The organism is Symmachiella dynata, from assembly GCF_007747995.1.
Taxonomy (GTDB): domain Bacteria; phylum Planctomycetota; class Planctomycetia; order Planctomycetales; family Planctomycetaceae; genus Symmachiella; species Symmachiella dynata.
In genome coordinates, this window is the sequence record NZ_CP036276.1 from 6,701,482 (window position 1) to 6,816,824 (window position 115,343).

Genomic DNA, 115,343 nt, shown 5'->3' on the forward strand with positions numbered 1-115,343 from the left:
GCATGGGCTGCGGTCAGGTCGCTCCACACGCGTTCAAAAACTTTCCAGCAATCTTTGCGTTGCTTGATCGTCAGTGGCTTGCCACGACCGGTGCGCACTGCGTCCCGATACTCATCCCAGGTAGAAATTCCCTGCGGCTCGATTACACCCGACCATTCGTGCGACAGGAATCCTGTATCGAATAGATAACCGCCGTGTCCATGGTGCCGTTTGATCAATGCTTCGATCTTGTCAGCATCAACCGGGTGAATTTTGGGGATGGACGCTTTGGCAAGGGCGAGTGCCTGCTTATGGACCGTGCTGACCGTGATACGGCTTTCAACCGAAGCATCGAATTCCTGCTGGGCTCCAGCGCAAAGGACATGAATGTTGTGTTCAATGTTCCGGCACAGCGTTGTGACGTAGGACGTCAACAGCACTCGCTTGCCCTCCGCTGCCAAACGACGTGCTCGGTGCATTCCTACGACGGTTTTGCCGGTGCCTGCCGCCCCGGAAACCTTCGCCGGTCCGTTGTAGTCCTTGCTGACTAGCAATCGCTGTGACGGATGGAGAAAGCGGACCCAGTCTTCGATAGGACGATCAAGGATACTAGCCAACTCGGCAGCATCCTGTACGACCCAAAACCGTCGCAAGTTATCAGGGTTCTGTTCGACCGGCGTTGTTGGAGAAACTGGCTTTGGCGGTGTGACCAGTTCGCCAGTGGATAGCGTCAGCAGGCTTTCCGCCACTTCTTCGGGTAGTTTTTGGCAAACCGTCAGCAGTTGATCGTCGTTTTGAATCTGCCGGGTGATTGTGAGCCAGTCTTCCGGGACGCCCAGACTCAACAGGTACTCGTCGTCGTAGTCGGCGAATATTTTTGGAGCTTCGTAGTACGGCTGAGAGGCTTTGATCGCTTCTTGCACGCCCTCCGTGGTCTCGACAATTTGTAGCGTCCCGGTCACCGGGTGATTTTCAATTCGGCGATGCTCCGCCCAACGGTAAGCATCCTCGTGATGTCCCGCGTATAACAGCGTCAGCATGCCGTCGCTTTGATGCAGGATGGTGCGCAAGTCCTGTGTGATTCGCGCCGACTTCATGCTGGAATCTTTGGCCCCCTGTATCGTCTCGAAGTTCAATCCAGGACTGCCGGGGTCTTCCATGAACTTCGTCAGGAAGTCCAATACCCGGCCACGGTCAGGCGTGCTGAGCTTTTTAGTTGATGCGGAAAAGGTCTTGGAGATGCTGACTGCACTCATCGCGCATCCCCCAATGCCGCGAGGATTGCTTCAGCGGCCTCAGCATCAGCGGGATCGACCGCAACCGCCTTGTGGCCCTGTGATTGAATGGCTTCGAGTATTTTTGGGACGCCATCTTCGCCAGCATTGACGACCCAGAGATGTCCGTCATCTTTGGCGATGTCTATAACGTAGGAGCCAAGGACGCGGCCATTCGATGCCACGTCGCCACCAGGTTCAATCAGCAAACTGTCGTCACCGGCAAGCTGTTCAATAACAGAATGCCAGGGCGTCGGAAACAGATCGAGATCAAGTTCCTCCTCTTCTTCGACTGTCGGAACGGTGATCGAACTGACAACCTCGCGTGCGATGCCAAAGATATTGGGGTGGAGTGCAATAATCTCGTCCCACTCGGCTTCGTGATGGAATCTCAGCACCGTGATGCCAAAGTCATCCATTGCGGCGGTCTTTTCCTGATCGCGTTGTTGACGATCAGCGAAATCATGCGGCGGACCGTCGATGTAAATCGCCGTGTGTTGCTTCCCGTACACGAAGTCTGGTCGGGTGCCACATTCCTCATAAAACTTCTGAGCGGTTGTCGGAAGCCTGAGGTGTCGTGCAGCCAGATAGTCGAGCCAGGACTTTTCCAGTTGGCTGTCACATTGCGACTTGAGCGATGCAAGGTGGGCTGCAAAAGACTTGATTCCGGGAGAGGCTTTGACCTGGGCGTGTTTGAGATCAAGCAGCGTATCGCGAATACGCTGGCGATCGAGTAACTCGTGATCGCGCTGATTCGAGTAGCTCATCAAGCAGTCGTAACAGGCAGCTTCACAGTCTTCGGTTGCACCGATCGCTCGACGAAGATCATTGCCAGTAGCCGGGTCAAAGTGGCAAAGGCGAAGGGCTTCTTCGGCAATCAATGAAAGTGAATTCTCGTCTTCGAGGATGCGACGCAGGACGCCCGCACCGCCTTCCGCCGATTCAAAAAACAGAATCTGTCGACGATCGTCCACTGATGGCAGCGGTTCCGCAGCGAGTTCGTTGTCTTCAAGCTGGTAAATCGTCTGAATGGCTTTTTTCAGTGCGGCCTGCAACGCCGCCATCTCGCCCGCGTCCAGCCCGCCGGAGGGATCAAAGATCAGGCAGTTTCGGCGATCTTCCACAAACGGCACAACCCGCTGTGTGCGAGCCCCCAGTGGATCGCCGGGGTCTTCTTCGTCGGGCAACTGGTCGGAACGCTGCCAATAACCTTTCTCAATGTCGAGCACAAACCCATGCTGGTCTCGATTTGCTCGCCTGCGCCAGCCAAGGTTAATTCGCCAAATCGTCGCAGCGTCACCATATGTCAAGCTGCAATCGAATGAAGTTATGCCAGTGACCTCGGCCACTCGATACTGCGGTAACCCACCGACTTCCTTAAATCTCAGGCCGGTTCGCAGCTCATACCCCATTCGCAATCGTTCTTCTTCATCCGAACTGATTCTGTCACGTCGTTTGGTCGCGACATTCTGCAAGCGCAACAGTGATCCGATTCGGGAAAGTCGGGCACTGTCACAGTTCTCGCACCGGTCCGGTCCGGCTTCACCCCACTTCAGTTCGTGCATGTAGCCGCAGTCCGCACACTGCTTGGCCGCACCCGTGAGCGGAGCGTCGCCTTCAGCAATGGGCAGAATCACCTTGTTGACGATGTAGCGGGAACCTTCGTGGTAGATGATGCCTCGCGGTCCGAACTCCGAAATGGCAAGGAATCGCGGGCGTGAAAGGAATTCGTCCTGACCTTTCATGCGTCGCCGAGCAGGTATGTACGCTGAAAGCGGCAGACGAGGGAAGTTGTAGCCCGGAAGGAAGCCTTCGCTTGCGAAGTACCGGTAACTGTAGAAGTCCGACTGGATGACATTCCTGGCATCTGTCAGCAATTCGATCTGCGCTTCTGCCTCGCGTCGCAGTCGGCGTGCCTCGTCCCATTGTGCTCGTAAAGCGACATCGCCGATGACCGCGTTCTGTCGCTCAAACTGATCCTTCGCTGCAAGAAACAGGCTCCGCCATCGTTGGCAGGCGTCTTCAAACGCGTGCAACGTGTGATCCAGCGTTTGTTTCAACCACTCATCAGTGAACCACGAAGCGGATTCGAGTTCTGCCGAGATCGTTTGAAGAATGGATTCAGCTTTTGCTCGTGCCCCGGCGATGGAGGACGATTTCGACAACCCAGCCTTTTTACTGGGCAGCATTGTTAGCGTCGGATTGACGCCTTCGACATCCAATAGATCGGTGAGTGAGTTGCCCAGCCACTCACCGGTTTCGGCGAGCCAGATGGCGTGAATATGGGCTCGAACAAGGTCTTCGTTGGCTAGATCGAGTCGCGGTGGGCTGACCGCGCCAGCGACCATGCGCTCCGGCTGCCGGAAGAAATACTGGTCGTGTGAACTTCCAGTTGTACAATACGTCAGCACGAATGCTGGTTGCCCGCTGCGTCCGGCGCGACCGCTCCGTTGAGCGTAATTTGCCGGCGTGGGCGGTACGTTTCGCATGTTGACGACGTTCAGCTGCCGAATGTCAACACCCAGTTCCATCGTTGGCGAACAGTAAAGAACAGGCAGCTTTGCCGAACCGAAATCCTGTTCACGTCGTTCTCGCTCCTGATACGGGACCTGAGCGGTATGTTCGCGAGCTTCCAGACCTCGAAGCTCACCTGCCACTGTCCGATAGAAATTCACGAAGAAGTCGTTGGTGCGTCCGCCTTCCTGTGGTGGATTTGGAACACGAATCGGATCGTGGAATGCAATGGTTCCATCTGCCATCTGCCACTGCATGGCTGATGCCGACAGTTGATAGCCGGGTTGATCATCCTCATCGCCTGATGGCTCGACAACGCGCACAACGTAGCCGGCGTTAGCCAGTACGGTGAACAAGTTCTGGATAATTGTGTCCTTGTCGACAAGACGCAAGTTGCCGGCAGAACGATCAAACTCCGGGAGTGTTGTCGGGCGACCAAGATAGATTCCGAATCCACTGCGTCCCGACAGGTAGGTGTAGAACTGTCGGTCATGGGGACGTCGACCCCGGGGAAATACGGCGGACGCTATTTCAGCGCGTTCCTGCTCGTCGATGGCCCAGGGCTCGCGAAGTCGCTGAGAACTCTGCTGTTGCAGTCGTTCAAAGAACTCGGTTGTCAGATAATCAACGTCGATCGCCAGTTCCCGACGCAAGTAATCCAACAGCGCTCGGGAAATCCGTTCGCGAGTCGCCGGTAACGCGCCGGTCAGTGCGGCATGGGTTCCTTGCCAGTGTTCCTCCGACTGACAAAGCTCAATAAGCGATGGATACTCAATTTTCAGTAGGCCACACTGCTCAAGGTTTGGTGATGTAATACGCCAACCACGTTTTTGGTCGCGGTAGAGTCGATAGCCCAGGACATTGCGGAAGGCGCGCTCGGTGTCGGCTCGTTGAGCGAATTGAACGCCGGGTTCGCGTGCAAATAATTCCAACGGCAGGTCGAGAGCTTTGTAGACTCGCTGGGTAAGTTCATCATGGGCAATGCCGTCACTCCCGGCAGCCGCCACAGCTTTATACAAAGCAGAACGCAACAAGCTGACTTCTACAAAATCATTGAAATGACCGGCCTGAAGCGAGGCGTCCTGTCGGTTGTCAGTGAAGCTGAGCAGCTTTCGAGCGAAGTCCTGTAGTGTTGGTTCCTCTCGTAGGAAACGAACACTGGTCAGGCTGAGAATTGTCGTGGCGGTGCTGCGACCTCCGCTCGCGAGAGTGGCGAGTTGACCGTAATCGGATGATCCGCGTCGAACACGATACGACACGCCGCAGTGCTGACAGAACCGGAACGGGGTATTTGTGAAGGCGTACATCAGCCCGTCTGCTGACACCGTTCCATCAGGGGCGATCAATATCGGTTGTGGTACGTCGTCGCGCCGATTACTGCGAACGCGCATCCTTCCACGATGTTCTTCCAGCCAATCTTCGGGAAGCCGTGCCACAAATTCGTCTGGATCATTGGGCCACAGGTTTTCGGGATCACGATAAAGGAAACCTGCTTCTCCTTCCGCAGGGTCGTCGACGCGATCATTCAAGTCGCGCGTCCGAAAATGGACTCGACCGGTTGAACTTTCCGTATACTTCCAGACCGAGTAATACTCAGCGCCACACTCGCGGCAGAATGCCAATGGCAAGAGTATCTTTGACTTCTGACTGCCGGGCACAAACTGCTGTCCGCTGATCGACAAATGACGCGTGTCGTTCTCTTCCAGAGATGCAAAGACGGCGTCACCGCGACTGATGAATTGATGCAAGCGGAAAGCGAACGGCTGGCGATTGGTTTCGGGGTGGGGCTCGCTGTTGCAACCGGCAAGCAACCATCGCTCGATCGCATCTTCACAATCATCAGCCGACATTCCGACAAGAGCGGAAAGCTGTGTCGCTGCTCCATTGTCACCACGCATTCGTTTCGGTGTTGCTCGAATGAGCCGGTTGGTTCCTTCTTCTCGCGTCAAGCCAAAGCAGTCTTCGAGCCAGCACGCCATCGGTGATTCGATAAAGCTGGCATATGCGGATGGGAAACCATTCGTTTTGGCGATGTCGCTTTTTAGGCCCTGCAAAACGCTGGCGTCAGCAAAATTCAACTCTGGGGATTCACGCTTGAGGGTTTCGCCAATGATTGATTTCGGTTTAACGTCCGTGCCGAACAGGCGAGAGGCGACCGACGCAATTTCTTTTCGCTGTTCCTCGTAGCTACCTCCGCTCGCCATCGTGGCCGAAGTCCCAACACAGAGCATCTGTGTTGCATGACAGGCTTCACGCACGCGACGCACCAGCAATGCGACATCCGCTCCTTGCCGACCACGATAAGTGTGCAACTCGTCGAGCACCAGAAAACTCAAGTCGCGGGCTGAGTTGACCAGTGCCTGCTCGAACGGACGCGTCAGCAGGAGTTCCAGCATCACATAGTTGGTTAGCAGGATGTCCGGCGGGTTGCGAGTGATTTCCTCTCGTTTCTCTCGCGTCTCCTGCCCCGTGTAGCGTTCAAACCGCACTGGCTCCTTCCCTTCGCCGAATCCAATGCGAAGGAACTTTTCAAGTTCGCCATACTGACTGTTGCAGAGCGCGTTCATGGGGTAGACGACAATGGCCTGAATTCCTTTGCCTCGCCCTTTACGCAGAACGTGATCCACGATCGGGATAATGTACGACAGGCTCTTTCCCGAACCGGTCCCAGTGGTCAGCACATAGTTTCTGCCAGCCTGTGCCTCACCAATTGCGTCGACCTGATGCTTATGCAGACGCATCGGCGAGCCGTGGACGTTCTGCTCCGTCTTGATTCGAAAAATGTCCTTGCATTTCTGGTGGAGAACTTGGTTTTCAACCAAGGCATCAATCCAGCCCCCCACTTCGAAACTGGGGTTCATCTGAATCAGCGGCTGTGGCCACAACGCCTGATCGGTCAGACTTTCATCAACAAACTGCTGCAATCGACTTTCACGAATCCGTACAAAGCTACGGACGTACTCGGCGTAGTCGTGAATAACTTTGTCGCGTAATTTGAAGACGTCCATTGAGTTACCCGTTTCAGTTGCCTGCTTCTATTTGCTAAGACGCGCTGACATCAACCAATTTGTCGTGCAGCTACTCGAACGCATCGAAGATGTATTTCAGGAAGATCAGCCCGAGCACGACGTGTTTGTACTCCGCCCCATCTATATTATTCCACAGCTTATCGGCCGCCTGCCAGAGCTTGGTTTCAAACCCAAGATTGGCCCCGTTGCCGTTTTTCGCATTGGTCGCTTTTTTCTTCGCCATGTACGGTTTGTTATCTTTATCGGTGTAAATCAGTGGAGTGAAAGCCAGCGAGCATGAGAAACGGACGAGCGCGGAAGCAATAGGCGGGGGGCGACGCTATTCAGCGGAACGCCGCGCAAAACGGCCAGCATAGCGTGAAACGGGGCGTGCCGAAAGGAAAAAATTGCCGCGCAATTAGCGACCTGATACTTCGGAGCAGACGACAGTTGCGAAGATTCAAAGGACTCCCGACACATCGAGAGTGTACAAATCTTCTGCTTCACGCATCTGAACGACGCCCTCGAATTGCCTTCAACGCACTTCGCGCTGCTTTCCTGACTTGTCGATTACGATTTCCGTTGTCGACATTGGCAAGAAATGGTTCCGCTTTTTGCCGATTCGCCGATGTCCGAAAGTAACCTGATGGCTTTTACTACACGAAAGTCGCTGGCATCCTCCAACCTATCGATTAATGGCGATTCACCAATTGCCAGGCGATCCGTTCCAAGGCTGAAACTCTTGCGTGCTCCACCGGCCGCTGTTATCGCATCTGGGTGCATACTGCCGGTGCCGTCAACCTAGGCGTGCTCGTAGGAGACGAGGCCGCCATTTGCAATTTCAAAATTGGCTCGGTTCGCGTGTGCGCGGTCTCGTGCCAATCGCCGTTCATCTTTCGGCATATGATGCCTCTCAATTCATAAACGTCGAACTGACTTTGCGCATGAGTCCCGCTGGGCGCTCGTTATCGGTCCAGAAACGTCTCACAAGATGGAACCAGTCACCTTTAGCATACGTGTACCCCCAATCCCGAACAAACAAATTTCCCAAGAAAACGGTTACCGCATGCTAGAAAAAGCGTTCAGCTTCGTCTTGGTCCTCACGTTCGGCCATTGCAAGGCGATCCTGAAATTCTGATTTCGCCCATTTTCGGATCATCGGATTCGAATGGTCGAGAAACCTCTTGGCGTCTTCAGCCTCTTGGCGAAACCTCTCGGAAGCGCTGCCGAACCACGATTCGTGAGAATGAACTCCTGCTGCAAATGCCGCCAGAACCGATTCGTCTGGAAAATCGCTCAGAATGACATCTAGGATCTTCGGTACGATGGGAGTTCCTTGATCATCGATGTATGGCGCCGGAAGATGACGCGCGATTGCTTTTGCGCCGCGTAAGCCCTCTTGCTCGACCCACGCCAAGACAACATTAGCCGGAATGCTCGCTACAATGTCCCTTAGAACGCCAACCTGCAGACGCCACCCACGTTCCTCATTCAACAAAGCTCGGCCGAGGCTAATCATGACCACTTCCGCATGTTCACCTTCCGCAATTCCCCCAAGAACTGTTTTGGCCTGACGTCGTAACGAATGGTTATCAGACAACAGTGCCTCGCAACATGTATTCGCCGTTCGCGATGGATCAAACGGAGAAAGTGCGCGAGCCAGGTCTGCCCACTCATGTGATGGATGCGCTCCTACGACCGCTTCGATAGAGTTTTCCAAAAGTGTCCAAGCACTTCCACGAGTGGATTCGTTTTCAAGGCATTGATCCCAATTGCGAATCTTTTCGAATGACAATCGCGTCGCAATAAAGCGGATACCTGCTCTGGCCGTCTCGTCATCATCGGCGCGCGGTGATTCAACGAATAACTTCAACAAACGGTTAATTTCTTCGGGCGTCAATTCTCTCCCGCCGACACCCATCGCAAAATAATTCAAATAGGCGGGTTTCAATGCGCCCCTTCCCGCGAGCGCCTCGACACGGTGTATTGCGTCGAAATCGTCCCCGCCAAACGACAGAAGATCGGCAGCAGTTTCAGGACACGTTGCCTCGATTCCATGTACCAGACTTACGCAATCATCGTTCGGCTTGCGCTCTTCTGCCCGTATACCGCGTATGTATCCTCGCGCCAAAGGCGCAGCGCATGTCCTGGCGGCATTCTCAAGGATGATTCGAGCACAAAGGTCGTTCGCATCAATTTGCCCGATTCGAAAGCCGAGTATCTCTGCCGATCTCGCCTCGGATGAGCCCAGCCACTCAAGATGTCCCTCAAGCTTAGAAGGTTCTTTAATGATTTTGTCCGCCAAATCCGCCATTTCGTCGGTTGAATTCTTATCATCTTTGAAACGTTCGTCCCAGATTTCGCGCGCACATACGCTTCGCAACACGCCATCAAAGTCTCGCGGACGAAACGGTTCGATCCACTCTTCAACCGACGACCGATATTGTCTCGCTTCTGGATTGTCGTTGTCAAATCGATGCAGAAAACCGTCAACGCTCTCGACAAACACGCGACGTTCATCGTCGGAGAAGTCATTCGCGGTCAAGTTCTTCCGGGTCTCTTCCAAAAATCCGTTTGCGAGCCACGTCGTTGTGCTCCTCACTAGGACGGATAATACCGGGTCCCGCTTTGGTGGTTTAGCTTGGCGAAACGTTTCAATGCAAACTCGAATCGCGGCACGAAAACAGCTACGTTCTTCGTCGACGTTAGCTGGGAACCAGTCGCTTGGACGCATGCGACCGGACACAAATGAACGTCCGATTGCGCGAGCAGACTCCAGGGTGAAAATCTCCGCTAGCCCCTGACAGGCGAGCGCAAATTCGTTGGTATCATTGCCCGACAGTCGCCTAGCCAGCACACCCAATCTATAATTGAATGGTCTCTGAGTGCCTGAAAGAGTTATTCGGAACAGGCTTCGCCAGATCGCGGTTGCGTTGTTGCCAATCTCGGGTTCGGTCTCAAATGCAGCCAGCCGAAACAAGCAACTTTCGCAGTCGTCGAAATATTCGTCGAAAGATACTAGATTTTCAAACAGCCAAACAAGAGTTCGCCGCGGCCCCCATTCCGACCCGTATGTGTGCCCCTTGATACGATCAATGGCCTCTGGTGCGCCGTTGATTAGGAATTCGCGCAGGAACGGCAAGAACTCTCCTGGGGATGCTTCCGTTATCGCAGCCGCAAATTCCGCGACGCGCGAATTGGATAGGTCGTCAACCGTCAAATCAAGGAACCACTTTCGAAAAAAAGATGCGGATTCTCTGCGTACCTCCTCCGAACCGAGTACGGCGGTTCGCTCAATCAGATCATCTCGCAAGGTTTCCGGAAGCGATCCCCAAAAGCCTTCAATATCGTCGCGGACCCACTTTTTCCAACCCGCTGTGAAAAGTACGCGAGCCACGATTTCAGGCGTTACATAAAAATATCTCCCTGCTTCCGCCACGAACCCCGGCGCGTCTTTTAACGATCGCATGGTATCGCGAAACCATTGCGGCTTGCAGTCCCCTATGACACAAAGTGCTTGCAACTCACTTTGGAACTCATCTCGAAACCCAACTCGACTGAATAGTGCGAGCAATGATACGATTCCAAAAACGTCACCAGGAATTCGGTCGCAAATGTATTCTTCGACAGTTTCCTCTGCCAAAGTGATGTCCCCGGCAGAGATCCTTGCATCGTTTGCGCACATGTCTGCTGCCAACCTTACGAAGCCCCGCGATAACTCAGCATACCGGTGCCTCCGATCAATAGGCACGGACGGAAAATTCGTCGCAAGGATTTCTTCAGTATTCGTAAGATCTTCACCTGACAGCCAGATCGCCGGTGTTTGCGTTCTGTATCCTGGAACAATATTGCTCACGCATATCAAGCGAATTCGGGAAGTATGCCCGATTAACATCGCATCAAGTGCCGCTCTAGCCTCCGCTGAGCATTCGTCCGCCACGATAATTGCTGTGTTTTCAGAATCTAGCGTCAACTTTGCGGCTATGGTCTTGGCGACCGCTTCATTTGCCGTGTAGCCAATAATTCCTTCAGCGAACGGAAATTCCTTTAACGTCTCAAAAACGAGACGAGTCTTGCCCACACCTGCAACTCCACCTATCGGCAAACACGGTTTTCCGCCGACGCATGAGTTCGAGAACTGCACATGCTGACGTATCCGCTCTCGAAACTCGTTCCATCTTTTGTTTGGTACGTATTTCGCGGTCAAAGCAATGCAATTTGCCTGCCACGCTGACCAACACAAGATCTCATCGTCGCCAATAGATGTCAATGAAATGGCGACGGCAGGGAAATGGGATGCCCACTTGCAGAGATCGGCTCCATGAACGACTCGCGGCGGCGGAGCACTAGAGTTGATCGCCGCAACTTCGCGCTTCAGTGTTTCCTCCCAAGCAGTGGCTTTTCTTGGTGTAACGTCACCCAAAAGGCAAAACCGAAATGCGTACCCTTCGCCAATCAGCTTTTGGACGTGATCCTTTCGAACCTCGCTTTGAAGATCGTTGAGCTTCGTTTTATACGTCCGATTGTTGATGGCAGACGCGTCGACTGCTTTAAATTGCCAACAGGTCTTCGTGGCGAACCATCCAAAGACGTCGTTCGGAATTGATTCGTCGACCTCCGTATCAACACCTCCATCGGGAACGTTAACCCGCTGCTGCGATTTAATCGCAGAATACGGTACACCAAATTTCGCTGCCGTAGCGTAAATCAGCATATCTACAAAATGAACGAAGCGCTCACCGCCGGCCCCTCGTAGCAGATTGAGATCGTTTTGAGTAATTTGCCACATGAATACATTCGATTCAGACGTTTAGATGGAAGCGCGAATCGGGACATCGAAAGGTGCAACGAAACAACAGCATCGCCATTCTGGTCAAGCTACGATAAAGAATTATTGGCGCCAAGAAGAATGGTTGTTTTTATCGACTTCCGTCCCAATACGTCGCGGTCGCCCCGCGATAATCGCACCGGCCATTTTGCCCCTGTCGTGCGATTACCACCTGAACCAGCCGCGTCCGCACCGTGTTGTGATGCAAAGGTGTCCAATGCCTGGCGGCGACCAATCTAGGGTGGGTCAATTGTAAGAATCGCCAATCGACTTTTTCATTCCCCGCCGCGTCTTCCCATTTTTACCTCGATCCACGCATCAAATTCTTGTGGACGCGAGCACTCCGAGTCACCATGATGGAGATCGTTCATCCGCAGGACGTAAATTGTCGGTCGTTGAGGAAAAATGATGCCGTCACACGAGAACATCACTGATGCACTACCGAACTCTCCGGAAGAGAAATCGCTTCTTGAAGCCGCCATCCAAAAACTTCTTTTGTCGGCCCCCGAAGTGTGGACCGTGCTCGACTACGATCAATTGACCGCCGTCGAGCAGCGTACTCTGTTCCTCTTGACCTCGGCAGGAATGGTCGAGCGTCGCGTTGGTTTTTGGTGCCAACATGTGAATAACGCAGACGGCGTCGAAGCGAAATGCACCATGACCGGTGAAGGCGGATTCGCGGAGGCGCTCCAGCCATTATTAGCGCGTCTCCAGGAAGTATGGCGAGATGCGTGGGACGAGTGGATCGCGGGAGGCCAATCTATGAGTTTTCCCCTCAATGTTGAGAAACTCACGCCCGAGTATTGGCGGTTGACAGATCAGGGCGTCTTGGCGGTTCAAGACCTGAGGAGTAACAAACCTGATGTTGTCGTCGATTTCGTGCTTAAGCAAGAATTCTTCCGTGACCGACCAGCAGTCGGTGGGTACGGCAAACTCCTGGCATTGACGGGCGCTAGCGGACGCGACTTGCCGACCGAGACCGTGGATATTGGGAATTGGGATCAAGGCGCTGAAAAATTTGCTGAGGTAATGACCAAAGCGATTTCTGATTCGCTGGCAGACGCTCCCGGAACGCATCAACCCCATACAAATCAGGCGACAGCGAGCAGTACCGGTGCTGTCCCGCTGGATACGGGTGATGAGGAATTAGAATCTGGGGTTAAGACCTTTGAACGCGGTGACTTGATCATTCTTCCAGACCACATTGAATTGTGCGGAGTCAGATTTTGTGCTGGTTCGCGATCTGAGTCGAAACGAAAACTGCTGAACGTCCTAGCGAATAAGGACAAATCCGGGAGAACTCGAGCGTACAGCGGAAAGCGACTCGCAGAGGCCTTGCAGTTGAAGGACGCCACCAAAATAGCAGGCCTTGTGCGTGATCTTCGAGCGCAAATCAAATCTACACTTCAAAAACATGGGCAAATCGACTGCGACCCGAAAGATATTATCCAAAGTGGTGGATGGGGATATCGCCTGTCTGAAAAACTAAGTGTCCAGGAAGTGGATAAGGGAGGCAAGGCACCGTTACAGGATCACGAAACAGGACAATCCCGTCATGGTGATCCTGTTCGTGATACTGTAAATGGTCCTGTTAGTGATTCTGTATTACCGTCCGGTGATACTGTAGCGACACGTCAAATCCGGATACTCCAGGTACTAAAAAGCGGCCAGGAATTGCGGGCGCCGGCCATCGCTGATGAACTGGGCTCCCCGCTGTCAACGGTCAAACGCGACTTGAAATCGTTGAAAGGCGAGGGCAAGATCGAATTTGTCGGACCGCCCAAAACCGGTCATTATCGCCTGTGTTCACGGGTGGATTCCGGTAACTGATCAAGCCGAAATCTTAAGAATTCTTATAAAGTCAACGACTTCAGCATGCGGCGCCAGTACAGCCTCGACGCAGGCGGCGATCAACGGTTCAAACGAACGCCAGTCACCCCGACTTGAATTCAAAACAGCTCGCCGCATTCATTTGCGGCGAGCTGTTTTCGCTGAACTGCAATGGTTGACGCGATTTCTTATCAGCGACCGTGGCGGTTCAAACAGATGCCCATGTGTGCCCGCGTTCACCTTTTGTAACTTCTTGATCTGAAGACACTTAGCGAGTTCAAACCCCGTCGCCCCGTTCAAGTGGCTCGATCGATGACAACAAACCGGGATCATGCCTTGGTTTCTGGCGTTGATGTCCGACGGCGTATTTGACTCAGCGGCTCCTGTAGCAAACGAAGCAAGCCAGAGGAGCAGTTGCGAAACCGCCTCTCTGTCGGCCTGAACGCGGGTCAAGCCGAAGTCCGGTACTCGCCCCCTTCACCTGAACGTTTAATCTTGGGCGTCTTTAAACAACCGTTGGTACAAGCCCTTTTTTGATCGACCCGTTGGAATTTGGCAAACTACGGCGGATTCAGTTTACTGCATATCGGCTGAGAAACATTTCAACGGTGTGCGAAACGATTTGATTCCGTTTGCGGCGTGAGGGCGGGGGCTCGCCGTGGACGATGGTTGGCCAGAAAGCAAACGTACGCAGCAAGCCGACGAATTGCATCGCCGCGAACTCCGCGTCTGCTTCGAGAAGACAGCCGGACACCTGTGCCTTTTTCATCCACGTTGTCACCCGCCGGATGAAAAATCGCGGGTCGACCTGCTGCCCTGCATCCGGCTCGCCCAGCACGCGTGACAAGCCGGCTCGGGAAAATGCCTGGACTTCCTCGGACGTGAAAAAGTCAATTTCGGATTGCGCAAGCTCCGTCAACTGCTCGTCAAGATCACGCGAATCGTCGAACTCGCACTTCGGAAGTTGTTCGACGCGAACCTTCAACTCCTCAAGAATCGCGTCGAAAAGAGCTTCCTTGCTATCGAAATGGTTGTACAGCGTTCGCTTGCTGACCGAAGCGGCGTCAGCGATGGCGTTCATGCTGGCGCCGAAATAGCCGTACTGCTGAAACGCCTCCACTGCCGCCTGCACGATCGACGCTCGTTTTCGATCCGTCAGTCGCTCCCGCGGTTTGGCTCCAGAAATTACACCTTGCGGTTTACTTTTATTTTGCATACTGTAAAGTATACCGATCGGTTTACTTATTGCAAATAGTGATGTGGCCTCTTTCGCTTGGCAAGTTATGCGTTTTCAAAAGTACGACTTCATCGTCTTGACACTTTTCTGCTTATGCGGTCTCGTCATCAGCGGGTGCAGGCAGAAGCAGGAGGATTTCGTCTCGCCGGAAAAACCTCCCAAGCCAGTCGCGATCACTGTGTTGCGGCAAACCTCCCCGACAAATACCCAATTCATCACAGGTTCGGTTGTACCATGGAAATCCGAGCAGATTGGATTTGAGGTCGCCGGACGCGTCGCCGAAGTCATTGAACCAAAAGAATTTGTGACGCCACAAATCAGTGGTCAGACCAATAAACAGGCATCAGGTGCGACTCCACTGGCCCGTCTCGATGATGAAGAATTGAAGATTGCCGTCGAGTCGGCTCAGGCCAGTGTCGAAGTCGCAAAACTGAATCGCGATGCCAATCTGGTGACGATTGAGCAGCAGTTGCCCGCTCAGATCGAATCTGCAAGGGCCGAGGCCGATCTCGCGGACGTCGAGCTATCCCGCGCGTTGAAGCTTTCAAAACAGAATACTATTTCACTCTCGGAACTCGACGCCGCTCGAACAAATGCATCAACGACGAAATCTCGCCTTGCCAGTTCCAATGCCGAATTGGCACAAGCGAAGGCACGCCAGCTTACCCTCGAAGCTCAGATTCTGCAGGCCCGGCAGCAACTCTCTGAATCCCAACGCAGCCTCCGAAACGCCGTGCTGTTCAGCCCGTTCCCCGGTCAGGTTTCCCAGATTCATGCCGTCCCCGGGACGTATGTCAAAGAAGGCGATCCGGTGGTAACCGTGCAGATGATGGATCCGATGACCATCGAATTTGAAGTGACTGCGCGCGACTCTCGCCGCTACCGTCGTGGTGACATGTTGCCGGTTCAAGTCACCGATGGCAGCGGAACTTCTCGCCAGCTTAGCGGCATGGTCTACCGGGTCGACACAGTGGCTGACCCGGCGGCGCGAACGTTCACGGTCACGATGCACGTGCGAAACGAGATAGACGAATCCGCGTACATGTCGCCAGACACTGACGAGCCGATCGCATGGACGAATCAGATCACCCCATTAAATATTGGCCCGATGATTACGGGCGACCGGCGACAACTTGTCGTACGTGAAGCGGTTCATACGATCGGCGGCGAGACGTTTGTCTGGAAAGTTACCAATCGCCGCTGGGGAACGCCATCGCCGTCGGGCGATCGGTTGCTTTCAGTGACCAAAGTCCCTGTGCGAATCACCAGCGACGTGATCCCCTATCTCGGACGGTGGAAATTTGTCGCAATCGAGTTCACCGATCCGAACGTAAAGATGGATGTCGATCACGATTTGATTACCGGCAAACTTTACTTCAAGCCAACCCAGCCTGAGTACTCTGTCGTGGACGAGGTAACGAGTCCCAAGAATGGAACCAGCTCAAAGAAGTCATTACCTCGCCCACGACAAACGGCACTATTGGAAACCTGGGCCGGCTCTCAGGTCATGCTTGATGAGCAACGCTGGCTGTTGCGATCGGGCGACGTCGCGCGGATTTCACTGACTCCCGACGAACCGACCGCTGGGTATTTCGTCCCGATGAAGGCCGTCCGCGAAGAACAAGGGAAGACCTTCGTCCACGTCATTGATGAAACTGCGGGCCAGGCGATCGCGCGACGCGTCTTTGTCGAAATCGCCGAAGGAGAATCGGTCCTCGGCGAAACGGTCTTGCTGCGGATCACGTCGACTTCCTTGCAGGAGTTGCGTGAGGGGATGCAGGTCATTGTCGAAGGCACGCACTACTTGAACGACGGAGACCGCGTTGTGGTTTCGCAACTTGTGGGAGGCCAGCCATGAGAGGTCTCCCCGAGTTCGCAGTACATCGACCGACGATCACAATCACTCTGGTGTTGTTGCTAGTCGTCTGGGGCAGCGTCAGTTTCTTCACCATGCCGCGTCGCGAAGACCCTGAGTTCACGCTCAAGATCGCCCTCGTGACCACTCGGTGGCAAGGTGCGTCTGCGGAGCAAATCGAAAAACTAGTCACTGATCCGTTGGAAGATGCAATCGACGGGTTGGAGGAAGTTCGGTTGATTCGCTCGACGTCCAGCAGCGAACAGTCGGTCATCTTCGTCGAACTCGAAGACAACGTACCGGGCGCTAGAGTGGACGACGCCTGGGATCGCGTGCGTGCCCGGATTCGCAATGTGCCGATGCCCGACGAAAGCATTTCGCCGTTTCTGTTCGATGAATTTGCTGACACCAGCGTCCTGCTGTATGCCGTCCACCAACAGCCGCTTGAGGGGGACTCGGTCGTTGACCCGATGTACGCTTACTCACCGCGACAACTCGATCTATATTCAGAGCGAATTCGTGATTCGCTTAGGCTGCTGCCGGGCGTTTCGCAAGTCGGTCGCTTCGGAGTCCAGGAAGAAGCAATTTACATCGAGACCGATGAAGGAAACTGGTCGACGCTGGAACTGACGACGGCGCAAATCGAAACACTTGCAAAGTCGCGAAACATCGTCGCTTCAGGCGGACGGATCGATGGCGAAGATGGACGCTTTTTTGTGAAGCCCAGTGGTGATGTCGGCGCGGTGGAGGCGTTTGATTCATTGGTCGTTGGGGTCGTGGCGACTGGAAATGAGTCGAGCGATGCCGGTGTCAATCAGGTTCAGCTCAAGAACACGGGGCTAAACGTTCGCCGTGGTTACATCGACCCGCCGCAGCGCATTTGCCGCTACGGAACTCCGGAGTTTGAGACGCCCGCAATCATTCTTGCGGTATCCATGAAATCAGGCGCAAACATCATCGACATTTGCGACCTGTCCAAAGAAAGCGTCGCCCAGTTGCAAAACACTGCAGTGTTACCGCCCGATCTGGCGGTATCCATTATTTCCGACCAGTCAGACAGCGTGAAGCAGCGTATTCGCGAAGTTGGCGTGAACATCGTCCAAGCCATTCTGGTCGTTGTTGTTCTGGTGTATTTGGTCGTCGGCTTCCGCACCGCTGCCGTTATGGCCGCCAACATTCCGTTCGTTGTTATTTCGTCGCTGGCTATCATCACGCTGTTTGATGTGCAACTTGAACAGATGTCGTTGGCGTCGATGATTATCTCGCTCGGATTGTTGGTCGACAATGCGGTTCAGGTCTGCGACCAGAGTCGCACGAACCAGATCGCCGGCATGAGCCCGCGCGATGCATCGGTTGCAGGTGCAAAAATGCTGGGCCCATCGATGTTAAGCGGAACCGCGACGACGGTTGCCGCTTTCATCCCGATGCTGATTGCGATGGACGGTGCCAATCGAGAATTCATTTACAGCTTGCCAATCACCCTGTCCGTGATGCTGGCGGTCAGTTGGGTTTTGGCGATGACTTTCTGTGTCATTCTTGCCGCTTGGTTCATTCGACCTCCCAAAGATCCGACTCGTCCAACCGCACCGTTGCCTTGGTTGATGAGCAAACTTGGAACCGTGTGGGGCAGGCTTCGCCAAAAGCGAAACAAGCAAACGAATGGAGAAGCGTTGTCCCCAACTGTTCCCGAGCATGAGCACTCCGATGGGACAGCGGAGCTACAAGGTGGCTTCTATCGACTTTACGCCAACGCAGTCGGATGGGCACTGCGTCATCGGTTTGTCACGATTTTAGCGTCCATCGGCATGTTGCTGCTGACGACCCAACTTCCGGTTTCGAGCGAATTCTTTCCACTGACGCAGCGAGACCAATTTGCCGTTGAAATCTATTTGCCCGAGTCAGCTTCGATTGAGCAAACCAACAGGGTTGCGCGCCAAGTTGAAGAAATGATCCGCGCACTGAGCCCGCATGTCGATGCGGAAGGAACCCCACACCAGCGATTGCTCAACATGCGAACCATCGTCGGCGGAGGCGGGTCGCGCTGGTACCTTGCATGGGAACCGGAGACCTTGAAGCCAAACTACGCCGAAATCCTGATCCACACGACCAAGGGAGAGTTTACCCACGACTTTGCCGAACAACTGCGCGTCGTTGCGCGGCAAGGAGACGAATCGTTGGGGTTGTCGCCGATCGCCGGTGCTCGAGTTGTCCCTGTTGAACTGGCGCTTGGCCCCCCCGCTGATCCGGTCGTTCTGCGGGTCATGGGTAACGGGCTCGCGAATGCGGACGAACTCAGGCGTATTGCGAATCGCGTCAAGTCGATTGTGGACGCCGAGCCTGACACCTGGGACGTCAACGATTCGTGGGGCGTCTCCAGCCAGCAGTTGTTCGTCGATGTGGATTCGGATCGGGCTAGCCTGTCGGGGATTCGCAATGCGGAAGTTGCCTCGACGCTTGATGCTTACTATTCCGGAAAACTGCTGACGATGTATCGAGAGAATGACCGGCAGATCCCGGTCTACTTCCGGTTGAATCCCGAAAGCCGTCGGTCGCTTGGTGCAGTCAAGAACTCTCACATCGAAAGCCGCGTTGGCAAGGTTTCGCTGGCATCCATTGCGCGGGTGCAACCGCAATGGCGTTTAGAGGCCATTGATCGACGCAATGGGAATCGCACGATCGAAGTCAGATCACGCATCAACTACGGCGCGTCAGGCAATGACATCACGAATCGCGTCTTCAACTCCGAGCCCATGCGACAGCTGAAAGCCGAATTGCCTCCCGGATTTCGCATTGAGATCGGCGGCGCTCTAGAGGAGTCGATGAAAGCTCAGTGGAAAATGTTTCGTTCATTTGGCATGTCATTCATCGCGATCATTTTGTTGTTGGTTTTTCAGTTCAACAGTCTCGCCCGCACTTCAATCATCATGGTGACGCTGCCGCTTGCTCTCGTGGGGGCACTGTTCGGACTGTGGGTGACAGGCAATGCGTTCGGATTCATGCCGCAACTGGGTGTGCTGGCGCTATTCGGAATCGTTTTGAATTCGGCCATTTTGTTTGTCGAATTCGCTGACATTGTCATGAAGGAAAGAACAACCGGGACCGATCAACCTTTGACGCGCAAAGAGTACCACGCTGCAATCGTCGACGCCGCACGACAGCGGCTGATGCCAATCTTTCTGACGACTGCGACGACCGTGGGCGGACTCATTCCTCTTGCACTTGCCGGCGGGCCGTTGTGGCAAGGTCTGGCTTGGTTGCTCATCTTTGGCTTGACGTTCGCCACGGTACTGACGCTGTTCGTGATCCCCGTCCTCTATTCCTTCCTGTCACCCACGTCTCGTCTTCGCGCTGCGGAATGAAGGCAAGTCCGTATCGGTGCCTTCCAGTCGCCAGAATTTGTCGGGCCTGGAAGCCACCCTGCTTAGTAATTTGTCTGAAGTCCTAAACTCGCGAAATAAGGAGCTTGAAAAATGAACACCAAGAGAAACTTTGGCCCAACAGGATGGACGCCGGAGCGACTTGGTTCCCTCGAGGGCAAAACGTATGTTATCACCGGTGCCAATTCGGGCGCCGGATTCGAAGCCAGCAGAGTGTTCCTGTCCAAGGGCGCCGGCGTGGTGATGTTGAACCGCAGCGCCGACAAATCAGCCGCCGCAATCGCAACCCTAAAACAAGAATTCGGAACCGATGCTAACGTGACGTTCGTGCGTATGGATCTGGCAGTGCTGGACTCGGTTCGACAAGATGCGGCGGAGGTTCTGGAAATCGTTCCCTGCATCGACGCTCTTATCTGCAACGCAGCCATCGCGCAGGTGGCCAAACAGGAAATCACCGTCGACGGCTTTGAAAGCCAGCTTGGTGTGAACCACTTCGGTCATTTCCTGCTTTGTGGACTTCTGTTTGAGCGGATCGAAGAGTCGGTGGGGCGGATCGTGGTTGTCGGTAGCAATGCATACAAGATGGGGCTGAAGAGAATTCAGTTTGAAGACCTCAACTTCGACAGGAATTACACTGCCTGGAGTGCGTATGCTCAGAGCAAACTGGCCCAAATGATGTTCGCCTACGAATTGCAGCGTCGCGTCGATGCTGCCGGAAAGAACGTTACTGTTCAGGTCTGCCATCCCGGCGCGTCAAGAACCAATTTGCTAAAGGACACGGCGAGCACGTTCAACAAAATCGTCTGGTCCATACTCTCTCGCATTATCGCACAATCGGCCGAGAAAGGGTCCTGGCCTGAAGTGATGTGCGCAACAGAAGGGAACGTGGAGCCTGAAAAGCTCTATGGACCGACCAAAAGAGCAGAGATGGTCGGCCCCATCGATGAGTGCCCGTTGCATGAGTGCGTGCTGGATCGCGAGGCCGCAGCCAAACTCTGGAACGTGTCCGAGCAGAAGACTTCACACAGCTGGTCGCCCTAGTTGCACTTTGTGCTCTTGCCATCGTCCAACTTGTTGGCAATTCAGTTTTCGATATCATTTTGAATACGAACTGAACATGAAGGCAGAATTCCCTGTAAGCCCTTTTGCCATAAAAGGATTCGCGTTTTCAACCGGAGCTTGCAAACTCGCTAAATCGTACGCGGCTTGATAGCATGATGGCCACGATTCATTGCTCCTCGCCGGTAAATTTTGATTCCGGTGAACTTTGATTTCGGTGGCCGCAAAAGCAGCTGGTCCCCCAGGTTAGGTGGTCCGACAATTTTCCGACAAAGCATCTTGGAGTAAGTCCATGACCGTACCCCGCAAACTGCGCGTCGGGCTAGTGTTGGGCGGTGGTTCGGCCCGTGGCTGGGCGCACATCGGCGTGATCCGCGCTTTGGAAGAAGCGGGCATTCGGCCCGATATGGTGTGCGGCACATCCATTGGCGCGCTCGTTGGCGGCGCCTATGTCGCTGGAGAGTTAGACCGCCTGGAAGAGTGGGTGCGGACGCTGACCATGAAGGATGTGATCGCCTTCATGGATTTTACGCTGAGCGGCGGACTGGTTCGCGGCAACCGGCTGATGGACCATTTTCGACAAAACGTCACCGATCGGCAGATCGAAGAATTAGCCACCCCCTTTGCCGCTGTTGCTACGGCGTTGGAAACAGGAGCGGAGATTTGGTTACAAAATGGATCGATGTTTGAGGCGGTTCGGGCCTCGGTCGCAGTGCCGGGATTCTTTGCCCCAGTATTACGCGACGGCATGATCCTGGTCGATGGCGGGCTGGTGAATCCCGTACCCGTCTCCTTGGCCCGCGCGATGGGCGCCGACATTCTGATTGCCGTCGATCTCGGTTCAGACATCCTCGGTCGTCGTCTACGCACTGATGAGTCGTCCAAGGCGTCGGACAACACCATCCGCGATTGGATGCATACGTTGCAGGACAACTTGGGCTTACACGTGCAGCCTCAGCCGAGTTATGAGCCCACGATGCCGTCGATTGTTGATGTCTTGACCACTAGCATCGACATTATGCAGGTGCGCATTGCACGCAGCCGCATGGCAGGGGAGCCGCCCGACCTCATCGTGGCCCCGCATCTGGCTCATTTTCGTCTGCTCGACTTTCAGCTGGCCAACGAAGCCATTGAGGAGGGCCGTCGCGCGGTGGAGCGTGTCGCGCAAAATCTAGCTGAGCTCACCGCGACATCTTGAGAAACACCGCAATGATCGGATTCGTTGGCTGCGGGCGGCTGTGTTGGGTGCCAACGATGGCATTGTCTCCACGGCAAGTCGCCCAGCAATTGATGTCGTACGATGCATGGGGTGCTCACGCGCGCGATGAACTGAGCATCTCCGAAACAATGAGCGCCGGGCCGGTCCAGTTTTCCTGGCAACCAACGATCAAGAACACCATCACCGCTGATAAATTGGTAGTAGCTGATACGGCGGCGTGAGGGCCAGTACAGTCAGGGCCGTCGTGTAGACGTTGCCGAATTGACCGTCGTGCACCGCTTCGCGGTCCCAGGAACCGTCGCGCTGTTGATTGGTGAGTAGCACTTTTTGTAGGTCGGGGTAAAACTGCTCCCAGTATTTTCCGCCGAGCTGAAACATCGCTTGGCTGCAATAGTAGGCGCTGTAGTGGTAACGGTCGTCGCTTTGTCGGCGGCGATTGTAGTGCGTGAAGGGGTGCTTCAAGATCCAGCGCCCGCCGGCCTGCGCCATTTCGGTATGGTGTTCGCCCCCCATGGAGAGAGCCACAATGCCGCCGCCGACGGTGCCGCCGCTGGCGTAATGTTCTTCGTCCAGCGCTAGCCCATAGACAAACTCTCCCCGCTGCGGGATATAACAGCGGCGGACGTAACCCATCGCATCGTCGATGAATTTCGCCGGCACATCGAACTCGGCATTTTTAGCGGAGCGGTAAAACATTAACTGCCAACTGGTGGCGGTCAGGTCAGAATCGTTGGGGCCGTAGGCTCGCACATACCGCCAGCCCCCGTGATCGTCGGGATTGCGTTTGCGGCGGGTTTGTCGCATGCGGGAAAACTCAAGCGCGCGGGGAATCGCTTGCCGGATGCGGTTGCTGAGATCGCCGGTGGTCATGCCATAGACCTCGCCCAACATCAGCCCGGCGATGGCATGATTGTAATTCGGCCGCCCCCCGCTTCCGCCGCCACGAGGATCGACCGAGAGTACGCCGGAAGCATGTTGCGTGGAAAGGACAAATTCGATCGCCCGCTCCAACTGATCCCCATAAGGCCCCATGCCGGGAACATGCCCCCGCGAGAGAAATGCCATGATGCACAAACTGGAAATGCCGGGCTGACCTGACTGCGGCGCCGTGAACGATCCGTCCCGTTGTTGATTGCGGGCAATAAATTCCAGACCGCGATCGACAGCGGTATCGATTTGTTGCCACTGCCCAGCGGAGAGCACCTTGAGGTTGGGCGTGTTGTTCGAATCGGTCTTGGCCTGTTCCTGCGCAATTACCGCTGCTGCCGGAAAAATGCCGACAAAGGCCGCGCAGGCGAAAAGCAGAATTCGAGAAGGTTGCGACATCGAGTGCATAGTCGACCACCATAATAGAGGACGTTCGAGGAGTTGGCGGACAGGGACCGGCCCACTAACCATCATTCGTATTTTGCAGCTGATTCTTAATGTAACACACGCCCCGCAGCAAACCACCCGAAATCCAAAGGCGGCGGATTGGGAAGGCCATCTCTTGAGCACTGAACGGTGCTAAGGCGAAAGCATGACAGTCAAAAAAACGGGACCTTGCGTGTGAATGTCGCGCGGCCTTCCGTCCTGTCCACCTACCGAGATGATCACGGTTCCGTAGCCGTCTGCCGAAACTTTGGCCCAGACTCCGGAGGTGAGCACAGATCCGACCTCGGAATATGCAGAGCTGGTTCCATGCGCGACGAATTGGTGCGTAAGCACGACCTGTCCTTCGTCGTCGGTCTGTCCCTGTTGAGGATTCGCATTCTTTGAGTTCGGACCGAAATCGATTTTGCTGAAGATATCCGGGGGTGTCTCCAAGGGGTGCGATGGACCATCGAAAATTGTCACCTTGGCCGCCGGAATGGGGCGCCGCGTCCCTGCGTCAAGCACAAGGATATGCACATCGAGTTCGTGGGAACCAACCCAATGGACTCGGGTCGTAAGACCAGCTGCGGAAAGAATGGCGAAGAAAATAGCAAGTACGACCAACGCCGCCAAAAAAATCAACCCACACCGTCTGCGGGCGAGGCGGGCGACGTAAGCATCTAATTCTGCGTCGGTTGACTTGTGCATACTCATCTCCGGGAATTCACTCATCAATCCTATCCGCTACCGGTCGCCGAGGCAAAACGAGAATTGTGCTTGCGAAATGAGATTCGTTCGACCCACAATGGTGGTATTACACGAATGATGCGCGGCAGGCGGGAGCCTGCCCTACGAATTAACGTAAAGACAGGGGACCGAATTTCATGGCCGAACAATACCGCGTGGCGATCATTGGCAGTACCGGGCGGGGCAATTATGGGCATGGGCTGGATACGGTGTGGCATGAGATCCCCCAAACCGAAGTGGTTGCCGTTGCGGATGACAACGCCGAAGGTCTGGCCGCTGCTATAAAAAAGACGGGGGCGGCCAAGGGATATGCCGACTACGCGCAGATGCTCAAACAGGAGCAGCCGGATATCGTGGCGATCGGGCCGCGGTGGATTGACCGGCATCACGAAATGGTACTTGCCTGCACCGAGGTCGGCGCCCATATGTATATGGAAAAACCGTTTTGTCGCACGATGGCTGAAGCGGACGAAATGGTCAAAGCCGTTGAAGCAACCCACGTGAAACTAGCGATCGCTCACCAAAGCCGTTACTCGCCGGTGCTGACCGCCATTCAAAAAATGATCGCCGAAGACAAACTCGGCACGCTGCTGGAAATTCGTGCGCGGGGCAAAGAAGACCGTCGCGGCGGAGCGGAGGACCTGTGGGTGTTAGGGACGCACGTGTTGGACCTGATGCGCGCACTGGCCGGCGATGCCCGTTCTTGCAATGCACGGATGACCAACAAGGGACAACCGGTGACCAAAGCGGATGTCACTCCCGGCGGCGAAGGACTCGGCCCGTTGGCCGGTGACGGCCTGTCGGCAACGTATGTGTTCGATAACAATGTGAACGGCTATTTCTCGTCGTATCGCAACCAAGCGGGCAATCCGCGGCGGTTTGGGCTGCAGATCTTTGGCTCCAAAGGGATCGCTGAGTTATTCACCGGATATCTGGTACCAGGCTATTATCTGCCCGATTCGTCTTGGTCGCCGGGACGTAGCGGCGCGCAGTGGGTGCCGATCACTTCCAATGGACCGGGCAAGCCGGAAAGTCTCGACGGGGGCAACTTGCATTCAGGCAACGTCGCAGCGGTTGAGGATTTGATCGCAGCGATCGAAGAAGACCGACTGCCGCTGGGCAACATCTACAATGCCGCCGGCGCGACGGAGATGATACATGCGGTCTTTGAATCGCACCGCCAAAAAGGCCCCGTTGAGTTCCCACTCAAGAACCGCGACCACGCACTGACGATGCTCGACTGATCCCCGCCTAGTACGTCGTGCTAGTAGGCGCGTTGAGCGTGTGCCCGGTCGATTCGTGCCAGACCTGTCGCGTTTCCACGACATTAGCGGTCGTCCCCTTCCAATCAGGCAGGAGCGCCTTGGTCCGTGCAGCGGTACACGCCGGGCAGCAGAGTAACAGCATCGTGAGCAGTAGGTATCGCATGCACGTCTTATCGACATCGCGCAACGGGACACTTGAATGACCGGTTGTGAGATGGTTGCAAGGTGCAAGTCCTGTTACCTAGCGCGAACCACCGCCCCGGGAGGGCGAAGCTCCTGCTGAGCCACATCGGTACGCTGGGCGTAACGGCGAAATCAATCGTAGATAACGGGGCTTGGTCGCGCGCGGCTCGGCGGGAGCCTCCCCCTCCCGGGACGCTAGCATGAGCATCCCGGGGCGCGATTTCGTTATTGGCGACTAGGCGATGGACTTGCCGGTGGAGCGGAGTTCTTCGCAGGCTTGGCCGAGACGTTCGGCGACGCCAGCTTCCCCTTTTTTCAGGTAGCTCCGCGGATCGTAAGCCTTTTTGACTCCGATTTCCCCGTCGATTTTCAACACGCCATCGTAGTTCTTCATGATGTGATCGACGATCGGACGCGTGAAGGCATATTGCGTGTCGGTGTCGATGTTCATCTTCACCACACCGTAGGCCAACGTTTCGCGGATCTCTTCCAGCGGTGTGCCGGAGCCGCCGTGGAACACGAGATCGAATTCGGCTTCTTGGCCATGCTTGGCAATCACGGCGTCCTGGCCTAGCTTCAAAATATCCGGACGCAATTTGACGGCACCCGGTTTGTAGCTGCCGTGCACGTTGCCGAATGTGGCGGCGAACAGAAAACGTCCGTGGCCGTTGAGGGTTTCGTAGACTTCCAGCATGTCTTCGGTTGTGGTGTACAACTTTTCGGCTGGTTGATCGGAGTGATCCACGCCATCTTCTTCACCACCGACGACACCCGCTTCGACTTCGAGGATGATCTCGTTGGCCGCACATAGTTTGAGCAACTCGACTGAGAGTTCCAGATTCTCTTTGAGTGGCAACTCCGAAGCATCCAGCATGTGCGATTGGAACAGGTTGGGCTGACCAGCTTCGCGGCGGCGGGCTGTTTCGGCGATGAGCGGACGCAAGAAACCGTCGACTTTGCCCGGTTGGCAGTGATCAGTATGCAGGCCAACGAAGATGTCATACTCCGCTGCCAAACGATGCGCGGCTTCGGCGAGCACGATGGCGCCTTTGGCAGCGTCGTTGACGCTTAAGCCCGAGGCAAATTGTCCGCCACCGGTGGAGACCTGGATAATGCCGTCCGACTTGTTATCGGCAAACGCCTTCAACGCGGCGTTGATTGTCGTGAGCGAGGTCACGTTGATCGCGGGATACGCATAATCGCCCGCTTGGGCGGCGTCGAGCATACGGCCGTACTGTTCCGGTGTCGCAATGGGCATTGTCTGAAGCCTAGTCACATAAAGTAGAGAAAATTCGCGCCAAATCCAGCCAAACGGCTCTGGGCGCAACGACCGCGCACGACAAGATGGGGCGGTCTGACATCTGTATTACCAGCTTTATCAGTTCGGTTCAAGCGAACGGGTTTTCGCCTGAAATTGGCGCTTCACAACGGCTTTGGCGGTAACTGCGAATAGTCAATTTATGCCACAATATCGGTGATCACATTGCCGCCGTGGGCAATCGCAATTGGCCGGTTCGTGCGGTCGGGAACCATCAAATGCGGGTCGATGCCCAGCAAATGGTAGATTGTGGCAACAATATCGCCCGGCGAAACGGGGTGGCTGGTCGGATAGGCCGCTTGCTTGTCAGTGCTGCCGAAGATCATGCCGCGACGGACTCCACCCCCGGTGAGCAGGCTGAATCCGCACTGCGGCCAATGGTCCCGGCCCGCTTTAGCGTTCACCCGTGGAGAACGCCCCATTTCTCCCATGACGACAACCAGGGTCGAATCCAGCAGCCCGCGTTGTTCGAGGTCTTCAATCAGGGCCGGGTAGACCATGTCGAGTACCGGCAGGTTTTCGTTTTTGAGCATGCCGAAATTGTTTTCATGCATGTCGTAGGAATGCCCATAGCGGCCAAAGATTTCGGCGTGCACGCTGATAAACGGCACCCCTGCTTCGACCAATCGACGCGCGACCAGCAAGCTGGAGCCCATCATGTGTCGACCATATTGATCGCGCAATGCGTCCGGTTCGCGGTCGAGATCAAAGGCATCTCGGACCTTGCTGGTGGAGAGCATGGCCAGCGCGCGTTGCTGGACTTCATCCATACGAGCAATCGCCGGCGACGATTCCGCTTGCGCGAACGCACCGTCCAGTTTTTGCAGCATCGACAAACGGCGGTCAAGACGATCGACACTCATCTCTGGTAAGACATCGAGCGCCGGCAGTGTCGGCGCTCCCATCGGGCGGACCGGATCGTAGTAATTCACACTCGGTTCGCGATCAAATTTCGGATCGCATTCCCCGAACAACGGATCGTAGCGATGCCCCAAGAAACCCCCATACGGTCCCGGGCGGCGGATACCGGGGTACATTGTCCGTTCGCCGAATCCGGGAAAACAGGGCAAGCACACCGCGCCTGGCATTTCCCGTGGCCCCATATTCAGGTACTGGCAGATGGCGCCGATATCGGGTGGGTCGGTCGGTTCCGGGGCGAGTTGATTGTTGGCTCCGCCGGTGAAGCCGGTCATCATGGCCAACGGATTGTGTGCGTTGTAGGTGTGGGTGACCGTCCGCACGATGGTCGCCTGATGCATGTACCGCGCGGTATTGGGCAAATGTTCGCAGATCTGCAAACCCGGCAACGAGGTGTCGATAGGCTGAAACTCGCCGCGGACTTCCACCGGCGCGTGCGGTTTCATGTCGAACATGTCCATCTGACTCGGACCGCCCAGCAAGTTCAGCAAGATCACCGACTTGGCAGAACCACCAACGGGAGCGGCCGGAGAGGGGCTTGCGGCTGCCAAGAGGCGGGGCAACGTCATGCCGCCGAACAGCGAGAGCCCGCCGACGCGCATCAATTCGCGTCGCGTCACACCATCGCAAAGTTGTGTACGGCTGCCGAGAATTCGTAGCATGGTGACCTCCCGCTTAAGAGAATCCAGCGCAGCTGTTGTTCAACGCGTATTTAATGTATCGCTGCCCGCGCGGTCGGTCAACGACATTCTTTTGTCAGTTGACCCTCGTTCAGCCGTGCGTTAGCGTGGAAATTTGAGGAAATAACCACGATCCGCCATTCTGTCCTGTTGGAAAGCCGTCATCATGTCCGTGATTGATCGCCGCGCCTTTTTGGGAACCGCCGCTGCCGCGGGGTTTGTGACCGCCCAGTCGGCCAATGCAACTGAAGAGGTCTCTGCTGAAGAGCTTAGCCAATTGGGTCGCACCCCACACACAAAATTCGCCGTCAACATCGAAATGTGGTGGAAGAAGCTGCCCTTCCTGGAACGGATCAAACAAGCAGCCGCGTTCGGTTATCCCGCGTATGAATTCTGGCCCTGGGAGCGTCAAGACATCGACGCGATGGCCGCGCTGAGTCAAGAATTGGGCATTGAGTGCGCCCAGTTTACTGCCTGGGGATTTAGTCCCGGACTGAACGACCCTAAGAACCATGCCAACTTCGTCAAGAAAATTGAAGAGGGATGCGCAGCGGCGAAAAAGCTCAATTGCAAAAAGATGACCGTCGTCGGCGGCAACGACCAACCCGGCATGACGCAGCAGGAGATGCACGAGAATATCATCACCGGCCTGAAGTTGGCTGCCCCCATCGCCGAAGCCAACGACATCATGCTGATTCTGGAAGCGATGAATATCCGCGTCGATCACAAAGGGCATTGCCTGTACGGCAGCCCGCCATCGATTCATATTTGCAACGAAGTCGGATCGCCGCATGTGAAGATCAATTGGGATCTCTACCACATGCAGATCACCGAAGGGGACTTGTGTGGGCATTTGCGAGAAGGGATGAAAGCGGGACAGATCGGATATCTGCAGTTGGCCGACACCCCCGGTCGCAATGAACCGGGAACCGGCGAGATTCACTACAATCGCGTCCTGAAGGAAGCCTATGACTTAGGTTACCGCGATTTTCTGGGTCTGGAATGCCGCCCCAAAACCACAGAATTAGCTGCTGCACAAGGGGTTGCCGCAGCCGACGTTTGGTAACCCAGGCAACACGCTCTCTGGACCTCTTCTTTGCAACCGCATCGGGGTATGGTAGACTGCAAACAGTTGTTCATCTCTTAAAGAGACCGCGTTTCTCGAAGGGGCAGTCGAGTGACGCAGTTCGTTCGGGTAATTGGAGTTGGCTGTGACGCAAAGCACGCTAAACGTCCGTGCGGCCGATCCCCCAGGGACGGCTTCCGCTACAAAGCGCGGTGCGGCTTATACCCGCTCAAAATGGCGGCTTCCCCGCGGCAAAAGTGCCCGCGCTTGGATCGCCAGTCTCGCGTTTCATCTGGGGCTGATGCTGCTGTTAGGCAGCGTCACTTATGTCGCCACGCAGGAATTCAAAGCGGCCGAAATCGAGAGTACGTTCGATCAACCAGAGCCGCGACGTGAATTCGAAACGGTGATACAGGCCGACGCCATCGGAAATGATTCCGATATGCAGTCTCAAGCCAACTCGGCAGCGATGGCCGCGATGGCCGGACAAAACCCAAAGACGAATCTGGATGAGCAGCTCAAGGAACTTGATGAGGCCGATTTTACCTTACCGGATGTGATCGAAAGTCCCGCCATGGCGGACTTGATTGAGCGGGTCGAAGTCAGTGGTGAATTTTCGGATATCGTCGGCGGTGTCGAGGGAGCTCTGGACCGGTTGGTTGCTGAAATTCGGCAGTCGTTGCAAGAGCGCAAGACACTCGTGGTTTGGTTGTTCGATGCCTCCGGTTCGCTCAAAGAACGACGCACGGCGATTGCCGATCGTTTTGAAAACATCTATTCGCAATTGGGCCAACTCCAAGAACAAGACGACCCGCCGCTGAAGACGGTGGTCGCTTCGTTTGGTGAACGGCACACCTTCATCACCGACAAACCGGTCGACGACATCGGCAAGATGACGGATGCTGTGCGTGACATCGTCATGGATGAGTCGGGAACAGAAAATGTTTACGCCACCGTGCGCGACGCGGCGCAAAAGTATTACAAATATCGCACGCGCGCCGGTTACAATGTGATGATCGTCGTAGTGACCGACGAACGCGGGGACGACGAAGCTCTGCTGGACAGCGTGATCAAATTCAATCGCCGGTATGGCATCCGCACCTACACGATCGGTAACGCCTCCACCTTCGGCCGCGAGTTGGGATATGTCACATGGACTTACCCAGACAATTCCACCAAACAATTTCCCGTGCACCAAGGGCCGGAGACCGCGATGGCGGAGCGGTTGCGGCTCAGTTTTTGGGGAGGATCGAATCGCGACATGGTACTGTCGTCAGGACACGGTCCTTACGGGCTGACGCGGTTGAGCGCGGAAACCGGCGGGTTGTTCCTGATCACCGATGACGTCGTCGGGGGTGCCAAATTTGACAAAGCGGTCATGAGAAACTACCGGCCCGACTACGTCTCTCGCGCCGAATACGAACGCCGCGTGTCGCAAAACAAAGCCAAAATGGCATTGGTCCAAGCAGCCGCCCTGACGAAAAACGAACGTGATGGCGCGATCAACGTCCCCCGAACAGAGTTCCGCGCCGACAGCGACAACATCCTGCGGCAACAGATGACCGAATCTCAAAAACCGATGGCCAAACTGACGTATCAGTTGGATCAGATTTTGAGCATTTTGGAAACCGGCGAAGCAGATCGCGAGAAGATCACTGAGCCGCGCTGGCAGGCTGGCTACGATTTGGCAATTGGCCGCGCGCTGGCCATGAAGGTTCGTAGTTTGGGTTACAACTCCGTGTTGGCCGAAATGAAGGGCCAGCCGCGTAAATTCTCTGACCCCAAGAACGACCAATGGGCGCTCATCCCCTCGGACCAAATCATCTCCGGCGCCCGCGTGAAAAAACTAGCAGGCCGTGCCCGCACGTATCTAACACGCATTATTGACGAACACCCCAATACCCCTTGGAGCTTGTTGGCCGAACGCGAACTTTCACAGCCGCTCGGTTGGCAATGGGTTGAGCGCAGTGTGGGCTATGCCAAAATGGATGAACGCATGCGTCAAGCAGGTGAAAACAAACCGCCGCGCGATGAAGCGGCACTGAAGAAGCGCGAACAGCTTCAACGCGATGGACCGAAAGGGCTGTGATTAAATGCCCGGGTACTAGACCGCCATGTCTCTCACGGAGACAAAGACGGATGCCCGCGCAATGCCCGGCCGTAGGTAGGAATCGTAAATACAGCACTACGAAACGATCGGTATTCCCCCATGCGTCAAAAACGAGAAGCCTCAGCTTTGATCACCTCCCTGGCGGTGCATCTTTTGATTTTGGCTGCACTTTTTATGGTGCAGTATGCGGTGGTTCAACAGATCGAAGAGATCGACATTCAAACGGTGTTCGAAGATCATGAACGCCAGCAGCAAGAGTTCAACCGCCCTCTAGAGGCGGAGACTGAAATCTCCAACTCTGCGGCCGCCATAGCCGGCGGCGTGGTGAGCGACACCATCGGCGGTGTCGATGCCAACCTGACCGCAAAAAAATCGATTGAGGAATCCACCAAGCTTGATACTCCCGATTTCCAGGCGAATCTTGCGCCACCGCTTCCGGGCATTGAGGAGATGGGCGACCAATTGGAGGACGGAGGAGAAGTGAACGGCGAGCCCGGCGCTGCCGTCTCAGGCTATGGCGTGGCAATGAGCCGTATGACAGATGAGCTGCGACGACTGATGCGTGAAGGGAAGGGGCTGCTGGTCGTCTGGCTGTTTGACGAGTCCGAAAGCATGCAGAATGACCAAAAGATGATTCGCGACGAATTCCACAAGATCTATGAAGAGCTGCGGATCGTCGAAGAGCAGGGCAAGCGCGCTGCCAAAAATCAGGACGCGCCAATTCTGACAGCCATGCATAGTTTCGGCAAAGGAATCACAGACCTGACCAAAAAGCCGACCTCCAATGAAATCGTGATCAAAGCGGCGATCGACAAAATCAAAGTGGACGAAAGTGGCGAAGAAAATATGAGCGGCGCCATCTCATACGTCATCGACAAGTATTCGACTATCGCCAATCGTGGCAATCGGCGATTGATCCTCGTCATTGTTTCGGATGAATCGGGAGATGACGGGGAAGCCTTTGACCTCACGCTGGTCAAGGCTAAAAAGGCCCATGCTCCCTGCTACATTCTCGGCCGCGAATCGATCTTCGGGTATCCCTATGCCCGAGTGCGTTGGAAGGATCCCGAATTTGGGCTGACGCATTGGCTGAGGATTCGCCGCGGCCCCGAAACTGCTTATCCCGAATCATTACAATATGATGGTTTGCACGGCCGCTGGGACGCACAATCCGCCGGATTTGGCCCCTATGAGCAGGTCCGGCTGGCCAAGGAGTCGGGTGGAATCTTTTTCATTCTTCCCAGCGAAGAGGAAAATCTGGTTACGACCCAACATGGCGAGGAGCGAAAATTCCGTTTTGAGGCAATCAGAGAATATGCACCAGACCTGGAACCCAGGAAACAGTACGAAGCCGAGCGGGACAGCAGCGAGTTTCGTCGCACAATCTGGGATATGGTGGTCAAACTCAATCCACACCGCGACAAAGATTTGAACATTAAAGAGATTTGGTACAGCAACGACCACGAGGAATTCCGTAAGCAAGCCAATATTTATTTCGGCCGCGCGCTCCGCGCTATGGGTATGCTCAACGAAGCGATCAAAACTCTGGATAGCATCGAACACTTGCGTGAAAAGGAAAGCTCACCTCGCTGGCGGGCTAATTACGATCTGGCTGCAGCGCAGGTCCTGGCCTATCGCGTGCGGTTATTTCAATACATGCTCGCGATGGACAAACATGCCAAGGAAGCCCCCGAACCGAAGAATCCCAAGAACAACCGCTGGAACCTTCGCCGCACCAAGAAAATGCTGCCCCCGGATGAAGAACAGGTCAAAAAAACAAAAGTCGACATGAACGAACTCAACGAACAGTTGGCGATGGCCCAAGACCGCTTTCGGCACGTCATCCATGAACATGCCGGCACCCCCTGGGCCTACCGGGCCAAATACGAAATGGACCAAGGCTTCGGCATGGAGTTTTTTGAAACGTTCCGCGACCCGCGTTACGATGAACTCACCGTTGAATTGCCAAAACAATAAACGGCCCTGCGGTCATTTCTCCGCCCTCATTTCTCCGCGGCAGTCGCAGATTCGGCCGGGGCCGCGTCGGCCTCCGCGGCCCAACGGTCGGCAACCGCCGTGTCGACAAACAATTGCGATGCGTGATACATCAGCATCGGAAACACGGCAAACGGGAATGCCCCGAACATCGCCGGGTCGGTCGCAATGTAGACGCCAATCGGTAACGTCTTTTGGCTACCCGCAATCGCCACCGCCTTGCCATCCGCAGCCGTAAAGCCCAACTTCCCGGAGAAAAACCGGCCCGCAAACAGCACGGTTGTGTGAATCCCAACGCAGCTGGCCCAGACCACAGCCACGGCCAACAGGCTCATCTGAGCGTTGGTTACGGCTAAATTCCGGCCCGATTTCAGCGCCGCAAACAGCACGAGCACTAACACCAACGACTGGGCAACAACGCCCAGCACTGTCTTCGCGCGGGTGGCAAAGCCTGCGACAACTCCCCATTGGCGAAGCAGTTGTCCAGCAGAGCAGGGGATCAGCACCGTTTCGACCAACCGGCGGACCATTTCCCAGGCATCCAAATGGGCAGCACCGGTGGGGATCGCCGTATTGAGCCACAGCGGCGTGACGATAAAGCAGATGGCATTGGTCGACATCGTGACCAACAACGACACGGCGTCGTTTCCCCGAGCCTTGCGTGTCCAGACCGAAGCGGCCGCCATCGTACAGGGGACGCTCCCGGCAATCATCAGACCAAAACGAAAGTCCTCAGAGAGTTGTATCGACATCAGCGCCCAGGCCGCGGCCGGTACGACGAGGTAATTCAGCCCCACAGCCAACAGCACCGGAGCAGGCGCGCGAAACGATGCACGCAGCTGCCGACTGTCGAGCGTGATTGACATCAAAAACAACACAAACCCGGTCAGCCACCGCGGATGCACAAATTCGGTGATACTCTCAATCCCCTGCGGACGCTGCCAGCCGTTCAGAATCCCACCGGTGATCGTCACCGCCAGCCCGATCAGGAACCATTTTTTGAGGAAGAATTGTTTCATGGGGGGGATGTAATCAGAGTGGTCAGTGGCCGGTGGTCAGTGGTCAGAAGAAAGACGAAGTTATGCCGCCGGTCCCCTGTCTGCCTAATACTTCCCAAGCAGCGTAGGCAATCTGAGCGTTCGTCGCTACTCTCGCCGGCTTGGTTTCTTATTCTGGGAAATTGCCTTGTCCGCACTCCCCAACGGCAGAGAACGAGAACTCCTGCTATCTCAGCACAACCATTTGAGATAACCGGCCCGCACCCGGCTCACCTTGCTGCTCTTGGGCGATTGTGATAAAAGCCCGCCCTTCCTCTCTCGACTCATTGTAATATTCAGCGGCATGGAGGCTGCGCATGACGGTACGCTATTCTCGCGCGAAAATGAAACTGGCATTGGCCACGGCTTTGATTCCGCTCGTCTGTTCAATCGCCGCCCATGCCTCCGCACCTTTGGCGAGACCGTTCGCGGTCAATCCCTCCCCGGCGTCGCTGGCATTTACGCAATATCTGGTCGACAAAGGACTGGTCGATCCCACAGCCGAGGAAAATGCAAGATACGGATTCGTGAATCGCGGGAATACGCCCGTGATCATGACCAAAATCTCTGTCAGCTGCGGTTGTTTGAAACCGGAAGTGATCGTCGGCGATCAGCGATTTCGCCCCAATGATCAAGACGAACTACTGCTCCCGATTCCCCCCGGCGAACAAGGCATGATCCTGCTCCGCGTGCAGATGGCCAATCAAGAACCGGGCGCCCATGAGTACACACTCACCGTCGAAACCCGCCCCGCGCGTTCCAAGGAATCACAAAGCACGGACCTGGCCTTTCAACTCCGCGTCCCGGACCGCGGTGTGACCGTCAGGCCCGCCAGTATGGTTTTATATCACAATGGCGGCCGAATTGAGGAACAATCGATTACCGTAACCGACATGCGCCCCGATCACTTTCGGGTCGAGGGAGTCAGCTGTGACTCCGATCTTGTCCAATTACGCATCGAAGATGCTGTCGCCGATGAAAACGGCTTCCGCCGGATTCCCATCAAACTGGCAGTCAGCGATCACGTCCCGCCAGGTAAAAATGTCACGGTGGTACGAATCTTCACCGACGATCCAGAATATCCCGAGCTACGCGTGCCGCTGTGGATTTATGGGCCCAAGCAACCGAACGCACAGATCTCCACCGGCGAGGCACCGGCGAAGCACTAGTCTTTACAATTGGTTTCAAAAACCCCCTGACGCGTTACGTGAACTCTTAGATTTCAGTATCTAAAGCAAACGTAACCGGGTTTCGAAACTGGTTCTAGCGAGACACGGCCGACCGCACGCGGCTGCCATGTTTAGTGGTCGCCGTCGAAATAGGGTTCGACGTGGACAACCACATCGCGGACGGCGGGCCAGTCGGTTTGGATTTGAGCACGGACGTGTTGCGTGATAACGTGCGCCTCACTAACGGTTTGCAGCGGATCGACTTCGATATCAATATCGACATGCGCATCCGGACCGGCACACTGCATCCGCACTTTTTCGACGTCCAACACTCCTTCGACTTTTTCCGCCGACGCCCGCACCCGCTGAAACCATTCTGAGTCGGGGACGCGGTCGAGCAGTTGATGTACGTTTTGCCAGACAGCGGTCGCTCCCAAGCCCAGCATGATCGCCGCCAGGAGCATGGCTCCAATATGGTCGACCAAATTGCTGAATTGCGGAATCGCACTGGCCACCAGCAATCCAATGGCAGCCAATAAACTGGTGATTCCATCGACGCGGTAATGGTACGCCTCGGAGATGAGTGCGGTACTGTGCTCGCGACGACCGATCCGCAATATCATGCGGCAAATCAATTCGAAGATCACGGCGGCCGCCAATGGAATCGCAGCCACCCAGACATTCACATTGCCCGCAGGGGCTTCGGTGAAGACGGCAAAGAACTGCTGTCCGATCACTCCGCCCCCCAGCATGCAAATCAGAATCCCCATCTGCATTCCGGCCAGCGGTTCAAAGCGACCGTGCCCGAAGGGATGGTCCTCATCGGGAGGTCGCTCGGCAATTTTGATAGCAATAATGATGGCGACACTCGCCACCACATCCGCCAGCGATGCGACCGCATCAACCAGCAAGACCGAATAGCCCCACACCCAAACCCCGGCCAATTCAATACCGATGATCAACAACCGGACGACCACGCCAATCGTGGAAACTCCCACCAGACGTGATGTACGGGTCGCCCGCGCAAGGTCCACGGTTTCAGGCAGCCCCACCGGATCCGGGAATTCGCGATGCGGATCGACATTGTTATTGATTTTAATTGTTTGCACTGGCAAAAAATGGTTGTGATAGAAAAAACAATTTCGGGACAAGCCGAGCACCTCCAAGAACCCAACCGCTTGCCACAATGAAGTATGTCAAACCGCCCGCCCCTTTGGCAACAATGATCAATAGTTTCGATCCGCCGAAATCACGTTCTACGAGAGGCCAAAACGTGCGTCGCAATCAGAACATTTGCCGCGGATTGGTAGGAACCAAGGGCTAAGGCTTGGGTGGAGAAGGGGAGGGGAGTTCGGTAGTGGAGTTGCTACGCTGGCAGCGGTGATGGAGGTGATCAGAAGATGTTCATCTTCCTAATTGACCAACGTTGGAGTTCACTCCGTGCAACTTATCAATCCCCGCTTCACGCCGATTCCTGCAACGGAATCAACTTGGGCACCGGCAGGCGGATGCCGACGACTCCGCCGTGTTGTTTGGCGAGTTTGCGAAAGTTGGTTTTCAGGAACTGGTGCTGCGCGGCGGGCGGCTTTTGCTTTAAGTATTGATCCACCAAGCGGGCGCACATCGCGTCGTATTCTTTTTGGCTGTGCGAATGCACGTGGTACCGACCGGAATGTCGGCGGATGTCTCCGTCGAAGTGGGGGCTGATGTGGTGCAATTCGTGGACGATCGTGATCATCTTCTCACGAAAGTCGTGATCCAAAAACCGCGGCAGGTAGAACGTGAGTATATAGAGATACTCATTTTCGCCGCTGTGATCGTACAGTCGCTGGACGGTCCATTCCCGGCCATAGCGGGAGGTCGTCAGCGATCCCCCTTCGAAGCGCATGGGGGTCAGTTTGGCCTGCAGTCCATAAGGGACGCGGCGGCGGGCTTGCGCGAAGGTGACGGCCACTTGGTCCATCCGCACATGCGAGAATTCATCAAGCCTGCCAACGATGTCGCGGCAGAGTTGTTCCATTGCCCAGCTAAAGTCAAAACCGCGGTTGGCCATATTCGTTGAGAATCCTTTCTCAACTGGGCGGGGGCGACGCGGCAGGATGATCTGCGCGTCGCGTTGATTATTCTTCAGCCTTTTTGTCATCGTCCGCCGGTTCCTCACCAGCGACTTCTGCTGTTTCCGCCTCAGTCTCGGAAGTTTCGCTTCCGGCGGCCGATTCGTCAACTGCGGTTTCGCTTTCCGTCTCGGCGTTCTCTTCCGTGCCGGCTTCGGTTTCGTCGTCCTCAACGACCATGGGGGCCGCGGCTTGTTTGCTCGCGACGCGGTCACGCTCGCCAACGAATTCGATCAATGCCTGCTCACCGGCATCGCCAAGACGGACATCGGCCAAGCGAACCACACGGGTGTATCCCCCGGGGCGATCTTCAAACCGTTCGGCCAATTCGGCGAACAAAACATCGACAGCCGTTTTGTCACGCAACAGGGCGAACGCACGACGGCGATAATTGACGGCCGGGGCAATCGCCTGATTCCACTTGTTCCATTGCTCCGAATTCCGCCAACTCTTCCACTCTTCTGTGTTGCGATCGGCGGAGGTGCTGAACTCGGCAGCTCGTTCAGTATGGGCCAATGACTTGCGAGCCATGGTGACCAATTTTTCCACGTAGGGGCGGAGTTCCTTGGCCTTGGCCACGGTTGTCACAATCCGTCCGGGAACCTTGGGGGCCTGCGGATCATCTTCATCCACGCGGACAGAGCAGATCAGGCTGGTGGCCATGTTGCGAAACATCGCGCGGCGGTGTGATGCATTGCGGCCGAGCTTGCGGCCTTTCATTCGGTGACGCATGGGACTCTCTTCAGTCTTCGATCAGTATTACAGTTGCGCGAAACCGGCGATGACTCGACAGTGGAAATCCAAACCGTTTCGGTGTTTATACAAAGTCCGTGTTACATACCAGCGGGCATGCCGGGTGCGCCTTGCGGCACACGCATCCCCAATCGCAAGTTGATGGCATCCAGCCGTTCGCGAACTTCGGTCAAAGTGGTTTCGCCGAAATTGCGGACTTGCAACAATTGGTCTTCCGTTCGAGACACCAAATCCCGCACGGTATTGATTCCTTCGGATTCCAGACAGTTGGTTGCACGAACTGAGAGGTTCAATTCGGCCAACGACTGGTTCAGCTTTTCTTCCAGTTCCGTATCGACGGGAGCGTAACCGGTCGCTTCCATCATTTGTTTCAAACTGGCGTCCGGCGGCAACTCGGGACCCGGTTCGCGATAGGTCACAAACGGGTTGAGGTGCTTGCGGAGAATCTTGGCCGCTTCGACCAACGCCATTTCCGGCGTGACCGTACCATCGGTCCAGATCTCTAAAATCAGTTTGTCGTAGTTGGTCTTTTGACCAACGCGTGTGTCTTCGATTTTGTAACGTACCCGCACAACCGGCGAATACAGAGCATCGAGCGGAATGACACCGACTTCGGTTTCCATCTCGTACTGTTCGCTGGCTGAAACGTATCCGCGACCGGTTTGTGCCGTCAGTTCCATCACAAACGGAACGTCGTCGGTCATGGTGGCGATCACCATATCCTTACTGATGACTTCAACCGTATCATCGGTAATGATATCAGCACCGGTCACCACACCACGTTCGTGACGCTCGATGCGGAGTGTTTTTGTATCACCGGAGTGATTCTTGAGGACGAGCGACTTGAGGTTCAACACCACGTCGGTCACATCCTCGACAACACCGGGGATCGTGGTGAACTCGTGCTGCACACCTTGGATTTTGACTTTCGTCAAGGCAGCGCCTTCGAGGCTGGATAGCAAAATCCGCCGCAGGCTGTTGCCAATCGTAACACCGAAACCACGCTCAAATGGTTCGGCGACAAATTTGCCGTAAGTCGGGCTGGCCACGTCCAATTCGGGACAGACCTTGCTCGGAAGCTCCAAACCACGCCAACGAATTCGCATCTGGTTCTCTCCAACAAACATGATGACAAGGCGAAACTCCGCCTCGGTCATAAACTCTCAATGTGATATCGCTGCCTGCCGTTTCAACCGTGACCCAATGGCTGAATCACAAACAGGGACGCGATGGACTCCGCTCGCCCAAACGCATCAAACGCGGCGGCGTTTGGGGGGACGACAGCCGTTGTGAGGCAAAGGGGTCACGTCTTCAATGGCTTTGATCGTCAATCCGGACGACTGCAAACCAGTGATCGCGCTTTCCCGGCCCGACCCGGGACCTTTCACGCGGACTTCGATTTCCTTCACGCCAAACTTGGCGGCACGCTCGGCACAGGTTTCCGCTGCCCGCTGCGCTGCAAAGGGGGTGCTTTTACGACTCCCTTTGAAACCGCTCGTGCCTGCGGTTGCCCAGCAAAGCACGTCGCCGTTGACGTCGGTTACGGTCACCGTGGTATTATTGAAAGTCGCCTTAATGTGTGCGACAGCGCGCGTGACGTTGCGTCGCACCTTGCGTCGTTTCGACTTGGCCACTGCGGACTCTCCTTCGGAATGTTTTCCGTAAATGTATGTAGGGGGGTGCTGTTTGTAAAAAATTGCAGGACGGCGAGTTCGCCGACAGCAGACCGGTTATCTGTCTTTGACACCCTTTTTGCCGGCGACCGTTTTGCGGACACCTTTGCGCGTCCGGGCATTGGTCTTGGTCCGCTGGCCCCGTGCCGGCAAACCGCGACGATGCCGCAAGCCGCGATAACAACCGATATCCCGCAAACGGGCGATATCCTGCTGCACCTTGCGTCGCAACTGACCTTCGGTCAAATAGTCTTTTTCAAGCAGATGCGCGATCCGCGTGATGTCATCTTCGGTCAGATCCTTGGCCTTCGCGTGTAGATCCAAACCCAGCGTGTAACAAATATTGATCGCCGAAGCTCGCCCGACCCCGTACAAGTAGGTCAACGAGATATACACCGGCTTGTCGTTGGGAATGTCGACGCCCTGAATACGAGGCATAAAACAACAGCTCCATTGTGCGAATTGGTTACGCACACCTAATAAAAATGTTTAGTTCGGCACGGCGACGATACGGAAACCATCGACCCTCAAGTCGATGCTGGCCCACGCGAGTCCACCAGCGGTGGCGACTACGCGGATCGTCACGATGGCGTTAACCCTGCCGCTGTTTGTGCCGCGGGTTGGATGAACAAATCACGTAGATCTTGCCTTTACGGCGGACGATCTTACAATTTTCACAAATGCGTTTAACGCTGGCTCGGACTTTCATGACGCCAACCGAATCTCCTGTAATTCAACGATGTTTCGCTGACCGCGAAACAAAAAAACGGCAAGATACACACCAACCAAGGATCGAAACCCCCGTCCCATGGTCAACACGGTCAGCGACTCCGTCAGCCTGCCGAGGAGGGATGTTGCTTGATTTCTTTAGATTGACCCGGATTATAAGCACGCCCTCAGGGGGCAAACAAGTAATACGACACACTTTTCAACGATTTTGGAGCTTCCCGACCACACGAGCGCGGAAATTTCCCCAACCAATCGCCGCTTTGCCTATTTTTCCACCGCTGTGGTGAAAAATCGCCACTCAATTTCACGGCCTGCGACAAACGCAACTCCCCCGGTGGGATTAGAGTGCCGTTAAAATCTGGACACCCTCGGCCGTGAAAGCCAATGTATGTTCATAGTGCACGCTTGGGCGACCGTCGGCTGTGACGATTGTCCAGTGGTCATCCAGCAGGCAGACATCCGCGGTCCCTGCATTGAGCATCGGCTCGACAGCAAGCACCATTCCGGGCACCAGTTCAAAATCATACTCTTCTAATTCGGGAGTCACGAAATTGGGAACCTGCGGATCTTCATGCATTTCCCGACCAATTCCGTGCCCCACGAGCTCTTCGACAACCGAAAACCCCGCATCCTTCACAGTCGTCTCCATCACTTCGGCAACCCCCGCCCAAGTCTTTTGACGCTGCATCTCGTGAATGGCGGTTGTCAGTGTCAACTGACCCGCCGCCATCAATTCTTGCTTCTCTTCGTCGACGCGGCCTACCGCATAGGTCCAAGCGGCATCTCCGCACCATCCGTCCAAGCGACAACCGGTGTCGACGCTTACTAAATCGCCTTCTTCGAGCAGACGGTCCGATGGAATTCCATGAACGATTTCGTCGTTGACCGAAATACACGTTGCCGCTGGAAAGGGAACGACTCCAGGAACTCCTTTGAACAACGGTGTGGCATTGTGTTTTGCAAACACGCGTACCACAGCGTCGTCAATTTGCCTGGTACTCACCCCGGGCGCTATAATTTTTCCAACCGCTCGATGCGCCTGAGCCACAACACGGCCGGCTTCACGCATCTTTTCAATCTCAGCTGGACTCTTCAAAACGATCACAGGTTGGCCAACTCATTCGGTTCGCGCTGATCCGTATGAAATGGAAAAAGGGAAAGCACCCCGCAACCAGGCATAGACCTAACCAACGCTCGTTCTGGTCTGTGCACAATATCGTGACTGGAAATAGTACCTCGCCCCGACGCCAATCCATTCGGTGTGATGCTCACTCACCGCAGCCCGGTCCTCCCCACATGGGAACGTTAGGACGCGGCGCGAGAATCATCGGAATCCAACAAGCCTGAGTAATTCCGCATCACAAGGTGGCTGTCAATTTTTTGTACTAAGTCCAAAGCAACAGAAACGACAATCAACAATCCGGTGCCACCGAAGAAACTAGCCACCATAAAGTCGATCCCCATAACCGAAGCAATGACTGTCGGAATCACGGCCACGACCGCCAAGAAAGCAGCCCCGACATAAGTGATCCGTACCATCACGCGTTCCAAATACTCGGCGGTCCGTTTCCCTGGACGGTATCCAGGAATAAAGCTGCCGTAATCTTTGAGGTTGTTCGCCATATCCTTAGGATTGAACGTGATGGCTGTCCAGAAATAACAGAAGAAGTAAATCAAGCCGACATAGCTAAGGTTGTACAAGAACCCGCGTCCCGTTCCGCTGAACGCTGCCGCTAGATCGGACCAGATCACCGAATCGAACCATTTGGCCAATTGGCCGAAACCAATCATGGGGATCATCAACAAACTCGAGGCGAAGATGATCGGCATCACGCCCGCTTGGTTCACCCGCAAGGGCAAGAATTGACGTTGCCCACCGTAAACGCGACGGCCGCGGACGTGTTTGGCGCTTTGCGTGGGGATCTTGCGCTGGCCTTGCGTCATAAAGACCACCGACCCCACAACCACGACAAACAACACCGCCAAGACTAGTAGTTTTTCAATCCCGGAATCAGATCCGAGGGCAATTCCATTTTCCATGGCCGGACGCAACAACTGGATCGCTGCATCAGGCATACGGGCTAAGATTCCCGCCATAATCAACAAACTGATCCCGTTACCGATCCCATATTCGTCGATTTGCTCGCCGATCCACATCAGGAAGATCGTGCCGGCCGTCATGGTGATGGTGGCCACCATATGGCCAAAGAAACCATTATATTCAGGAATAATGGTTCCCCAGCCGGAGATTGTTTTCACCCAAAAATAGCTTTGGATTAAACAAAGTACGACTGTCGCATATCGTGTATATTCATTGATCTTCTTGCGTCCCGATTCCCCTTCCTTTTGCAGTTTCTCCAAAGGCGGATAAACACTGCCCATCAATTGGAAGATAATCGAGGCGGAGATATAGGGCATGATTCCCAGACCGAAGATCGTGCTCATGCCGATGTTCGAAGCGGAAAACAGTTGAACGATTTGCAGCGCTTGTCCGATCCCACCGCCGCTGGCCAGATTTTCCATCTTATCGGCCAGGGCTTGTTGATCGACAATCGGCAACGGTACCCAAAACCCCATACGGTATACCGCAAGCAGTGTCGCAGTCAGAACGATCTTCCGACGCAACTCCGGGATTTTGAAGACGGTAATCAGTTTTTCAAACATCGTTTCCGATTCCTCTCCGAGGAATGATTATGCCAAACTTCGCCGCAGTTTGTGTTGTCAAGGTGCCGGCCGTCAAGGGGTGCCAGAAATTGGCGGCACCCACATTACAAAAAACACCAACGGCGGCGAACATCAACAGCGGGCCAACGGCTCGTCGGCCCGGTCGACGCAAATTCCGGCGTCGGTGAACTTTATTATCAATATTCCTCAGAGGGAAGCCCAGATCGCCATGGCGGCGCGGCTGCCCTCAATTATGCGTAGATAATTTCAATGCTGCCGCCGGCTGCGGTAATCTTCTCTTCAGCCGATTTCGAGCATCGATGGACACGAACGGTGAACTTTTTGGTGATGTCGCCATCCCCCAGAACTTTGATCACATCAAAGCGGCCCTTGGCCAGATTCGCTTCGGCCAGCGCGGCTGCATCGATGGTCGCACCGCTATCGAAGCGCTGCTCGAGGTCACTGACGTTGACGATCGCCACTTTCGTTGCGAAGCGTTTGTTGTTGAATCCCCGTTTGGCAATCCGCCGCGCCAAAGGAGTCTGTCCCCCTTCGAACGAAATGCGTCGGGACGAACCAGCACGACTTCCATAGCCATTGTGACCGCGAGCTGCGGTTTTTCCGTTGCCCGAACCGGGACCACGACCAATGCGCTTCCGCTTTTTGTTCTTTTTTATACCGCGATGGACGTCATCAATAATCATGAGGACACTTCGTTCCGAAGATTCGTAAAGTTATAAGTAGGTGTTTGGTAACAACAACAGCAATGCCCTGTCGCGATCTGCCTGTACCGAACTGCCGGTACGATTAGACGTTCACGCCTCTCAGGCGGGCGACATCTTCTCGCGTTCGTAGTTGTTCCAAACCGTTGATTGTCGCTTTCACCAAATTCATGGGATTGTTGGAACCCCGGCTTTTGGTGAGAATGTCATGAATCCCGGCGGCTTCGACAACGGCACGCACGCTGGCACCGGCAATGACGCCCGTTCCCGGTCGTGCCGGCATGAGCAACACACGGGCCGCTCCGTATCGACCAACCACCGAATGCGGAATCGTCGTTCCAGTCACGTTCACTCGCGAAGAGTGACGATGACAGTTCTTGTTGGCTTTATCGACGGCAAGCGGAACTTCCGTCGCCTTGCCATAACCATAGGAGACGCCGCCCTTACCGTCGCCATTGACAACCAGCGCGGTAAAGCTGAAGCGACGGCCACCTTTGACTACGCACGAGCACCGGCGGATTTGCACGACTTTTTCTTTGCCATCTGATCGGTTGTCTGTCGACACGGCGAATTACTCCAAAGCCTTAACGTGATTTAAAAACTCGTTTCCACACTCGATTGTCGCCAGCCTCACAGCGGCGAGTTTGCCATCGGGTCTGGAAATGGCATGTCTGAACTATTTAAAAACCGGGTCGATTAAAAATCCAACCCACCTTGACGAGCCGCGTCAGCCAAAGCGGCGACACGACCATGGTATTTGTACAATCCGCGATCAAAGGCGACCTGGGTGATCCCAGCTTCGAGAGCCTTTTTAGCTAACGCTTCACCGACTTTCGTAGCCGATGCGACGTTCCCGCCGTTTTCACCATCAGCACAAATCCCTGCTTCACGCGTACTCGCGGAAACCAACGAACGTCCTGCGACGTCATCGATGATCTGGGCGTAAATGTGCTTATTGCTGCGGTGGACCGAAACCCGCGGTCGCGATGTGGTCGCACGAATTTTATTGCGAACGCGAAAGCGACGACGGCTACGCTGTTTATTAACTTGGGCTATGTATTTCATCGAACTGCTAACTTTCCTACCGATCGGCCGTTGATTTCACGGACCAGAACCATCGCAAACCTTTTAAAGACAAACAGCACCGTATCAGCCACTGGCCAACGCCTTACCGGCTTTCCGACGAACCTGTTCGTTCTGGTACCGGATTCCCTTGCCTTTGTAGGGCTCGGGCGGACGGACGCGGCGAATTTCGGCAGCGAACTGTCCCACCGCTTGCTTGTCAGCACTCTTCAGGGCGATCTGGATATTACTAGGCAATGAGCAGTCGACATTTGCGGGAATCGGCAATTCGACAACGTTCGCAAAGCCAACCTGCAAGCAGAGCTTCGTGCCATCGATTGTGGCTTGGTAGCCAACGCCGACAATGTCCAATTTCTTTTCGAAATAGGTGGTAACGCCGGTCACCATATTATTCAACAAGCTACGGGTCAGCCCGTGGAACTTGCGGTTCTCTCGCAAATCCGTGGGGTTTTCCACCACGAGTTGCTTGGGGTCACTATCCAGCTTCACCGAAATGGAGGGATGGTGATCCAACGTCAATTCGCCGTTGGGGCCTTTCACCGTGATGACGGTGCCATCGATCGATACTTCAACAGCATCGGGGACCGCAATCGGTTTTTTCCCGATTCTCGACATGATACTTTGCCTTCTACTTTTTTACCGAAACCAGCCTTATCGGCTTGGATCCGTCAACTGTTTTTACTTGCGTCTGACAAGAACGAAAATGCCGCAGCAGCGGAGATACCCGCTACCAAATACTGCACAGCACTTCGCCACCGACCAACTGTTCTTTGGCTTCGCGGTTGCTCAACAAACCCTTGTTCGTTGAGACGACACTGATGCCCATGCCTTGCAGGATTTCCGGCAAGTCGTTGACACCCAGATAGACCCGACGTCCCGGCTTGCTGACGCGATCGATTTTTTGAATCACACGCTCACCGTTAGGACCGTACTTCAGATGGATCCGCATTGCACTGCAAGGCTGCTGTTCGATTATTTCGTAATCCCAAATGTAGCCTTCGCGTTGCAACACATCGGCAATTCCCCGTTTCTCCTTCGAAAGGGGTACGTCGACGAATGCGCGCTCAATCGAGACCGCATTACGGATTCGCGTGAGCATGTCGGCAATCGGATCTGTCATCATAATGGAGTACACCTCAAGGAGCATTGCTCCTAAACTTTTCGAGCGGTGCGAGACGTGTTGCCGCACCATCTGTGCTGTATCGTTTTAGTATAGGTTTTGCGAAACGCACCCAGTCTCCGCCGGGCCTACCAACTCGCTTTTTTGGCACCGGGAATCATGCCGTCCAAACAGAGGTCGCGGAAACAAATCCGGCACAGTTTGAACTTGCGGTACACCGCACGGGGACGACCGCACAATGCACAGCGCCGTTCGAGGCGGCTGCTGAATTTTGGCGTCCGGTTTGCCTTTTCGATCTTTGCTTTGCTGGCCATCTCGCTAAATTTCTTCTGGAAAAAACCTGTAGCTTATGAATTACACTTTTTGTATTACGTGGTGAGTTCTCTACGCTGTGCTGCAAACTTTGGAACCCGCTGAAAACTAATCTTTCCGAAACGGCATCCCGAGTTCTTTGAGCAACAGTCGACCCTCGTCATTTGTTGTCGCTGTCGTCACCAAGGTAATCGTCATACCTTGCTGATTCTTCACACGATCCGGATCAACTTCCGGAAACACCATTTGATCGCTGATACCCAGGCTATAGTTTCCATTGCCGTCAAACGCTTTGGGGCTCAGACCCCGAAAGTCGCGAACTCGCGGGAGAGTCAATGTGATCAGACGGTCCAGGAATTCATACATCCGCTGCGAGCGGAGCGTGACCATGCAGCCAATCTCCATCCCTTCGCGAAGTTTAAACCCGGCGACGGACTTGCGAGCACGGCGAATGACCGGCTTTTGTCCACTGAGGATCGTGAGATGCTCGACAGCTTCTTCCAAGCACTTCCGATCTTGAGCTGCCGCACCAACCCCCATGTTGACGACGATCTTCTCCAATTGGGGAAGCGAGTGGGGATTTGACCGCCCCAGGGTTTCTGCGAGCGTCGGCCGGATTTCATTCCGGTATCGTTCCAATAACCTGGCCATTGTACTTACACACATCCAATTTTCGCCACCCACGTCAGGTAGGCGATTACTGCCGGATTGCGTTTGAAGGTCGACCTTCGGCTACACACCGAAGCCTCCGCACACATCTGCTATTTGCTGTTTCCAGTCTCGCTGCTAACCTTCGATTGAAGAATCAAAAAGGGCTGCGTCGCCGGATTCAAAACTGTATCAATGCGATCGTCGTAGCAATCGCGTTTTCGAGAGACCGCGAGAGACCGAAAGCCGGCCCTGCTGCCGCCAGATTTATGACTGAGCGTAATGAGCCTTGGGAGGGCTGATGTTGCCGAGCCCGGCGTCGCAAATCTTGCAACACCGCTCTTTACTACCATCTTTTGTATAGCGATACCCGACTCGCACACCTCGACCGCACGAATCACAGTAAAGCAACACATTTGAAATGTCAATTGGCATCTCTTTTGAGAGCCGTCCCCCTTGCGGACTGCGGGGATGGCCGCGTTTTACGTGTTTGTAAACGCGGTTCACGCCTTCCACAAGAACTTTTTTGCCACCGGCCTCGACCGAGAGGACTTTCCGTGCGGTCGTGCTAGCATCGTCGCCGGCAATGACTTGCACCGTATCTCCACGTCGAATCTTCATCGGTCAAACTACCTCACTTGCCAAGCTGACGATTTTCATAAACTTGCGCTCACGCAGTTCGCGTGCAACCGCTCCAAAGATACGTGTCCCTCGCGGGTTGGCATCTTTATCGATCAACACGATCGCATTGCGGTCAAAGCGGACATAACTTCCATCACTGCGGCGCGTTCCCTTGCGGCAGCGAACAATCACACCCCGCACAACTTCGCCCGATTTCACCGAACTACCCGGAATTGACTTTTTGATGCTGACGACTATCACGTCTCCCAGCCCGGCAGTCCGCCGCCCCGTGCCTCCCAGAACTTTGATGCAACAGGCGACCTTGGCCCCCGTGTTGTCACAAACGTCCAGAAGTGTTTGCATTTGAATCATGATAACTTCCACTGAATCTCAAACAACGCCGTACAAACCCACGCGACGATCACCGTTCGTGGCCAACCGTTACTCAACCACAACCGCGGCACGAACGACTCGCACCAAATTCCAACATTTTGTCTTTGACAAGGGGCGGCACTCGATAATTTCGACAGAGTCGCCTTCGTTGGCTTCGTTCTTTTCATCATGAACGTGGCACACGGTTCGACTACGGATAATCTTACCGTAGCGCGGGTGTTGATAGTTCTTCTCAACTTCGACCCGCAACGACTTGTCCATCTTATTGCTCGTCACTACGCCGATCAATTTCTTACGCATCTTAACCTGTCCTCAACTTGCCTCGAGACTCGCCCGCCGCAGCCGGCAATGTTGTGTCATCAATGCCGGTCACCGCGATTGCGGGGGTTTCGAAATATGTGTCTGTAACCTCTGTTCCCACCCACTGCCGCTTTATGCCGGCTCATACAAACCGTTGCCAGTCGCAAACCGAATTCCGGTCTTAGGCTTCCGCCTGTGGCGCCAATTTTGCTTCTGCTTCTTGCGCCAATTCCCGCTGCCGCGTGATGGTATGAATACGGGCAATGTCGCGGCGGATCTTCCGCAACGCACTCGGCGCATCGGATCGTTCCGCAGCCGCCTGAAATCGCAGGCGGAACAGTTCTTGTTGGGCTTCGCGCAATGTGAACGCCAACTGTTCGTCACTCATCTCGCGGAGTTCTTGCGGCTTAGTCATGTCGACTCGTCTTTATCTGCATTTTGTCCAAAAGTAATAGCAACTCATGCCGTCCAGCGGCTCACGTACCGGGACGACGGCCTACCAACCGCACGCGGACCGGCAATTTGTGCGCCACACGATTGAAGCAATCCTTGGCAGCATCTTGCGAGACGCCGGCCAATTCAAACATCACCGTGCCGGGACGAACAACTGCGACCCAGTGGTCCGGTTCACCCTTACCTTTACCCATCCGAGTTTCCAACGGACGAGACGTGCAAGGCTTGTCCGGGAAAATGCGAATATACAATTTCCCCTCACCGCGGACATATTGTGTCGCGGCAATCCGACAAGCTTCGATCACGTTGGCTTTGATATATCCACCGTCAAGCGACTGCAAACCCCAGTCGCCCAACACCACGGTATTCCCGCGGGTCGCGTTACCTTTTATACGTTTTCTTTGGCTTTTTCTGTGCTTGACCCGTTTGGGCATTAGCGCCATCGCCATCCTCCTCGTCTGTATAAAGACCCAAGTCGATCCACACTTTGATCCCAATAATACCTTGGGCCGTGCGTGCCTTGGCAAAACCGTAGTCAATATGTTTCTGAATGGTCGACAAAGGAATCGATCCCCTCATCGCCTTTTCGGTCCGTGACATTTCCGCTCCGCCCAATCGACCGGAGAGGACAATCTTCACACCGAGCGCCCCCGCATCCATTACGGAATCCATCGAGCGTTTGATCGTACGTCGAAAGCTGGACCGCTTGCTCAACTGCTGAGCAATGTCTTCAGCCACCAACACCGCGTTTTTCATGGCGTTGTTGATTTCGACGATCTTCAATTCCATCCGCCGGCCGGTCAGATCTTCGAGCTCTGCTTTGAGGCGGTCAACTTCCTGCCCCTTGCGGCCGATGATGATGCCCGGACGGGCTGTATTCAAATGCACGACCACCTGGTCGCGTGTGCGTTCGATTTCAACTTTTGAAATCCCTGCAAACTGATATTTCTCTTTGACGAACTTGCGGATCTTGAAGTCCTCGACCAAGAGGTCGCCGAACTCTTTCTTTGACGCGTACCAACGACTCCGCCACTCTTCAACAATCCCTACGCGGAAACCCGTCGGCCGAACTTTCTGACCCATGATCCGTATGCCTTATGTAATTCAAAAACTGCTGGAATAACGAACGAACAACTCTACCGCGAACCGAAACCGACTGCACCTCGCAACCTGTCCGCCGCCAATTAGACGATGTCCGGACCTTCAATCCCGACATGAATGTGCGAAAAACGCTTCCGAATAATAAATGCCATCCCCCGTGCTCGCGGTTGCAACCGCTTGAACATTGGACCGCCGTCGGCGCGGGCATCTTTAATCATCAGACTCTCAACATTACGCGCACCGGATTGCTCGGCGTTGGCCATAGCGGTCCGCAGGACTTTTTCCAAAAACCTTGCTCCGCGATTTGGCACAAAGCGTAATAAGTCCAGACCTTCGCCGGCCGACTTCCCGCGAACCAATTCCGCAAACGGGCGGACTTTTGTCGCTGAAATCCGCGCGAAGCGATGCGTCGATTTGTATTCCATAGCTATCTTCCTCAACCTGTCCGTCAACCAATCTCGTAGACCAATGCCGCAATCGCGGGAGGTTATCTTTTCGCCTTACCACCATGTCCCCGGAACGTCCGCGTCGGTGCGAACTCCCCGAGTTTGTGCCCCACCATTTCTTCTGTGACGTACACATTGATATGCGCCCGTCCATTGTGCACCAGGAAGGTATGGCCGATAAAATCCGGTGAAATCGTCGAACGACGGCACCAGGTGCGAATCGGCTCTTTGCGTCCGGCATCATCCAATCGCTCAATCTTCTTGAGCAATTTGGCATCAACGTAAGGCCCTTTTTTCAGAGAGCGACCCATCCCGCTGTCCTTCTGTTTTTTGACTCAAATCAAACTTCGATGCGTCCGCGTCAGCCGACAATTTCTTAAACGCCACATCAAACCAAACAACACCCGAGCAACAATCAGAGCTTCAACTGGCCATAACGCCGCGACTTACGCCGCCTGATGATTGCCGCCGATGACGACTTCCTTCGCTTCCGCGTACGGCCACCCTTCGCCAACTTACCCGTCGGACTACAAGGATGCCGACCGCCAGAGTTGCGACCTTCACCACCACCCATCGGGTGAGCCACCGGATTCATGGCAGTCCCCCGAACGCGAGGCCGCCAACCCATCCAACGCTTTCGCCCGGCTTTACCAAGCACAATCTTACTGTGTTCGCTGTTCCCGATCGGACCGATCGTTGCCCGGCAACTACTCGGCACACGTCGCACTTCACCAGAAGGCAAAGTGATTTGTGCCCAATCGCCTTCGCGGGCATTCATCACCGCTGCGGTCCCGGCACTACGGCACAACTGGCCACCACGCCCCGGTTGCAATTCGATGTTGTGAATCGTCGCTCCGGTGGGAATGGCCGACAACGGCAAGCAATTGCCCAAAGTCGGTTCCGCATCCGGACCACTCATAACAGTCGCACCCGCCTCGAGCCCCTCGGGAGCCAAAATGTATGACTTCACCCCGTCGACATAATGCAACAAGGCAATCCGCGCAGATCGATTCGGATCATACTCGATGGACTTCACACGCGCCGGAATCCCGTCCCGCAAACGCTTGAAGTCGATCACCCGATACATCCGCTTGTGGCCGCCGCCACGATGACGGGCAGTAATCTTGCCCTGATTATTGCGGCCACCCTTTTTCTTATACCGTGTCAGCAACGACTTTTCCGGCTTCTTCTTACGGTCGGTGATCTCCGCGAAATCGCTTACGGAGGCATCCCGACGACCGGCCGTCGTTGGCTTATAAAATTTGATACCCATGACTGTCTTTTTCTGTTATTTGCTCGAACAATCGAGAATTCCGCCACCGGCCCAAACCGGCACTAACTCTAACAAGACTGCAATCGCGGCCTAGAAAAATGCGATCCGATCTTCGTCGTGCAACTGCACGATCGCCTTCTTCCAACCACTCGTTCGCCCGACCTGATTCTTGGTCCGCCGCGGTTTGCCGATGCGGTTTTGAGTCCGCACTGCAACAACGCGAACCTCCCACAACTTTTCAACCGCTTCTTTAATTTCAGTCTTTGTGCACAACGGATTCACTTCAAACGGATACGCATTGTACCGCGTTGAAATGTGCGTACCCTTTTCCGTAATTAACGGACGATAAACGACCTGATACGGCTCCAATGTCAGACCCGACTTTTTTTCCGCTGTAGCCATTGCCACACACCTTTTCAAATACGCCAGCATCTCGTGGCGAAAACACACTTACTCCGCGGAGACGCCGCGTAATTTATCCAAAGCCGCCTTGGTCACCAAAAACTGCCGCTGACGCAACACGTCATAGGCGTTCAGGTCCGCAGCCGGCGAGACTCGCAAATCCGCAATATTCCGTCCGGACTTCCACAAGTCAACGTTGTATTCATCAATCGCCAACAGACAACTCTGCCGATCCAAGCCGAGCGACCGCAAAACACCGGCCACAACTTTTGTCTTCGGAGCATCAACCGACAGCTCATCCAAAACAACAGCTTGACCGTCCAGGAACTTGCTCAACAGAGCCATGCGCGTTGCCAACCGAACCGCCTTTTTGGGCAGCCGATAGCTAAAGTCGCGAGTCACCTTGCCAAACGTAACGCCACCACCACGACGAACAGGCGTCCGCTTCGCACCAGCGCGAGCACGACCTGTCCCCTTCTGGCGATACATCTTCTTCGTGCTACCAGCCACTTGCCCACGCGACTTTGTCGCCGAAGTCCCGACACGGCGGTTCGCTTCGTACATCACAACCACATCGTGGAGCAACTGCCGGTTCACACCAGGCGCCAAGTCAGCGGGGTCGAACTCATAGGTCCCCACCTCTTGCCCCGACTTGTCGCGAATCGGAAGAGAAATCATAACTCACTACTCTCAAAAACGTTCACGTTTAACTGTATTGAATCAACCGCAATAAATGCCTGAGCCAAGCCGCAAAACGACTAACCCAACTTATTTGTTTCCCGAATCATCACGTACCCACCCTTAGGGCCGGGAACGGAACCCGCCACCAGCAACAACCCATTCTCTCCATCGACTCGCGTCAACTCAAGATTCCGCACCGTAATGCGAGCATTGCCATAGCGGCCCGCCATTTTTGTCCCTTTAATCACCCGTGCCGGATCCGCACTCTGCCCGATCGATCCACCATGGCGATGCACACGCTTCACACCGTGACTAGCTCGCTGACCAGCGAAGTTGTGCCGCTTCATGACACCCGCCGTCCCACGGCCCTTGCTTGTCGCGATCACATCCACATTAGACACGTCCGCAAACAAATCGACAGTCAACTCTTGGCCAACCTCGCAGTCGCAACCCTCTCCGTCCGTGCGAAACTCACGCACAAACCGCTTAGGCTCACAATCCGCCTTTGCCGGCACTTCAACACCTGCAGCCGCACGAGCTTTTGACCGCTTACTCTTAATCGCCGCCACGTGACCGCGTTCCGACTGCCGAGCCAACCGCCGCGGCTTGTCATCAAACCCGACCTGCACAGCTTCGTAGCCATCGCGTTCCAACGTACGAACCTGCAGCACCACACAAGGCCCGGCCTGAATGACCGTCACGGGCGTAATATCACCCGCCTCGTTGTAGACCTGCGTCATGCCGATTTTGCGCCCCAGTAGTCCAACTGACATGATCGTGCCTCAAATCCCTGCAACGCTATACGAAATATTTCACAACCAACTAACAAACAAACCCAAGCAGAAATGCCGTCGCCCCAGAAGACCACAGCAACCTCGCAGATCGGGACCGATATCGCCGAAGCAATAAAGCCAGTCGAAACCCGAGGAGCAACTCCAGGGAAACCCCAAAGCCCAAGCCAACCGCCAGCGCGAAACACGCCCGCCGCACCCAGGCAACCGGGCCCAACAAGACGCAGAACAGCCAACCACTACCACTTCACAGCCCAAGGGCTGATCAGCGACCCGCAGCAGCCGCCTTAATCTTGATATCCACACCAGCCGGAAGAGACAACTTATTCAACGCGTCGATTGTCTTCCCCGTTGGCTGCACAATGTCCACCAGACGCTTGTGCGTCCGGATCTCAAACTGCTCGCGAGATTTTTTGTTCACGTGCGGACTCCGCAGCACCGTGTAACGCTCAATCCGCGTCGGAAGGGGGATTGGTCCGTGGACATCGGCTCCGGTCCGCTTTGCTGTATTGACGATTTCCGATGCTGATTGATCAAGCACCGAGTGATCGTACGCCTCCATGCGGATTCGGATTTTTTCTTGCTTCTTGCCGGCCACTCAAACCATCCTTCGCTAACAGTTTATGCCTACACCAATGACGACAATTTCCCCGCACTTTGGGCGGGAAATTTCGCAATGGTAGAGATCTAGAATACATTTGTCAATAAAGTGACCCACGACTTTTCTTTATTTCAAATCTTTGTGAAATCCAGGCCCCTGCGACCCTCTTTCCAGCTCAAAACCGCACCTATTTGCCCCGCAATTAGCCCAGCATCTCCTTCAAAATCTCCGGCGGAGCCTCTCCGTACCGTAGCGGCTCCATAGAATATGACGCTCGGCCAGTCGACAAACTGCGAATTTGGGTGGAATAGCCAAACATTGCCGCCAGCGGAGCCTCTGCATTGACCACCCGCAAATGCTCCCGTTGCTCACTATTCAGGATTGTGGCCCGCCGCGAGTGCAAATCAGCGGTAATATTCCCCAAAAACTCATCCGGGGTGACCACTTCGAGCTTCATAATCGGCTCCAGCAGCAAAACATTCGCGTCAGTCAAAGCAGCGCGGACCGCATCGATCGCCGCAGCCAAGATCACCGACTCCACGTCATCCGAATCGCTATACTTTATTCCCAGCAGCGTGAGTTTCACATCCGCCAGACGATATCCCAGCACGCCCCCTCCCTTGGCCTCATCCTGAACCGCTTGGCGAGCCAGATCGGCTAACTGCGAGGGAATTTCATTCGGCTTCAACTCATCCTCGAACGTTAAGCTCGATTCACCCTGGAACGGCTCAACCCTCAATTGCACCTGGGCAAACTGAGCGACCCCGGCAACCTGCCGATTGAACTCACCAGTCACGGTTACCGGCTTGCGAACCGTCTCGCGATAACTGACCCGCGGCTTGTGCGTGCGGATTTTCAGGTGAAAATCCCGCTCCAAGCTGTGCTGGATGACCTCCAAGTGCAACTCGCCCATCCCGCTAATGATGGTCTGTCCCGTCTCCTCATTAGTCAGCGCCGTGAAGGTGGGGTCTTGCCGAGCCAGAATCGCCAGCGTTTGGGCCAATTTCTTACGGTCCGCACTCGATTCGGGCTCAACAGCCGTGGAGATGACTGTCTCGGGAAAGACAATACTCTCCAGCAGCATTGGGTGCTGCTGCACACAGAGCGTATCCCCCGTAACGACTGTCTCCTTCAGCCCCACCACCCCCACGATATCACCAGCTGAGACCTCGTCGACTTTCTCGCGACTCGAAGCCTGTATGTGCCACAACTGGCTCACCAGCTCTTTTTTTCCCGTCCGCGGATTCAAAACCCGCGATCGGCTTTTCAGCACGCCGGAATAGACCCGCACGAAACACAAATCGCCATGCTGATCGCTCTGAATTTTAAATACCAACCCACAAAACGGCTCCGTCGGAGACGGTTTGCGAACCTCGACCTCTCCCTGTTTCTTGGGGGTCATATTGATCCCCTGCACGGGGGGACGATCGAGCGGGCTGGGCAAGTACAAAGCCACCGCATCCAACAATGGTTGCACTCCAATGTAGTCCAGTGACGACCCACACATGACCGGCTGAAGTTGACCGGAAATTGTCCCCTGCCGCAGCAACCGATGAATGTCCTCAATGGCGATGTCTTCAGTTTCGAGATAACTCTCGAAGACCTGCTCATCGAGTTCGGCGATTGCCTCCAGCAACTGCGACCGCGCAGCCTTGGCCGCTTCCTGGTACTCAGCGGGAATCTCCTCAGTCCGAAAATTTTCTCCGCGGGATTCCACGTCGAAATAGATCGCTTTTTGCTCGATCAAATCAATGATCCCGCTAAACGCCTGCGGGTCCGGCGGTGAGCCCGCCCCCATCGGGAGCTGAATCGCAACCGGATTCGCATTCAGGCGGCTTTTGATTTGCTGAAACGTACGTTGAAAATCCGCACCGATGCGGTCCATCTTATTGATGAAACAAACCCGCGGCACACGGTACTTGTCGGCCTGCCGCCAGACGGTCTCACTCTGCGCCTCAACCCCTTCGCGCGCACTGAAGACCACCACACCGCCATCCAGAACCCGCAAACTGCGCTCGACCTCAGCCGTAAAATCGACGTGCCCCGGCGTATCGATGATGTTGATCGTCGTGTCGCGCCAAGTACAGGTGACAGCAGCAGAGAAAATCGTAATCCCCCGCTCCTGCTCCTCGGGGTTGAAGTCGGTTTCCGTGGTACCGTCATCGACGCTCCCCATCCGGTGCGATGACCCTGTGTAATACAAGATCCGCTCGGTGGTGGTCGTTTTGCCCGCATCGATATGGGCAATGATCCCGATATTCCGGAGATGTTCAATGAGTCTGGACATGGATCTGCATCTTAGGCATGAATGACAAGAATAAGCACCGAGCGAACGCAACAAAACGCATCGGACACGTAGGCCAGCGAAATGGTTCAACCAGCGACAGGATATTGTTCATATCGACTGTCCCGCAAAACCACAAGCTGTCCACGTGGCCCGTTGCTCAATCGCGTCCGCGCAAAAAGCAACGCGGGACCTCCATAGAAGTCCCGCGTATAAATTCGTCCGCCGCCAAATGGCGGGGAATATCAAATTTTCTAGCGACGGCTGTAACCGAAGTGGGCAAATGCCTTATTCGCTTCAGCCATACGGTGAACGTTTTCGCGTTTGGTCATGGCGGCGCCTTCACGACGGTAGGCGGCCAGCAATTCGTCGGCCAAACGATTCGCCATCGGACGACCCCGTTTTCCGCGAGTCACTTCCAGAATCCAACGAATGGCGAGTGTCTGCTGCCGCTTGGGGCTCACCGGAGTCGGCACCTGATAGGTGGCACCACCGACGCGCTTGGAACGCACTTCCACGGACGGCTTAATATTCTCCACAGCTGCAGTGAAGACTTCAATCGGCTCTTGTTCAGGAGCCCGCTCTTTAATGATGTCGAGCGCTCCGTAAAACAAGCCTTGCGCGACACTCTTTTTGCCGTCACACATCAGGCAGTTAATGAACTTCGATGCCAAAATTGATCCACAACGAGGATCGGGACGCAACTGGGTCCGGCTGGCGGTGAATCGAGTGGCCATCTTAAAATCTCAACCTTCTGCGAGTTAACTGTTTGAATTCGGCTGCAACGCGTATTCGCCACCCGGTCCCCACTGGACGGCAGCGCTGTTGATTGGTCCCTGAGCCTCGACAGATCGATACTTTGCAAATCGACCTGCCAGCAATGCCTGCGGCGGCAGATCTATTTAGGCCGCTTATTTCCGTAGCGACTACGGGCCTGACGGCGATCAGAAACACCCAGGGTATCGAGCACACCACGAATGACTTTGTACCGCACACCCGGCAAGTCGCGAACACGACCACCCCGCACCAACACGATCGAGTGTTCCTGCAGGTTGTGGCCTTCACCCGGGATATAGGCGGTGACCTCTTTCCCATTCGAAAGTCGCACACGTGCCACTTTCCGCAAAGCCGAGTTCGGCTTTTTCGGTGTAATCGTTTTGACCTGCAAGCAGACGCCCTTCTTCTGAGGGCAAGTTTCCAATAGCGGAGTCTTGCTCTTTTGGACCTGCTTTTTGCGGGGTTTTCGAATGAGCTGATTGATCGTCGGCATGAACTTTACCCGAACCGTTTCGTAGGCTGCTCCAACAAGTGTCCCGGCCCAGCATCGCTGTTTTTAAAGCGTGGGCCTAACCGCGAAATTATCTCGCGTCAGGGAACCTGGAGTCTGGTGGTCAACGTTTTGCTATGAATTGAATCGATATTGAATTACACGGTTACCGGACAACAAAAATAGCCGAAACCGTTTACAAACTGGGGGAACCTTCGACGCGCTGCACGGATCGTGAGACGAAATCGGACAGTTGCGCGAATGTAGCAATCTATAGTGATTGCCTGCCAACGTCAATGGTCCCGGCGGGAATCCCGCCGGAACAGGTTGGATCTTGGTTGATTTTCCTATTGTTTCCGCTCACTCACCACTCTCCGGAGGTGCTGCACCGCCCGCTTCTCCCCGCGAGACATCCAATGCCTCATCCGGAAGAATCGGTGATTCGCTGCCTCCCTGCGGCAGAGACTGAGGTTGTGCCTGGGACTGTGGTTCAGCCGGCTGGGGTGGCTGAGGCGGTTGAGGTGGCTGAAGCGGCCGTGCCTCACCGGCCGGCAATTCGTCCCCTTCGTTGAGTAGGTTAAACCGCGCCTGCAGGATCCGTTCTTTTTCTTCCTTCAACTCTTGCAGAGCTTCGGGCTTGATTCGAACTTCAGCTTGCTGATGCGTATAAAAACCTGTCCCCGCCGGCACCAAGTGCCCCAGAATCACGTTTTCCTTCAGACCGACCAGGTTGTCGCTCTTGCTGGCCAACGCCGCCTCGGTCAGTACCTTGGTGGTTTCCTGGAAACTGGCCGCCGAAATGAAACTTTCACTTTGAACAGCCGCCTTGGTAATTCCCAACAACATCGTGTTGGCCGTCGCCGGACGCGGCCGGGTGGAACTCGCAGGAGTTGCCCCCGCAGCCTCGACTTGGCTATTCACCTCTTCCAATGTTTCCGCCGGAACGATGTCGTCAGCATGGAATTCGGTATCACCCGGGTCGACCACACGAACACATTCCATCAACTGTTGGTTGATACGGCGGAACTCGAATTTGTCGATCACGATACCGGGCAACAAGGTGGTATCGCCCACGCTTTCGATGCCGACTTTACGCAACATTTGGGCGACAATGATCTCGATATGCTTATCGTCGATTTCCACCCGCTGCGAACGATAGACGTTTTGCACCTCACGCAGCAAATACTGCTGTACCGCTTCTTCGCCGCTGACACGCAAAATGTCGTGTGGAACCAACGGGCCATCGACAAGTTGATCTCCCGCATTGACCAAATCTTTGGCATGCACCCGCAAGTGCTTCCCGTGCGGAATGATGTGCTCGATCTCTGTGCCGTCTTCGCCGCGGACAATAATCACCCGCTTACCACGTTTCTTTTCACTGACGAGGTCGATCTCACCATTGATCTCGGCAACAACCGACGGGTCTTTGGGACGCCGTGCTTCGAACAGTTCAGTCACACGCGGCAAACCACCGGTGATGTCCTGCGTTCCGCCCGCTTCACGCGGCGTCTTGGCCAAAACCATCCCAGCGGTGACTTGCTGGCCATTGCCCACTTCAATGTGTGCACGTTCAGGCAAGTAATAAAAGTCGAGGATTTTTCCCGTACCATCTTCCAAAATAATCTGCGGATGCAAATCGCTTTTGTGCTCGATGACGGTCAGGCGGATATTTCCGCTAGCCTCTGTTTCCGAACGGACTGAAACCCCTTCGACACACTCCTCAAGACGGACTTTACCGCCGACCTCGGCGAGAATCGGGACCGAGTGAGGATCCCAGGTGCACAACAGGTCGCCCGATTGTACTTCCTGGTTCTCTTGAGCAACGATCACCGCTCCGTTGGGAATCGTATACTTTTCGAGTTCCCGTTCCTTGGCGTCCAACAGGATAATCTCGCCGCTTCGCGCCAAGACCACGTTTTGGCCTTCGTTGTTTACCACGCTACGAATGCGAGCAAAGCGAACTTTACCGGCACGTTTCGTGCGGATTTCGCTTTCTTCAATTTCGCGAGAGGCGGTCCCACCAATGTGGAACGTCCGCATCGTCAACTGTGTTCCCGGTTCGCCGATACTCTGAGCGGCGATAATCCCCACAGCCATCCCTTCTTCAACCAGCGAACCGGTCGAGAGATCCATACCGTAACACAATCGGCAAATCCCGAGTTGTGCCTCGCAGGTCATCGGGCTGCGGACTTGGATTTTCTCTAGTCCCAACTGCTCGATCTTGTGGGCGATGGCGACGGTAATCAATTCGCCTTCCCGCACAATCAGTTCGTCGGTGATCGGATTGACGATGTTTGTCCGGCTGACACGTCCCAAAATCGCGTCGGTCAGGCTGACTTCAACTTTTTCGCCCCGATAGACAACACCACGCGTGATCCCTTGAATCGTGCCGCAGTCGTAGGACGTGACCACCATGTTCTGGGCCACGTCAGCCAGCTTCCGAGTCAAGTAACCACTATCGGCCGTCTTGAGTGCCGTGTCGGCCAAACCTTTACGGGCACCATGCGTGGAACTGAAGTATTCCAACACGGTCAACCCTTCGCAGAAGTTGGCCTTAATCGGTGTCTCGATGATTTCGCCGCTCGGCTTGGCCATCAGACCCCGCATACCTGCCAATTGGCGAATCTGTTCCACACCACCACGGGCACCGGAGTTGGCCATGAGGAAGATCGGATTCACATACGATCCGTCACCACGGACGTCGTTCTCCAATTCCTCCATCATCGCAGCCGTAATTTGTTCACGGGCATGCGTCCAGGTGTCGAGCACCTGATTGTACCGTTCCTGGTTGGTGATAATGCCGCGATCAAACAACTTCTGTTGCTGCAGCACTTTCTTTTCCGCTTCGCCGATGACCTTGTCTTTGTTGGGCGGAATCTTCAGATCGCTGGTGGCAAACGACAGGCCGCTCCGTGTGGATTCTTGGAACCCACGTGCCTTCATGCGATCCAACAACTCGATCGTTGCCCGCCGCCCTAAAATCTGGTAGCAGTCGGAAACAACGTTCGCCAGATCTTTACTTCGCATGGTGAGGTTGTAATACGGCATTCCCTGAGCAACGACGTCGTCGTTGAAGATCACGCGACCGACGGTCGTGTCAATCAAACCACCAGGCTTAAAGGTCTCGGCGCCTTCCCCTTTAATCTGCGTATCGGCTGCCAGTCGAAGTTTGATCCGGGCGTGCGTCGTCACCTTGCCTTGCGCAACCGCCATATGAACTTCGGCCACCGATGCGAAAATCGTTCCTTCACCGGGACGATCCGGCTTGGAGAGAGTCAGGTAATAACTACCCATCACGATGTCCTGTGACGGACTAATAATCGGCGCACCATTGGCCGGGCTGAAAATGTTGTTTGTCGACATCATCAGCGTCGTGGCTTCGACCTGGGCTTCGATCGACAGCGGCAAGTGGACCGCCATCTGGTCGCCGTCAAAGTCCGCGTTGAACCCTTTGCAGACCAGCGGGTGCACCATGATGGCGTTCCCTTCGATCAGCGTCGGTTCAAACGCCTGAATCCCCATCCGGTGCAAGGTCGGAGCACGGTTGAGCATGACGGGGTGATTGCGAATCACCGCATCCAAAATATCCCAAACATCCTCGTCCTTACGTTCGAGCATCCGCTTGGCGCTCTTGATAGTATCCGCGTGCCCGAGATCCTTGAGGCGGCGAATCACGAACGGCTGGAACAACTCCAAGGCGATTTTCTTGGGCAAACCGCATTGATGCAATTTGAGTTCCGGACCAACGACGATCACACTCCGTGCAGAGTAGTCGACCCGTTTCCCCAACAAGTTCTCGCGAAACCGCCCTTGCTTCCCTTTGATCATGTCGGTCAGCGACTTAAGCGGACGGTTCGACGATCCCAACACAGGTCGCTTGCAACGACTGTTGTCAAACAGGGCGTCGACCGATTGCTGCAACATCCGCTTTTCGTTGCGGACGATGACTTCCGGTGCGTTGAGGTCGACCAATTTTTTCAAGCGCGTGTTGCGATTGATGATCCGACGATAAAGGTCGTTCAAGTCGCTGGTCGCAAAGTTGCCGGAATCCAAAAGCACCAACGGCCGCAAGTCCGGCGGAATCACCGGAATCACATCCAGCACCATCCACTCGGGATGATTGTCACTGTCGCGCAGGCTCTCCACCGTTTTGAGCCGCTTGATCAGATCCTTCATTTTTTGCTGGCTGCCGGTTTCGCGCAGTTCGTTACGCAATTCGTGCGATAGCTCGACCAGTTTGAGTTTGCCCAGCAGTTTCTTAACTGCTTCGGCACCCATTTCGATCTCGAAGGAATCATCCCCGTACTTGGCGCGGGCGTGGCGGGCCTCTTCTTCGGTCAGTAATTGCCGTTCGCGCAGCGGGGTGTCACCCGGATCGATAACGACATAATCTTGGAAATAAACCACCTTTTCCAAGCTGGTCGTCTTCATGTTCAACAACGAGCCCAAGCGGCTGGGCATCGACTTGAAGAACCAGATATGCACAACCGGCGCAGCCAATTCAATATGGCCCATCCGCTTGCGGCGGACGCGACTATGCGTCACCTTTACGCCGCAACGGTCGCAGATCATTCCCTTGTATTTCATCCCGCGATATTTACCGCAGGCGCATTCCCAGTCCTTCTCCGGACCAAAAATCCGTTCGCAGAATAAGCCGTCACGCTCCGGACGATAGGTCCGGTAGTTGATGGTTTCCGGCTTTTTCACCTCGCCGAACGACCAACCGCGAATATCGTGCGGACTCGCCAACCCGATTTTCACCGCGCCGTAGTCGTTAATGCGATCGTATGCTGCTTCGCCGGTGCTCACTGCACACACTCCTAAAATAATGTTGGGGATCTGGCGTAACTGTCAATTCGAGCCGTTCGTGTGATACACACCCACACTGGAACTCGGTCCCAAGGCCGCGTTATATCCGAGTTTTCTCAAGCTGCAGATTCAAAGCCAGCCCGCGAATTTCGTTGTTCAAAACGTCGAAGCTCGCCGGGGTACCCGCTTCCAGCGTGTTCTCCCCTTTGACCATCGACTCGTAGATCTTCGTCCGTCCTTCGACGTCGTCGCTCTTGACCGTCAACAATTCCTGCAGAATGTAGGCGGCCCCATAGGCTTCCAAAGCCCAGACTTCCATTTCTCCAAACCGCTGCCCGCCAAATCGCGCTTTACCACCCAAGGGTTGCTGCGTGATCAACGAGTACGGCCCAGTGGCTCGTGCGTGGACTTTGTCGTCCACCAAGTGGTGCAACTTGAGCATGTAGATTCGACCAACGGTCACCTTTTGATCCAATGGATCACCGGTCCGACCGTCGAAGAGCACCGACTTACCATCTTCCGGCAATCCGGCTGCCTTTAACTCGCCTCGTAAAACATCCTCCGAAGCACCGTCAAAGACCGGGCAAACCGCTCGGTACTCCAACTTCTCAGCAGCCCAACCCAGGTGCGTCTCCAAAATCTGCCCCACATTCATCCGACTGGGAACACCCAACGGATTCAGAATGATGTCGATCGGCGTGCCGTCCTCCAAAAACGGCATATCTTCTTCGGGCAGGACTTTCGAAATGACACCCTTGTTACCATGCCGCCCGGCCATTTTATCGCCGACGGAAATCTGCCGTTTCGAGGCCACGTAGACTTTGACCATCTGCAACACACCGCTGGGCAATTCGTCGCCCCGCTTCAGTGAGTTGAGCACCTGGTTGTGGGTATCAATCGCATTTTCGACCGCGAACCACGAACTCTTGATCACCGCATTGCAGGCCGATTTTTTCTGCGGGCTGCGGATGTCCAAACCTTCGTAGCGGGACAAAAACCCTTCGGCGAATTCAGCAATCGCTTTTTCGTTTTCGCTGGAACTCACATTTTGTCCGTCATCGTCGGTGAGTTTTTTACCCAAGGCCGATTCAAACTCTTTCAAGAATTCCAAGAATGCCGCGGCGATCGCCTTGTGACCTTCTTGCTCCTTGGACTTGAGTTCCGCGTCGAACTTCTTGCGTTCCCCTTCGGTCAAGCTCATCTTGCGGGAGAACTTTTGCGTGTCGATCACGATGCCTTCCACGCCCGAGGAGACTTCCAGACTTTCGTTCTTCACGTCTTCGCCGGCACGGCCGAAGATGGCATGCAGTAATTTTTCTTCCGGAGTCAATTCCGACTTGGCTTTCGGAGAGACCTTGCCAACCAAAATATCTCCGGAACGGACACGCGTGCCGATTTGCACGATTCCGTCTTCACCCAAATGCCGCAACGCTTTTTCGCTCACATTGGGAATATCACGCGTAAACTCTTCACGCCCCAACTTCGTTTCACGGATCTCCACGTCGAACTCATCAATATGAATCGACGTGTACGTGTCGGACTTGACCATCTTTTCAGACAGGATGATCGCGTCTTCGAAGTTGTAACCTTCCCACGACATGAAACCGACCAACACGTTCCGGCCCAATGCTAGCAGGCCGTTCACCGTGGCGGCTCCATCACAAAGCACTTGCCCTTTTTTGACCTTCTGGCCCATTTCCACAATCGGCTTTTGGTTCAGGCAAGTTCGTTCGTTCAATCCCACGAACTTCTTCATGGGGTATTTCCGGCCGTCCACTTCGACGATATTGGCATCGACGTAGCTGACCGTGCCTGATTTCTCCGCGCGAACCAACATGCCGGAGTTTTCCGCAACTGGTCCTTCGATGCCTGTCCCCACCAGCGGTGGTTCGGCGACCAACAGCGGCACGGCTTGCCGTTGCATGTTGGAACCCATCAAAGCCCGGTTGGCATCGTCGTGCTCTAGAAACGGAATCAATCCCGCTGAGACACCCACCATTTGCCGTGGTGAAATATCGATGTAATTGATCTCGTCGGCGCCGACCCAGACAAAGTCACTCCGGTGCCGTGCGATCACGCGATCGTTGGTCAGCCGCCCTTTTTCAACCGGGGTATCGGCTGGGGCCAAGTGCGACGACGCTTCTTCGTCGGCACGCAGCCAGCAGATTTCATCGGTCAGCTTGCCTTTGTTCACTTTGCGATATGGCGTGGTCAGGAAGCCGTAATGATCCACCTTGGAGTACATACTCAAGCTGGAAATCAGGCCGATGTTCGTCCCTTCCGGCGTTTCAATCGGACAGATCCGACCGTAGTGCGAAATATGAACGTCACGGACTTCAAACCCGGCCCGTTTACGATTCAAACCACCCGGCCCCAACGCACTCAAACGACGTTCGTGTGTCAGCATCGAGAGCGGGTTCGTCTGGTCGACAACTTGCGACAGTTCGCTACGACCAAAGAAGAACTCGATGGCCGCCGAAACACTCTTGGGATTGACCAAAGTCCGCGGAGTCATCTCCTCCACATCCTTGTGCGTCATCCGCTCCTGGACCGTCCGCCGTAGCTTCAAGAAACCTTTGCGGACCTCGTCGGCACCCAACTCATCAATCGTCCGCAAACGGCGATTTCCCAGGTTGTCGATGTCATCAACATAGGCCGTCGGATCGCTCACCCGCAAACGGATCATGTAACGGATCGCGTTGATGAAGTCCTCGGCACGCAGAGTCATCTCCGTGTCCGGCACGTCTTGATTGAATTTACGATTGATGCGGAAGCGCCCAACGCGTCCCAACCGATAGCGGTTCACGTCGTAGAACTTCTCACGGAACAGGTCGGTTGCCTTATCCAGTTGCGGCGGGTTCCCCGGACGCAATCGTTGATAAATCCGCAACAAGGCTTCTTCGTGACTGCAGGTTGTGTCCTCTTCCAGACTGTTGAGGATCAACGCGTCATCGACTTTTTCGATCACCGAAATCGACTTCAGCGACGACTCTTTGATGTCGTCGTGCATCTTCTCAGTGAGTGCCTCGCCCGCCTCAGCAATGATTTCACCACAGCGTTCATGCCCTGCGGGAAACACGATGTCTTCGGCGGCAATCTTGCCTAACGTTTTCTCCAAACTGGCCGGCGACGTCTTGCTTTCGGTCACCTCGTAGAACAACTTCAGCAACGAAGCATCGGTCGAGTACTCCGGATCCATCGCTCGCAGCAACGTCAGAGCCGAGAACTTACCACTTTGGTCAATCCGAACGCCAAGACCTTCCTTCTTCGAGATGTTCAACTCGATCCAGCTTCCCCGCTCGGGAATCACGCGACACGAATAGGTCGGCTTTCCACCCGGCTCGGAAGAAGAGACAAAGTCCACACCGGGCGAACGGTGCAACTGACTCACGACCACCCGCTCGGCACCGTTGATGATAAACTCACCACCACCGAGCATGATCGGCATGTCGCCCAGATAGACCTCTTCCTCGATCGGCTGCTCTTTATTCAGACGCAACCAAACACGGAACGGACGGCCGTACGTCATCCGCAATTGGACACATTCGGTCGGCGTGTAGCGAGGTTTCCCCAGTTCATACTTGACGTAATCCAGCGAATACTGGCCGTCATAGCTTTCCACAGGGAAAATCTCACGGAGGATGCCCTCCAGGCCTTGATCCTTGCGCTGCCGCGAGGGAACACCGACCTGCAAGAACTCCGCGTAAGACGCGGTCTGAATCTGAGTCAGGTCAGGCAACTCAAATTCGTCGGGGATTTCACCAAAGTTACGAACTTCATCAAAAATCAACGTGCGTTGGTGAGGAATAGGCATGCGTGGCTCTCTAAATTCCTAGGTTCTGCCTGATGTGCGTGGCGGCGGAAACAGGAGACTAATCCATGAACAGCCTCCACCGGCAACCCTTCCCCGCAGCGCGAAACATCACGCGCGCCGAAACGAGTCCGCACAAGAAGCGCCATAACGCGCAGCGTGCTCGAGGGTCAGCGGCATCGAGACCGAATGAGTGACAACTCTCAGCCATATTGCAGTGGAGCGATGTTTGAGCAAGAGCGAAGATTACCAAGGATCCATGAAGTTGGTTTTAGGGGCGGACGGCTCGCTGCCGCGGCACTACACCACGGCACGCGCGCCATACAGTCATCACCGCAGCGGCTCCAACCACTGCGACCAGCGCCTCAACGAACTCAACCCGACAAACGAACGGCTCACCCGCGCAATTGCCGAACCGCACCCGTTAGAGACAGCCTCTACACGCCTGCACGATCAAACCACAACGGCCAACGACGGCGCTACGCCCAAACCCACCTGGAAATAGATCCGCCGAATCCTCAAGCGGCTGCCCAACAAAATCGACAACCGCCCATCCCTCAAGCAGCCCGCACCACGGCAACACCTGCGATCACTTGATTTCAGCAGTACCACCAGCGGCTTCAACTTCCGCTTTCAACTTCTCTGCATCTTCCTTGGAGACTCCCTCTTTCAACGGTTTGGGAGCATTTTCAACCAATTCCTTGGCTTCCTTCAGACCCAAACCGGTCGCGGCACGCACGACTTTAATCACCGGAATCTTGCTGTCACCAAACCCGGTGATCATGCAAGTGAATTCCGTTTGCTCGGCCGCAGCTTCACCGCCGCCACCATCTCCACCGGAAGCCGCCACAACAACGCCACCACCAGCCGGCTCGATGCCATGGTGATCTTTCAGGTAGTCGGCCAGCTTCTTGGCCTCCAACAATGTCAAGCCAGCAATCTTGTCACCCAACTCAACCGTCGGTTCATCGTATTCAATCACATCAGCCGTCGCCATAACCGTGTTCCTTTCTCAGCACATCAAAATCGTTGGACGCATATACAGAATTTATAGGAGATTCGCAGGCAGGACCACTCACGAGCCGATGCCCCCAACTGGCGCAGACTAAGCTCTTCTAGCTTCCAACCGCTCTTCAAAACTCAACTCAAACAACAAATCGAAACGACTACTCTTCTTCTCGCTCCGAGTGGGCCTTGACTTGCCCGGACACCTTGCCGCCGGGGCCAAGCAAAGCACCGACCAATTGACCACCCGGGCTGAGTGCCAACCCTGCAATCTGACTGATCAACTCCAAACGGCCCGGACTCTTACTCAGGACTTCCACGTCAGCGGCCGACAATGTCGTCCCCTCGACCGTGCCACCCTTGATTTCCAACCCATCGATCTGCTTGGCCCAATTGGCCATCTCCTTGGAGAGCGCGACGATATCCTCGCCACCCCAAACCAAGGCCGACGGACCAGCCAAGATCGGATCTAAGGCAGAAACCCCCGCCTGATTCAGTGCCATACGCGCCAAGGAATTCTTGACCAGCACCATCTTGATTTCTTTTTTACGCAGGTCCAAGCGCAACTGATTGGTCGTGATCGCATCAACCTTCGACGGATCGATCACCAACAGTTCCTGCACGTCGCCGATCCGCTCGCGGACATCCGACGCAATCAATTCCTTGATGTATTTACTCATGCTACTTAACAATCAATGCTAGTGCGCCCAGCGCAAATTTCTCACCGATCCAAGGGCAGCCCAGAAGGCCGCTACAAACCGGCTGCGCCGGGGCTTATCGCGTACACTAAACCAACGGGAGAAAAAAGTCACGCGTCCGAAGCGATTTCTATGCCAAAAGCGTCAGAATCGCCCAAACAATCCCGCCGATGCCACATTTTCAAGCCGCTGCGTTGACTGGAAGCCAGCCAATGCGTTGCTCAGCACACACTCCGGCCAACTGAGTGTGCACCACTGCAAAAATCACAGTGCGATACCAATTCCCGGGCTGTGCGTGGCTGAAACGGCGATGGTTCGCACGTAGACCCCTTTGGACCCCGAGGGCTTCATCGCACGAATCTGCTTGATGAAAGCGGAAATATTGTCCACCAACTGCTCTTCACTGAACGACAATTTGCCCATCACACAGTGCACATTGCCGCCGGCATCAGCTCGGAACTCCACTTTACCTGCTTTGTATTCCTTGACCGTATTCGCCACATCCTGAGTCACCGTGCCGGCACGAGGCGACGGCATCAGCCCCCGCGGCCCCAACACGCGGCCCAGCGGCCCCACCACACCCATCATATCAGGCGTGGCGATCGCTGCGTCGAATTCCAGCCAGCCATCCTTGACCTTATCCGCCAACTCCTTGCCACCCACGAAATCAGCGCCGGCCTCTTCGGCCGCGGTCGCATTCTCTCCCTGGGCAAAAACCAGCACCGTTTTTGATTTCCCGATCCCGTGCGGCAACACAATGGAACCCCGCACCATCTGGTCAGCCTGACGGACATCAATGCCCAACCGCATGACAACTTCCACTGTCTGGTCAAACTTACAGGGCGGAATCTTCTTGGGCAGCGACGCTTCCAGACCTTTGAGTTTGGCGACCGCATCGGCCAAATCAACACTCGTCAGCCCCTCGACCTGCTTCAACAGAAATTCCTGCCGCTTGGATTGCTTTGCCATCATCGAGCCTCGACTACTCTTTCCAACTATCTTGATCACTTCAAATGTGTCCGATGCCTACGGCGCCGGTGATTAACCGACGACATCCAGCCCCATGCTGCGCGCGGTGCCGGCAATAATCCGCGATGCCTGGGCGATATCCGGTGCATTCAGATCTTCAAACTTTGTCTTGGCGATCTCTTCCAACTGCGCTTGTGTCACAGTGCCCACTTTTTCCGCCTTGGGGTTCCCCGAACCCTTGGCGATTTGAGCAGCCTGCTTCAGCAGAACCGCCGCCGGCGGACTCTTCAGCACAAAATCGAACGATCGATCGTTGTAAACATTGATGATCACCGGAACCATCGTCCCCGTGAGATCTTTAGTCCGCTCGTTGAACTGCATCACGAACTGACCGATGTTCACACCGTGAGGACCAAGTGCGGTACCAACAGGAGGAGCCGGCGTTGCCTGGCCACCCATCACCTGAACCTTGATCGTTGCAACTAATTCCTTCGCCATCGCTTGCCTGCTTTATTAAACTGCCGAAAAATTGTTTCTTGATGACAACGGATCCGTCGGCCAATCCCTCGACATCGCATTCCCCGAACGCGACGCACGCTCCGTCACGCCGATTTCAGACGGCCTCAACCTGCCAATGCTCGAGCTCTTCGACCGGTGTCGTGCGGCCGAAAATTTCAACCAACACCGTCAAACGCCCGGTTGTCTCATCCACAGTATCAATTGCGCCTTCAAACCCTTCAAACGGGCCTTCTTTGATTTTCACGGTATCCCCCACGCCAAACGTCAGGGCCACCCGCGGCGCCTCTTCTTCCTTCTGTTCTTCACGCCCTAGCATCCGAGCGATTTCGTGCTCCTGCATCGGAATCGGCTTATTTGCAGAGCCGGTAAAGTCGCCCACCCCGCCTGTTTCCCGCACCAGAAACCACGTATCGTCATTGAGGATCATGTTGACCATCAAATAGCCGGGAAACAACTTATGCTCGGTGACCTTCTTCTTACCGTTTTTGACTTCCGACACTTTTTCCGTCGGAATGATAATCTCGCCAAAGTAGCGCTCCAACCCCTCACGGTTGATACGCCGCTCAAGCGACTTCTTTATGGATTTCTCACGGTTGCTCTGAATCTTGAGCACATACCAGAGCATTTCCGTATTTTCAAGCTCAGCGGCTTCGCCACCTGCATTGGTCTCATCAGCCATGACGGCCTTCCCTTCACCCTGCCGGAACCCCAGTAGAACTTGACGACTAAACACACAATCGCCAACAAGGCTCCCGCCTACCAGCAACGCAACACAGCAGACGACCGGCCAACCCACACACCCAGGGCAGTCCCGCCCCACAACACTACGACGACGCCTCAACAAGCACGCCGACAGTTGTCATTAATTTGTACCAAAAAAGATCATAAACCAACAGCATGCCACCCAACGCGAACATCGTCACCACTACAACGATTGTCGAGTTCTTCAACTCCTGCTTGCTGGGCCAGGAAACTTTTGTCAACTCCCCCTGCACAGCAATCAAAAAGTCGGCAAACACCGAGTAGTTTACAATCCGAAAAGCAAACGCCAAACCAATTAGAAACAACAACACCGGCACGCCAACGCGAACCCACTCCGGCTCCACACCGATCATCGGCCCCTGCGAGAGCGAAACAGCCCCCAACAGTGCAATCAACGCCACACCAGCAGTTGTCAACTGCCGGACAAGCCGTCCTTGCTTAGGTTTGTACGACTGCAAGCTCAGCAGTTCGCCAAAAAACGTGGTGCTTTTTTTCGCGTTTGCCATGAATTCACGCCCCAGGGCGATTCTTATCACGTGTGAACGACCGGTTACTTTTTCTCAAAAAAGCCACACAGCCATGAAAATCGGCTCCGAAAAACCGCATCCGCACTACGGCGGCTCCCGCCATCCATCTCGACAGCCTGGATAACTACAGACAAAACCCGCCAACCAAGCAGACCACATCCAATGGTGCCACACAAACAGCGAGCCTAAAAACAGGGGCGGAGGGACTTGAACCCCCAACCGCTGGATTTGGAATCCAGTGCTCTGCCAATTGAGCTACACCCCTAGGCCTTGGTGAATTGCCGGACCCTCAAAAACGCGGCGAAAATCCGCCACCCATCGCGACGACATCACTTCTTCCGCGACTCTTTATGAACCGTGTGACGGCGAAGCCGCGGGCAATATTTCTTCAACTCCAACCGCTCTGCACCACGTGTTTCTTTTTGAACACGATAGTTCCGATCACCGGTCTCAGTGCATTCCAGCCAAACATACTCGCGGGCCATGACTTCACTCCACCTATCTCCGGCACGGGCACGCGGCCGCGCCGAAACCGATACAGAAAATGAACACCCGCCGAAAAAACTAACGGCGGGTGCCCACTGAATCACAATTACTCAACAATCTTGGTCACAACACCCGAGCCGACGGTCTTGCCACCTTCGCGAATCGCGAAGCGACTTCCGTCTTCCAAGGCGACTGGCGAACCCATTTCAACCTCCAAGCGAACATTGTCGCCCGGCATACACATCTCGGCGTCACCCAGCAGCTTGGCAGCCCCGGTCACGTCGGTTGTGCGGAAGTAAAACTGAGGACGATAGCCACTGAAGAAAGGCGTGTGCCGCCCACCTTCATCTTTACTCAGGACGTAGACCTCAGCCTCAAACTTGGTGTGCGGATGAATCGAACCCGGCTTGGCCAAAACCTGCCCACGCTCAATATCCTCACGCTTCACACCACGCAGAAGCAGACCGACGTTGTCGCCAGCCATACCAGTTTCGAGCGTCTTATTGAACATCTCGACACCGGTGCAGGTCGTCTCGACAGTATCCTTCAAACCGACGATTTCGATTTTTTCACCGACGTTTACGACGCCTTGCTCAATCCGACCCGTCGCAACAGTACCGCGACCCTCGATCGAGAACACGTCTTCCACCGCCATCAAGAACGGCTTATCAGACTCACGAGCCGGCTCAGGAATATTCGAATCCAGTGCGTCCATCAACTCGGCAATACAGCCGTTGAAGGCCGGATCCGTCGGGTTATCCAACGCACCCTTTGCATTCCCACGAACAACCTGAATGTCGTCACCCGGGAAGTCGTACTTGCTCAGCAATTCACGAACTTCCATTTCGACCAACTCGAGCAACTCTTCGTCGTCGACCAAGTCGCACTTGTTCAGAAAGACCACCAACGCCGGCACGTCCACCTGACGAGCCAACAGAATGTGCTCACGCGTCTGAGGCATGGGACCATCAGCCGCAGACACAACGAGGATCGCCCCGTCCATCTGGGCCGCCCCAGTAATCATATTCTTAATATAGTCAGCGTGCCCCGGGCAGTCGATGTGGGCATAGTGACGAGTCTCAGACTCGTACTCAACGTGACTCACGGCAATGGTCACCGTTTTCGTCTCGTCGCGGACCGTACCGCCCTTGGCAATATCGGCGTAACTTTTCACCGTCGCCAAACCCTTAGCACCCTGCACCATCAACAACGCCGCGGTGAGTGTCGTTTTTCCGTGGTCAATGTGACCGATCGTCCCAACATTGACGTGTGGCTTCGTACGCTCAAAGACCTCTTTGGCCATCTCTTCTCCCTACCTATTCAATCTCCCGGGACAGTTGTTAATTCCAACTCAACACTAAATGCAACACGGCCTCACAGACCGCAAAAACATGCTTGCCAAAAATCAGCTGCAAGAGCTGCTGGCGGGACTTGAACCCGCGACCTCGTCCTTACCAAGGACGCGCTCTACCGGCTGAGCTACAGCAGCGAATCAAGTCGCTCGGACTTCCAACTCGAATCGCCAAGCCGGCCACCCCGCAACTCATCGCGAAAAAGCGGGCGATGGGAATCGAACCCACGTCTCCAGCTTGGAAGGCTGGGGTAATACCATTATACGACGCCCGCAACGCCTCTTAGAAACCTACGACCGACAGCAATGAACGCCGAATCACCGCTGCCCTCTATAATTGGGGGAAGCAGGATTCGAACCTGCGAAGGCTGAGCCACCAGATTTACAGTCTGGCCCCTTTGACCGCTCGGGAATTCCCCCTAATTGTCGACTTCAAACAAACGGCGAGCCACAGCCTCGCGACCCCAGCCTCGCTCTGCACGAAGCGGACCACCGAAGACATCTCCTCCGCCTGTCCGCTGGAGCTAGCGGTGGGACTTGAACCCACAACCTCCGGTTTACAAAACCGGGGCTCTGCCAATTGAGCTACGCTAGCGGTAAACTTTATGTATTTGCTGTAAGAGCTACTCGAAACATTCTCGACGCAACAAGCCGCCCAATATAGCATTCCGATCCGCCCATGCAAGTCGAAACGCAAGGAGATCGCAGAAAACCAGATTGAGTGGCCGGCTAAGCTGGAAACAGGCCGAACCTTCACGAGCCCATTGGGCCCAGACCTTCGACGTCATTGCCAGCGCGAAACCGCGTATTAGACAAACGTCCTGACAATTTATCAACGCTCCCGCTCCCCTTTTCTGAAAATTTGCCCGCTTGGAGTCCAAACAGACCACATTCAACGATCCGCTGACGCCCACAAGCACCTGAAACCGTCATTTCCACCCCGAATTGCACCCGAGAGGCGACTCGACGGATACTGGGCAATTAAAAAAACGCCGCGAACCTAGACACCCCACTGCGGGGACAGGTTCGCGGCGTTGTGATGCGCGACCGAACGCTCACCACCTTGCGGCGCGATTGTCCGGCAAGCCTGGAGGGAGTTTTAGACTCCCGGAATGTCGAGCCGGGCCTCCTGGGCAATTTTTCGCAACTTATTTAAGGCCCGCGCTTCCAATTGTCGAATTCGCTCCTTCGTCACACCGAAATGGTAACCGACCTGCTCCAGCGTTTGCGGCTCGGTTCCCTGATTCAGTCCGAAACGGAACAAAATGATGTCCTTTTCCCGGTCGTCCAGTTGCGACAGGATACTCATAATCGCTTCGTGCTGGCGTTGATTGTTCAACTCCAACTCGAAGGGAACAGAACGCGTGTCCGATTTTGCCTGGAACACCTCTTCGTTTCCGGTACGGAAACGATCCAAACGGGTGTGCTCGGCGGGGATCGATCGCGCGAAGTTCTTCATAATCGCCCAGGTGGCGTAGGTGGAGAACTTATTCCCGCGACTGTAGTCGAATTTTTCAATCGCCCGCATCAGCGACATATTCCCATCGCTGACCATTTCGAAGAAATTCGTATTTGGTCGAAAATGCCGCTTGGCAATCGAGACGACCAATCGCAAGTTACTCCGAATGAGCAGGTTCTTGACCGAAACGGCCTCATTGAGCAGCTTCTCGATCGCGTCCATTTCTTTCGATTTGGCTTTTCGCGAATCCAGGCTGCCGCGCAACTCGGCCGCTTTAAACTTCAGATAGTTCATTTTACGGAAGTAGTAGACTTCCTCTTCCTTGGTCAGCAGCGGCACGCGGTATAGGCTGGCCAAATAAGGCGGCAAGCCTGGCGGCGGCTTAAATGCAGCTGCTTTCTTCTCGACGACGGGGACCGGTCCGAGAATCAACTTGTCGGCATCGTCCCGTACGAAATCTTCGCTGTCGATGAAATCGATCGGTTGAGCAATCAGCCGTTGCGCCCGCATTTCCGATACAATTCGGTAAATACTCGCCTTGGTGCGGCAGAACTGCTTGGCCAACCGCTCCACAGGGATTCCCCGGCGGAAATTGCGGTAGATCTGCTTCTTGCCTTCGTCGGTCAACGGACCGCTGGCGTGCGGAAAGACCGCCGTTTCCGGATGCTCGGCGTCATAATGCTTGAGTGTGTAACGGATCGTTTCCGGGGACCGCCCCAATCGCTTGGCAATACGCCGACTAATTTCTGCCGGGCATCCCCCAGCGCGAGCAAAACGCCGTGCGCGCGTAATGATGTCCTCACGCTCCTCCACCGAAAGTTGGCTGAAGCGCGTGCTGCGGTGCACATCGTCGGAATTGCGTCGCACAAAACGGTCCACTGAGGATTTCAGGAAGCCGATCCGCTTACGGTTACCAAACTTAAAGCGGCGACTCACCAAACCCTTGCTCCGCCAACGATCAACGGTTTTCGTGGAGACGTTGAATTGTTCGCTGACATCACCCACCGTGAGTACCGGCTCCGCAAGGCTCTCGACGGCAATATCTGCGCTGTCCGATAAGTCTTCGACAAACAAGCGCACGTCATGCGCCGCATCCGCCCCGGAGAGGACCAAATGCGGATACATCTCGGCCTTGTAGGTCGTGATTTTCTCACAGAGATCGTTGTAGTGATACTCTTTGTCGAGATCGATCTCTTCGAGAAGTTGTTCGGCGCGTTCGATCTGCCGAAGGCGAGCGTCGCGCGGTGTATAGCGGACTTGCTGCTCGGTAAGTTGTCGAATTGCCGGATTACGATAGCGGGACATTTCCAACGTCCTCCGTTTTCTAGGGTGGCGCGCCCCAAGCTGTCAGGATACTTGACCAATTTCCAACACGATTTGTGCGACTTCGCCATGAAAGGCAGGCCGCACCAACAAGAAATGACTTGTGCCTATCTTTCAGAGGTTGACAATTTTGCTTACTGGAAGTTCGCAACTGAAACTCAATCCGGCCTCGATTTGATCCCCTAACTTACGGGGGTGATTCACGACCGGCGTGACAGTGATCAGCTCACATGAGCAACTTCCATACCTGTTCAAAACGTAAACAACATTTGGTGGACTTGCGAAACTCACTCGTCCTCTCATGACGCGTCTTTTCTAAGCAAAACCGGCAAAACCATTTGCCTGAAACTCTTTGAGGCAGCCGCCAGTTTGGCTTTGATAACTACGCCTTTATATCAACTAATACGGGAAACAAGACGCAAATGTGGGCAAAAAAGTTCGCATGCGAACAGTTTTCCGAGTTATTTCCAAGCATCTAACGTAAGCTCATTCTTCATAGCACCTTACAACGACTCGCCCGCAATGAAAATCTTGCAAAGTTGCGGGGAGTTGCAGGAATCCGTCCGCTGAGAGGCGAGAGCGTTGACCAGGGAGTTGCGAGCTAACTGAATTTGTCTCTGCCTAATAGAGAGATATTCGCTCGCGCGTAATTTATCTTAAAAACTCGGTCACCGTCTGTGAGGTATTAGACATGAATGCAGCGAATACCAATTTTTCCTGCGAAGAGCGTTTGAGTAAATTCTGCAAACTCTTGCATAGGCCTGGAGTTTGGAACCAAATACGAGAGCAATAAATTGCTCAACTCCCCAGAGATGCATGGTCAATTTGTTTCCAAAGATCGATTTGCCGCATTGGTATTAACGCGAATTTCAATATAAATTCGCGCAATTCGGTGTTCCTCGTCACCGATCTTTGCTCCCGACGCTGGTCGACTGCACACCACGCTGGTCGCCAAAGCGTCAGAATGCCTTCACGTAGAAACTCGTGCACAGCCCCTCGCAGATGCCCGGTCGTTGACTTGATGTCGAACCGCTCTAGAATGGAAATTCCGTCGGAAAAGCTGCGTCAACTACTAATATCCAGTTTCAAAACCGGGTTTTGCTTGTGCCGATACTTGCAAACTCAGCCTCAGCGTGACGCGTCAGCAGGCTTTGAAACGATTTGTATAGATTGCTTTGCCATGCCTGCTGTCCTGGTTGCTCTACCCGTCTTCAACGAACAAGAGCATGTTGCCGATGTCTTGCAGGCGGTCCAAAAGTACGGCTCTGAGATCTTGGTTGTCGATGACGGATCACAGGACCGCACCGGCGAAATCTTGCGTAGCTTTCCTAACGTGAAAGTCGTGACACACGCGGAAAACCAAGGCTATGGAGCGGCATTGCGTTCGGCGTTCACTTACGCACAAGCCCATGCATTTGACGTTTTGGTCACGATCGATTGCGACGGGCAGCATCAACCCGAATTGATTCCCACCATGGCGGCGGAGCTCACCGCGGGGATTGATATTGTCAGCGGCAGTCGATATTTGCGTTCCTTTGGCGAGGATAGTCTCCCTCCCGAGGATCGGCGGCGCATCAATGCCACAATCACGCAGGAAATCAACCAGCGCCTTGGATTGTCGCTCACCGACGCATTTTGTGGATTCAAAGCGTATCGCGTTTCGGCATTGGCGGCATTGAGCATCACCGAAACCGGGTATGCCATGCCGCTGCAGGTTTGGGTTCAAGCCGCTCGGGAAGGGCTGACCATTCAGGAAATCGCCGTTCCGCGGGTCTATTTGGACGAGGAACGCTCTTTCGGCGGTTCGCTGGACGATGCGGCGCGGCGGCTGGCCTATTACCGTACCGTGTTGGATCGCGAAGTTGGGGTGCAACCGACATCATCCGAAATATCGTCGTCATCCACGTCTGCGACGTGTAACGGCAAGAAGCTCCGTGAGCCGTGCCGCATGAGTTGAGTTTCGGGGGCAAGTCTCCTTAACATAGATTGGACAGCCAGACGCAGCTGATAATCGTTCCTCGAAACTTGTTGCCTTCCACCTATGTTTGAATCGCTGGTCATGCCGGAATCGGAAACTCAAGCTCAGGTCGCTCAACGGCGGTTACGACTGAGCGTCCCCCGCGATGACGGTAGTTTGTATGCCGTTCCTGCGTTGGAAAACGCAACACGGCTTGCCGACGAAAACCATCAACTCCTCACAGCAGCCACCACCGATATTCAGGGACGTTCACTTTCCGTCGTTCGGGCCGGAGCACGCAAGGAACTGTGCCAAGCTGCTCGAAGTTACACCGGGACTTGGGCGGATGTGCCGAGTTGCAGCGACTCAACGGAATTGGTGTACGTAACGGGGCATCAGCCGCTGCTGTTCCACCCCGGCGTCTGGGTCAAGAATTTTACGATTGGCAAGTTGGCGCAAGCTCCCCAGGCGATCGGTATTAACCTGGTCGTCGACAACGATACGTTTGCCTCAGCGGCATTGCGGATTCCCTCCGGCAATCGGGACCAACCGTCGTTCGGGTCCATTGCCTTTGATAGCGGACATTTTGCCCGCCCATGGGAGGGAGCGGAAATCCATGACCGCCAGCTGTTTGAAAGTTTTGGGGACCGCGTCGCCGACAACATGTCGTCGTGGGGCATCGACCCATTGATTCGTGAGCTGTGGCCCTTAGTCGTCGAACGCTCGCAGGATTCCCCGCAATTCTCCGATTGCTTTACGGCCGGGCGGAACCAGTTGGAACGGCGTTGGGGTGTGAACAATCTGGAACTGCCGCTCAGCCGGTTGTGTCAGAGCGAGTCGTTTCTGTGGTTTTTCAGCCATATCGTTGCGCAGCTACCCTGTTTCGGAGACGTCTATAACACCGCGTTGGCCGAATACCGCACGATCAATAAAGTCCGAAGCCAGACCCATCCCGTTCCCGAATTGCGGCAGCAGGATGATTGGATGGAGGCACCGTTTTGGATTTGGCGTGATGGTTCCCACGAACGCCGCCGCGTTTATGCCAAGCAAGTTGCCGCGGAGATTCATCTCCAAGATGGTGAAACGGTCTTTGCCAAATTGCCGCTCACACCCGAAGGCGAAGCCTGCTGTGCGGTCGAGGTTTTACGTGAATTGCCGCAACGCGGCTTTCACCTGCGGACGCGGGCGTTGACGACGACGCTGTTTGCACGACTCTGCTTGGGCGATCTGTTTTTGCACGGCATCGGCGGTGCGAAATATGATGAAATGACGGATCGAATCATGGCTCGCTTCTATGGAATCGCGCCGCCCTCGTTTATGGCTGTTTCTGCTACGGTCTTGCTACCGCTGCACGCGCATCACGTGCAACAGGAGGACGTCACGCGGGCCAATTTCATGTTGCGCGACTTGCGGCATAACCCTGAGAAGTATCTCAGCGAATCTCAAGTGAGTGAATTCACGCCGCTTCTGGAAGAGAAGCACAAATTGCTGGCCGAAGCGAATCACGAACGAGACCAACCGCTCATGCGGAAGCAACGTCGTGCCGGTCGGCATGCCCGCATCGAACGCGGTCGTCGTTTGCGTGAAATCACGGACACATTCGCCGCCGCCGTTGCTGAGCAAACCAAGCAAATCGTTCAGGAACGTTCTGAACTGGAAAAACAGCTCGTGGCCAATCAGGTCCTCTCCAGCCGCGAATTCTCATTTTCGCTGTATTCCGAAGAGAAATTGCGGCCCTTTATGGAAGGCATCAGCGTCTAAAACGCGTGGTAAGGAACGTGGATTTCGATGCTCTGGCTCGATCCGGCCCTTGATGTTCGTGCGGCGCGACGGGACAATGCAGTGCAGTTCCCGCGCTTTAGCTGTGTGCCACACTTCACGACGGAGGAGAACGTTGATGTCAACGGGGCCGCGAACCTGGGGCGGACGTTTGGTTCGAATCAGCAGCTTGCTGTGCGCGGCGGTTCTCATCTTGTGGATGGCCATGGCGAATGATTTGTGGGTCGGCACGTCGCTGCTGGCCATGCTGCCTATGATGATCGGTAACGGGTCGGCGACGCCGGACAATGGTCGCAACGGCAAAGGATCGCTTCTCAGCCGTGCCTGGAAACGATATCGCCGCCGCTCGATGCGAGCCCGGATCCCGTACGAAGGCTTGGCCTATATGGTGATCCTGATCATCTTGATGTGCGGGGCGCTGTTGGGTAAATCGAACCTGCTGTTGTTGGTCTTCGCATTCATGGCAGGACCATGGATCGTGAACGGCAGCCTGTGTTACATGTTGCTGCGGGGGATTGATGCGACACGGCGCAGTCCTCGCCACGTGATGGCGGGTGAGCCGTTTTCTGTGGAAATCACAGTGACCAATTCCAAGCGGCTATTGTCTTCGTGGGTGTTGACCGTGATGGATCGTGTCCAGCACACGCACGAACAGGTACTCCCGCGTGTGTTGTTCACGCGGGTCCCCGCTCGTTCGCAGCGGACAGAGCACTATCAAGCGCGGCTGATGCATCGCGGAAAATACGAATTGGGACCAATCCGCGTGACCACCCGATTTCCGTTGGGATTGGCCGAACGGTCGTTGATCATTCAGGAGGCGGATGAGATCCTGGTGTATCCCCAGGTCGGCGATTTAGCTCCCCGATGGCGGCGACAATCCCAACATGCGCGGGAGTTGGTCCAACAATCAGCGTCGCAGCGTGGCAGTTACGACGATGAATTTCACCGTATCCGCGAGTACCGCACCGGCGACGATCCCCGTGCGATCCACTGGAAGACTTCGGCTCGTCAGAATGAACTGATGGTGCGGGAGTATCACCAAAGTCGCGAGGATGACTTGACGATTTTGTTAGACCTATGGACCCCCACGCGGGCCTCGGTTGCCAATTATCAACGTGCAGAATACGCGATTAGTTTTGCCGCGACCGTGGGATACATGCATTGCCTCGACGCACGGGGCAGTCAGTTGGGGATTTCGGTGCTCGGTCAGGAAGTGGACGAGTGGTCAGGTGTCGCGGGTCCTTTCGCGATTCACCCGTTTCTAGAACGCTTGGCACTTTCCCAAGCAGGCACCGCGCGGCCGTTGGGCGATTTTGTGAACGAGGCCATGTCGCTGCACGGCACCAAGGGACGCTGCCTATTGATCACCACGCGGCCCACACAGTCGGCAGAGACAACCCTGCCGAATGGTAAGGGACGACGATGGAACACCGGCGGTGAAGAATTGCGGATGGCGTACGAAGAATTGATCCAGTTATCCACCGCGGATCGTGCCGACCGCAGCCAGTACAGCATGGAGATCATTGAGGCCAATCCGCAGGTCCTCTCCGATGTTTTTCACCTCGCATCGGAGCCAGAATAAGCCGCCATGCCATTCCTCAAAACCTTTCAATTGAGCATGTACGCCCAGGTCTTCTTGGCCAGTGGGTTGTTAGCAGCAGCCGAGGGAGGGGCATCGCCGGCCTACCTGACGTTCGTCGTTGGCTTGGTGGCGCTGATATTCAACGACTCACGCCGAGAGTTTGGTCTGTCGGAATGGTGGGCAAACGGTTTGGCGTTGGGGGCGTTTTTGGTCGCGTCTTGGGAGTTTATGGGAGACAGCCAAGAATCCAAACTCCTCGCCGGAACACACTTGATCATCTATTTGCTGTGGATCGTGCTCCTGTGGAATCGGGAAATGCGGCATTTTTGGTGGATCTGCGCCTTGTGCCTGCTGCACGTCGCACTGGCCGCCGTATTAACGCAAGCCAGCTGGTTCGGCATGGTGCTTGTGGTCTACGTTCTCTTCATGGTCTGGAACCTGACGCTGTTTTCGTTGTATCGCGCAGAGGAAGAAGTTGTCTCCGCCCCCACGGTGTTTGCTTCCGATACTGGGACCGCGTTATTGCAAGCTTCGGGGAAAAATGCGGGAAGACACAGCCGCGTTCAAGGCAATGTGCAAAGCGACTTCGGCAGGTCCCGCGTCGGGAGCCGTTTGGCATTCGGTTCACTTGTCACGTCGCTATCGGGTTTATTGGTGGGCTCCGCAATTTTTGTGATGACTCCCCGTGTGTGGATTCCGCCGAAAAAATCGGAGCAAGCCGAATCCCCCAACGTTTCGCCCATTCGATCAGTGACCGGCTTCACGGAGGAGGTGCAGCTCGGTGACATTGGCGAGATCCTGGAAAGTAGCGAGCCTGTGCTGTCGGTGCAGGTCGTCGACAATGATACGAATACAGCATTAGACGTAATCGATTTTGCCAACTCGTATGATATGAACGAACCATACCTGCGCGGCTCGGTCCTCGTGAAATATAGCGCCGGTAAGTGGCAAACAGGGAAGCGGGATAGAGATCCAGACCGAATGTCTCACGCACCGAGACTGGGGAGTCGGGGGTGGATTCGCCAAGACATCACGTTAGAACCGATGGGCACCAAGCTGCTATTTGCCATGCGGCCATTCTGTAGTGGTAATTTCGCCATCGGGGAGCGTGATGGCAACGAAAACGCGCTCTTTCTGGCATATCCCTCCTATACGATCTCTCCACGTACGAGCGAGTCGGGTTCGAAACAAATCAGATATCGGATTTATTCTCGCCCGCCAACTAATCCTCCATCGCCCCCCAAAGATTTTTCGTCGTTTCGATACATTGAAACATCGCAAAAAGGCCGCGAACTCACAGCAGTTCCTGAGTCACAGAAACTGAAAGCACTTGCGCAACAAGTCGCCGCACGCGTCAATCGAGAATCGTTGCAGGGGGACGAGTACACATTGGCTGTGGCCCGTGCTTTGGAATCGCATCTGCGTGACAGCGGGGAATACACCTATTCACTCAGTGCGGCGGTGATGGATCCGACGATTGACCCGGTGGATGATTTTCTCTTCAACCGTAAATCGGGGCATTGCGAATACTATGCGGCCGCGTTGACGTTGATGCTGCGTTCGGTCGGAATTCCCGCGCGGCTGATCAATGGATTCAAAGGGGGCGAATACGATGCCCAAGAGAAGGTCCTGCGGGTCGAACAGCGGCATGCGCACTCTTGGGTCGAAGCGGCGATCGGCGATCATTGGCTCACAATGGATGCGACGCCGGCGGCGGAGCGACAACGGATCGTCGCCTCACACAAGCCGGGTTACTGGGAGGTCTTAAAGCGGACTTTTTGGGGATTTTGGCGAGAGAATGTGGTGAGTTTCTCGCTGGCGAAACAGCGACGGGAGATTTTCGAGCCCATGCTGGATTATCTCCAAAAAGCATTTAGTTCCACCGCCGGGATGCGGGCCGCTGCGGTCGATTTTTGGAATTGGTTTTACAGCACGGTCACCAATCCGCAGCGATGGATCAGCATCGATGGCGGGATCCTTGTGTTTTTGCTCTTGGGCGTTCCGGTCTTGATTTTCCATTGGACAAGCAAAATTTGGCGTCGACTACGAGGAAGATGGGCGAGAAGAAAATCGGCGCACGCCGGTCCGACCCGCCTAGTTGAGTTTTACCAACGGTTTCAAGTCCTCACACGACGGATGGGGTTTGTGCGACAGCCCCAACAGACGCAACGTGAGTACGCCGCCGCGATTCAGCAGGTCGTTGATGCTACGGCGGAGGAACCGGAAATGAATAACGTCAGCAATGAAATTGCCGATTCGTTTTATCGTGTCCGATTTGGGGACGATCCCCTCAATGCCGAGGAACAACGGCAGGTCGATCAGCAATTGCAATTGATGGAAGCATTGTCGAAACGGCGGCCACGCTAGTCATTGCATTGACCGCGTTGGTAGCAATCGGACGCTGCGGGGAGTATTCTACCCATTGGCAATCGCTGGCAACGGTCGATACAAGTCGTTTCAAAACCCTCTGACGCGTCTCACTGAAACTAATCTGAACGTTTCGAGAACAAGCGCAACCGGGTTTAGAAACTGGTTCTAGACGGACGTTCAGCTTGCCACCCCTGACGGTATTAGTTTTTGCACACAAGGAGCAACAATGAGACTCACCGCAATCCTCTGTACCCTGACCCTGGTTGCCGCTGTTTTTTCAGCAACGGCGCATGCCGGCGAGGACAACGTGCCCCCCAAAGGCTTTAAAGCACTGTTCAATGGCAAAGACCTGGCCGGTTGGAAAGGGCTTGTTGGGAACCCCAAAGTCCGCGCCAAAATGTCGCCTGACGAACTGGCGACGGCACAAAAAGCAGCTGACGAAAACATGCGGCAACATTGGAGCGTCGATAACGGCGTGTTGATTTTCGACGGAAACAACAAAGGCGGCCCGCTTTGCACTGACAAAGATTACGGCGACTTTGAAATGCTGGTCGATTGGAAGATCAAAGAGAAGGGGGATAGCGGCATCTATCTCCGCGGCAGCCCCCAAGTGCAAATTTGGGACATTGAACTCTTCAACACCGGTTCGGGCGGGTTGTACAACAACAAAAAGAATCCTTCTAAACCGCTCAAGACCGCCGATAAACCGATTGGTGAATGGAACACCTTTAAGATCAAAATGGTCGGTGACAAGGTCACAGTGCACCTGAATGACGAATTGGTCGTGGATAATGTGACGTTGGAGAACTTCTGGGAACGTGACAAGCCGATCTACCCCACGGGGCAAATCGAATTGCAAAATCACGGCAACACCCTGTACTTCAAAAACATTTACATCCGCGAAATCCCGCGGAAGTAATCGTCGCCGTCACGTCGACCACATCGGAAAGTTGGGACCGTGAACGTTTTGATCATCGGCTGTGGGTATGTCGGCCAACGCGCCGCGCAAGCCTGGCTGAGCGAAGGTCACTCCGTGAGCGCGTTGACGCGTAACGCGGAAAACGCGACACGGTTGGCAGCACAAGGCATCACGCCGATCATCGGGGATGTCACGCGGCCGGCATCGTTAATCGACCTGCCGGCCGCGGACTTGTTGCTGTACGCCGTTGGTTTCGACCGATCAGCTGCGCATTCGCAACGTGACGTCTATGTCGACGGTTTAGCAAATGTACTCGCAGAGATTCACGCGCGCACAGGCCGTTTAATCTATCTTTCCAGCACGAGCGTGTACGGCCAAACCGGGGGCGAGTGGGTCGATGAGTCCTCCCCGTGCGAGCCAATTCGCGACAACGGTCAAGTATGCCTGGATGCCGAACAGGTTATCAAATCGCAGCTGGGTGGGGATTCGACTGCGGAGTTTCAAATTCTCCGTCTGGCGGGTATCTACGGGCCGAACCGTCTGTTGGCCCGCGTCGCTGCCCTTCGCGACGGCGAACCGTTGGCCGGCAATCCTGAAGGGTACCTGAATTTGATCCACGTCGAGGACATTGTCCGCACAATTCTGGCCTGTGCGGAGCGCGGTGTCGCGGGGCAGACGTATCTAGTCAGCGACGACCGTCCGATAACGCGCCGCGCGTATTATGAAACCTTGGCCCAGCTGATTGGAGCGGCGGCTCCCCAATTTGGCGGTGGTGGCTCGGGACGGCACGGGGCGGAGAGTCTCAACAAACGCTGCAGGAACCGCCGGTTGCGTGATGAATTGGCGGTCGAACTGGCCTATCCAACGATCGAAACCGGTCTGCCGGCGGCTCTGGGCGAATTACAGTAAGCGACCGACGGGTTCAGGTGAGGTGATTTTGTCTTGTTCCGGAGTGGGAACCAGGCGGTCCATCCAGCGAATGCCGAACGCTTCGATTTCTGAGGTCATCGCGTTGACGAGACGCCGGGCGCGGCTGCGGCTGTCCTCCGCTCGCGCCCGGCGTTGTTCTACGCGTGCCATCAGCCCCTGCCGCTGCTCAGCCCAATACTGCGACGCACTGCTGCGGACGTCGTCCAGCCACGGCCCCCATTGCATGGCTTGCGGCTCGGCAGATTGAGTTGGCGCGGATGCCCGCATCGATTCGAAGCAGGCGCCGGTGGGATAGGACTCAACGTCGCCCGCGGCAGTCTGCTTGCCTGCGGGGGTTGATGTCGTGGCGGCGCGTTCGAAGGCGCGGAGGTTTTTAAAAACCCAATGCTGACCGTCTCGGAACATCAGATACAAATCGCGCTGAGGGGAAGCCGGCTGGCTTTCGGCAGCGTTGATTTGCTCCGGCAAAACATCGAGGCACTGCAAATCATCACGACAGTCCCACACGCCGTAGCAATCGGGCGAAATGCCGTCGGGGGAGGGAAATGACGCAATGTGAAACAGATCCACGGAAAAACAGGACACGTCGCGGGGTCGCTCGGTGACGGTCACAATGCTCACAGCGGGAGAGACGACATCGTCGAGCACCAATTGCGATGCGGCAACGGCGCGGCGAGCGATACGCTCTTCGCGATTCTTGTGTTCCGTGGACCAAAGCCACGCAAACAATGTTAGAAATGCCACCAGGGCGATAATGCGGTCGTTCATGGGAGTTAGCACATCAATATTTCGGCAACAGGGACGGCTGTTGCATTCTGGATTTCTACAAATGTCAGCGGACGGACATTGGAACATTAATCCTCACTACGCTGTGCATCGGGTATTGCAGCCACGTCCGATTAGGGGAAATGCGGGAAATAGGATCATGCGGGTTGTGGCTGATGCAATTGCCCTGCAGAGGATTCCCCCGGAAGCCGAGCGTTGATTGTGGGTTTTAAGGCATGCTCCTATAATGGGTTACGAGATTCCCCGTCCGGTGAGAGCCGAGTGGGAGGTCCGGAGGCGGGGATGCACGCGCTGCCCCACAATCCTGGCAATCGCAACAATTCACAACCAAGTCACGGCGTCTGAACGACAATTCGACTATGTCTGACCCACTCCCCATTTCGCCCGTCACGCAACCGTTGTCGGGGACGGTCCGTCCGCCCGGTTCCAAGAGTCTCACCAACCGTGCCTTGATTGTGGCCGCTTTGGCCGATGGGGGCTCGGAATTGACGGGGGTTTTGGACAGCCAAGATACACAGGTCATGCTCGAAAGCCTGGCACGGCTGGGATTCAATGTGCAGCATGATCAGTCGTTGGCCAGAGTCAGTATTAAAGGATGTGGTGGAACGGTCCCAGCGGGCGGCGCGGAGTTATGGCTGGAAAACAGCGGGACGAGCATTCGATTTCTAACGGCACTCTGTGCGGCGGGCCAAGGCGAATATCGTCTCGATGGGTCGACACGCATGCGTGAGCGCCCGATCGGCGATCTGATTGCCGCTTTGAATCAACTGGGAGGCCATGTCACTTCGGTTGCGGGCACAGACTGTCCTCCGGTCCGCGTTGTTGCCAACGGCTTGCGGGGAGGCACGGTCGATGTGCCGGGCAGTATCTCAAGCCAGTTTCTCAGCGCCGTGCTCATGGCGGCTCCCACAGCAGCCAATCGTGTGGACATTCAAGTCGCCGGCACATTGGTCTCCGTGCCCTACGTCGAAATGACGTTGGCTGTGATGCGACAATTTGGCGTCGAGGTCGAATATGATTCCTACAGGCGATTTTCGATCGAACCGCAACGCTACGCGCCGACTCGTTACGCGATTGAACCGGATGCTTCGGCCGCCAGTTACTTCTTCGCCGCAGCAGCCGTCACGGGGGGAGAGATCACCGTGGAAGGTTTAACGCGTGACGCACTGCAGGGAGACGTCGGGTTTGTTGATGCGTTGGCGGAAATGGGCTGCACCGTGATCGATGGCAGCGACAGCATTACGGTACGGGGCGGGCCGCTACGGGGGATCGACATCGACATGAATGCGATCAGCGACACGGCCCAGACGTTGGCAGCCATCGCGCCGTTCGCCGAGGGACCGACGCGGATTCGCAATGTCGCCCATATGCGGCATAAAGAGACGGATCGCATTTCCGCCCTGGTCATCGAGTTGCGGCGGCTGGGGGCTCGGGTCGACGAATTCGACGACGGGCTGATGATCTACCCCGGTCCGTTAAACCCGGCGACGATCGAAACCTACGATGATCATCGTATGGCGATGAGTTTCGCAATCACGGGCCTCAAATCACCGGGCATCCAAATTGCGGACCCCGGCTGCACCGCGAAAACGTATCCCCGTTTCTTCGAGGACCTCGCCCAGTTGACGGACGCCTCGTAAGAATCCGACTGAAGACCAGCCCCATGCGTGCACATCGTCCTTGCACGCGTGCTTCGCACTACGGTTTCGACCACAGCCATCCGGCGGATCGAGACGCTGACGGTTGCCGCGACGCCGGTTGAGCCTGTGTGGGGCGATTTGTGACGGATCGAACCGGTCGTTCGTATCCCGACAGCTCGATCATGCGTCGATAGTCCTCTTCGTCGCTATAGTCCGCGGGCAAAGAGACCGATTCGTCGAGCTCCAGGTCCAATTCAAACTCTTCGTTCAATTGCGGGGACAATTGAGGTTCCGGTTCTGGCTCCGGAGCCGGTACGGGAGGAGTCGATATCGGGGGCGGGGGCGGCAGTTCCTCGGGCATCGGGGGGACACCCGACTGGGGAGGTTGATTGATTTTGGGAACGGTCGTTGCGGGTTGCGAATAAGCAGGGGCCGAAGTTGTGGGTGCTGGCGAACTCGGAGCTGAGGGTGTGGTCGACTCCGCGAAGTCTGTGTTTTCCAACCAACGCAAGTCCTGCACGCGGCGACGTTCATCCCAGCCGGTATCAACGAGCTCCACAAATCCCGATGGCTTTTTACATTCGCGGAAATCCAATCCACCGCGTAGCGTGATTCCCTTCTTGGCGTGGCAACAACACCCAGCGCAAGGGGCGATTACGACCAGGATTCCCAACAGTTTTAAGATGCGCGAAGGAGTCATGTGCCGTATCCATCCTACCAACCATGTGCTGTTCGACCGCGTCGACCAGGCAGTTGCCTGTCATTCCGCAAAGCCGAATCACTTTGCGTGTCTGTCAAAATCGGCACAACTGGAATTTGAGACACAGGGCAAGCTCAGCACATGACGACGCTCAGCGAATGGTTCGACCAACGCGCCGCACGATCCCTAAAAACCGAAACCTCTACGCTGTTTAGCTGGTCGACGAACCTTGCCTATTCCCAAGCCGCATGCAGGACGGTCAATCAAAGTAACCGCACGATTTGAGTGTCTCGACGCTGTCGATAATTCGTTGCTGCGTCTCAGCGAGAGAGAGCTCCGGTTCGCCGCGAATGCCTTCTAGCTCCAAACTGTACGGCCCTGTGAATCCGCAGCCGCGCATGATGTGCAGCACCTGCAGGAAATCTACGGCCCCTCCATACCCCAGTGCCGGAAAATACCATTCGCCGGGATTTCCCTGGCTGTCCTTCAGGTGCAGGTGTTTGACGTAGTGAGAGACTTTAGCCAACCCGACTTCAACGACGATGTTTTCGTTAAAGTACAACATGTTGCCGGTATCGAAGTTGATCCGCAGATTGGGGTGCTGCAGCTCCTCCATGGTTTGCAGCATATACCGATGGTTCACACAGATTCCCGGATGCGTCTCGAAACAATAAGTGATGCCATGCGTCGCCGCGCAATCGCCGATCTCGCGGAGATGCGCGTAGAGCTGCGACAATTGTTCAGCGTCATCTGCTTCCCCAGCTCCCCCGACTACGAGTTTCACGCCGAACTCGGCGGCGATGCCAAGTTTGTGTTTTGTGATATCGACGACATCACGCTGCAGTGGATTGCCGCTGGTGATATTACAGCTGGCCAATTTGACACCATGATCGCTGAGCAGACTTTTGACAGCCGTTAAGTCCGCCGTGCTCGCCTCGGTCGTCACTAGCGGCTCATCGCCGAAGATCGATTTTGCCCCGGCGGTGCGGATCGGTAGTTCGAGGTACTCCAACCCGGCAGCGCGAATGTTTTCAATCGCGCCCCGCGCGCCGAAGCGTCCGTAACTGTTTGTCAAACAAGAAACAATTGCCCGCATTCGTGGATCCTTAAAGCCAATGTGCTGTGTCAGTCCTTTCATTGTGACGGCATACCGACGGCTCGGCAATGACGTTGTCCGTCGCCGAGGGCCGAATTGTTTGGTATAACGTGGCAAGGCGGAAATCTCCGTACGAAACCTCTGCACTTCTTCTCTCATTCAATCCATTCGATACCATGACAACCGAAGCTTATCATCCCGGACTAGAAGGCGTGATTGCCGGCGAAACTGCGATCTCGACGATTGAAGGGGGATTGCAATACCGCGGTTATTCAATCGCCGACCTAGCCGAGCACTCCACGTTTCTCGAAGTCGCCTACCTGTTGCTGCATGGCAAACTCCCCTCGGAAGAAGAGTTGGCGGACTTTCTGGCCATCTATTCCGAATCGGCGGAAGTCGACGACTCGATCATCGAGTTTTTACGGCAGATTCCGCTACACGTTGGGGCGATGGATGTGTTGCGAACCGGAATCAGCGCAATCTCGCATTTCGACCCGCAACTCGACGATGATTCCGAAGGGGGCAACATCGCCAAAGCGGTCCGCATGCTGGCACAGATTCCTATTCTGATCGCGGCGCGGTATCGCATGACTCTGGGAATGGATTTGATCGAGCCTGATCCCGATCTCAGCTTCGCTGCCAACATCCTGTACATGATCACCGGCAAATGCCCGTCGGAACAGCGGGAGCGGGCTATGGATGTCTCGCTGATTTTGTACGCCGAACATGAGTTCAACGCATCGACATTCACGGCGCGGGTCGTGACCTCGACGCAGTCCGATATTTATTCGGCCATCGTTGCGGCAGTCGGGGCGCTCAAAGGTCCGCTGCATGGCGGTGCCAATGAACGGGTGATGGAAGTCCTGGAGGAAGTTGGGTCTCCGGATAACGCCGAAGATTGGATCCGTGATGCGCTGGCCAAGAAACGTCGCATTATGGGATTCGGACACCGCGTCTATAAAACCGGTGACCCACGGGCTGTGATTTTGAAACGCTACTGCGGAGAATTGGCTGAGAAAACCCGCAACCTGGAATTGGAAAAAATGGCCGATGTCATCGAAGGGATTGTTGTAGAGGAGAAAGGACTTCCTCCGAATCTCGATTGGCCCAGCGCGCGGCTGTATCACTATCTCGGCTTGGATGTCGAATTGTATACGCCGCTGTTTGTCGCCAGTCGCGTCTCCGGTTGGGCGGCGCACGCTATCGAGCAAACCGCCAATAACCGACTGATTCGTCCCCGCAGCCGCTACACTGGACCGACCGGACAACGCTTCCTCCCCATCAGCGGCCGGTAACTGTCTACTAAAGTTGGGGGCCACTGGCGGCTTGCCCGCCAGTGCAAAACGCGTGACCGGCCAAGACACTGTTTGACAACAAGCCAGCAGTCGAACCCGACACTCGCACGGTTTTTTAGTATTTCAATAGGCTGTTCACGTCACTGCAGCGTGGCGTCCAGTACTCGCATCGACCACACCTCCATAACGGGACAGATCCGCATGGCGGCCCCGGATGACAACGTAGCCACGACGCAACCCGCCGGCGATGCTCAGACCGCACGAACGCGTCGGCCGTTGCTGCAGCGTATTCCCATCGGCGGAATCGTGGTGTCGATTGTCGTGATGCTGCTGATGGGGATCACGGTGCGCGACTACGGTCTGACGACCGATGAACCGATCTACATTCTCAACACGCATCGATTCATCGATTGGACGGTTGATTTGTTTGGGCAGGGACCGTCGGTCGCGTTTGAGAAAGAGCGATTGCGGGAAGGGATTTATTTTGCGCGGAGCGACAGCAAGAATCTTCCAGCCACGACGCTGATTGCTGCGTTGGGCTACGTCACCGTTGGCCAGTTCGATTCCGCACCGGCGGCTTATCGCTGGGGGAACGTGATTGTTTTTGCCATTACGTGTGGCGTGGTGTTTCAGTGGATACGGCGGGAGTTGTCGTACGGCGCCGCCATGATTGCCGTGCTCGCACTCCTCGGCACACCGCGACTGTTTGCCAATGCGCATTTTTTGAACATCGATACACTCGTGGGCTGCTTCTGGGTCTTAGCCGCCTGGGCACTGTATTACAGCCGCGAGAATTGGCGGTGGTCGATTGGGTTTGCCCTGTTTTGCGGCGTGGGCATGATGACCAAACCGACGTTTTGGTTTGCGCTGCCGTGGTTTTGTGTGTGGGGTCTGTTCTATCACCGACGGGAACTGTGGCGCGCGGCGGTCTGTTTGGCCACGGTGACACCGCTGACGGCGCTCTTGCTGATTCCGCTGTGGTGGTCCAATCCCGTTGGCGGGTTCTTTGATTACATCGCTCTGTTGCGGCAAGAGGAAAACGGTTGGCAAATCGATGCCTTTTACTTGGGCGACGTCTATCAAATGACCGGCATGCCGCCGGTTCCCTGGCACAGCGTGATTGTATTGCCGTTGGTCACGACGCCGATTTGGATCTTGGTCTTGGCCGCGGTCGGACTGGTGCATTGGCTGCGCCGGGAGCGAACTTCGGACCTGTTGGGGCTGTGGGTCGGCAGCAGCTGGGTGCTGCCGTTGATCGTCATGCTCCCCTCCACCCCAGCTCATGACGGCGTAAGGCTGTATCGCGCGTCGTTTTTCTTTTTGGCGCTGATCGCCGCTTATGGTTTCCAAACACTCAGTGACCGATGGCTCAAGCGGACGGACCAATCCACAGACTCGACGCGTTTGCGGTGGGAGTGGGTGGCAATTGCCGCGCTGGCAGCCTTGGCCGTTTGGCCGCTGTGGCGGATGCATCCGGGGCAGCTTTCGTATTACAACCTGGCCGTCGGCGGACTGCACGGCGCGGCAATGCCGCAGGAGGTGAGCTCCTTGCCGGGGAATTTCAAACGCCCGCAATTTGAAATCGATTATTGGTGGGCAGCAATGAACGAACCGGCCTGGGCGGAGATGCAACAGCAACTGCCGCAAGGGGCCAAGCTGTGGGTCTTTCCGGAACACTTCGGACTCGAACGGCTGCAAGAGTGGGAGGACCTGCGCCAAGACATCACGATTGTCGGCCCTGATCAAGCCCAGTACCTGCTGCTGTACGGACGGCTGGGACGCTTGCTGGACCCGCGCAGCGGAAACCTGGGCCGTCTATTTTTAGAGGGCCAACCGCTTTGGGAATTACGGATCGACGGCGTACGCGTCGCCGCATTGTTCCGAATGTGAGCAAGCTGTAGGGCAGGCTCCCGCCTGCCATAAACCACATTGGACATCCCGCGCCTGCACAACAGCAAGCAGGAGCCTGCCCTACTCGTGGCCTGTGCCGCAACCACCCGAACCACAGCCCCCGGAGCCGCAGCCTCCCGCTTGTGGCGGAGGTTCGACGAGCGGGAAAAAGCGGACCTCGAAATGGAATTGCTTCGACAACTGCTCGCCGATGGTTTCCAACTCGGGGAGTTGCTCTCCCAAGAAATACAGCACGATTGTCTTGCCGTCGAATAGAAACTCGAAGTCGACGACATCCACCGTTGGGTCGTGCGCGGCCAACAATTGCTCGCAGGCATCCAACAATCCGGGTGGTTCAGCGGACATCAGTTTGACTTGCGCCAGATCGTCCTCGCTTGCGCGGCGTAGCACTTCACCGGTTGGTTTCTCGGCGTTGACGGAAAGAGGACGGCGTCCGTCCAACGGGCTCGACAGAACTTCCCCGAGCTCCAAGCCGCGCGAGGTATTCACAACCACCCGGTCTTTGTGGCGACATTCCACGGATTCAATCGAACCGAACCAAGCCACCCAACCCAGCGCGCCGTAGCGGATGAGATAACGGTGCACGCCATCGTCCTTGACCGGCGGGGTTTCGACGGCCGGGGGAATTTCGATTCGCAGCTCGCCCTCTTCGACATGAACCTCGAAACGCTCGACCGGGTTGCCTGCATGCGACGTGCAATCGCCGGTGACGACATCGAATTCCCAACCATGCAGCGGACAAGAAACGGTTGTGCCCGACAGCTCACCCACGGCTAGCGATGCGCCACGATGGGGACAGCTGTTGTCGATGGCGTGAAATTGGCCATCGAGATTGAAAACCGCCACGCGGCGACCGTCCGATTCAAAAATCTTGCTCGCTCCGAGCGGAACTTCGCTCGCCAGACCGATCGGTATCGTTTCCAACATCCACTCAACTCTCTCGATATTTAATTTCGCCCTGCCCACGGCAGTCACGAAGAAGTTCAGAATCCCTACGTCACACGCCGAGGGCGGAATTCCCCGATGGGCTTGTGACGGGCCTTTCATCTCATAATACTCGTTAGAGGACCGGTTTTTATAGTCTGGATGCGGAGAGGCACTGGAAGATGTTGGAGATGAACCGCGGTGTGGGCTGCTTGACTCTGTTGCTCGGACTTGTGATCTACGCTCCGGCGGCGAGCGGGCAAGGTTATTCTCCTGCCGACGCGGCTGGAAAGATGACCGTCAGCGACGGGCTGGAGATCCAAGTATTTGCCTCGGAACCAGAAATCCGGCAGCCGATTTTTGTGAAATGCGACGATCGTGGGCGGCTGTGGACGATTCAATACCTGCAATATCCTAATCCGGCGGGGCTAAAGCGGGTCAAAGTCGATCGTTGGTCGCGGACTGTCTACGACCGCGTCCCCAAACCACCGCCGCACGGACCGCGCGGTGCGGACAAGATCACGATTTTGGAAGACACCGATGGCGACGGCCGCGCCGACAAGACTCGGGATTTTGTCGATGGATTGAACCTGTGCACGGGTGTCGCCTTTGGGCAGGGCGGGGTGTTTGTCTTGCAGGTGCCCTACTTGCTGTTTTATCCCGACAAGAACCGCGACGATGTTCCCGACGCGGATCCGGAAGTGCTGTTGACCGGTTTTGGCATGGAAGACGCACAGTCGCTGGCCAATCATCTCACCTTTGGCCCGGACGGTTGGTTGTATGGGCTCAACGGCAGCACAACGACTTGCAACATTCGCGGCATCGAATTTCAACAAGGCGTCTGGCGGTATCATCCGGTGACCAAGGAATTCGAATTGTTCGCCGAAGGTGGAGGCAATCTGTACGGACTGACTTTCGACGCCGACGGCAATTTGTTTTATAGCTCCAACGGCGGATTGTTTTGGCATGCGGTGCAGGGGGGGTACTATCAAAAGAGTTTCGGCAAACACGGCCCGCTGCACAATCTTTATACCTACGGCTATTTCGCACACACGAAAAACTCCGGCGTCACCGGCACGCCGACCACCGGCGGCACGATTTATCTGGGGGATACGTTTCCCGACAGGTTTCGCGGCGCGTTTTTGTGTGGGAATTTTTTGGGGCACTCCGCTTCGTGGTGGAAAGTGACGCCCCGGCAAACGACGGTCGCAGCAGAGCATGGCGGATTGTTGTTTGATTCCCACGATACTTGGTTTGGGCCGACCGATTTGACGTTGGGGCCGGATGGGGCGATGTACTTCGCCGATTTCCACGATCAACGGACCGCCCACCCCGACCCCGATGCGAATTGGGATCGCAGCAACGGTCGGATTTATAAACTTCAAGCGACGGACGCGAAACCGACTCCGCCGATCAATCTAGCGGAGCTTTCCAGCAACGAGTTGGTTGATCTGCTTTCGCATCCTAATGGCTGGTATGGTCAGCGGGCGCGGGTTTTGTTAGCCGAGCGGCGGGATGCCTCAACCTGGCCGCGGTTGCGCGAAATCGCCCTCACACAAGAGAATGGCCGGTATGCACTACAAGGGCTGTGGGCCTTGCATGTCAGTGGCGGACTGGACGATGAATTCGCTGCTCAACTGCTCGCCCATCCTTATGAATATGTGCGTGCCTGGACGGTGCGGTTGCTGGGGGACGGCAAGTCGGTTTCTGAACCGATGGCCAAGCTGCTGATCGCTTTAGCCGAAACAGAACCGAGTCCGATCGTGCGAAGCCAATTGGCCTGCACTGCCAAACGGCTCCCGACAGCGACGACCTTGCCGATCGTGCAGGCGATTCTGATTCGGAATTTGGACAACGACGACCTACGAATTCCGCTTCTGTTGTGGTGGGCAGTGGAGAGCAAGGCGGTTGCCGATGCCGATCAAGTTTTAGAACAATTCGCCCACGCAGACGCCTGGAACGTCGCTGCCAATCAACCGATCCTACGAAACCTCATCCGTCGTTATGCCGCCGAAGGAACCCCAGCCGGATATGATGCTGCCTTACGGATCTTGCAAAACACACCCTCGAAACACTTGGCCGAAGCACACAAAGCGCTCGGGCAAGGGTTGTCGGAACGAGCGGGCGGATTAGGGGGGATTGGACATGGCGGACTGTATGCGCAATTCGCAGCGGGTGGAAACGACGCGGCGGAGCGCGCTCGTCGCACATTTGCTGAACCGTCACCGGAGCTTAAGCAATACATCCTCGGCATCTGGCAAAAAAATCAACAAGACCGCGAGGCCTTAACGCTGGCGCTGCGAGCAGGCGTTGAGGAAGCACATCAATATCTCCTCGACACTACGATGCAAGCGGCGGCTGACGACCCTCAATTGCTCTCCTTATTGTCGCAGCTACAGGAATTTGGTCGTGAGGATTGTGAGACTGTTGTGATACAGCGACTGGCCAGTGACCAACCGGACGAGGTCCGGGCGGCGGCGATCAAGGTGCTCAATCGGTTCGGATCGGCGGAATTCATCGATGCGCTGTTTGCACAGTACGCGACTCTTCCGGCACCGCTGCAAACGCAGGTTCGCGATGTTTTGTTGGCACGGCATGAATCGGCACGGCGGTTGTTGGCACTGGTGGAAGACGGCACGATTTCACCGGAGAGTCTCCCCGTCGATCAACTCCGCCGCATTGCACTGTATGAGGACGAGGAGTTGGATGCGATCGTCCGTAAACATTGGGGCAACATTCAACCCGGAACAGCGGAAGAAAAACTCGCACAAATGCGGCGGTTCAATAACGATCTCCGCGCTGCTCCCGGGAATCCCGCCAGCGGGGCTGAATTGTTTAAGAAGCATTGCGCCACCTGCCATACACTCTTTAACGAAGGGGGCAAGATTGGTCCCGATTTGACGAAAGCCAATCGCAACGATCTGGCAGCGCTGTTGGCCAACATCGTCGATCCCAGTGCTGTGATTCGCAAGGAGTATCTCAGCTACGTGTTGGAGACGACGAGCGGGCAAGTCATGACCGGAATTTTGGCGGAACAAGATGCGGGCTCAATCACGTTGGTTGATGCCAAAGATAACCGCACGAAAGTGCCGCGCAATCAAATCGAAGCACTGCATGAATCGGCGACATCGCTGATGCCGGAAAATTTGCTACAGCAACTGAGTCCGCAACAACGGCGGGATTTGTTTGCCTATCTGCAAGGCAATGCCAAGCCGTAGCATCGATTCTTTGTTCTCGTTCCCAAGCTCCGGCTTGGGAACGCAATTTCGCGAAGCTCCGCTTCGCTGGTTGAAACGATCAAGGCGAATCGTTTGGAATTTCACTCGAAGCAGAGCTTCGAGAAATCGGGTTCCCAAACAGGAGTTTGGGAACCAGGTGGAATTCACCGTTTCAAACTGTCATCAACGGTGCGGCAGATGATGTCTGCAACATCGCGAGCGGCGAGGGGACGGGCGAGGGAGTGCATCGCATGGCGCATCTCCAACCGCCGGGCATCATCGGCCAACAGTCGTGATATCTGTTTCGCCAACAGTTCAGCGGTTTGATCCAGGGTAGATTGTTGCTCGACGATCTTCGCCGCTCCCGCGGTCACAAATTCACGAGCGTTGAGTCGTTGGTGGTCATCGGCGGCATACGGGTAGGGGATGGCGATTGTGGGACACCCTGCGCAGGCCAATTCCGCTAACGTGGTCGCCCCGGCACGTGAGACGGCCAAACCAGCATCCGCATACCGTTGCGGCATATCGGAGAAAAACGGCGACGTCGTATGTTCAAGCCCGAGCCGTTGGTATTCATGCTCCACTTCCCGCCAATCGTTGATGCCGGTTTGGTGCATGATCGTCCAACCGGTCAATTGATCTTGCAAGATATCCGCAGCCATCGTCACCGCGCGATTGACCGCCGAGGCTCCTTGGCTACCTCCGAGAATCAACAATATCCGGCGCTGGTCGGTATGGCTTGAAGCGACTAAAGCGGCGATGTCGGGGTGCACCGGATTGCCGGTCTGTTCCACTTTCACCCCGGCCGGAAGATGCTCCGCACTAGCGGCATAGGAAACGCAAACGGCTCCGGCGCGGCGGCACAACCAGCGGGTGGCGCGGCCGGGAATGATGTTTTGCTCTAAGAGCACAGTGGGAATGCCCATCCGCCGCGCTGCTACGACCGGGGGGACACTGGCAAAGCCGCCCAGTCCGATCACCGCCGTTGGTTTTTGATCCTGAAACAGCGCCCGCGCCTGCCGTACCGCCCGCCAATTTCGCCAAAGAAATTGCCAAGGCCGCCGCCGTGCGGTAGCCAGCGATTCCGACGACAGCGCATAGTGCTGAAATCCAGCAGAGGCGACCAATCCCTCTTCTTGGGGACGCCCCGACCCCAGAAACTGCATGACCGCTTGGGGATAGCGTTGCTGCAATTCACGGGCCACGTTCAAACCGGGTATCAAATGTCCTCCCGTACCGCCACCGGCAAAACAGAAAATCGGGGAAGCGTTCGGTGATGGGTCGGACACGAGGTGAATGGCGCTTGCGGCGAATGGGTTTGTGGAATGGTGGTGACGACGAATCAATGATGCGCCGGCAAGATTAGAACGAAATGCACCGCTTGTCCACCGGTGTCAGACGGGTGATCTGCTAAACACTGCTGGGCAAGCCAGCAGTGGCACCCGACGTCGAGTGTTTTTCATATTTTCAACTTGTTGTAGATTGCGACTATGCAGCGAGGGACTGTGGCGTCTCAACGTCTGAATCGTCGACCGCGGTCGCTTCAACGGATTCCGTCGCGCGGGAAAAACTCACGATCAGACCGATGGCCATTAAGGTCGTCACGAGGTTACTGCCGCCGTAACTCATCAGCGGATGGGGAATGCCTTTGGGCGGCACCATGGCTGTCACGACGGCGACGTTGATCGCCGCCTGCAAAATGATCTGCGTTAATAACGTGGTCCCTGCTAAAAAGGCGAATGAATTTTTGTCGTGGCGGGCCAACAAACGGATGCCAAAAATATAGACGCCGATCCACAAGGCGACCACGGAAAATGTGCCGATCAGCCCCAGTTCTTCACCAATCACGGCAAAGACAAAGTCGGTGTTCGCTTCGGGTAAAAAGCTCAATTTTTGCCAGCCTTTTCCCAACCCGACGCCCTGACCTCCACCCGCTCCCAGTGTCATCAACGATTGTTTCAATTGATACGGGGCGGAACTGGGATCGGTCCATGCCGCCACAAACCCCGAGATCCGCTGCATTTGGTAGGGGCGATGGATCACCAGATACGCGATGGCGGGAATGGTCGGCGCTGCGATCAGTGCAAAATTGCGCAGCGGCCAACGAGCCACGAAGAGTAATATTCCGCTCCCCGCTGCCAAGAATAAGGCTGTCCCGAGATCGGGTTGCCGCATGACGAGCGGTACCATGACTGCAGCCGGTAGACAGGGCAACAGAAATCCCGTCCACCAACCGGTTTCTCGCGCACGGACCTGCATCACCAACCGCGCTAAAAAGAGCGGCAACGCCAACTTCGCCAATTCAGCGGGCTGCATCGTAAACGTGCCCAGACGCAACCAGCGTTGCGCGCCGTTGACGTGTGTTCCAATTCCGGGAATGAGCACCAAAACCAGCAGACCGGTTACCACGGCAAACAGAAAGGGGGCGGCGCGATAGATGAATTGTGCGGGCAATTGCGAAGCGATGATGCCGGCCGCGATACCGCAGGCCAAGAACAGCAGGTGTCGCGACAGGTAAATCTGCTCCGATTGGCTGGGGTGCGACGTCATACTGGCGCTATGCACCATCAGCACGCCCATGGCGAGCAGCATGCCAATCAATGCTAGAAAAAATCCGCGATCGTTATTCACGGGTTGAACATTCCACTGGAGTGATCCGCTTCCCGACAGACCGGGTCGCGACTGAGAAACGGTGTGCGACGTCTCCTTCATGGATCGTCGATTTGGCCGCTCAGCGCTGAGTCCGAATGGGGGTCCGCAAGCCAGTGGCGAGAGGATCGAGCGGCGCGGTCAAACATTCGCGGCAAGAGTCATAGCCCCACATCCGATTGGGCGGATTGTGCGTATTGTGCGGGCTGAGAGACTCAATGGATCTTGAGACTGGCAACAGCGATGATCGCCAGGATCGCCGAGCTGATCCAGAATCGTACGACGATTTTCATTTCATGATGGCCGTGAAACAAGAAGTGATTGTGGAGCGGACTACAGGCGATCAATCTTCGGCCGGTCATACGAAACCAGCCGACTTGGGAGATCACGCTGAGTGTTTCAATCACAAACACGCCTCCCACGATGACCAGCAGCAATTCTTGTCGAATCACCAAGGCCGCCAAACCGAGCAGAGCGCCCATCGGCAGCGAACCGGTATCCCCCATGAAGACCTGTGCGGGATAACAATTGAACCACAAGAAGCCCATCACCGCTCCGACCATGGCTCCCAGAACGACGCTCATTTCACCGGCACCGGCAATATACGGCACGCTGAGATATTCGGACATCTCCCGATGCCCCGACATGTAACACAGCGCGACAAAGGCCGATCCGGCAAAGACCATGCACCCACAAGCTAGCCCGTCGAGTCCGTCGGTCAGATTCACTGCATTGGAACTGCCGACCATCACGAAGGCACCCCACAGGATAAACCCGACTCCCAAATAGATGCTGTGCTCCCCGAACGGCCAAAACAGGTCCAGACCCTGTGAAACTTGTCGGTGATGCCAATACAAGAGCAAGGAAGCCGTACCCGCCAGCACGAGTTGCACGACGAATTTTTCCTTAGCACGCAAGCCGTTCCGCGCGCCTTTGAGTTTGACCCAATCGTCGATTGCGCCCAGGACGCTGAAGCCAACCACCACAAAAATGGCGACCAGTACGAACGGGCTGTGGAGATTGCCCCACATCAGAATCGAAATCAAAATGGCCGCCATGATGAACAGACCACCCATTGTGGGAGTCGCGTTCTTTGACGCCTGGATTTCATTCAAACGGGCCGAACCGCTGACCACTCGTTCGCGAAACCGGGATTGCAGCCAGCGGATCGCAGTTGGTCCCAACAGGATGGCGATTAAAAAGGCGGTCAGGCTCGCCAAGGCAGTCCGCGCCGTGAGAAACACGCGCGAATCGCCGGAAGAGAATATTTCGATCTTCTCCATCAACGGAGCGAAATGGTCAAGAAGCCAAACTAGCATGCGGGTGACAACACTACGAAACGGTCTGACAAACCGCCAAGTGTTCCGTATCTAATGAAGGGATTCGATATCGAACAGGGGTGGGCCAAAAGATTAATCGGCCGCAGACAATTGAGCCGTCACGCTGCTAGGCTTCGTTGAAATCCCGGTGCGATGGTGGCTGTGTCGCTGCCTGCGCTCAAAGCCGCTGCTTCCCATCCGAGGGGATTATAAATTCCGTTACAAAAATCCGTTGCCGTATTCCGTTGTAAGTACCGGGCGCCGAAGTCCCCACCTCGGCGCCCGGACAGATAGATTCCGCTGCGAAGCGGCATTTGGAGTGATTGACCCAGTAACCACTTGATCCATTTGCCATTCACGCTTCTACCCAAAATATTTGAGCAGTGCTTAGATCCCCGCAAACCCTCAGCACGTAGCGGAACTACCCTTTCGTTTTTCAATCAATGGGGGTTGTGTCTGTATTGGTTGTGATCAGAGAAAAGTTTTTGAAGTCAGGCGGGCACGCTCAAGGCATCCAAGTTGTTGATCTCTTCTGTTTGTCGTGTCGCCCATTCCACCACGCGTTCCATTCGCATGGTTCGCGAGCCTTTCACGAGCAAGACGTCGCCCGCTTCCAGCCAGCAGTCTAAGTTCATCAACAGTGATTCAAACATCGGGCACTCAGCCATCTGATGCGCATCCATTCCCGCTTCAAAAGCGCCGGCGATGACGTTGTATGCGTTGTCTCCATAAGCCAGTAAACAATCGATGTCTGATTGTGCGATTTGAATTCCCAAATCGTGGTGATACCGACCGGCTTCGTCACCAAGTTCTAACATGTCGCCGACGACGGCGATTTTCTTATTTCCCGTTTTCCAAGCCTGCATCAATTGGCAGGCGGCCCGCATTGATGTGGGGTTGGCGTTGTAAGAATCGTCAATAATTGTCCAAGGGCCGATCTGTTTGATTTGGCAACGCCCTGCGGCAGTCGCAAACCGTAGTAAACCTTTCGCAATCTGCTCAGCCGCCATGCCGACTTCCGTGGCGACGGCGACCGCACAGAGTGCCGCCGGCAAATGATGCCGTCCGCTGACTGGTATGTGGTATTCGTGATCTCCGACGTGAAAACTCAATTGATGCTGACTGGCGCGAACGTTCGTTGCGCGATATTCGTTCTCCTGCGATTCTCCGACAAAAATCACCGGGCAATTGGCATAAGCCGCGACACTTTGAGCGTGGGGACAGTCGCCATTGACGACTGCAAATCCATCACTCGGTAACGCCTGCAATAACTCCGCTTTGGTTTGAATGATCTGCTCGAGACTACCAAATTTTTCTAAGTGCACCGGTACGATTCCGGTGATCACTCCCACTTCCGGTTGAGCAATCGCACACAAGTCGCGAATGTCGCCGGAGTGGCAGGCTCCCATTTCCAATACGCCGTAATCGTGTGATTTCTCCAGTTGAAATAGACTCAACGGCAGGCCGATTTCGTTGTTGTAGTTCGCAATACTGCGAATTCCACAATGATCGGCAGACAGCGCCGCATGAATCATTTCACGAGTTGTTGTTTTTCCGACGCTGCCGGTGACACCAATCACCAGCGGTTCCAATTGTTCTCGATACCATTGTGCGAACCGTGATAATGCGGCGCCGGTATGGGCGACTTTCACCACAGGTCCGCCCCAGTCGTTGCGGTCTGAATTGACAACACAAAATGCCGCACCGCGTTGACAGGCGTCACGGACAAAGTCATGGCCGTCGCATAAAGTTCCCGGCAAAGCCCAGAAAACACTACCCGGGGTAACTTGCCGCGAGTCGATAACCACTTGATTGAAATTGATATCTCGATCCAGCCCGTCGGCGGCATGACCACCGGTGGCAACTAATAGGTCCGAGATAGAGATGGGGTCCATGTTGAAGTTACACCGCTGCATTTCCCGGAATCGTAATCCGCAACAAGAACGAAATTGATCGGATTGGTTCCTGGTGATTCAAAGTTGTCTTCGCTCTGTGTCGCATGTTGGGTACCGGCGTTTTTGTGCCGATCAATTCTGTCTTACTGTTCGTTTCTAATACGGTGCCTTGGTCTAGGCGATTTGGCCGATGTTTTTGTGCGGCCCGATGAGATTTGTAGCGGGAATGTCGTGCGGGCCCTTCAGCCCAGCAGTCACGATACGGCCGATGACTTCCCGGTCGTCGAAATGTAAACGCTGACTGCCAATGATTTGTTCGGATTCGTGTCCTTTTCCGGCGACGAGGACCGTGTCCTGCGGACCGGCTTGGGACAATGCCCAACGGATGGCTTCCGCCCGATCGGCTTCGATGTGTGGTTGTGCGGCAATGGGCATTCCGGCCACAATCTCGTCGATAATCTGAGTTGGTGATTCTGAACGTGGATTGTCGCTGGTCACGACAGCGACATCGGCAGAGGCCCCGGCGCATCCCAATAGTGGGCGTTTGCTGCGATCCCGATCTCCTCCCGCGCCGAAGACACAAAACAGACGACCCGCTGTTAGCGTTTTTGCAGCCGCAATCGCCCGCTGCAACGCATCGTCGGTATGTGCATAATCCACAAAAATATTGAAAGGTTGTCCGCAATCGATCCGTTCCAACCGGCCCGGCACATCGGTCAAGGCTTCGATGCCGGCGGCAATATCCGGCAGCGCGATTCCGGCATGTAGCATCGCTGCGGCGGCCGCTAGGCAGTTCGATACATTGTGTTCGCCAATCATCGAGGTCCGTACTTCGATGCGCTCGACTCCAGCCGTTAAGACGAAAGTCGTTCCTCGCGATGATTGTTGCAAAATCGTGGCTGAGACATCGGCGGAATTATGGATGCCAAACGTGATGACTTGTCCCGGAGCATGCGCCAAGCAAGAGATGCTGCCCGGATCATCGGCATTCAGCACAGCGACGCCGCCCGGTTTGAGGCTTTCAAAAATGTGGAGTTTGCTGGCGCGATAAGCGTCGTAGTCTAAATGGTAATCAAGATGGTCGTGCGTAATGTTGGTCATCACTGCGGCGTCGATCAGCGTTCCGGCGCAACGGCATTGATCCAAGGCATGGCTGGACATCTCGATCGCGGCGTGGGTCGTCCCATGCGACACCATCGAGGAGAGCCATTCCGTCAGCATCATGGAGTCGGGCGTGGTCAACGTGGAGGGTTCCGCGCGAATCCCGTCGTTGTATTCAATCGTCCCCAACAGTCCGGTTTGAATGCCGGCCGTTTGCAAAATTGATCGGACCAACCAAGTGGTGGTTGTCTTTCCGTTCGTTCCAGTGACGCCGACGATTGAGAGTTCCCGCGAGGGATCGCCGTTGAGCGCGCTGCAAATACGAGCAAAGGCTTGCCGTGTATTGCGGACAACGCATTGCGGGACCGGTACGTCGGATTGTGGGTATTCGACCAAGACCGATGTCGCACCATGTTGGATGGCATCGCGAATGAAGTGATGGCCGTCAAATTCTCGGCCACGCAGTGCTGCAAACATGGCCTGACTACTACAATCGAGACTATTGTGCGTGGCATGTTGCACGCGAATGTCCGCACATCCGACGAAGCTGGCGCCCGACAAAATGCGGCGCAGCGTAATTCCCAGGGGAATTCGAGGGTGAATTAGGGACATGCGAAAGGCCTCCTGCCTTTCCGCTCGATCCAGGCTCGGTTAAACGCCTACGCTGGCGAAACCATCCCAGGAATATCAATTGGACGTGTGAGAAAAACCGACGGCCAGCACTCGAGAGATACGGTGAAACTTGTTTGCCTTCCCGGCGATAAAGACCGGACGCGCAAACGAGATTCATAAAAAAAGGAACAGGCTCGACTCAGAACGTGGGAGATGACGGCTAGGCGCCGCAGCGCTGAATCGAATGGTGGTCGTGAACCGACCGTTGAGATGTGTTGAGTGTCACGAAATGCTGACTCGTCGGGTGTGTTTGAGTGGTCGGCATTCTCGTGATTCTTCAAAAACGGTCAACCCGATTTTGGCCCTTTTTCACAATGCTTGTAAACGTTACAAAACCGCGCGTCGGCGATCGTCGTTCAAGCCATGAAGCATTCAGCACAACCAACTGTCGCTGGCAACTTGCGGGCTAGCATTTATTGATGCTGCGCTGCAGGCGGCGACCATTGTTGAGCGGTTAGCGAGCGGTCTGTGACGGACTCATCTTGTTTTGCGCATTGACGGTCCGCGTTCCATCTTGTTTCGCTTCGTCCGCTGTGGCCAACCGGCGATGCAGTTCGGCCAGCTTCTTTTCCTTTTCCTGTTGGGCATGCCATTCCCGGATTTTTTCTTCGACTTCGTACTTGTGATACGTACTACTGAAGCCGGTCGGCTTGTATTTTGGGTCGAGATAGTGGCAACCGCTCGTCGCGAGCATCAGCGTTATGAGCAAGATGTTCAAGCCACGCATCGCCACCGAGACTCTCCCCATGAGAAAAAGAAACTTCGTCTCATTGTATCGGTTAGGCAGGTTGTGCGGGCGCATAAAAAGACAGGGAACCCGCCAAGTTCGCGGCGGTTCCCTGTCTTGTTTTGTTCGCTGCAGATTATGAGATAAGCCGACCGCTGTTGCGATACTCATCTCACAAACGGCGAGAGCTTATTTGGCGGCGGCAAAACGAGCGGCCACGGTTTCCCAATCGATCACGTTGAAAAACGCCGAGACATAATCGGGACGGCGGTTTTGATAATTGAGATAGTAGGCGTGCTCCCAAACATCCAATCCCAAGATCGGCGTGCGTCCTTCGGACAGCGGCGTATCTTGATTCGGGGTGCTTTCCACAACCACCTTGTCGCCATCGACCGACAGCCAAGCCCAGCCACTGCCGAAACGCGTTGCGGCGGCGGCGCTGAATTGTTCTTTGAACTTGTCAAAGCTTCCGCAAGCGGCATCGATCGCAGCAGCCAGATCGCCCGAGGGGGTTCCGCCTCCTGAGGGACTCATGACTGTCCAAAACAACGAGTGGTTGGCATGTCCGCCGCCATTGTTCCGGACAGCGCCACGAATGGCTTCCGGAACGGCCGCCAAGTCGCTCATCAAATCTTCGATCGTTTTAGCCGCTAAGTCGTCATGCCCTTTCAGAGCATCGTTGACCTTGTTGATGTAGGCTTGATGGTGTTTCGTATGGTGAATTTCCATCGTGCGAGCATCGATATGCGGTTCCAAAGCATCATACGCGTACGGCAAGTCAGGCAATGAATAAGCCATGGTCGGTGTTCTCCTTGTAGGGCCTCGGTCAATCGAGAGGCAACTTGCAAAAAAAGCGATAAACTGAAGCTCAGCTGCGCAGATTTTCTGCCGTGAACTTCCCTTTATTTGTAGTTTCATTTGGTTATATCAACCTGATTCGCATCTTTGCAAAGCACATGCCTGGAGACGGCGACGCATTTCCGGAATTTTAGCCGATTCCTCCGACAGGCGACTTCGACAGGCGAATTAGAGAATCTGCCCAGAGGGGAGAAAGTGGCCGGTGGTCAGTGGCCAGAGAAATAGAGGGGCACCATGCACAATCCGACACAAAACCGCCAACCCTCAAGCCTGTCCCCTCACGCCTCAAGCCTAACCCGTCATTTCCCGATGCAAAACTTGCTGAAAATGCGGTCTAGAATGTCGTCCGTATAAACGGCTCCGCTGACTTTACCCAGTTCCTCCAAGGCAACGCGGATTTCAATCGACAGCAGTTCGTCGCCTGCTGACAGTTCAGCGACCTCTCGCGCTCGCTGAAGTGATTCAACCGCACCGTGGAGACTGTCGCGGCAACGTGCACCGGTGGTACCCAACAATTGTTGAGGAGCTGCACTGTCTTGTGACAATTCAGCGGCGACGGCCGCGGTCAGTTCTTCCAAGCCCGCACCGGTCACGGCACTCACGCGAAGGGCCGTTGCGGGACCCGTTGTGTTGGCGAGATCGCATTTGGTGAGCACGGTCAGCGAACGGGCGTTCCCGCAATCGGCTTCCCCCGTGAGCGGATTGGGCAGTTCATCGGCGGTGATGCACCAGATGATTAAATCGGCGCGTTGGAGTTGATCCTCGCGGAGTGCCAATGCGGCTTGCAACGGTCCCTCACTCTGTTGTTCCCAACCGGCCGTATCGAGCAGTTCGATTGGCCGTCCATGCCAATTGACATCGGCGGCCAGATAATCGCGTGTCGTGCCGGCAATTTCGGAAACCAGGGCGGCACCGCGGCCGAGTAATGCATTGAACAGCGTGCTTTTGCCCACGTTGGGACGACCGGCGAGCACGACACGAGCTGTTCCGGTCGAGCGCATGCGGTCGACTGCTTGTTCCAACAACGACGTGATCCGCGCTTCTGCAGAGGTGAGACGAGCCAGGATTTCGCGGTTATCGACGAACTCGATATCCTCTTCCACAAAGTCTAGTCCCGCTTCAAGGTCCGCCAACAATGACAACAAGTCTTCACGGACCATGTTGATGTCGCCCGAGATTCCACCAGCAAGTTGCTGGAGCGCTGCGTTGAGCTGAACCTGATCGTCGGCATCGATCACTCCCAATACTGCTTCGGCTTGCAGCAGATCAACTTTGCCAGCCAAAAACGAACGAAGCGTGAATTCGCCGCCTCGCGCCGGACGGACGCCGGCGGCATAGATGGCGGCCAGTATCGCTTCCAGCAGCGGCGGCGATCCGCAGGTGTGCACTTCGGCCATCGGTTGCCCGGTGTAACTACGCTGCGTCGGCCACAGGAAAACATCGACCGGCATCCAGCGCTGAATATCGTCTAACCAAAAACTGCCGGGATGCCGTTGGGGCAGACGCGTGGTTTCCCACAACGGCGGATCGTTCGGGCGAAATAACTCGTTCAGCGCATCGCGAATCGCGGATCCGCTGATGCGAACGATACCGCGTTGCGCCGGACCGGGCGGCGAAGAGAGCGCGGCGATTGTATCGTGCAAATCGAATGGCATAGCCGAAACTTACGTTTGCTGTCGCGTCAAATTCCACTGCCGGATGGTCCAGCAGTGTTCTGGTCGGCTGTATGCATTGCACTGGCGGGCAAGCCGCCAGTGGCACCCTGTTTCCAGTTGGGCCGGTTAGCGACGCGGTCGTGATTTCTTCTTGGCAGCCCCCAGTTTGGGTGTCGCCTTGGGACTGGATCCGGGCGCAGGGGACCCATCGCCTTTCGAGCCACCCCCCTTATCGCCTTTTGAACCGTCGTCATCCGATCCGCCGCTGGAATGTTTCTGGACTTTCGGCAGCAATTTGCGTTCGGCGATGCCCCACAAGCTGGACGAGATGAAGTACACGCACAGTCCGGCCGGTACGTTGTAGAACATGAATCCCATGAAGATCATCATGTACTTCATCATCTTAGCCTGCATGGCCGATTGTTCGTCGGTTGGCGGCGGCATGAATAATTTTTGCTGGACGATGAACAGTACAATCGTGATGATCGGCAGTAGATTGAACGTATCGCCTAAACTAAAGGGGAGATTGAAGCCCAAGGGAAAGAGTGCGTCTGGAGCGGCAAGGTTGTCGATCCACAAAAAGTGAGCCATCCGCAGATTCACGCTGCTCCGCAGTGCGGTATACAGACCGAAAAAGACCGGCATTTGAATGAACAGCACCAGACAGCCGCTAAAGGGGTTGTACTTGTGTTTGCGGAACAACTCCATCTGGGCGCGGCCCATTTTTTCCCGGTCGTCGCCGTACTTCTTTTTCAGCGCATCGATTTCCGGTTTGATCTCCTGCATCTTCGCGGCGCCCAGTGCCTGCTTGCGGGAGAGCGGGAACATGCACAAGCGAACCATGACCGTGAGCAAGATGATTGCCACGCCATAGTTGGGAATCACCGCGTAGAACATATCCAGCAACCACAACATCACCTTGGCGATGGCTCCGAACCAGCCGAGATCCATAATCGCCTCGGCGCCGTGCGGCTCCAGCAATTCTTTCCGTTTTGGTCCCGCAAAGAGTTCGTACTCATGTGTCAGCGTTTCACCCGGTTTTAAGTCTGCGTCGTTGGAGGTGATCGACACACTAATGTCGGTCCGCTCGGGATGCTCCTTGTCGATGGTGCCGCTGGCGACTTGCGTATAGTTACGAAAATAGGAGTTATCCAAAGTCGGTTCGTTGGCGGGCTGCAGGAAGGCGGCGAAGTATTGCGCATCAACGCCGATATATTTGAGAATCGGTTGATCCCACAGGCTCGTTTCCCCTTCGGCGATTTCCTGGGCTGAAAGCGAGTCGGAATGAAAAGTCTTGTCTTCACGATCTAAAAACGCGAATTGCACATCGCGAAACTTGCGAGCCCCGACCACGCTTTCCAGCGGAACGCCCACCGGACCTTGCAGAACATAATTGACGTTCTGCGCTTCTTTTGACAGGTTCTTGATGCTGAAATCAAAATCGAGGACATAAGCGCCAACTTCGTCTTCCGGTTTGTCCCCTTTGGCCTTATTCACCTGATAAGTCTTGGTCAATTCGAATCGGCCATCGGGCGAAGTGATGCGAAAGACCGCCTTGGAACCGTCTTTTGCCTTCTCCACCAATTCCCAATTCACCGAATTCAGCGATTCAATCGCCTCGGCAAATTGGTCTTCAATTTGCGGCACCGTGACCTGTAAGGTCATCGGTGTCAGCATGGGTGCACCGATCTCGATCCAACGCACAATGTCGTTGATGTCTTCGGCGGAGAGCTTCTTCCCCTTGGGGGGCATTTTGAAGTTCTCGTTCTCCTGCCGGATGGCCTGCACAATCAAACTGTGGCTGGGGTCGCCGGGGACGACCGGCGCACCGGTATCACTGCCGGCCAACAAACCGTTGCGGGAATCAATCCGAAAGCCCCCCGCCGGTCCGGGCTTGGCGTGGCATTTGTAACAATTTTTGCGGAAGATCGATTGGACTTTAAGAACCAGTTGGTCCTGTTGCAGTTGTTCTTTGCGCAGCTTATCGCGGTCCGCCTGATCGCTACTACCAACAACCTTCAACGGGGCTTGGCGATCCTTGAGGTTGCGATACCGCGGATCGTTGAGTTCCACATACTCGATAGCCGCGCCGCGGGTATCGATCGTCACAGCCATGCGAAAACCGCTGTCGGGATCGTCAGATCCGATCAGGACTGTCTCGTTTGGGAACTGTGGAATCTTGAGGTCGGTAACCGCTGGCTGTTCTTGCTTGTCGGCATCCTCCGGAGCCGCATCGTCTCCGGCAGCTTCGGCAACGGCTGCCTTCTCCTCGGGATCCTTCACATCGTCGGCGGCATCCGCCGGTGGCGCATCGGGTTCCTGATCCGCTACTGCGGCTTTTTGCGGATCTTTCTCGGCAACCTCAGCATTCGCGGCTGGTTTGTTGGGTTGCTGTGGTGGGGGATTGAACCACATCCACCCCAAATAGATCGCCGACGCAGCGACCATAAAAATCCAAAAGCGTTGATTATTTTCCATTGTTTACCGGCCGTCGCGGAGGCGATCCCCCAGGAAGTTATCGAGATCGGGGATGTCGTAAATTTTTCCCGCCGTGTCTTCAAAACCATAATCAACGCGGCGATATGTCAATTTGGCCGGAGGAGCGGGTGTGGCCGACTCCACGTCGGTCTCAGCGGCCGCTTCGGCCTCGGCGTCGGATATGTTTTCATTTTCTAACACAACATAACAAGCGCGGGGATCGCCATCGCGCGGCTGTCCCACAGAGCCGACATTGACCATCAACTTGCCGCCGGTCAATTCATATTCGTGATTGATTTCCGACGGACTGAAGAAATTCAAGTTTTCGGTGAAGACGCCGGGAACGTGTGTGTGTCCCTGAAAACAATACTTTTGAATGAGTCCGAAGATCCGCTCCATCTTGAGTTGGTTGTAGATGTCTTCGGGAAAGACATATTCGTTAAGCGGGTTGCGAGCGGACCCGTGCACAAACTTAAAGTCGCCCTCGTTGTGCATGCGGGGCAATTCCCCCAGGAACTCCCAACGGCGTTCATTGCCGGCCGGATCACCCGATTCTAAGACCGAGCGTGTCCAAAAAATTGCTCGTTCTGCTCCGGCGTTAAAACCCTCAGGATCAAACAGCGCCCCTTGATCGTGGTTTCCCAGCAGGCACATCTTGCACGACTTCATCACTAAATCGACGCATTCACGCGGGTTGGGGCCGTATCCGACCACATCACCCAGGCAATAGATTTCGTCGATTCCCAAACCTTTGATGTCCGCGAGTACGGCCTCGAGGGCTTCCAGGTTTCCATGAATGTCGCTGATGATGGCTTTCAAATTCAGTTACACCGTCGCAAAAATATGGATGTACGGGGAGACGTTTCGAACCTTAGGCCCGGATCAGGCACGCTGCAAGTCACCTGGGAAGCGGTTAAGTCGCAAAGCCTACAAAATAACATGGTCTGACGAGAATGAAACTCAAAGCGCCCCAGCAATTTAATCGAACCGGCCGCAGTGTGTTTACCAAGCCTACTCTACTCGGATTCCGAGTATCCAGGCCGCGAAATATCAACTTCGCGAATTAACACCTGCGCATGGCGACCGAAATTCCTGCCTCCGAAAGCCATCTACGCTCAGCCACCCCCCTCTCGAGCGAATCGGGTGACATCATGATTCAATAATACAGGGGGTAAACAGCAATTCTAGCGTGGTCGAAGTCGGATGAGTAGGGAAAAACTGCATTCTCCATGAGGCAATGCTCCTCACTCGGTGCCTAAATCGCCCCCCGTCGCTTCTGAGTGAACGTTATACCGTAACGACTAAATTGTCGCGGTGAACAATTTCTACATATGGGAGTGATTCGTACAATTGGGCGATATCTTCGCTTCTTTTGCCTGCCAACTGGCGAATCTCCGCCGTGCTGTAGTTCGTCAGGCCGCGGGCAAATTCGTTTCCCGTTGCGTCAATCAACGCAACCACGTCTCCTTTTTCCACCTGTCCCTCGACTCCGACGATTCCGATGGCCAACAACGAACGGCCATCCCGCTCAACGGCTGTCCGCGCTCCGGCATCTAGAATCAGCTTGCCCTTGGGGGGCTTGGAATAACCGATCCACCGTTTCCAAGCCGGAACCGAAACTCCCTGCGCCAGGAACAACGTCCCGGTTTCCTCGCCCGCTAAGACTTTCATCAATGTGCCCGATTTGGTCCCGTTCGCAATGATGACGTTTTCCCCCACGGCCGTCGCCATTTTAACCGCGCTGAGCTTAGCGCGCATGCCGCCCGTCCCGCGTTTGCTGCGGTCGGCGGTCGCTATTTGCAGCAGTTTGTCGTCCCATTCCTTGACCAACGGAATCGTCTTTGAATCCGAATTATCCGGAGGGCCATCCATGAGACCGTCCACGGTCGATAAGATGACTAGCAACGGCGAATGCATCAGATTTGTGACCAATGCGGCCAATCGATCGTTGTCGCCAAAAGCGATTTCGTCGACGCTCACGGTATCGTTCTCATTGACGATGGGAACTGCACCGTTTTCAAACAGCGTCAAAATCGTATTGCGGACGTTGAGATATCGCGAACGGTTGTCGAAATCGTCAGCAGTGAGCAGCAACTGAGCCGCGTGACAGCCATGTTTCTTCAAACAATCGTCATAATGCCGGATCAAGTGGGCTTGTCCGATGGCAGCAGCAGCCTGCAAATGCGGCAGATCGCGGGGCCGTTGGCGCAAACCGAGCAATCCCATGCCGGCACCGACCGCCCCGCTGGAGACCAAGACAACCCGCCGGCCGGTTTCACGAACACGCTGGATTTCCTCGCTCAACGCACTCAGTCGCTCGAGATTGAGCGTATCGTCTTCGCGGGACAGGACGCTTGTCCCGACTTTGACGACCAACGTGCGGGCGGTTTCAATCACCTCGCGGCGAACCAGATTGACCATGTCGCGGTTTCCATCCAATGAAATTTGGGAAACCTCGAATTTACCGCATGGCTCGGTTTACGGCAACTTGATCGACTTTACGGTCATTTCCATCGCCGGCGGTGAGAATTCGTTCATTTGTTGGTTGGTTCGCAGCGGCTGGTTGAGTATGATGCCAAAGTATTAAGGAAGCATAAAGACGCACTTGCTTTCCTCGCCCCACCCTCGCATCCCTAAGTGAATGCCGAATCACCGATGGCCGAGTTGAATCACGAGTGCGGCGTTGCCGCGGTTTATCACCTTCCCGACCGTGGCGTCAGCCCGCTCGCCCCCCCTCAAGGTGTGGAACATACATCCAATTTGATTCCGCGGTTGCTGCTCGATATCCAAAATCGCGGCCAATTGGCAGCGGGGATGACGACCTTCAATCCGCACCGCAATCAACTCATCGATACCCACAAAGACGTGGGCACGGTGACCGAAGTCTTCCATTTAAACCATCAGGATAGCTACAGATCCCTGATGCGCAAGTACGCTGGACGGGCCGCGATTGGACACGTTCGCTACGCCACGTGCGGCAAGGATGACAAAAGCTACGCGCAGCCCTTCGAACGGCATCATATCGAAAAACCGAAATGGTTTAGCTTTGCCTTCAATGGTCAGTTGGCGAACTATCCGCGTTTGCGGGATGAAATCCTCTCGGAGAACGATTTCCACCTCGCGCGCGAAACCGACACCGAAGTCTTGATGCATATGATTTGTCATCAACTCTCGGGAGATCGTCGGCCGGAAATGATCGAAATGCTCACGGAACTGAGCCTGCATTTCGACGGCGCCTATAACATCGTCTACCTCAACGCACTGGGCAACATGTTTGTCGCCCGCGATCCCTTGGGGATTCGACCGCTGTGTTACGCGAAAGAAGGCCCGCTCTTCGCCGCCGCGAGCGAATCGGTCGCCTTGGCCAATCTTGGATTTCGCGAATCCAGCATTAAAAGCCTGCACCCGGGCGAAGCGGTCATCATTCGCGATGGCGAGTTTTCGATTCAGCAATTCACCGCCAGCCCCAATCGCGCCCACTGTTTCTTTGAGTGGATTTATTTCGCCAACGTCGCCAGTACGCTGGATGACCAAAGTGTCTACCTGACCCGTAAGCGGCTGGGCGAGGAATTGGCTGATGTGGAAACTCTGGAGATCGACGAAGACACGATCGTCGTCCCGGTTCCCGACACGGCCAAAGCGGCAGCCGATAGCTTGGCCTTTCAACTGAAAGTCCCCTGTCTGGAAGGCCTGATTCGCAATCGCTATGTCGGGCGGACCTTCATCGAGGGAGCCAACCGCGCTGACAAAGCCAAGACCAAATACACGCCGCTACCCGAAGTTCTTCGCGGCAAGAAAGTCCTGCTCGTCGAGGATACGATCGTCCGTTCGACGACCATGAAGGTTTTAGTCTCGCAACTCAAGGAGCGGGGCGGAGCGAGCGAAGTTCATGTGCGGGTGGCTTGCCCGCCGATCATCGCCCCCTGTTTTTACGGAATCGACATGTCGACGATTTCGGAGTTGTTCGCGCCGAAGTTCATGGACAACGGCCCGCTGACGCCGGAAATTGAAGTCACGATGGCCGAGACGCTGGGAGCGGACAGCTTAAAGTATCTGCCCATCGAAGCGATTTCTCGCTGCGTCGGCTTTCCCAAAGAATCGTTGTGCCAAGCCTGCATCGACGGAAAATATCCCACTCCCGCCGGTGTGCAGCTGTACCAAATCGCCCTCGAAAAACTAGAATTGGGCGAAGAAGAAAACGACGGGCGGGCCTATGACGCCCCTTTATCGGTGACGGCCCGAACCTAGGCCTCGACGTGCGCCAGTCGATGTTTCCGCTGCAGCCTGACGATTCCACCAAGGAAGAGCCTCCCGAGGAAACCGACGACACGCCGGACGACGATCGCTAATTCCTTTCGCCAGATCTATACAAAAACAACATGCTCCGCGAACACGAAATCCAAGTCCGCGTCCGGTATAGCGAAACCGACGCCATGGGTTACCTGCATCACGCCAACTATCTCAACTTCTTCGAGATGGGCCGCACGGAACTACTGCGAGCCTCCGGGGGAAATTATCGCTCCGTTGAAGAGCAAGGACTGTTCATCGTTGTTGTCAAAATGGAAGTCCGCTATCGCGCCCCGGCTCGATACGACGACATGCTGACCGTCAAAACCCAACTCATCCGTTCTTCGCCGGCGAAGTTGATCCACAACTACCAAGTCTTCCGCGACGACGTTTTGCTCTGCGAAGCGGAGACCCTGTTGGGGTG

The 115,343-nt window shown here is 55.3% G+C and carries 91 protein-coding genes, 5 tRNA genes and 4 pseudogenes (2 of these 100 only partly in view); 26 read left to right on the forward strand and 74 right to left on the reverse strand.

Translation table 11 applies throughout. From position 1 onward, the window contains the following. The 4 genes and pseudogenes from Mal52_RS25515 to Mal52_RS25530 all read right to left on the reverse strand — a co-directional run. Positions 1-1,235, reverse strand: the 5' portion of a protein-coding gene (locus Mal52_RS25515) for an ATP-dependent helicase (RefSeq protein ID WP_145379425.1). It extends 856 nt beyond the left edge of the window; 1,235 of the gene's 2,091 nt are visible here — the first part of the coding sequence; its start codon is at positions 1,233-1,235; its stop codon lies off the left edge, out of view. Next, positions 1,232-6,775: a DEAD/DEAH box helicase gene (locus Mal52_RS25520; protein WP_145379427.1), complete on the reverse strand. Its 5,544-nt coding sequence runs from the start codon at positions 6,773-6,775 to the stop codon at positions 1,232-1,234. The genes Mal52_RS25515 and Mal52_RS25520 overlap by 4 nt, the downstream gene beginning before the upstream one ends. Positions 6,776-6,848: 73 nt before the next feature. Next, positions 6,849-7,019 (reverse strand): annotated as a pseudogene (locus tag Mal52_RS25525) (type I restriction-modification system subunit M N-terminal domain-containing protein); the annotation flags it as partial. An 825-nt stretch (positions 7,020-7,844) separates the two neighbouring features. Continuing rightward, positions 7,845-11,564, reverse strand: a complete 3,720-nt coding sequence (locus Mal52_RS25530; protein ID WP_145379429.1) for a hypothetical protein — start codon at positions 11,562-11,564, stop codon at positions 7,845-7,847. A 444-nt stretch (positions 11,565-12,008) separates the two neighbouring features. Here Mal52_RS25530 and Mal52_RS25535 point away from each other — a divergent pair, with 444 nt between their 5' ends. Continuing rightward, a complete protein-coding gene (locus Mal52_RS25535) occupies positions 12,009-13,433 on the forward strand; it encodes a winged helix-turn-helix domain-containing protein (protein ID WP_145379431.1) in 1,425 nt (474 codons plus the stop codon). Positions 13,434-14,004: 571 nt separating this feature from the next. Here Mal52_RS25535 and Mal52_RS25540 read toward each other — a convergent pair. Beyond that, complete coding sequence (locus tag Mal52_RS25540) at positions 14,005-14,649, reverse strand: TetR/AcrR family transcriptional regulator (RefSeq protein WP_145379433.1); 645 nt, start codon at positions 14,647-14,649, stop codon at positions 14,005-14,007. Positions 14,650-14,716: 67 nt separating this feature from the next. On the opposite strand from Mal52_RS25540, the gene Mal52_RS25545 reads away from it, so the two are divergent. The 5 genes and pseudogenes from Mal52_RS25545 to Mal52_RS30635 form a co-directional block, all read left to right on the forward strand. After that, a complete protein-coding gene (locus tag Mal52_RS25545; protein WP_145379435.1) occupies positions 14,717-16,528 on the forward strand; it encodes an HlyD family secretion protein in 1,812 nt (603 codons plus the stop codon). Beyond that, the gene (locus Mal52_RS25550) at positions 16,525-19,884 is read left to right on the forward strand and encodes an efflux RND transporter permease subunit (protein WP_145379437.1); all 3,360 of its coding nucleotides are present in this window, start codon (positions 16,525-16,527) and stop codon (positions 19,882-19,884) included. Before Mal52_RS25545 ends, Mal52_RS25550 begins: the two co-directional genes overlap by 4 nt. A 111-nt stretch (positions 19,885-19,995) precedes the next feature. Continuing rightward, positions 19,996-20,943 carry an SDR family oxidoreductase gene (locus Mal52_RS25555; RefSeq protein WP_145379439.1) on the forward strand — a complete coding sequence of 316 codons (948 nt, stop codon included), beginning with the start codon at positions 19,996-19,998 and terminating at the stop codon, positions 20,941-20,943. Between the two features lie 310 nt (positions 20,944-21,253). Further along, positions 21,254-22,159: a patatin-like phospholipase RssA gene (rssA, locus tag Mal52_RS25560; RefSeq protein ID WP_145379441.1), complete on the forward strand. Its 906-nt coding sequence runs from the start codon at positions 21,254-21,256 to the stop codon at positions 22,157-22,159. Next, positions 22,137-22,238 (forward strand): annotated as a pseudogene (locus tag Mal52_RS30635) (VIT1/CCC1 transporter family protein); the annotation flags it as partial. The gene rssA and the pseudogene Mal52_RS30635, both read left to right, overlap by 23 nt. Before the next feature lie 122 nt (positions 22,239-22,360). On the opposite strand, the gene Mal52_RS25570 reads toward Mal52_RS30635, so the two are convergent. Both Mal52_RS25570 and Mal52_RS25575 read right to left on the reverse strand, forming a co-directional pair. Beyond that, a complete protein-coding gene (locus tag Mal52_RS25570) occupies positions 22,361-23,506 on the reverse strand; it encodes a prenyltransferase/squalene oxidase repeat-containing protein (protein WP_145379443.1) in 1,146 nt (381 codons plus the stop codon). Positions 23,507-23,686: 180 nt separating this feature from the next. Continuing rightward, entirely contained in the window at positions 23,687-24,265 is a 579-nt protein-coding gene (locus Mal52_RS25575) for a hypothetical protein (protein WP_145379445.1), read from the reverse strand. Between the two features lie 152 nt (positions 24,266-24,417). Between Mal52_RS25575 and Mal52_RS25580 the strand changes: the two genes are divergently transcribed. Beyond that, entirely contained in the window at positions 24,418-25,524 is a 1,107-nt protein-coding gene (locus tag Mal52_RS25580) for a Gfo/Idh/MocA family protein (protein WP_145379448.1), read from the forward strand. A gap of 7 nt (positions 25,525-25,531) precedes the next feature. On the opposite strand, the gene Mal52_RS30010 is transcribed toward Mal52_RS25580, so the two are convergent. The 3 genes from Mal52_RS30010 to Mal52_RS25590 all read right to left on the reverse strand — a co-directional run bounded on the left by Mal52_RS30010 (position 25,532) and on the right by Mal52_RS25590 (position 28,626). Beyond that, the gene (locus tag Mal52_RS30010; RefSeq protein WP_197533477.1) at positions 25,532-25,708 is read right to left on the reverse strand and encodes a hypothetical protein; all 177 of its coding nucleotides are present in this window, start codon (positions 25,706-25,708) and stop codon (positions 25,532-25,534) included. Between the two features lie 255 nt (positions 25,709-25,963). Further along, on the reverse strand, positions 25,964-26,986 hold the full coding sequence (fbaA, locus tag Mal52_RS25585) for a class II fructose-bisphosphate aldolase (RefSeq protein WP_145379450.1): 1,023 nt from the start codon (positions 26,984-26,986) through the stop codon (positions 25,964-25,966). Between the two features lie 200 nt (positions 26,987-27,186). Further along, complete coding sequence (locus Mal52_RS25590; protein ID WP_145379452.1) at positions 27,187-28,626, reverse strand: DUF1501 domain-containing protein; 1,440 nt, start codon at positions 28,624-28,626, stop codon at positions 27,187-27,189. Between the two features lie 184 nt (positions 28,627-28,810). Here Mal52_RS25590 and Mal52_RS25595 point away from each other — a divergent pair, with 184 nt between their 5' ends. From Mal52_RS25595 to Mal52_RS25605, 3 genes are all read left to right on the forward strand, one after another. After that, positions 28,811-29,710, forward strand: coding sequence for a hydroxypyruvate isomerase family protein (locus tag Mal52_RS25595; RefSeq protein ID WP_145379453.1), 900 nt, complete (start codon positions 28,811-28,813; stop codon positions 29,708-29,710). A 145-nt stretch (positions 29,711-29,855) separates the two neighbouring features. Continuing rightward, the gene (locus Mal52_RS25600) at positions 29,856-31,799 is read left to right on the forward strand and encodes a vWA domain-containing protein (RefSeq protein WP_145379454.1); all 1,944 of its coding nucleotides are present in this window, start codon (positions 29,856-29,858) and stop codon (positions 31,797-31,799) included. Between the two features lie 120 nt (positions 31,800-31,919). Continuing rightward, positions 31,920-33,797 (forward strand): vWA domain-containing protein, encoded by a 1,878-nt coding sequence (locus Mal52_RS25605; RefSeq protein ID WP_145379455.1) that lies wholly within the window; start codon positions 31,920-31,922, stop codon positions 33,795-33,797. A gap of 26 nt (positions 33,798-33,823) precedes the next feature. On the opposite strand, the gene Mal52_RS25610 is transcribed toward Mal52_RS25605, so the two are convergent. Next, positions 33,824-34,834: a bile acid:sodium symporter family protein gene (locus tag Mal52_RS25610; protein WP_145379456.1), complete on the reverse strand. Its 1,011-nt coding sequence runs from the start codon at positions 34,832-34,834 to the stop codon at positions 33,824-33,826. A gap of 335 nt (positions 34,835-35,169) precedes the next feature. Between Mal52_RS25610 and Mal52_RS25615 the strand changes: the two genes are divergently transcribed. Beyond that, complete coding sequence (locus Mal52_RS25615; RefSeq protein ID WP_145379457.1) at positions 35,170-36,021, forward strand: DUF1573 domain-containing protein; 852 nt, start codon at positions 35,170-35,172, stop codon at positions 36,019-36,021. 131 nt (positions 36,022-36,152) lie between these two features. Here Mal52_RS25615 and Mal52_RS25620 read toward each other — a convergent pair whose 3' ends face one another. The 9 genes and pseudogenes from Mal52_RS25620 to secY all read right to left on the reverse strand — a co-directional run bounded on the left by Mal52_RS25620 (position 36,153) and on the right by secY (position 43,954). Continuing rightward, positions 36,153-37,172, reverse strand: coding sequence for a cation diffusion facilitator family transporter (locus Mal52_RS25620; protein WP_231962442.1), 1,020 nt, complete (start codon positions 37,170-37,172; stop codon positions 36,153-36,155). Between the two features lie 311 nt (positions 37,173-37,483). Next, positions 37,484-38,164 (reverse strand): putative metallopeptidase, encoded by a 681-nt coding sequence (locus Mal52_RS25625; RefSeq protein WP_231962443.1) that lies wholly within the window; start codon positions 38,162-38,164, stop codon positions 37,484-37,486. Between the two features lie 82 nt (positions 38,165-38,246). Further along, positions 38,247-38,867: pseudogene (locus Mal52_RS25630) on the reverse strand (bL17 family ribosomal protein); the annotation flags it as partial. A gap of 101 nt (positions 38,868-38,968) precedes the next feature. After that, positions 38,969-39,994 (reverse strand): DNA-directed RNA polymerase subunit alpha, encoded by a 1,026-nt coding sequence (locus Mal52_RS25635; protein ID WP_145379459.1) that lies wholly within the window; start codon positions 39,992-39,994, stop codon positions 38,969-38,971. Between the two features lie 147 nt (positions 39,995-40,141). Continuing rightward, on the reverse strand, positions 40,142-40,522 hold the full coding sequence (gene rpsK / locus Mal52_RS25640; protein ID WP_145379460.1) for a 30S ribosomal protein S11: 381 nt from the start codon (positions 40,520-40,522) through the stop codon (positions 40,142-40,144). A 96-nt stretch (positions 40,523-40,618) separates the two neighbouring features. Next, the gene (gene rpsM, locus Mal52_RS25645; RefSeq protein WP_145379461.1) at positions 40,619-40,999 is read right to left on the reverse strand and encodes a 30S ribosomal protein S13; all 381 of its coding nucleotides are present in this window, start codon (positions 40,997-40,999) and stop codon (positions 40,619-40,621) included. A gap of 154 nt (positions 41,000-41,153) precedes the next feature. Next, the gene (rpmJ, locus tag Mal52_RS25650; protein WP_145379462.1) at positions 41,154-41,270 is read right to left on the reverse strand and encodes a 50S ribosomal protein L36; all 117 of its coding nucleotides are present in this window, start codon (positions 41,268-41,270) and stop codon (positions 41,154-41,156) included. A 360-nt stretch (positions 41,271-41,630) separates the two neighbouring features. Next, positions 41,631-42,395 (reverse strand): type I methionyl aminopeptidase, encoded by a 765-nt coding sequence (map, locus tag Mal52_RS25655; RefSeq protein WP_145379463.1) that lies wholly within the window; start codon positions 42,393-42,395, stop codon positions 41,631-41,633. A gap of 200 nt (positions 42,396-42,595) precedes the next feature. Next, on the reverse strand, positions 42,596-43,954 hold the full coding sequence (gene secY / locus Mal52_RS25660; protein ID WP_145379464.1) for a preprotein translocase subunit SecY: 1,359 nt from the start codon (positions 43,952-43,954) through the stop codon (positions 42,596-42,598). Here secY and Mal52_RS25665 point away from each other — a divergent pair. After that, positions 43,926-44,219: a hypothetical protein gene (locus tag Mal52_RS25665; RefSeq protein WP_145379465.1), complete on the forward strand. Its 294-nt coding sequence runs from the start codon at positions 43,926-43,928 to the stop codon at positions 44,217-44,219. The genes secY and Mal52_RS25665 overlap by 29 nt on opposite strands. Here the strand turns inward: Mal52_RS25665 and rplO are convergent. From rplO to rpoB, 25 genes are all read right to left on the reverse strand, one after another. Next, a complete protein-coding gene (rplO, locus tag Mal52_RS25670) occupies positions 44,206-44,658 on the reverse strand; it encodes a 50S ribosomal protein L15 (RefSeq protein WP_145379466.1) in 453 nt (150 codons plus the stop codon). The genes Mal52_RS25665 and rplO overlap by 14 nt on opposite strands. A gap of 103 nt (positions 44,659-44,761) precedes the next feature. After that, a complete protein-coding gene (gene rpsE, locus Mal52_RS25675; RefSeq protein ID WP_145379467.1) occupies positions 44,762-45,241 on the reverse strand; it encodes a 30S ribosomal protein S5 in 480 nt (159 codons plus the stop codon). 131 nt (positions 45,242-45,372) lie between these two features. Beyond that, complete coding sequence (rplR, locus tag Mal52_RS25680; protein WP_145379468.1) at positions 45,373-45,741, reverse strand: 50S ribosomal protein L18; 369 nt, start codon at positions 45,739-45,741, stop codon at positions 45,373-45,375. 84 nt (positions 45,742-45,825) lie between these two features. Then, entirely contained in the window at positions 45,826-46,374 is a 549-nt protein-coding gene (rplF, locus tag Mal52_RS25685) for a 50S ribosomal protein L6 (RefSeq protein ID WP_145379469.1), read from the reverse strand. 112 nt (positions 46,375-46,486) lie between these two features. Continuing rightward, a complete protein-coding gene (gene rpsH / locus Mal52_RS25690) occupies positions 46,487-46,882 on the reverse strand; it encodes a 30S ribosomal protein S8 (RefSeq protein WP_145379470.1) in 396 nt (131 codons plus the stop codon). Positions 46,883-47,007: 125 nt separating this feature from the next. Then, positions 47,008-47,193 (reverse strand): type Z 30S ribosomal protein S14, encoded by a 186-nt coding sequence (locus Mal52_RS25695; protein ID WP_145379471.1) that lies wholly within the window; start codon positions 47,191-47,193, stop codon positions 47,008-47,010. 106 nt (positions 47,194-47,299) lie between these two features. Next, entirely contained in the window at positions 47,300-47,842 is a 543-nt protein-coding gene (rplE, locus tag Mal52_RS25700) for a 50S ribosomal protein L5 (RefSeq protein WP_145379472.1), read from the reverse strand. A 264-nt stretch (positions 47,843-48,106) separates the two neighbouring features. After that, positions 48,107-48,460, reverse strand: a complete 354-nt coding sequence (rplX, locus tag Mal52_RS25705) for a 50S ribosomal protein L24 (protein WP_145379473.1) — start codon at positions 48,458-48,460, stop codon at positions 48,107-48,109. Between the two features lie 3 nt (positions 48,461-48,463). Continuing rightward, positions 48,464-48,832, reverse strand: a complete 369-nt coding sequence (rplN, locus tag Mal52_RS25710; RefSeq protein WP_145379474.1) for a 50S ribosomal protein L14 — start codon at positions 48,830-48,832, stop codon at positions 48,464-48,466. A gap of 69 nt (positions 48,833-48,901) precedes the next feature. Continuing rightward, on the reverse strand, positions 48,902-49,153 hold the full coding sequence (gene rpsQ / locus Mal52_RS25715; protein WP_145379475.1) for a 30S ribosomal protein S17: 252 nt from the start codon (positions 49,151-49,153) through the stop codon (positions 48,902-48,904). A 181-nt stretch (positions 49,154-49,334) separates the two neighbouring features. Beyond that, positions 49,335-49,568 carry a 50S ribosomal protein L29 gene (rpmC, locus tag Mal52_RS25720; RefSeq protein WP_145379476.1) on the reverse strand — a complete coding sequence of 78 codons (234 nt, stop codon included), beginning with the start codon at positions 49,566-49,568 and terminating at the stop codon, positions 49,335-49,337. 61 nt (positions 49,569-49,629) lie between these two features. Further along, positions 49,630-50,049 carry a 50S ribosomal protein L16 gene (gene rplP, locus Mal52_RS25725; protein ID WP_145379477.1) on the reverse strand — a complete coding sequence of 140 codons (420 nt, stop codon included), beginning with the start codon at positions 50,047-50,049 and terminating at the stop codon, positions 49,630-49,632. Continuing rightward, the gene (rpsC, locus tag Mal52_RS25730) at positions 49,988-50,689 is read right to left on the reverse strand and encodes a 30S ribosomal protein S3 (protein ID WP_145379478.1); all 702 of its coding nucleotides are present in this window, start codon (positions 50,687-50,689) and stop codon (positions 49,988-49,990) included. Before rpsC ends, rplP begins: the two co-directional genes overlap by 62 nt. Before the next feature lie 101 nt (positions 50,690-50,790). Next, positions 50,791-51,132, reverse strand: coding sequence for a 50S ribosomal protein L22 (gene rplV, locus Mal52_RS25735; RefSeq protein ID WP_145379479.1), 342 nt, complete (start codon positions 51,130-51,132; stop codon positions 50,791-50,793). 62 nt (positions 51,133-51,194) lie between these two features. Continuing rightward, on the reverse strand, positions 51,195-51,464 hold the full coding sequence (gene rpsS / locus Mal52_RS25740; RefSeq protein WP_145379480.1) for a 30S ribosomal protein S19: 270 nt from the start codon (positions 51,462-51,464) through the stop codon (positions 51,195-51,197). Between the two features lie 104 nt (positions 51,465-51,568). Further along, positions 51,569-52,426 carry a 50S ribosomal protein L2 gene (rplB, locus tag Mal52_RS25745; RefSeq protein WP_145379481.1) on the reverse strand — a complete coding sequence of 286 codons (858 nt, stop codon included), beginning with the start codon at positions 52,424-52,426 and terminating at the stop codon, positions 51,569-51,571. Between the two features lie 90 nt (positions 52,427-52,516). Continuing rightward, on the reverse strand, positions 52,517-52,828 hold the full coding sequence (gene rplW, locus Mal52_RS25750) for a 50S ribosomal protein L23 (protein WP_145379482.1): 312 nt from the start codon (positions 52,826-52,828) through the stop codon (positions 52,517-52,519). A 48-nt stretch (positions 52,829-52,876) separates the two neighbouring features. Continuing rightward, positions 52,877-53,506 carry a 50S ribosomal protein L4 gene (gene rplD / locus Mal52_RS25755; protein ID WP_145379483.1) on the reverse strand — a complete coding sequence of 210 codons (630 nt, stop codon included), beginning with the start codon at positions 53,504-53,506 and terminating at the stop codon, positions 52,877-52,879. Positions 53,507-53,586: 80 nt separating this feature from the next. Then, a complete protein-coding gene (gene rplC / locus Mal52_RS25760) occupies positions 53,587-54,282 on the reverse strand; it encodes a 50S ribosomal protein L3 (protein ID WP_145379484.1) in 696 nt (231 codons plus the stop codon). A 283-nt stretch (positions 54,283-54,565) separates the two neighbouring features. Beyond that, positions 54,566-54,898 carry a 30S ribosomal protein S10 gene (rpsJ, locus tag Mal52_RS25765; RefSeq protein ID WP_145379485.1) on the reverse strand — a complete coding sequence of 111 codons (333 nt, stop codon included), beginning with the start codon at positions 54,896-54,898 and terminating at the stop codon, positions 54,566-54,568. Positions 54,899-55,103: 205 nt separating this feature from the next. Continuing rightward, the gene (gene fusA, locus Mal52_RS25770) at positions 55,104-57,188 is read right to left on the reverse strand and encodes an elongation factor G (protein ID WP_145379486.1); all 2,085 of its coding nucleotides are present in this window, start codon (positions 57,186-57,188) and stop codon (positions 55,104-55,106) included. Positions 57,189-57,439: 251 nt separating this feature from the next. Beyond that, positions 57,440-57,922: a 30S ribosomal protein S7 gene (rpsG, locus tag Mal52_RS25775; protein WP_145379487.1), complete on the reverse strand. Its 483-nt coding sequence runs from the start codon at positions 57,920-57,922 to the stop codon at positions 57,440-57,442. A 161-nt stretch (positions 57,923-58,083) separates the two neighbouring features. Further along, on the reverse strand, positions 58,084-58,455 hold the full coding sequence (gene rpsL / locus Mal52_RS25780; protein ID WP_145379488.1) for a 30S ribosomal protein S12: 372 nt from the start codon (positions 58,453-58,455) through the stop codon (positions 58,084-58,086). 357 nt (positions 58,456-58,812) lie between these two features. Continuing rightward, positions 58,813-63,261: a DNA-directed RNA polymerase subunit beta' gene (rpoC, locus tag Mal52_RS25785; RefSeq protein ID WP_145379489.1), complete on the reverse strand. Its 4,449-nt coding sequence runs from the start codon at positions 63,259-63,261 to the stop codon at positions 58,813-58,815. A gap of 100 nt (positions 63,262-63,361) precedes the next feature. Further along, positions 63,362-67,075, reverse strand: a complete 3,714-nt coding sequence (gene rpoB, locus Mal52_RS25790; RefSeq protein WP_145379490.1) for a DNA-directed RNA polymerase subunit beta — start codon at positions 67,073-67,075, stop codon at positions 63,362-63,364. A 256-nt stretch (positions 67,076-67,331) separates the two neighbouring features. Between rpoB and Mal52_RS25795 the strand changes: the two genes are divergently transcribed. Then, entirely contained in the window at positions 67,332-67,577 is a 246-nt protein-coding gene (locus Mal52_RS25795; RefSeq protein WP_145379491.1) for a hypothetical protein, read from the forward strand. A gap of 84 nt (positions 67,578-67,661) precedes the next feature. Here the strand turns inward: Mal52_RS25795 and rplL are convergent, their stop codons facing one another. The 14 genes from rplL to Mal52_RS25865 all read right to left on the reverse strand — a co-directional run bounded on the left by rplL (position 67,662) and on the right by Mal52_RS25865 (position 76,153). Continuing rightward, entirely contained in the window at positions 67,662-68,069 is a 408-nt protein-coding gene (gene rplL, locus Mal52_RS25800) for a 50S ribosomal protein L7/L12 (protein ID WP_145379492.1), read from the reverse strand. Between the two features lie 169 nt (positions 68,070-68,238). Continuing rightward, complete coding sequence (gene rplJ / locus Mal52_RS25805) at positions 68,239-68,757, reverse strand: 50S ribosomal protein L10 (RefSeq protein WP_145379493.1); 519 nt, start codon at positions 68,755-68,757, stop codon at positions 68,239-68,241. Between the two features lie 282 nt (positions 68,758-69,039). Continuing rightward, the gene (gene rplA / locus Mal52_RS25810; protein WP_145380781.1) at positions 69,040-69,744 is read right to left on the reverse strand and encodes a 50S ribosomal protein L1; all 705 of its coding nucleotides are present in this window, start codon (positions 69,742-69,744) and stop codon (positions 69,040-69,042) included. Positions 69,745-69,816: 72 nt separating this feature from the next. Further along, positions 69,817-70,242, reverse strand: coding sequence for a 50S ribosomal protein L11 (gene rplK, locus Mal52_RS25815; RefSeq protein WP_145379494.1), 426 nt, complete (start codon positions 70,240-70,242; stop codon positions 69,817-69,819). Positions 70,243-70,357: 115 nt separating this feature from the next. Continuing rightward, positions 70,358-70,942 (reverse strand): transcription termination/antitermination protein NusG, encoded by a 585-nt coding sequence (gene nusG, locus Mal52_RS25820; RefSeq protein WP_145379495.1) that lies wholly within the window; start codon positions 70,940-70,942, stop codon positions 70,358-70,360. 145 nt (positions 70,943-71,087) lie between these two features. Then, positions 71,088-71,531 carry a preprotein translocase subunit SecE gene (gene secE, locus Mal52_RS25825; protein ID WP_145379496.1) on the reverse strand — a complete coding sequence of 148 codons (444 nt, stop codon included), beginning with the start codon at positions 71,529-71,531 and terminating at the stop codon, positions 71,088-71,090. A 213-nt stretch (positions 71,532-71,744) separates the two neighbouring features. After that, positions 71,745-71,817: transfer RNA gene (locus tag Mal52_RS25830), tRNA-Trp, on the reverse strand. Between the two features lie 64 nt (positions 71,818-71,881). Next, positions 71,882-72,037, reverse strand: coding sequence for a 50S ribosomal protein L33 (gene rpmG, locus Mal52_RS25835; protein WP_145379497.1), 156 nt, complete (start codon positions 72,035-72,037; stop codon positions 71,882-71,884). Between the two features lie 107 nt (positions 72,038-72,144). Continuing rightward, a complete protein-coding gene (tuf, locus tag Mal52_RS25840) occupies positions 72,145-73,341 on the reverse strand; it encodes an elongation factor Tu (RefSeq protein ID WP_145379498.1) in 1,197 nt (398 codons plus the stop codon). Between the two features lie 113 nt (positions 73,342-73,454). Continuing rightward, positions 73,455-73,527 (reverse strand) — tRNA-Thr (locus tag Mal52_RS25845). A gap of 66 nt (positions 73,528-73,593) precedes the next feature. After that, a tRNA-Gly gene (locus Mal52_RS25850) sits at positions 73,594-73,664 on the reverse strand. Positions 73,665-73,727: 63 nt separating this feature from the next. Beyond that, positions 73,728-73,809: transfer RNA gene (locus Mal52_RS25855), tRNA-Tyr, on the reverse strand. A gap of 99 nt (positions 73,810-73,908) precedes the next feature. Continuing rightward, positions 73,909-73,984, reverse strand: a tRNA-Thr gene (locus Mal52_RS25860). Positions 73,985-74,488: 504 nt separating this feature from the next. After that, positions 74,489-76,153 (reverse strand): sigma-70 family RNA polymerase sigma factor, encoded by a 1,665-nt coding sequence (locus tag Mal52_RS25865; protein ID WP_145379499.1) that lies wholly within the window; start codon positions 76,151-76,153, stop codon positions 74,489-74,491. A 1,198-nt stretch (positions 76,154-77,351) separates the two neighbouring features. Between Mal52_RS25865 and Mal52_RS25870 the strand changes: the two genes are divergently transcribed. The 6 genes and pseudogenes from Mal52_RS25870 (at position 77,352) to Mal52_RS25890 (ending at position 85,687) form a co-directional block, all read left to right on the forward strand. Further along, a complete protein-coding gene (locus Mal52_RS25870; RefSeq protein WP_145379500.1) occupies positions 77,352-78,128 on the forward strand; it encodes a glycosyltransferase family 2 protein in 777 nt (258 codons plus the stop codon). Positions 78,129-78,230: 102 nt separating this feature from the next. Continuing rightward, positions 78,231-79,889, forward strand: a complete 1,659-nt coding sequence (locus Mal52_RS30015) for a hypothetical protein (RefSeq protein ID WP_197534466.1) — start codon at positions 78,231-78,233, stop codon at positions 79,887-79,889. A gap of 136 nt (positions 79,890-80,025) precedes the next feature. Then, the gene (locus Mal52_RS25875; protein ID WP_197534467.1) at positions 80,026-81,489 is read left to right on the forward strand and encodes a DUF58 domain-containing protein; all 1,464 of its coding nucleotides are present in this window, start codon (positions 80,026-80,028) and stop codon (positions 81,487-81,489) included. Between the two features lie 6 nt (positions 81,490-81,495). Then, positions 81,496-83,856: a transglutaminase TgpA family protein gene (locus Mal52_RS25880; protein WP_145379502.1), complete on the forward strand. Its 2,361-nt coding sequence runs from the start codon at positions 81,496-81,498 to the stop codon at positions 83,854-83,856. 319 nt (positions 83,857-84,175) lie between these two features. Then, a pseudogene (locus Mal52_RS25885) lies at positions 84,176-84,775 on the forward strand (3-keto-disaccharide hydrolase); the annotation flags it as partial. A gap of 42 nt (positions 84,776-84,817) precedes the next feature. Then, positions 84,818-85,687: an SDR family oxidoreductase gene (locus Mal52_RS25890; protein ID WP_145379504.1), complete on the forward strand. Its 870-nt coding sequence runs from the start codon at positions 84,818-84,820 to the stop codon at positions 85,685-85,687. Here Mal52_RS25890 and Mal52_RS25895 read toward each other — a convergent pair. Next, positions 85,679-86,476, reverse strand: coding sequence for a hypothetical protein (locus Mal52_RS25895; protein ID WP_145379505.1), 798 nt, complete (start codon positions 86,474-86,476; stop codon positions 85,679-85,681). The genes Mal52_RS25890 and Mal52_RS25895 overlap by 9 nt on opposite strands. A 377-nt stretch (positions 86,477-86,853) precedes the next feature. Here Mal52_RS25895 and aroA point away from each other — a divergent pair, with 377 nt between their 5' ends. Then, positions 86,854-88,134, forward strand: coding sequence for a 3-phosphoshikimate 1-carboxyvinyltransferase (aroA, locus tag Mal52_RS25900; protein WP_145379506.1), 1,281 nt, complete (start codon positions 86,854-86,856; stop codon positions 88,132-88,134). A 58-nt stretch (positions 88,135-88,192) separates the two neighbouring features. Here the strand turns inward: aroA and Mal52_RS30020 are convergent, their stop codons facing one another. Together Mal52_RS30020 and Mal52_RS25910 are read right to left on the reverse strand one after the other, a co-directional pair. Further along, the gene (locus Mal52_RS30020) at positions 88,193-88,834 is read right to left on the reverse strand and encodes a hypothetical protein (protein ID WP_197534468.1); all 642 of its coding nucleotides are present in this window, start codon (positions 88,832-88,834) and stop codon (positions 88,193-88,195) included. A gap of 259 nt (positions 88,835-89,093) precedes the next feature. Beyond that, positions 89,094-89,930 (reverse strand): sugar phosphate isomerase/epimerase family protein, encoded by an 837-nt coding sequence (locus tag Mal52_RS25910; protein ID WP_197534469.1) that lies wholly within the window; start codon positions 89,928-89,930, stop codon positions 89,094-89,096. A 176-nt stretch (positions 89,931-90,106) separates the two neighbouring features. Between Mal52_RS25910 and Mal52_RS25915 the strand changes: the two genes are divergently transcribed. Further along, a complete protein-coding gene (locus tag Mal52_RS25915; protein ID WP_145379508.1) occupies positions 90,107-91,225 on the forward strand; it encodes a citrate/2-methylcitrate synthase in 1,119 nt (372 codons plus the stop codon). Positions 91,226-91,426: 201 nt separating this feature from the next. After that, positions 91,427-93,115, forward strand: a complete 1,689-nt coding sequence (locus Mal52_RS25920) for an ArnT family glycosyltransferase (protein ID WP_145379509.1) — start codon at positions 91,427-91,429, stop codon at positions 93,113-93,115. An 81-nt stretch (positions 93,116-93,196) separates the two neighbouring features. Here the strand turns inward: Mal52_RS25920 and Mal52_RS25925 are convergent, their stop codons facing one another. After that, a complete protein-coding gene (locus tag Mal52_RS25925; RefSeq protein WP_197533484.1) occupies positions 93,197-94,063 on the reverse strand; it encodes a Rieske (2Fe-2S) protein in 867 nt (288 codons plus the stop codon). A 179-nt stretch (positions 94,064-94,242) separates the two neighbouring features. Between Mal52_RS25925 and Mal52_RS25930 the strand changes: the two genes are divergently transcribed. Next, on the forward strand, positions 94,243-97,278 hold the full coding sequence (locus tag Mal52_RS25930) for a PVC-type heme-binding CxxCH protein (protein WP_197534470.1): 3,036 nt from the start codon (positions 94,243-94,245) through the stop codon (positions 97,276-97,278). 164 nt (positions 97,279-97,442) lie between these two features. Here the strand turns inward: Mal52_RS25930 and murG are convergent, their stop codons facing one another. The 11 genes from murG to proB form a co-directional block, all read right to left on the reverse strand. Then, positions 97,443-98,567 (reverse strand): undecaprenyldiphospho-muramoylpentapeptide beta-N-acetylglucosaminyltransferase, encoded by a 1,125-nt coding sequence (murG, locus tag Mal52_RS25935; protein ID WP_197534471.1) that lies wholly within the window; start codon positions 98,565-98,567, stop codon positions 97,443-97,445. A 199-nt stretch (positions 98,568-98,766) separates the two neighbouring features. Then, positions 98,767-99,909 (reverse strand): FtsW/RodA/SpoVE family cell cycle protein, encoded by a 1,143-nt coding sequence (locus tag Mal52_RS25940; RefSeq protein ID WP_231962445.1) that lies wholly within the window; start codon positions 99,907-99,909, stop codon positions 98,767-98,769. A gap of 233 nt (positions 99,910-100,142) precedes the next feature. After that, positions 100,143-101,246, reverse strand: coding sequence for a phospho-N-acetylmuramoyl-pentapeptide-transferase (mraY, locus tag Mal52_RS25945; RefSeq protein WP_145379513.1), 1,104 nt, complete (start codon positions 101,244-101,246; stop codon positions 100,143-100,145). 491 nt (positions 101,247-101,737) lie between these two features. Continuing rightward, positions 101,738-103,141 (reverse strand): UDP-N-acetylmuramoyl-tripeptide--D-alanyl-D-alanine ligase, encoded by a 1,404-nt coding sequence (locus Mal52_RS25950; RefSeq protein ID WP_197534472.1) that lies wholly within the window; start codon positions 103,139-103,141, stop codon positions 101,738-101,740. Between the two features lie 174 nt (positions 103,142-103,315). Then, a complete protein-coding gene (locus tag Mal52_RS25955; protein ID WP_145379515.1) occupies positions 103,316-104,854 on the reverse strand; it encodes a UDP-N-acetylmuramoyl-L-alanyl-D-glutamate--2,6-diaminopimelate ligase in 1,539 nt (512 codons plus the stop codon). 514 nt (positions 104,855-105,368) lie between these two features. After that, positions 105,369-105,647 carry a hypothetical protein gene (locus Mal52_RS25960; protein ID WP_197534473.1) on the reverse strand — a complete coding sequence of 93 codons (279 nt, stop codon included), beginning with the start codon at positions 105,645-105,647 and terminating at the stop codon, positions 105,369-105,371. A gap of 183 nt (positions 105,648-105,830) precedes the next feature. Continuing rightward, positions 105,831-106,439, reverse strand: a complete 609-nt coding sequence (locus Mal52_RS25965) for a superoxide dismutase (protein WP_145379517.1) — start codon at positions 106,437-106,439, stop codon at positions 105,831-105,833. Between the two features lie 359 nt (positions 106,440-106,798). After that, on the reverse strand, positions 106,799-108,154 hold the full coding sequence (locus Mal52_RS25970; protein WP_145379518.1) for a tRNA modification GTPase: 1,356 nt from the start codon (positions 108,152-108,154) through the stop codon (positions 106,799-106,801). A 126-nt stretch (positions 108,155-108,280) separates the two neighbouring features. Continuing rightward, positions 108,281-110,632: a YidC/Oxa1 family insertase periplasmic-domain containing protein gene (locus tag Mal52_RS25975; protein WP_145379519.1), complete on the reverse strand. Its 2,352-nt coding sequence runs from the start codon at positions 110,630-110,632 to the stop codon at positions 108,281-108,283. 3 nt (positions 110,633-110,635) lie between these two features. Beyond that, entirely contained in the window at positions 110,636-111,451 is an 816-nt protein-coding gene (locus tag Mal52_RS25980) for a metallophosphoesterase family protein (protein WP_145379520.1), read from the reverse strand. Positions 111,452-111,919: 468 nt separating this feature from the next. Further along, positions 111,920-113,053, reverse strand: coding sequence for a glutamate 5-kinase (gene proB, locus Mal52_RS25985; protein ID WP_145379521.1), 1,134 nt, complete (start codon positions 113,051-113,053; stop codon positions 111,920-111,922). Here proB and Mal52_RS30025 point away from each other — a divergent pair. From Mal52_RS30025 to Mal52_RS25995, 3 genes are all read left to right on the forward strand, one after another. After that, the gene (locus Mal52_RS30025) at positions 113,052-113,219 is read left to right on the forward strand and encodes a hypothetical protein (protein WP_197534474.1); all 168 of its coding nucleotides are present in this window, start codon (positions 113,052-113,054) and stop codon (positions 113,217-113,219) included. The genes proB and Mal52_RS30025 overlap by 2 nt on opposite strands. Before the next feature lie 68 nt (positions 113,220-113,287). Beyond that, positions 113,288-114,880: an amidophosphoribosyltransferase gene (locus Mal52_RS25990; RefSeq protein WP_145379522.1), complete on the forward strand. Its 1,593-nt coding sequence runs from the start codon at positions 113,288-113,290 to the stop codon at positions 114,878-114,880. 131 nt (positions 114,881-115,011) lie between these two features. Further along, positions 115,012-115,343, forward strand: partial view of an acyl-CoA thioesterase gene (locus Mal52_RS25995; RefSeq protein WP_145379523.1) — the 5' portion only. The gene runs 58 nt beyond the window's last position; the window shows 332 of its 390 coding nt (coding positions 1-332); its start codon is at positions 115,012-115,014; its stop codon lies off the right edge, out of view.

What these genes read in the sequence shown, in the direction of transcription:
- Mal52_RS25520 (WP_145379427.1), bottom strand. Translation starts at nt 6,775, where the DNA reads ATGGACGTCTTCAAATTACGCGACAAAGTTATTCACGACTACGCCGAG.
- Mal52_RS25530 (WP_145379429.1), bottom strand. Translation starts at nt 11,564, where the DNA reads ATGTGGCAAATTACTCAAAACGATCTCAATCTGCTACGAGGGGCCGGC.
- Mal52_RS25535 (WP_145379431.1), top strand. Translation starts at nt 12,009, where the DNA reads ATGATGCCGTCACACGAGAACATCACTGATGCACTACCGAACTCTCCG.
- Mal52_RS25540 (WP_145379433.1), bottom strand. Translation starts at nt 14,649, where the DNA reads ATGCAAAATAAAAGTAAACCGCAAGGTGTAATTTCTGGAGCCAAACCG.
- Mal52_RS25545 (WP_145379435.1), top strand. Translation starts at nt 14,717, where the DNA reads ATGCGTTTTCAAAAGTACGACTTCATCGTCTTGACACTTTTCTGCTTA.
- Mal52_RS25550 (WP_145379437.1), top strand. Translation starts at nt 16,525, where the DNA reads ATGAGAGGTCTCCCCGAGTTCGCAGTACATCGACCGACGATCACAATC.
- Mal52_RS25555 (WP_145379439.1), top strand. Translation starts at nt 19,996, where the DNA reads ATGAACACCAAGAGAAACTTTGGCCCAACAGGATGGACGCCGGAGCGA.
- rssA (WP_145379441.1), top strand. Translation starts at nt 21,254, where the DNA reads ATGACCGTACCCCGCAAACTGCGCGTCGGGCTAGTGTTGGGCGGTGGT.
- Mal52_RS25570 (WP_145379443.1), bottom strand. Translation starts at nt 23,506, where the DNA reads ATGTCGCAACCTTCTCGAATTCTGCTTTTCGCCTGCGCGGCCTTTGTC.
- Mal52_RS25575 (WP_145379445.1), bottom strand. Translation starts at nt 24,265, where the DNA reads ATGAGTGAATTCCCGGAGATGAGTATGCACAAGTCAACCGACGCAGAA.
- Mal52_RS25580 (WP_145379448.1), top strand. Translation starts at nt 24,418, where the DNA reads ATGGCCGAACAATACCGCGTGGCGATCATTGGCAGTACCGGGCGGGGC.
- Mal52_RS30010 (WP_197533477.1), bottom strand. Translation starts at nt 25,708, where the DNA reads ATGCGATACCTACTGCTCACGATGCTGTTACTCTGCTGCCCGGCGTGT.
- fbaA (WP_145379450.1), bottom strand. Translation starts at nt 26,986, where the DNA reads ATGCCCATTGCGACACCGGAACAGTACGGCCGTATGCTCGACGCCGCC.
- Mal52_RS25590 (WP_145379452.1), bottom strand. Translation starts at nt 28,626, where the DNA reads ATGCTACGAATTCTCGGCAGCCGTACACAACTTTGCGATGGTGTGACG.
- Mal52_RS25595 (WP_145379453.1), top strand. Translation starts at nt 28,811, where the DNA reads ATGTCCGTGATTGATCGCCGCGCCTTTTTGGGAACCGCCGCTGCCGCG.
- Mal52_RS25605 (WP_145379455.1), top strand. Translation starts at nt 31,920, where the DNA reads ATGCGTCAAAAACGAGAAGCCTCAGCTTTGATCACCTCCCTGGCGGTG.
- Mal52_RS25610 (WP_145379456.1), bottom strand. Translation starts at nt 34,834, where the DNA reads ATGAAACAATTCTTCCTCAAAAAATGGTTCCTGATCGGGCTGGCGGTG.
- Mal52_RS25615 (WP_145379457.1), top strand. Translation starts at nt 35,170, where the DNA reads ATGACGGTACGCTATTCTCGCGCGAAAATGAAACTGGCATTGGCCACG.
- Mal52_RS25625 (WP_231962443.1), bottom strand. Translation starts at nt 38,164, where the DNA reads ATGACAAAAAGGCTGAAGAATAATCAACGCGACGCGCAGATCATCCTG.
- Mal52_RS25635 (WP_145379459.1), bottom strand. Translation starts at nt 39,994, where the DNA reads ATGCGAATTCGTTGGCGTGGTTTGGAGCTTCCGAGCAAGGTCTGTCCC.
- rpsM (WP_145379461.1), bottom strand. Translation starts at nt 40,999, where the DNA reads ATGCCTCGTATTCAGGGCGTCGACATTCCCAACGACAAGCCGGTGTAT.
- rpmJ (WP_145379462.1), bottom strand. Translation starts at nt 41,270, where the DNA reads ATGAAAGTCCGAGCCAGCGTTAAACGCATTTGTGAAAATTGTAAGATC.
- secY (WP_145379464.1), bottom strand. Translation starts at nt 43,954, where the DNA reads ATGTTTGAAAAACTGATTACCGTCTTCAAAATCCCGGAGTTGCGTCGG.
- rplO (WP_145379466.1), bottom strand. Translation starts at nt 44,658, where the DNA reads ATGATTATTGATGACGTCCATCGCGGTATAAAAAAGAACAAAAAGCGG.
- rplR (WP_145379468.1), bottom strand. Translation starts at nt 45,741, where the DNA reads ATGAAATACATAGCCCAAGTTAATAAACAGCGTAGCCGTCGTCGCTTT.
- rplF (WP_145379469.1), bottom strand. Translation starts at nt 46,374, where the DNA reads ATGTCGAGAATCGGGAAAAAACCGATTGCGGTCCCCGATGCTGTTGAA.
- rpsH (WP_145379470.1), bottom strand. Translation starts at nt 46,882, where the DNA reads ATGATGACAGATCCGATTGCCGACATGCTCACGCGAATCCGTAATGCG.
- Mal52_RS25695 (WP_145379471.1), bottom strand. Translation starts at nt 47,193, where the DNA reads ATGGCCAGCAAAGCAAAGATCGAAAAGGCAAACCGGACGCCAAAATTC.
- rplE (WP_145379472.1), bottom strand. Translation starts at nt 47,842, where the DNA reads ATGGCCAGGTTATTGGAACGATACCGGAATGAAATCCGGCCGACGCTC.
- rplX (WP_145379473.1), bottom strand. Translation starts at nt 48,460, where the DNA reads ATGAAGATTCGACGTGGAGATACGGTGCAAGTCATTGCCGGCGACGAT.
- rplN (WP_145379474.1), bottom strand. Translation starts at nt 48,832, where the DNA reads ATGATTCAAATGCAAACACTTCTGGACGTTTGTGACAACACGGGGGCC.
- rpsQ (WP_145379475.1), bottom strand. Translation starts at nt 49,153, where the DNA reads ATGCGTAAGAAATTGATCGGCGTAGTGACGAGCAATAAGATGGACAAG.
- rpmC (WP_145379476.1), bottom strand. Translation starts at nt 49,568, where the DNA reads ATGACTAAGCCGCAAGAACTCCGCGAGATGAGTGACGAACAGTTGGCG.
- rplP (WP_145379477.1), bottom strand. Translation starts at nt 50,049, where the DNA reads ATGGCGCTAATGCCCAAACGGGTCAAGCACAGAAAAAGCCAAAGAAAA.
- rpsC (WP_145379478.1), bottom strand. Translation starts at nt 50,689, where the DNA reads ATGGGTCAGAAAGTTCGGCCGACGGGTTTCCGCGTAGGGATTGTTGAA.
- rplV (WP_145379479.1), bottom strand. Translation starts at nt 51,132, where the DNA reads ATGGAATACAAATCGACGCATCGCTTCGCGCGGATTTCAGCGACAAAA.
- rpsS (WP_145379480.1), bottom strand. Translation starts at nt 51,464, where the DNA reads ATGGGTCGCTCTCTGAAAAAAGGGCCTTACGTTGATGCCAAATTGCTC.
- rplB (WP_145379481.1), bottom strand. Translation starts at nt 52,426, where the DNA reads ATGGGTATCAAATTTTATAAGCCAACGACGGCCGGTCGTCGGGATGCC.
- rplW (WP_145379482.1), bottom strand. Translation starts at nt 52,828, where the DNA reads ATGGCTACAGCGGAAAAAAAGTCGGGTCTGACATTGGAGCCGTATCAG.
- rplD (WP_145379483.1), bottom strand. Translation starts at nt 53,506, where the DNA reads ATGATTTCTCTTCCGATTCGCGACAAGTCGGGGCAAGAGGTGGGGACC.
- rplC (WP_145379484.1), bottom strand. Translation starts at nt 54,282, where the DNA reads ATGTCAGTTGGACTACTGGGGCGCAAAATCGGCATGACGCAGGTCTAC.
- fusA (WP_145379486.1), bottom strand. Translation starts at nt 57,188, where the DNA reads ATGTCCAGACTCATTGAACATCTCCGGAATATCGGGATCATTGCCCAT.
- rpsG (WP_145379487.1), bottom strand. Translation starts at nt 57,922, where the DNA reads ATGGCCACTCGATTCACCGCCAGCCGGACCCAGTTGCGTCCCGATCCT.
- rpsL (WP_145379488.1), bottom strand. Translation starts at nt 58,455, where the DNA reads ATGCCGACGATCAATCAGCTCATTCGAAAACCCCGCAAAAAGCAGGTC.
- rpoB (WP_145379490.1), bottom strand. Translation starts at nt 67,075, where the DNA reads ATGCCTATTCCTCACCAACGCACGTTGATTTTTGATGAAGTTCGTAAC.
- Mal52_RS25795 (WP_145379491.1), top strand. Translation starts at nt 67,332, where the DNA reads ATGAAGTTGGTTTTAGGGGCGGACGGCTCGCTGCCGCGGCACTACACC.
- rplL (WP_145379492.1), bottom strand. Translation starts at nt 68,069, where the DNA reads ATGGCGACGGCTGATGTGATTGAATACGATGAACCGACGGTTGAGTTG.
- rplJ (WP_145379493.1), bottom strand. Translation starts at nt 68,757, where the DNA reads ATGAGTAAATACATCAAGGAATTGATTGCGTCGGATGTCCGCGAGCGG.
- rplA (WP_145380781.1), bottom strand. Translation starts at nt 69,744, where the DNA reads ATGGCAAAGCAATCCAAGCGGCAGGAATTTCTGTTGAAGCAGGTCGAG.
- rplK (WP_145379494.1), bottom strand. Translation starts at nt 70,242, where the DNA reads ATGGCGAAGGAATTAGTTGCAACGATCAAGGTTCAGGTGATGGGTGGC.
- nusG (WP_145379495.1), bottom strand. Translation starts at nt 70,942, where the DNA reads ATGGCTGATGAGACCAATGCAGGTGGCGAAGCCGCTGAGCTTGAAAAT.
- secE (WP_145379496.1), bottom strand. Translation starts at nt 71,531, where the DNA reads ATGGCAAACGCGAAAAAAAGCACCACGTTTTTTGGCGAACTGCTGAGC.
- rpmG (WP_145379497.1), bottom strand. Translation starts at nt 72,037, where the DNA reads ATGGCCCGCGAGTATGTTTGGCTGGAATGCACTGAGACCGGTGATCGG.
- tuf (WP_145379498.1), bottom strand. Translation starts at nt 73,341, where the DNA reads ATGGCCAAAGAGGTCTTTGAGCGTACGAAGCCACACGTCAATGTTGGG.
- Mal52_RS25865 (WP_145379499.1), bottom strand. Translation starts at nt 76,153, where the DNA reads ATGTCCCGCTATCGTAATCCGGCAATTCGACAACTTACCGAGCAGCAA.
- Mal52_RS25870 (WP_145379500.1), top strand. Translation starts at nt 77,352, where the DNA reads ATGCCTGCTGTCCTGGTTGCTCTACCCGTCTTCAACGAACAAGAGCAT.
- Mal52_RS30015 (WP_197534466.1), top strand. Translation starts at nt 78,231, where the DNA reads ATGCCGGAATCGGAAACTCAAGCTCAGGTCGCTCAACGGCGGTTACGA.
- Mal52_RS25875 (WP_197534467.1), top strand. Translation starts at nt 80,026, where the DNA reads ATGTCAACGGGGCCGCGAACCTGGGGCGGACGTTTGGTTCGAATCAGC.
- Mal52_RS25880 (WP_145379502.1), top strand. Translation starts at nt 81,496, where the DNA reads ATGCCATTCCTCAAAACCTTTCAATTGAGCATGTACGCCCAGGTCTTC.
- Mal52_RS25895 (WP_145379505.1), bottom strand. Translation starts at nt 86,476, where the DNA reads ATGAACGACCGCATTATCGCCCTGGTGGCATTTCTAACATTGTTTGCG.
- aroA (WP_145379506.1), top strand. Translation starts at nt 86,854, where the DNA reads ATGTCTGACCCACTCCCCATTTCGCCCGTCACGCAACCGTTGTCGGGG.
- Mal52_RS30020 (WP_197534468.1), bottom strand. Translation starts at nt 88,834, where the DNA reads ATGACTCCTTCGCGCATCTTAAAACTGTTGGGAATCCTGGTCGTAATC.
- Mal52_RS25910 (WP_197534469.1), bottom strand. Translation starts at nt 89,930, where the DNA reads ATGCGGGCAATTGTTTCTTGTTTGACAAACAGTTACGGACGCTTCGGC.
- Mal52_RS25915 (WP_145379508.1), top strand. Translation starts at nt 90,107, where the DNA reads ATGACAACCGAAGCTTATCATCCCGGACTAGAAGGCGTGATTGCCGGC.
- Mal52_RS25920 (WP_145379509.1), top strand. Translation starts at nt 91,427, where the DNA reads ATGGCGGCCCCGGATGACAACGTAGCCACGACGCAACCCGCCGGCGAT.
- Mal52_RS25925 (WP_197533484.1), bottom strand. Translation starts at nt 94,063, where the DNA reads ATGTTGGAAACGATACCGATCGGTCTGGCGAGCGAAGTTCCGCTCGGA.
- Mal52_RS25930 (WP_197534470.1), top strand. Translation starts at nt 94,243, where the DNA reads ATGTTGGAGATGAACCGCGGTGTGGGCTGCTTGACTCTGTTGCTCGGA.
- mraY (WP_145379513.1), bottom strand. Translation starts at nt 101,246, where the DNA reads ATGCTAGTTTGGCTTCTTGACCATTTCGCTCCGTTGATGGAGAAGATC.
- Mal52_RS25950 (WP_197534472.1), bottom strand. Translation starts at nt 103,141, where the DNA reads ATGGACCCCATCTCTATCTCGGACCTATTAGTTGCCACCGGTGGTCAT.
- Mal52_RS25955 (WP_145379515.1), bottom strand. Translation starts at nt 104,854, where the DNA reads ATGTCCCTAATTCACCCTCGAATTCCCCTGGGAATTACGCTGCGCCGC.
- Mal52_RS25965 (WP_145379517.1), bottom strand. Translation starts at nt 106,439, where the DNA reads ATGGCTTATTCATTGCCTGACTTGCCGTACGCGTATGATGCTTTGGAA.
- Mal52_RS25970 (WP_145379518.1), bottom strand. Translation starts at nt 108,154, where the DNA reads ATGCCATTCGATTTGCACGATACAATCGCCGCGCTCTCTTCGCCGCCC.
- Mal52_RS25975 (WP_145379519.1), bottom strand. Translation starts at nt 110,632, where the DNA reads ATGGAAAATAATCAACGCTTTTGGATTTTTATGGTCGCTGCGTCGGCG.
- Mal52_RS30025 (WP_197534474.1), top strand. Translation starts at nt 113,052, where the DNA reads ATGTCGCGGTTTCCATCCAATGAAATTTGGGAAACCTCGAATTTACCG.
- proB (WP_145379521.1), bottom strand. Translation starts at nt 113,053, where the DNA reads ATGGTCAATCTGGTTCGCCGCGAGGTGATTGAAACCGCCCGCACGTTG.
- Mal52_RS25990 (WP_145379522.1), top strand. Translation starts at nt 113,288, where the DNA reads ATGGCCGAGTTGAATCACGAGTGCGGCGTTGCCGCGGTTTATCACCTT.